Genomic DNA, 110061 nt, shown 5'->3' on the forward strand with positions numbered 1-110061 from the left:
ATAACGTGCGGCTCCATGGGGCCCTGGGCGGAGTCTCCCCCCGGACCTATGAAGCCGCTGCCTGAGAAGGTGTCTACTTTTTCAGGGCCGCATCAGACTTGCAGCTTGCAGCTTGCAGCTTGCAGCTTGCTCCTTGCCCCTTGTAGCTAGAACTTCTCCAGCGTCTCCCGATAGCCGATGAAGTCCTCCCGGCGCCGCTCGATATGGCTGGCGGCAGCGCTGTCGCCCTCTCGCTTGGCGACGTCCTTGGCGACCTCGAGCTGGCGAATGGCTCGGTCGATGCGGCCGGTGAGCTGCAGCTGCTCGGCGCGGGCCAGGTGGCCCCAGGCTTCGCGACCGCTGCGGCCGGCGGCCTCGGCGAGCAGGGTGAACGCCTGCGGGTCCTCGGGGCGGGCGTCGGCCAGCTCACTCAGCACGCGATAGGCCTCGTCGGGGTCGCGCTGCAGCAGCGCCTCGCCCAGCAGTCGGCGCGTCGGCGCGTAGTCCGGCATCAGCCGCAGCTGGCGACGGCTGCGGGAGATGGCCTCGTCGATGCGGCCGGCCTCGAAGGCGACCTGGGCCGCCGAGGCCGGCAGCATCGCCAGGTCGGGCTGTGACCTGGCCAGGTCGTCGAGCGCGTCCAGCGCCCGGTCGGTGCGGCCGGCCCGGCCATCGATCAGCGCGTCCAGGTAGCGCCGGGCCGCCTCCGGCACCTGGTCCTGGGCCAGGCGGGTGCTGGCCTGCTGCGGGTCGCGGTCGTGGATCGTCAGCAGCGCCCTGGCCCTTACCAGCTGATAGTGAAGGTCTCCATCGCGCGGCGCCGTCACCGAGACCTGGTCGGCGCGGGCCTGGGTATCGCTGATGCGTGACTCGGTCACCGGGTGGGTGAGCAGGAACTCCGGGGGATTCCCCCCCTGCAGGCTTACCATGCGCTGCATGGCGCGAAACATCTCCACCATGGCACCCGGCTCATAGCCGGCGTCCGCCATGGCCTGAAGGGCCACGCGGTCGGCCTCCTGCTCGAAGCGCCGCGAGTAGCTCAGCTGGTCCTGGATGAGCGCCGCCTGGGAGCCCATGGCGGCGGCGATACCGGCATCGCCGCCGCCCCCGGCGGCGAGCAGCATGCCGGCGAGCATGGCCGCCATCGCCGGGATCTGGGTCTGCTCGGCGCGAGCCTGGCCGCGGGAATAGTGGCGCTGGGAGAGGTGGCCGAGCTCGTGGGCGACCACCGAGGCCAGCTCGGCCTCGCGTTCGGCGAAGGCGAACAGCCCGGCGTTGACGCCGATCACCCCGCCGGGCACGGCGAAGGCATTCAGCAGGCGGCTCTCCACCAGGGTGACGGCGGTGCGCGCGTCTCCCAGGCCACTGTGGGGCAGCAGGCGGGCGACCAGCGACTCCACGTAGTCCTGGGCGATGGCGTCCTGCCATTCGGGCGCGCGGGCGCGGAACTGGCGCAGCCAGGCGCGGCCCAGCCGGTACTCCTCGCCGCTGATGGCCTGGCTGCCCGCACGAGTCAGGCTGGGTAGCCCGTAGTCGCCTCCGGCATCGATCGTGGGGCTTCGGGTCAGGCCGGGGGCCTCGTAGCGGCCGGGGGACTGGGCCTGGCTCGGCAGGGCAAGCGCCAGGCTCAGGGCGCAGGCGGTGAGGCAGGTTCCGGTTCGACGCAGCATGGCCGTCCTCGTCAAGGGGAGCGCAAGGGGTGGCAGGTACCCAGATGTGACATTGATTCGGCCTGCAAAGTGCCTTTAAATCGCAGGGACTTGCGTGCGGGCCCGTTGCCCGGCACGTCCTATTGTATCTTCCCGGGAGACACCATGGCGCTGCAACCCGATGACCTGCTCGATGCCCGCGGTCTTCCCTGCCCCCTGCCGCTGCTCAAGGCCAAGCAGGCGCTTTCGCGCCTCGCGCCCGGCCAGTTGCTGGAGGTCATGGCCACCGATGCGGGCTCCTGGCGCGACTTCGAGACCTTCGTGGCCCAGAGCGTGCACGAGATGCCGGCCAGGGAGGAGTGCGGTGACGTTTACCACTACTGGATCCGCAAGGGCGGGGAGCCGGCTCCATGACCCTGAGGTCGGTCTTCAGGAGCTGGATCGATCACTACTTCTCGGACGAGGAGGCGGTGATCCTGCTGGTGGTGCTGGTGCTGGGCTTCGCCGTGGTGATCCTGTTCGGACGCATGCTGGCGCCCTTCCTCATCGCCCTGGTGGTGGCCTTCCTGCTGCAGGGGCCGGTGAGCTGGATGGAGCGGCGCAGGATGCCGCGCCTGCTGGCGGTGTTCGTGGTGTTCCTGGCCTTCATCGGGGTGCTGCTGGCGCTGGCCTTCATCCTGATGCCGTTGATCTGGAACCAGCTGGTGGGGCTGGTCCAGGAGGCGCCGCGCATGTTCGCCAGTGGCCAGCAGCTGCTGGATGATCTCCAGGCCCGCTATCCCAACCTGGTTACCCCCGACCAGATGCAGAACTGGATCGACGTGGCCGGCCGCGAGGTGACCCAGCTCGGCCAGCGGGCCCTGACCCTGTCGCTGGCCTCGCTGGGCAACGTCCTGACGCTGATCGTCTACCTGATCCTGGTGCCGATCCTGGTGTTCTTCATGCTCAAGGATCGCGACCGCCTGGTGGGCTTCACCGTCTCGCTGCTGCCCCAGCGGCGCGAGCTGATGACCCGCGTCTGGGAGGAGATGGACGACCAGATCGCCAACTACGTGCGCGGCAAGTTCATCGAGATCATCATCGTCGGCACCGTGGCCTTCTTCACCTTCGCCTACTTCGGGCTCCCCTACACGGCGCTGCTGGCGGTGGTGGTGGGCCTCTCGGTGCTGGTGCCCTATATCGGGGCGGCGGTGACCACCCTGCCGGTGGCGGCGGTGGCCGGCTTCCACTTCGGCCTGACGGACGAGTTCCTCTACGTGCTGGTCGCCTATGGCGTGCTGCAGGCCCTGGACGGCAACGTCCTGTCGCCGATCCTGTTCTCCGAGGCAGTCAACATCCACCCGGTATCGATCATCCTGGCGATCCTCTTCTTCGGCGGGATCTGGGGCTTCTGGGGGGTCTTCTTCGCCATTCCCCTGGCGACCCTGCTCAAGGCGCTGGTCTACGCCTGGCCGCGCGGCATCAAGCAGCGCCACCGGCAGGAGGCGGCCGAGACGCCCGCCGAATCGTGAGCGTCCCGGGGCGTGGGCGATCGTCCGCGCGGATCGACATGAGAGAGGGGGTCAGCCGGCGTGCAAGGCCTGGGCGGCGTCCAGCACCTCCTCGACGTGGCCCTTGACCTTGACGCCGCGCCACTCGCGGGCGAGCTTGCCGTCGGCGTCGATCAGGAAGGTACTGCGCTCGATCCCCAGGTGCTCCTTGCCGTAGAGCTTCTTGAGCTTGATGACGTCGAAGAGCTGGCAGAGTGTCTCGTCCTTGTCGGAGATCAGCGCGAAGTTGAAGCCCTGCTTGGCCTTGAAGTTCTCCTGGGCGCGGATGCCGTCCCGGGAGACGCCGAGGATCACGGTGTTGGCGGCGTCGAAGGCCTCCTTGCGGTCGCGAAAGTCTCCGCCCTCGGTGGTGCACCCAGGGGTGCTGGCCTTGGGGTAGAAGTAGATCACCACCTGTTTCCCCTTCAGCTCGGAGAGGGTGACGGTCGTGTCGCCGGTGGCAGTGGCGGTGAAGTCCGGAACGGGCTCGCCGAGGCTGACGCTCATGGTCGTGCTCCTGTCGTGGGTGAGGGAAGGAGCCCCGATTACACGCAACCCGCGGCGAACTGTAAAGTCGCGGCTGTACAGGCTGTCGAGGCCTGAGTACCATTTGGCCCCTGGCACCGGGGCGTTGCCCGAGGTCCCCGAGACCGCGAATGCAGGCGAATCGAGAGGAATCGAGAGGATGATCACTGGCAGTATCGTCGCGCTGGCGACGCCGATGAAGGTGAACGGCGATATCGACTGGGAGGCCCTGCGCCGACTGGTGCACTTTCATCTCGACAACGGCACCGATGCGATCGTGGCGGCCGGCACCACCGGCGAGCCGACCACCATGTCGTTCGCCGAGCACTTCGATGTCATCCGCACCGTGGTGGAGGAGGTGAACGGGCGCATCCCGGTCATCGCCGGCACCGGCTCCAACAATACCACCGAGGCGGTGGAACTGGCCCGCTACGCCAGCGAGGTCGGGGCAGACTGCTGCCTGACCGTGGCGCCCTACTACAACAAGCCCACCCAGGAAGGGCTCTACCGGCACTTCAAGGCCATCGCCGAGAGCAGCGACCTGCCGGTGATCCTCTACAACGTGCCGGGGCGTACCTGCTCGGACATCTACAACGAGACCGTGCTGCGCCTGGCCGAGGTCGACAAGATCATCGGACTCAAGGACGCCACCGGCAACCTGGAGCGCGCCGAGGACCTGATCGCGCGCCTCAAGGGCAGCGGCTTCATGCTCTATTCCGGGGATGACGCCACCGCCTGCGACTTCATGCTGATGGGCGGCCATGGTGACATCTCGGTGACGGCCAACGTGGCGCCGAAGGCCATGCACGAGCTGTGCAGTGCCGCCGTGTCCGGGGATGCCGACCGGGCCCACCAGATCAACACCCGCCTGATGCCGCTGCACACCAACCTGGGGATCGAGTCCAACCCGATCCCGGTCAAGTGGGCGCTCTACCGCATGGGCCACATCGAGCCCGGCATCCGGCTGCCGCTGACCTGGCTCTCCGAGAAGTATCACTCCACCGTCAGCGAGGCCCTGCAGCTGGCGGGCCTGATCGACGACTGAGCGGTGCCCGGCACCGCACCCTGCACAACTCTAGGCAAGGTGGACGCATGAACTCTGCGCTGAAATGGATGCCGCTGGTGGCGGTGATCGCCCTGGCCACGGCCGGCTGTGCCCGTGATGGCTTCTACCATGATCGCAACCTCGACTACGGCGATGCCGAGGAGAATGCGCCCCTGGTGCTGCCGGAGGGCCGCGATGCCGAGCGCTACCGGGATGCCATGCCCGTCCCCGAGGTGAGTGGTACGCGGCCTGCCGAGGAGGGCGTGGTCGAGGCACCGCTCCCCCAGGCCCTGTCGCCCGGGGGCAGCCTGGAGCGCGGCTATGTCGAGCGCCGCGCGGTCGGCGACGAGCGCTGGCTGGTGGTGGGCGCCGAACCGGCAACGGTCTGGCCGGAGCTCGAGCGCTTCGTGCTCAGCCGCGACCTGACCGTCACCGCCAGCGATTCCCGCCGTGGCATCCTGGAAACCGACCAGGCCAGGTTCAGTGTCCGCCCGGCGCTGCGCAGCGGCGACAGCGAGATTCGCTGCGAGCAGGGTGGGACCACCCAGGCCGCCTGCCTGACGGCGCTGGAACGCCACTTCGAGGCACGCAGCATGTCGCCGAGCGCCGCCTCGCTGGCCGCCCAGCGGCCCGACGCCCAGAATCGCGCCAGGTTCGAGCAGCGTGGTGACGACTGGCAGGTGATCCTGCCCTTCGCGGCGGACCGTCTGTGGGCCGAACTCAGCCACCAGCTGGAACGCGACTTCGCGGTCGAGGGGCGTCGCGAGCTGCTCGAGCGCGACCCCGCGTCGCGCAGCTTCCTGGTGGGATACCTGACCCGGAGCGAGCGGGAGCGGGGCCTGTTGCGCTCGCTTGCGACCCTCAATCTGGGCGAGTCGACCCGGCAGGTGCGCCTGGTGCTGGAGCCCCGTGGACCCGAGGAGACCGTGCTCAGGGCTCAGGGTGCCGGCGAGGAAGCGCTCTCCACCGAGGACCAGCGCGAGCTGCTCGAGCGGGTGGCGGGCCTGCTGCGCTGATGAGCGGTACGGTGCCGGGTGGGCGCGGGCGCCTCTCCTTCGCCTCCCTGGGCAGCGGCAGCAAGGGCAACGCCACCCTGGTCAGCGACGGCGAGACGCACCTGCTGGTCGACTGCGGTTTCACCCTGCGCGAGACCGAGCGCCGCCTGGCCCGGCTGGGTCTGCATCCCCGCCAGCTCGATGCGCTGCTGGTGACCCACGAGCATGGCGACCACGTGCGGGGCGTCGGCCCCCTGGCCCGCCGCCACGGACTGCCGGTCTACCTGACGCCGGGGACCTGGCTGTCGGGTCGGCTCGGCGAGCTGCCGCACCGTCACTGGATCACCCCCCAGGCCCGGTTCGCGGTCAAGGGGCTGACCATCGACCCGGTCACCGTGCCCCATGACGCCCGGGAGCCGGTGCAGTTTCGCATCGACGCCGGCGAACGACGCCTCGGCCTGCTCACCGACCTGGGGCATCCCAGCGCGCATGTGGTCGAGGCCTTCACCGGCTGCGACGGCCTGGTGCTGGAGTGCAACCACGACCCGCGGATGCTCGCCGAGGGGCCCTATCCCGCCAGCCTCAAGCGACGCGTCGGCGGTGACTGGGGGCACCTGGCCAACGGCCAGGCGGCCTGGCTGCTGGCCCGGCTGGGGCTCGACCGCCTGCAGCGCATCGTCTGCTCCCATCTCTCCGAACACAACAACCGCCCCGAGCTGGCCCTGGAGGCCCTGGTGCCGCTGCTCGACGGCGACGAATCCCGGCTGAGGATCGCCGCCCAGGACGCTGGCCTGGCCTGGCAGACCCTCGGCTGAACGACCATCCTGATCCGTATCCGCGCCTCTGGAGGCTCCCCATGGAAAAGCGTCAAGAACTCTATGCCGGCAAGGCCAAGTCGGTCCATGCCACCGATGACCCCGATCGCCTGATCCTGACCTTCCGCGACGACACCAGCGCCTTCGACGGCGAGCGCATGGAATCGCTGGCCCGCAAGGGCATGGTCAACAACCGCTTCAATGCCTTCATCATGGAGAAGCTGCAGGCGGCGGGCATCCCCACCCATTTCGACCGCCGCCTCTCGGACACCGAGAGCCTGGTCAAGAACCTCGAGATGATCCCGGTCGAGTGCGTGGTGCGCAACATCGCCGCCGGCGGCCTGGTCAAGCGCCTTGGCGTGGAGGAGGGCCAGGCGCTCGACCCGCCCACCTTCGAGCTGTTCCTCAAGAACGATGCCCTGCACGACCCCATGATCAACGAGTCGCTGGCCGAGACCTTCGGCTGGGCGACCCCCGAGCAGCTGGCCGAGATGAAGACGCTCACCTTCCGCGTCAACGAGGTGCTCAAGGCGCTGTTCGCCGAGGGGGGCCTGCTGCTGGTGGACTACAAGCTGGAGTTCGGCCTGTTCAAGGGCGAGATCGTGCTGGGCGACGAGTTCTCCCCGGACGGCTGCCGCCTGTGGGACGCCAAGACCCGCGAGAAGCTCGACAAGGACCGCTTCCGCCAGGGGCTGGGCGGGGTGATCGAGGCCTACGAGGAGGTGGGCAAACGGATCGGCATCGACTTCGACTGATTGATGCTGCCCCTGTGATGCGAGAAGGGCCCCGCGGGGCCCTTCGTCATGTCCGGCCTTCGGACGAGAGGACCTCGACCACCCTCAGGGTCGTGGGGCCGGTCTGTTCCTGCAGTGCCCGGAAGCGCACGTCCACGTCGCGCAGCCGCACCCCGTAGATCCGTGTCTCGGCGCCGTGGCGGTAGGCGGGGCGCGGGTCCTGGGCCAGCACCTGGAGGATCAGTTCTCGCAGCGAGTCACCGTCGGGGCGCCGGGCCAGCACCGCCTCCGCCTCGGACGAGAGGCTGACCGCCAGGGTCGGCGGCGCCTCGGGGGCGAAGCCGGCGCGGGCCTCGGGACGGGACTCCGCCCAGGGCAGGTAGGGCTTGATGTCGAGCACCGGAGTGCCGTCGACCAGGTCGGCGCCGCGAAGCCGCAGGCGCACGCCGTGTGAGGCGTCGATCTCGACCAGCTCCACCAGCGACAGCCCCAGGCGGTTGGGCCGATGGGTGCTGCGGCTGGCGAAGACCCCCACCTTGGCGTTGCCGCCCAGGCGCGGCGGGCGCACCAGCGGCGCCCAGCGTTCGGGACTCTGGTGGAAGACGAAGGTCAGCCAGAGGTGGCTGAAGGCCGTGAGGCCTCTCACCGCCAGCGGGTCGTCGAAGGGCGGGACCAGCACCAGGGACGCCCGGGCCGCCGTTGCCAGGCCCGGCTGGCGCGGGATGCCGAACTTGTCCGGGAAGTCGCTCTCGATGATGCCGATGGGCGTCAGCTGGAAGGCATCGGGTGGGGTGGGACGGTCGTTCATGGCATATCCTGAGAGTGACCACCCGCAGGGCTTGGCCCCGCGGCGTGGCTTGGGTAGTCTGCTGGGCCGGTCATCATTTCAGGAAGGTCTCACATGCGTCTTGCCGATATCGACACCGGCCCCGCGCCGGCCGAGCCGCCGCCCGCCGGGCGCCGCCGTGGGCCGCGAATCGTCTATCGCACGGCCCGCGCCCGGGACGCCGCGGACCAGGCCGAGGTCTTCCACCACGCCGTGATGCAGGGCGCGGCGGGTCACTATTCGCTGGTCGAGCGCGAGGCCTGGGCGACAGCGCTGCCCCGGGATGGCAGTGCCTGGGCGGCCCGCCAGGCGCTCTACACCACCCTGGTCGCTGACTGCGAGGGCCGCTGCGTGGGCTTCCTGGAACTGGACATGCCCCGCGGGCGGATCGAGACCCTCTATGTCTGGCCGTCGCTCGGACGGCGCGGGATCGGCTCGACCCTGCTGGTGCATGCCGAGCGCCTGCTCCTCGAGCAGGGCGTGACTCGGGCCGCCATCGAGGCCAGCGCCATGCTGGTCGAGGGTCTGGTGCACCGTGGCTGGCAGCGGCTTGGCGACGACTGGGTCGAGCGCGGCGGCGAGCGGCTCTACCGCCAGCGGCTCGAGAAGCGGCTGGTCGCCGTCGAGACCTGAGGGGGCCCTCAGGCCTGCTGCTCTACGATCCGCATTGACAGGTCGATGGCCCTGACATCCTTGGTCAGGGCGCCGCTGGAGATGCAGTCCACGCCGGTCTCGGCGATGGCACGCAGGGTGCCCTCGTCGACGTTGCCTGAGGCCTCCAGGGTGGCGCGCCCGGCGGTGCGACGCACCGCCTCGCGCATGTCGTCGAGGCTGAAGTTGTCGAGCATGATCACGTCGGCCCCGGCGGCGAGCGCCAGGTCCAGCTCCTCGAAGGTTTCCACCTCCACCTCCACCGGCAGGTCGCGGGCGATGTCGCGGGCCTCTTTCACCGCCGCCTCGATGCCGCCGCAGGCCGCGATGTGGTTCTCCTTGATCAGGAAGGCGTCGTAGAGCCCAATACGGTGGTTGTGACCGCCGCCGCAGGTCACCGCGTACTTCTGGGCGAGCCTCAGCCCGGGCAGGGTCTTGCGGGTGTCCAGCATGCGCACGCCGGTCCCCTCGAGCAGGTCCACGTAGTGGCGGGTGCGGGTCGCCGTGGCGGAGAGCGTCTGCAGCAGGTTGAGCGCGGCCCGCTCCCCGGTAAGCAGGCTGCGCGCCGGCCCCTCCAGCTCGAGGAAGGCCTGACCGGGCGAAAGGTGGTCGCCGTCGGCGGCCTGCCAGTGCAGGGCGACCCGGGCATCGAGGCGCCGGAACAGCTCGTCGACCCAGGCCACGCCACACAGCACCGCCGCCTCGCGGGTGATCACCCGGGCCCGGGCCATCTGCTTCTCGGGCACCAGCTGGGCGGTGATGTCACCGGGGCCGACGTCCTCGGCCAGCAGCCGGGCGGCACTGTCACGGATCTCTTCGGCAAGGGCGTCCTGATAATGCATGTCGGGTCCATCTCTGTGCGGGGAAGCTTGAGGCGGTCATTATAGGGAAACCCATGCATCGACGTCAGGGAAAAACCATGCGCATCGACGACGGCTGGCTGCCAGGCGCCCGGCACCTTCCCTCGCCCAACCAGGACGCCCGCCCGTCCGGGGAGGTCTCGCTGCTGCTGCTGCACGCCATCAGCCTGCCGCCCGGGGTCTTCGGGGGCGAGCATATCGAGCGGCTCTTCACCAACCGGCTCGACCCCGAGGCACACCCCTTCTTCGCGACCATCGCCGGGCTGCGCGTCTCGGCCCACCTGCTGATCCGCCGCGACGGGGAGTGCGTGCAGTTCGTGCCCTTCCAGGCGCGAGCCTGGCATGCCGGCCGCTCGCGATGGCGGGACGGCGGGCGCGAGCGGCGGGCGCTGAACGACTTCGCCGTGGGCATCGAGCTGGAGGGAGACGAGGTGAGCCCCTACAGCGGTGCCCAGTACCGGGCCCTCGCGGCCGTCACCCTTGCCCTGCTGGCGGCCTACCCGGCCCTCGACGAGACGCGCATCACCAGCCATGCCCGGGTGGCGCCGCTGCGCAAGAGCGACCCGGGGCCCGCCTTCGACTGGGCCTACTTTCGCCAGGAAGTGGAAAGAATACGTTTCCGAGGGTGCCCGGGAAGCCTTGCCGATCACGCCTGAATGGCACGCTTGCTTCATACGGTAGTTTAGCTACAACTTCCTGAGCGGGCCCGGATTCGACGCCGTGGGGTCACGTAATCCCCTGTGTTGCGGTGCAATACAGATTATGTGAAAACTATTTCCATTCTATCTTGAATTGGCAGGGCCCGGCGTTTACGGTATCTTCGCGCCAACGGCAGTCGCACATCACACCACCTTGTAAAACAACTACAGGCCTGACGCGTTCGGTCTGCACGTCCGAACATGAGCGCCACTCGCCCCTCTGCGGGGCTGTAGTCCCCACCGTCATTCGGAGAGACGTCTATGAGTCTGGAATCAAGAGAAGATCTCGATCCGGTCGAAACCACGGAATGGCTGGATTCCCTGGAGTCGGTCCTGGATCGCGAGGGCGAGGATCGTGCCCGGTACCTGATGACGCGCCTGGCCGACCGCGTGCGTCGCGATGGCATGCAGGTGCCCTTCTCGGTGACCACCCCGCATCGCAACACCATTCCGGTGCACCGCGAGGCGCCGATGCCGGGTGATCTCTTCATGGAGCGTCGCATCCGTTCGCTGATCCGCTACAACGCCATCGCCCAGGTGATCCGCAACAATCGCGCGAACCCGGGGCTGGGTGGTCATATCGCCAGTTTCATGTCGGCGGCGACCCTCTATGACGTGGGCTTCAACCACTTCTTCCGCGCCCCCAACGGCGACTTCGAGGGCGACCTGGTCTACATCCAGGGCCATGTGGCGCCGGGCGTCTATGCCCGTGCCTACCTGGAAGGGCGTCTCACCGAGGACCAGATGGACAAGTACCGTCAGGAGGTGGATGGCGACGGTCTCTCGTCCTATCCGCACCCCTGGCTGATGCCGGACTTCTGGCAGTTCCCCACGGTGTCCATGGGCCTTGGCCCCATCCAGGCCATCTACCAGGCCCACGTGATGAAGTACCTGGATTCCCGTGAGCTCAAGGACATGCACGATCGCAAGATCTGGTGCTTCATGGGCGACGGCGAGTGCGACGAGCCGGAATCCCTGGGGGCCATCCACCTGGCCAGCCGCGAGAAGCTCGACAACCTGATCTTCGTCGTCAACTGCAACCTGCAGCGCCTGGACGGCCCGGTGCGCGGCAACTCGCGCATCATGGACGAGCTCGAGGGCGTGTTCCGCGGCGCCGGCTGGAACGTCCTCAAGGTCGTCTGGGGCCGCCTCTGGGACCCGCTCTTCGAGAAGGACAAGAAGGGCATCCTGCAGAAGCGCATGGACGAGGCGGTCGACGGCGAGTACCAGAACTACAAGGCCAACGGCGGCGCCTATACCAAGGAGCACTTCTTCGGCAAGTACCCGGAAACCGCCGAGATGGTCAAGGACATGTCCGACGAGGACGTCTGGAAGCTCAACCGCGGCGGCCATGATCCCTTCAAGGTGTACGCGGCCTACCACGAGGCGACCCAGAACGCCAACGGCCGGCCCACCGTGATCCTGGCGCACACCGTCAAGGGCTACGGCATGGGCGGCGGCGACGGCGAGGCCGCCAACGAGGCCCACCAGGTCAAGACCATGGAGTACGAGGCGCTGCGCACCTTCCGCGACCGCTTCGGCATCCCGCTCACCGACGAGCAGCTCAAGGAAGTTCCCTACTACAAGCCGGAAGACGATACGCCGGAGATGAAGTACATGCATCTCCAGCGCGAGCGCCTGGGTGGCTACCTGCCGGCGCGCCGCAATGACTTCGAGGCGCTGCCGATCCCGGCCCTCGAGGACAAGACCTTCGCCTCGCAGACCGGCGGCTCCAAGGGGCGCGAGGTCTCCACCACCATGGCCTTCGTGCGCATCCTCAACGGCCTGGTCAAGGACAAGAAGATCGGCGAGCGCGTGGTGCCGATCATTCCCGACGAGGCCCGCACCTTCGGCATGGAGGGCATGTTCCGCCAGCTCGGCATCTACACCTCCGAGGGGCAGAAGTACGAGCCGGTGGACAAGGGGCAGATCATGTTCTATCGCGAGGATCAGAAGGGCCAGATCCTCGAGGAGGGCATCACCGAGGCCGGCGCCATGTCGGCGTGGATCGCCGCCGCGACCTCCTACTCGAACAACGCCACGACGCTGCTGCCGTTCTACGTCTACTACTCGATGTTCGGCTTCCAGCGCATCGGCGACCTGGCCTGGGCGGCCGGCGACATGCAGGCCCGCGGCTTCCTGGTCGGTGGCACCGCCGGGCGCACCACCCTCAACGGCGAGGGGCTGCAGCACCAGGATGGCCACAGCCACCTGCAGGCCTCGATGATTCCCAATTGCCGCAGCTACGATCCCACCTATGCCCACGAGGTGGCGGTGATCGTCCAGGACGGCCTGAAGCGCATGTTCACCGACAAGGAGAACTGCTTCTACTACCTGACGGTGATGAACGAGAACTACGAGCACCCGGCCCTCGACGAGGTACCCGCCGACGACATCATCAAGGGCATGTACCTGCTGCGCGAGACGCAGGGCGACAAGGGCCGCGTGCAGCTGCTGGGTTGCGGCACCATCCTGCGCGAGGTCGAGGCCGCCGCCGAGATGCTCGCCGAGGAGTGGGGCGTGGGCGCCGACATCTGGAGCGTCACCAGCTTCAACGAGCTGCGTCGCGAGGCCCTGGAGATCGACCGCCAGGCCTTCATCAACCCCGAGGCCGAGCCGGGCAAGCCCCACGTCACCGCCTGCCTGGAAGGCCGCAAGGGTCCGGCGATCGCCTCCACCGACTACATGAAGCTGTTCGCCGACCAGGTCCGCGCCTGGGTGCCGACCGACTACCATGTACTGGGGACCGACGGCTTCGGTCGCTCCGATACCCGCGAGAAGCTGCGTGCCTTCTTCGAGGTCGACCGCCGCTTCGTGACCGTGGCCGCGCTCAAGGCGCTGGCCGACCGTGGCGAGCTGGATCGCAAGGTCGTCGGCGAGGCGCTCAAGAAGTACGGCATCGACCCGGCCAAGCCCAACCCGCTTGAGGTGTGAGGCGCCGACCGACTGATCCGGTGGCATGGCGGGCCCGCGGGGCCCGCCCCCGTCAAGAGTTTGAAGGAGCGCGACCTTGAGTAGCGAAATCATCAAAGTTCCGGACATCGGTGGCGATACCGATGTGGAAATCATCGAGATCGCGGTGGCCGAGGGCGACGTCATCGCCCCCGAGGACACCCTGATCACGCTGGAGTCCGACAAGGCCAGCATGGACGTGCCGGCGCCGAAGGGCGGCAAGGTGCTGAAGGTGCTGGTCAAGGAGGGCGACACCGTCTCCGAGGGCGACGACATCGTCGAGATCGAGGTCGAGGGCAGCGGCGAGGCCGAGGAGAAGCGCGAGGCCTCCGAGGCGCAGCAGGAACCCGAGTCGGCGCCCGAACCGGCCCCGGAGAAGCCCGCCGTCAGTAGCGGGGGCGGCGGCAAGCGCACCGTGGAGGTCAAGGTCCCCGACCTGGGTGGCTCCGCGGATGTGGAGATCATCGAGGTGGCGGTGGCCGAGGGCGACGAGGTGGCCGCCGAGGATACGCTGATCACCCTGGAGTCCGACAAGGCCTCCATGGACGTGCCGAGCCCCCATGCCGGCAAGCTGGTCTCGCTCACCGTCAAGGAGGGGGACACCGTCTCCGAGGGCGACGTCATCGGCACCATGGAGATCGGGGACGAGGGGAGCGGCGAGCCCGAGCCCGCCGCCGAGTCGGCGCCCGAGCCGGCCGCGAGCGCCCCGCAGGCGTCGGCCCCGGCCGAGGAGGAGGGTGCCGGCAGTGGCGAGCCGGAGCGCAAGGAGGTCCGCGTCCCTGACCTCTCCGGCTCCGCCGACGTGCCGATCATCGAGATTGCCGCCAGCGTCGGTGACGAGGTCGACGAGGAGGACCCTCTGATCACCCTGGAGTCCGACAAGGCCTCCATGGACGTGCCCAGCCCCTACAAGGGCAAGCTGCTCGAGCTGACCGTGAAGGAGGGGGATACCGTCTCCGAGGGCGACCTGATCGGCTACATCGAGGTGGCTGGCAGCAAGCCCGCCGCCCAGCCGGCGGCGAAGCAGCCCGAGCAGAAGGCGGCGCCGAAGGCCGAGGCACCGACGGAAACGCCCGCCGGCTCGCCGAGCCCCGAGGCCCAGATGGCGGCCCACAAGCCCCGTGACGGCAAGCTGGTGCATGCCGGCCCGGCGGTGCGCATGCTGGCCCGTGAGCTGGGCGTCGACCTGGGGCTGGTCAGGCCCAGCGGCCCCAAGGAGCGCGTCCTCAAGGAGGACGTCCACGCCTACGTCAAGCAGGTGATGGACGGCAAGGCCAGCACACCCGCGGCAGCGGCTCCGCCGGCGGCAGCCGGGGGCGGCATCCCGCCGATCCCGGACCAGGACTTCAGCCAGTTCGGCGAGGTGGAAGAGAAGCCCATGGGGCGCCTGATGAAGATGGGCGCCACCAACCTGCACCGCAGCTGGGTCAACCTGCCCCACGTCACCCAGTTCGACGAGGCGGACATCAGCGAGCTGGAGGCCTTCCGCAAGTCGATGAAGGCCGAGGCCGAGGCCCAGGGCGCCAAGCTCACGCCGCTGCCCTTCCTGATCAAGGCCTGCGCCTTCGCGCTGCAGAAGTTCCCGCAGTTCAATGTCAGCCTGAAGAGCGACGGCGAGACGGTGGTGCACAAGAAGTACGTGCATATCGGCGTCGCCGTGGACACCCCGGACGGCCTGATGGTGCCGGTGATCCGCGATGCCGACCGCAAGTCGCTGATCGAGCTGGCCAAGGAGTCCGTGGAGCTGGCCAAGAAGGCGCAGTCGAAGAAGCTCAAGCGCGAGGAGATGACCGGTGGCTGCTTCACCATCTCCAGCCTGGGCTCCATCGGCGGCACCGCCTTCACGCCGATCGTCAACGCCCCGGAGGTGGCCATCCTCGGCATCTCCAAGGCCTCGATGAAGCCGGTGTGGGATGGCCAGGCCTTCCAGCCGCGGTTGATGATGCCGCTGTGTCTCTCCTATGACCACCGGGCGGTCAACGGCGCCGATGCGGCGCGCTTCACCGCCTTCCTGGGCCAGGTGCTGACGGATATCCGTCGCCTGCTGCTGTAGGGCTGCCATCCTGCCTGGTACGACGGCGCCGCAAGGCGCCGTCGTCCGTTATGGCGGGCTCGACCCCCGGGGCAGACCAAAGTGCTATTTGGCTGCCACAAGGTTGATACGCCGACCTTTTTTCCGCTTTTGGCGGCCTGTCGGCGGTCACTTCGCTTGTCTGGGCCTGACGGCACGGTTATCGTTCGGGTCTTTCCTTTCCCCGTGTACGAGATTCACACTTCAAGGAGCAGTCAGATGCGTTTGATCCTGTTGGGCGCCCCCGGTGCCGGCAAGGGCACCCAGGCCCAGTTCATCTGCGAGCGGTTCAATATCCCGCAGATCTCCACCGGCGACATGCTGCGCGCCGCGGTGAAGGCGGGCAGCGAACTGGGGCTCAAGGTCAAGGAGATCATGAACAGCGGCGGCCTGGTGTCCGACGACATCATCATCGCCCTGGTCAAGGAGCGCATCAGCCAGCCCGACTGCGCCAACGGCTTCCTGTTCGACGGCTTCCCGCGCACCATCCCCCAGGCTCAGGCCATGAAGGATGCCGAGGTGAAGATCGATCATGTGCTGGAGATCGCCGTGGACGACGAGGAGATCGTCAAGCGCCTGGCGGGTCGCCGCGTGCATCCGGGCTCCGGCCGTGTCTATCACCTCGAGTACCAGCCGCCGAAGGAAGAGGGCAAGGACGACGTCACCGGCGAGTCGCTGATCCAGCGTGACGACGACCGCGAGTCCACCGTGCGCAACCGCCTGGCGGTCTACCACGAGCAGACCGCGCCGCTGGTCGACTACTACCGGCAGTGGGCCAAGGAGGACCCCGAGGCGGCGCCGGAATACCATCGCGTCGAAGGGGTGGGCAGCATCGACGACATCACCGCTCAGGTGATCGAGGCGCTGGAAGGCTGAGCCCCACGCTACACCGCCCCTTGACGAAGGCCCGCCATGCGCGGGCCTTCGTCGTTGGCGATGGCGCGCGTATAATGCCCCGACATTTTCCGCCGCGACCTCTTGCCCATGCCGATCCTGCTGGCCCTGGATGCCTCCTCGAGCGCCTGTTCCGCCGCCCTGCTGCGCCGCCGTGAAGGCCTCGACGACGAACTGATCTCTCGCTTCGCCCTGACCCCGAGGGAGCACACCCGGCGGCTGCTGCCGATGGTCGACGAGGTGCTCGCCGAGGCCGGCCTGCCGGCCTCGGCGCTGGATGCCGTGGCCTATGGCAGGGGGCCGGGCTCCTTCACCGGCCTGCGCATCGCCGCGGGGGTCGCCCAGGGGCTCGCCTTCGGCCTCGACCGGCCGCTGGTCGGTGTCTCGACCCTCGAGGCGCTGGCGCTGGGCGCCCATCGTCGCCACCACTACCGCTGGCTGATCACCGCCCTGGATGCCCGCATGGGCGAGATCTACGTGGCGGCCTGGCAGTGCCGCGATGGTGCGCCCGTAGCGCTGACCGAGGAGGCGGTGATGCCGCCGGCGCGGCTGCGCCTGCCTGTCGGCCATGACGACCACGACTGGGTCGGCATCGGCACCGGCTGGCGCCTGTGGGACCAGATGCCTGCCGAGGTGCAGGCCGGCATGGGGCTCTGCCTGGCCGAGCCGGAGGCCGATGCCGCCGACATGGCCCTGCTGGCACTCCGCGACTTCGTGGCCGGCGAGGGCCGGCCACCCCACGAGGTGCAGCCGGTCTACCTGCGCGACCGGGTCGCCTGGCAGAAGGGCCGATGAGGCCTGCCGTGCCGGTGGGGGTGGCGGACCCGGCCCTCGCCGCGCGCCTCGGCCTGCCCCGGGCCGGGGAGGGCGAGGCCGAGCTGCTGCTGGTCCACCAGGGCGACCGCCTGGTGCTGGCCGGTGATCCGAAGCGCTATGGCCATCCGCTGGCGGTGGACTTCGTCGCCGGTCGCGCCGCCCATCGCCGCCGCTTCGGCGGCGGGCGTGGCCAGCTGGTGGCCCGCGCCTGCGGCCTGGCCAGGGGCGTCACGCCCTCGGTGGTGGATGCCACCGCGGGGCTGGGGCGCGACGCCTTCGTGCTGGCAAGCCTGGGGGCCGAGGTGCTGCTGGTCGAGCGGGTCGCGGTGATCCTGGCGCTGCTGGAGGACGGCCTGGCGCGGGCGCGGCGCGATCCCGAGATCGGCGAGATCGCCGCGCGCATGGCGCTGGTCCACGGCGACGCGACCCATGGGCTGGAGGCGCTGGTGGCGAGCGGCCCCGTGGTGCCCCAGGTGATCCACCTGGACCCCATGTTCCCCCACCGCGACAAGTCCGCGCTGGTCAAGAAGGAGATGCGGCTCTTCCGCACCCTGGCCGGCGATGACCCGGATGCCCCGCGGCTGCTGGAGGCGGCACTGGACGTGGCGACCCATCGGGTGGTGGTCAAGCGGCCGCGCAAGGCGCCGCCCATCGAGGGGCCCTCGCCGCGCCACGTCATCGAGGACAGGACCAGTCGCTACGACCTCTACGTCCACCGCCGCCTGGAGGCCTGAACTCAGCCCGCTTCCGGGCGACTGATCAGCTGCAGCCGGTGGCGCAGTGCCGGGTCGAACAGCGCCCGGCTCCGCTGGGCCGCCTCGCGCAGGCGGTCATCGAACACCAGGCGGCCGTTCTCGGCGTGAAGCCATCCCTGCGCCTCCAGGCTCTCCACCAGGCCGGAGAACAGCCGGGTATCGAAGAATTCCGGTGCATCCAGCCCCGAAAGCAGGGCCAGCCGCTCGGCGAGCTCGCGGCTGCGCGCGGTCAGCTCGTCGGCCGTGAAGTGCCCCGAGGCCTCGCTCAACAGCACCGACAGCAGCAGGTAGCCGCGCTCGAGCGACGGCTGCATCAGCCCCCCGAGCATGCCCAGCTGCTCCCCGGCTTCCAGGGACTCCCGGGGCCGTCGCCAGCGCCCGCCCTCGGCTTCCAGCAGCCCCGCCTCGACCAGTGCCGCGAGCATATCGGCCAGGTCCTCGCGCAGCGAGGCCGGGGAGTCGATCATCAGCTCGCGGGTGAGGATCGGCCAGCCGGGGGCGAGCAGGGCCACCAGGCCATCCAGGTTATGGCAGGCCTGGTGGCGGAACGCGAAGGCGGTGAGCCCGGCGAGGGCGAAGAGGTGCAGCACGTTGTTGCGGTACCAGCCCAGCAGGCCGGCCTGGCGGCCGTCGGCGACGATGATGTCGCCCAGCGGGTGCGGGCGGCGCTTGACCATCCCCAGGGCGAGGACCCGCTCGAGCCAGGCGTCGGGGGTGCCCTCCGGCAGGCTGACATGTCTGCCGCCCGGGAGACGTCGCTGGAGGGTCACCAGCAGCACCAGCTGGCGCTTGAGCAGGCTGGCCTCGATGGCATGGTGGGGGGTGGCCAGTAGCACCAGGGCCACCAGGTTGACCGGGTTGAGGGCCGCGGCCGCGTTGATGCGCCGCGAGAGGATCTCGCCGAGGCGGGGCACGGCCCGGGCGAGCCAGGGCGGTCGCGGGTCGTCGAGTCGTCGCCAGCCGGGCACCTCGGCGTCGAGGAAGGCCGGGAGCGACAGGGGCTCGCCGATGTTCACGGTGACCTGCCCGAAGGGCTGGCGCAGCCGGCCGAGCACCCGCAGCAGGCCCCAGGGGCTCTCCTTGCGCTTCCTGCCGCCGTGCAGCTCGCGCTGGTAGCTGCCGCTCTCGAGGATCCGCTCGTAGCCGATGTAGATCGGCACGAACACCAGCGGCTGGCCGCCGCCGCGTGCGCCGCGCAGGTAGGAGCGCAGGGTCATCGAGAGCATGCCGGGCCGGGCGGGCAGCATGCGGCCACTGCGCGAACGTCCTCCCTCGATGAAGTACTCCAGCGGGTGGCCGCGGGCGATCAGGCGGTGCAGGTACTCGTTGAACACGGTGGCATAGAGGCGGTTGTCGCGGAAGCTGCGCCGCATGAAGAAGGCCCCGCCGCGTCGCAGCAGCGGGCCGATCAGCGGCATGTCGAGGTTGCGTCCGGCGGCGATGTGCGGGGGCATCAGGCCGTCGCGGTAGAGCACGTAGGAGAGCAGCAGGTAGTCGATGTGGCTGCGATGGCAGGGGACGTAGACCAGGGTATGGTCGCCGGCGATGGCCTTGACCCGCTCCAGGCCGTGCACCGCCACGCCGTCGTAGAGGCGGTTCCAGAGACGCCTCAGCAGGCCGTCCATGAAGCGCAGCACCGGGTAGGTCATGTTGGAGGCGATCTCGCGGCCATAGCGGCGGGCCCGGCCCTCGAGTCGCGGCACCGAGCGCTGCTCCGCGGTTGCCACCTCGCGGATGACGCGTCGCACCTCGGGACTCGCGACGATCCCCTCGATCAGGATGCGCCGATGGGAGAGGTCCGGCCCCAGCACCCGGGTGCGCAGGCGGCGAAAGTGCACCCGCAGCAGCCTCGCCACCTTGCGATTGGTGAGCTCGGCCTCGCGCGCGTCGAGCAGTTCGGAGAGCCTGAGCGGTGTGCCGAGATGGACCTCCACGTTCTTGCCGTTGACCACCACCGACAGCAGGCGGCGCAGCCGCCCGGTGAACTGCCAGCTGTCCGCGGCGAGCAGCTGCCAGACACCGAAGCGCTTGCCCGGGGCGCGCCCCCAGAAGATGCTCACCGGCACCAGCTGGACGTCACGGCCGGGATCACGCTGGCACTGCTCGATCAGCGACAGGAAGGGGGCCGCCGGTCGCCGCTTGGGGCGCCACAGGCGGCGGCTCGGGGCGGGCAGCGCCGTGCTGGCGGGCAGGGTGATCGCGCCGATGGTGCGCCGGCCGCTGGCCGGCGGCAGGCCATGGGTGCGGGTCAGCGAGGCCAGCAGCAGGGTATCGGAGAGCGCCGGGTGTGGCAGCACATAGAGGGTCGGGAGCGTCGGCTCGAGGGAAAGCGTCTCGGGCTCGGGCTCGATCAGCCGGATCCGGGCCCAGCGGGCCATCAGTCCCTCGAGGGGCGCGCGCAGCGCGCCGGCCAGCATGCGTGCAAGGCCCATCCTGTCGCCTGTGCCCGGGGGTGAGCCGTCAGTATAGCGGCCCGTCTCCCGGCGGTCAGGGGGCCGGGCTTTTCCCGGGCCGGTAAACATGCGTCAATGCTGTAACGGCATGTGACAGGGACGGTGCCATGCACGGCATGTGGCGAGACGGCAATCACTTCGAACTGCTTCCCGAGGCGGCCCTCTTCCTGCCCTCGATGTTCGCGGCCGTCGACCGGGCGCGCCACTCCGTGCTGATCGAGCTCTACCTGATGGAATCCGGCCGGCTGGCCAGTGCGCTGATCGGGGCGCTGGTCCGCGCCGCCGAGCGCGGCGTCTCGGTGATGCTGCTGCTCGACGGCTATGGTGCCATGGGGCTCGCCACCGCCGATCGCCAGCGTCTCGAGGCGGGGGGCGTGGCGCTGCGCTTCTTCAATCCCCTGGGGATGCAGTCGCTGGTGCGCAACCTGACCCGGGACCACCGCAAGCTGGTGGTGGTCGACGGTGCCGAGGCCTTCACCGGTGGCTTCGGGGCCGTGGACGAGTTCCTGGATGCCTGGTACGAGGTGGCGATGCGCATCGAGGGGCCGGTGGTGGCCGACTGGGTGCGGCTGTTCTGCCGGCTCTGGGACTCCCCCATGAGTCGCGGGCCGGGCAGGGCCTCGCTGGTGCGCGGGCTGGAGCTCGCCACGCGCCAGCGCGAGGGCTATCGCGGCATGCGCGGCCGCGTGGTCTGGGGGCAGGGCTATCGCTACCAGGCGATCCGCCACTCGCTGCATCATCGGGTCGCGACCGCCGCGGAGCGGCTATGGATCTGTACCCCCTACTTCGTGCCCACCTTCACCCTGCGCATGCGCCTGGCCCGGGCGGCCCGGCGCGGCGTCGACGTGCGCCTGCTGCTGCCGGGCGAGCTCCACGACCATCCCGGCGTGCGCTATGCCGGCCAGCGCTTCTATGGCCGCCTGCTGCGGGCGGGGGTGCGCATCTTCGAGTTCCAGCCCACCTTCATCCATGCCAAGTTCTCGCTGGTCGATGACTGGGTCAGCCTCGGCTCGTGCAATTTCGACCACTGGAGCCTGCAGTGGAACCTGGAGGCCAACCAGGAGGTCGATGACCCACGTTTCGCCGCCGAGGTCGCCGGGCTCTTCGAGCGCAACTTCGCGTCGAGCACGGAGATCGACCCGGAGGCCTGGTCGCGGCGGCCACGCCTGCAGCGCTTTCGCGAGTGGCTCTATGGCACCCTGGACGGAATGCTGACGCGGCTTAGGTAGCGCCAGCGACGAGCTGCGCGCCGCCAAGGTGCAAGGATGGATCTGTCTTGACTCCTGGTCCCCTTGTGACTCGCTTGGCCGCCTATCGACGGCCCTTGCCGCGCCCGGCGGGCTGCTTGCGGCGTGGCCTGGGCTTGGGCGTTTCCGGGGGGACGCGATAGTGCAGGTAGAGGTCCAGCACCAGTTCTGGCAGCTGGGAGACGAGGCCCTCGAGGCGCGTTGCATCCCCGGCGAGCTCCGCCATGTCGGGCTCGTCCTCGAACAGCCCCGAGAGCAGCATGAAGGGCAGCAGCAGGGTGGCGGCGGCCTCCTCGTCATCGGCGAACCAGGCGGCCTCGTCGAGGAACACCCCCTCCATGAAGCCGGCGCACCAGTCGCCGATCGGCGTCTCCTCCGGGGCGCTGCCGGCGAGCTCGAGCTCGAAGGGCAGCTCCGGGAGGCCGCCCGCCTCCAGCACCTCGATGGCGTTGTGCCTGAGCCGCTCGAGCAGCCCCAGGATGGTCTCGCGCTCGGCGTCATCCGCGAAGGCCGGATCGCCATGGAACAGCTCGGCGACCCAGGCCGCCGCGGGGGTGTCGCGTGGCGCCACGGCCAGGGCCACCAGGAAGCCGTGGGCGCCGATCAGGTCCAGGGCGTCGGCGTCGACCCGCTCGGAGTCGAGGAAGTCGTCGAGCAGGTCGAGCTCGTCGTCCTCGAGCAGCGGCTGGGGGAGGGGCGTTTCGGCATCGGACATGACGGCTCTCGCAGGGAAGTCGTGGGCATGGGGAAGGCTTTACGCCTCGACACGAAGGCGCCATTCTAGCATCCCATGACTAGGCCCGCGCTTCCCGACCCCGACCCCGCCCGGCTCGATGCCCTCGACCGGTCCGCCCTGCACCGCACGCTCCTGGCGCGGGTCGAGGCGGCCTGGCGACTGTGTCGCGAACTGCACCCCGGGCTGCCGCGCCCGGCGGTGTGGCTCGACCTGCGCGGCAAGTGTGCCGGCCAGGCGCACTTCGGTCGCGGCGGGCTGCGCTTCAATCCGGTGCTGCTGGAGGAGAATCGCCTCGCCTTCCTGGTCGAGGTGGTGCCCCACGAGATGGCCCACTGGCTGGTGCATCACCTGGAGGATGGCCACCTCGCGCGACCCCACGGTCGCGAGTGGCAGACCGTGATGCGCCGCCTGTTCGGCGTGGCGCCCAGGACCACCCATCGCTTCGACACCGGCCGTGCGAGCCCGGCACCCTACCGCTACCGCTGCGGCTGCCGGGAACACGGCTTCACTGCCCGGCGGCATGCCCTGGCCCGACGGGGGCGGGGGTATCGCTGCCGGCACTGCGCTGAGACCTTGGTCTATCTGGGCCGTTCCGCTTCCTGATTTATCTTGTAAGTCATTGTCATGGAAAAGAAAAATGTTTCTACCAATGTCTAAAGGGAAGCCCGCGTGCTGACGTATATGCTGTGAGCAGGTTTTATGGGGCCGGCCCGCCCAACAGCTACGCGGCCGGCAACATCCACCTGGAGGGTCCATCCCCCTGGACAGAGGCATATCCATGACCGAGCAGCAGAAAGTCTATCCGGTAAGCGACGAGTTTGCCGCCAAGGCCCACGCCGACAAGGCGACCTATGAGGCCATGTACCAGCAGTCGGTTGACGACCCGAAGGGGTTCTGGGGTGAGCAGGCCAAGCGCCTCGACTGGTTCAAGGCGCCGACCAAGATCAAGCACACCTCCTTCGACTCGCACAACGTGGATATCCGCTGGTTCGAGGACGGCACCCTGAATGCCAGCGTCAACTGCCTCGACCGTCACCTCGAGACGCGCGGCGACCAGCCGGCGATCATCTGGGAGGGCGACGACCCCAAGGATGACAAGACGCTCACCTACCGTGAGCTCTATGAGAAGACCTGCCAGCTGGCCAACGGCCTCAAGGAGCTGGGCGTCGGCAAGGGCGACGTGGTCACTCTCTACATGCCGATGATTCCCGAGGCCGCCATGGCGATGCTCGCCTGTGCCCGCATCGGTGCCGTGCACTCGGTGGTGTTCGGTGGCTTCTCCCCGGACGCCGTTGCCCAGCGCGTGATCGGGGCCAAGTCCAAGCTGATCATCACCGCCGACGAGTCCGTGCGCGGCGGCAAGCAGGTGCCGCTGAAGGACAACGTCGATGCCGCCCTGACCCGCGACGGCACCGAGGTGTGCAAGAACGTGCTGGTGGTCAAGCGCACCGGCGGCGAGATCGACTGGAAGGACGGTCGCGACGTCTGGTACGACGACATCGTCACCCAGCAGTCCACCGATTGCCCGGCCGAGGAGATGGGGGCCGAGGATCCGCTGTTCATCCTCTACACCTCCGGCTCCACCGGGGCGCCCAAGGGGCTCAAGCACACCACCGGCGGCTACCTGCTGCAGGCCGCCATGACCCACCAGTACGTCTTCGACTACCAGGAGGGCGAGGTCTACTGGTGCACCGCCGACGTGGGCTGGGTCACCGGCCACAGCTACATCGTCTATGGGCCGCTGGCCAACGGCGGTACCACCCTGATGTTCGAAGGGGTGCCCAGCTACCCGACCCACGGTCGCATGGGCGAGGTCGTCGACAAGCACAATGTCAGCATCCTCTATACCGCTCCAACCGCGGTGCGTGCCCTGATGGCCCATGGCGACAACGTCATGGACTCCAGCAAGCGCGACAGCCTGCGTCTGCTCGGCTCGGTGGGCGAGCCCATCAACCCCGAGGCCTGGGAATGGTTCTACCGGGTGATCGGCAACGCGAAGTGCCCGATCGTCGACACCTGGTGGCAGACCGAGACCGGCGGCATCATGATCGCGCCGCTGCCCGGGGCCACCGACCTCAAGCCGGGCTCCGCCACCCTGCCGTTCTTCGGCGTGGTACCGGCGCTGGTCGACAACGAGGGCAACGAGCTCAAGGGGGCCACCGAGGGCAACCTGGTGATGCTGGACTCCTGGCCGGGCCAGGCGCGCTCCATCTGGGGGGACCACGAGCGCTTCGTGCAGACCTACTTCTCCACCTACAAGGGCATGTACTTCACCGGGGATGGCTGTCGTCGCGACGAGGATGGCTACTACTGGATCACCGGCCGCGTCGATGACGTGCTCAACGTCTCCGGCCACCGCATGGGCACCGCCGAGATCGAGTCCTCGCTGGTGGCCCACGAGGCCGTGGCCGAGGCGGCCGTGGTCGGCTTCCCCCATGACATCAAGGGGCAGGGCATCTACATCTACGTGACCCTGGCCGACGGCTTCGAGGAGAGCGACGAGCTCAAGAAGGAGCTGACGAAGTGGGTGCGCAAGGACATCGGTCCCATCGCCTCGCCGGACGTCATCCAGTGGGCCCCGGGCCTGCCCAAGACCCGCTCGGGCAAGATCATGCGCCGCATCCTGCGCAAGATCGCCGCCAACGAGTGTGACGGCCTGGGCGATACCAGCACCCTGGCGGACCCGTCGGTGGTCGACGAACTGATCGAGCATCGCGCCAACCGCTGAGGTCCTGCCCGCCCGGCGGCTATTGCCTGCCGCCCTATGGCATGCCAAGCCGGCCCCTCGGGGCCGGCTTCTTTGTGCTCGGTCATGGGAATGTCGACAATATCCCGAGAGCCCTTGGGAATCGCCGTGGCCATGGGGTAACATGCGGACAACAACTGTAGAGCCCAGCGTGGCGGCCGTCGTTCCGCTGCTCGAGGAACCGGAGGAAGACCCATGGCCTTTGCCCAGAAATTCATCGTTGCCGATGACCATCCGCTGTTCCGTGCGGCCCTGACCCAGGCTCTGCGCCAGCTGGCGCCCCAGGCCGAGATCGTCGAATCCGACACCATGGAGGCCACCACCGAGGTGGTCACCCGCCATCCCGACGCCGACCTGATCCTGCTGGACCTGCACATGCCGGGCGCCCATGGCTTCTCGGGCCTGATCCAGCTGCGCGGCCAGACCCCGGATATCCCGGTGGCGGTGGTCTCGGGCAGCGACGAGGTCCACGTGGTGCGCCGCGCCATCGACTACGGCGCATCGGGCTTCATTCCCAAGTCCTCGTCCCTGGCGCTGATCGCCGAGGCGGTGGGCGAGATCCTCGATGGCGAGGTCTGGTTGCCGGCCGAGATGGCCGCGGCCCTGGGCGAGGCCAACGAGGAGGAGACCAAGTTCGCCGAGGCCATCGCCTCGCTGACGCCGCAGCAGTTCCGGGTGCTCAACATGCTTACCGAGGGGCTGCTCAACAAGCAGATCGCCTATGAGCTGAGTGTCTCCGAGGCCACCATCAAGGCGCATGTCACCGCCATCCTGCGCAAGCTGGGCGTGCATTCGCGCACCCAGGCGGTGATCGCCGCCCAGAAGCTCGAGGTCGAGCCGCCGAAGGTGGAGTCGTAGGGCAGAGCGCCGAGCGCCGAGCGCCGAGCTGCAAGCGCCAAGGCGCAAGCTTCAAGGAAACGCGAAACCCACCGTCAGGTGGGTTTCTTGTTTCAGGTCTCAATGTTTTGGCAGTTTGGCAGTTTGGCAGTTTGGCAGTTTGGCAGCTTAGCCGCTTGGCGCCCGGCTGGCCTGCAGGGTCCGGGTCAGCAGGGCGCGCAGGGCGGCGGGGCGCACCGGCTTGAGCAGCAGCTGGTAGCCGGCGCGCCTGACCTCCTCGGCCACCTCCTCGGTGCGGTCGGCGGTGATCACGATGCCGGGCACCGCGCCCTCCAGCCGCTCGCCGAGCGCCTCCAGGGCCATCAGCCCGGTGACCTCGTTGTCCAGGTGGTAGTCCGCCAGGATCGCGTCCGGGTCGCCGTCCAGGTGGCGCAGCACCGACTTGGCGCCACCGATGGTGGTGGCCGTGAAGACCTCGCAGCCCCAGCCCGAGAGCATCGCCTTCATGCCCTCGAGGATCAGGGACTCGTTGTCGATGCAGAGGATCCGCGTACCGGCGAGCTTGTTGCCGGCACGCTTCGGCGCGGCATCCTCGGCCTGCTCGGTCGCGGTGCGCGGGGCCACCACCGGCACGCTGACCGAGAACATGGTGCCGCAACCCTCCTTGGAGCGCACCCGGATGGGGTGGTCGAGCACCCGCGCCATGCGATCGGCGATGGAGAGCCCCAGGCCCAGGCCCTTCTCGCTCTCCTTGTGCCGCGTGGCCTGATCGAGGCGCCGGAACTCCTGGAAGATCTCGAGCTGCTTGGCCTCGGGGATCCCCGGGCCCGAGTCCCAGACCTCGATGGTGATGCGCTCGGCATGGCGGCGGCAGCCCAGCAGCACCCGGCCGGCCTGGGTGTAGCGAATGGCGTTGGAGAGGAAGTTCTGGATGATTCGGCGCAGCATCTGGGGGTCGCTGTCGACCCACTGGCGGGTCGGCACCACCACCAGGTCCAGGCCGCGTTCCTCGGCCATCACCTCGAACTCGGCACGCAGCGGCTGGATGATGTCGGCCAGGGCAAAGTGGCTGCGCCGCGGCGTGAGGGCGCCGGCATCCAGCTTGGAGATGTCGAGCAGGGTGCCGAGCAGCTCCTCGGCGGCCTGCAGCGAGTTGTCGATATGGCCGATGGTGCGCTTCATGTCCTCGGCCGCCATCTCCTGGGCCAGCGCCGAGGTGAACAGCCGCGCGGCATTGAGCGGCTGCAGAAGGTCGTGGCTGGCGGCGGCCAGGAAGCGGGTCTTGGAGGCGTTGGCATCCTCGGCGAGCTGCTTGGCCTGGCGCAGGGCGAGCTCGGCCTCGGCGCGAACCCGGTTCTCCTGGCGCAGGGCCGCGTTGGCCTCGGAGAGCGCCTGGGTGCGCTCGCGCACCCGCTCCTCCAGGGTCTCGTTGGTCTCCTTGAGGGCGATCTCGGCCAGGCGGCGTTCGGTGATGTCCTGGTAGAGGGCGAAGAAGCCGAGTATCGCGCCGCTGTCGCCGAAGTGCGGTGTATAGGTGACCAGCATGTAGCGCCGGTCGTCGCCGATGGGCAGCGAGACCTCGAAGTTGACCCGCTCGCCGGCCAGGGCGCGCTCGATCCACGGTGCCCGCTCGCGGGCCATGTCGGGGTCCATCACCTCTTCCACGCGCTTGCCGATCACCGCGTTGCGGTCGATGCCGAAGGCCTGCTCGTAGGCGCGGTTGGTGAAGAGGTAGCGGCACTCCTTGTCGAAGTAGGCGATCAGCGCCGGCACGTTGTCGGTGTAGATGCGGATGTTGTTCTCGGAACGGATCAGCGCTTCCTCGATGCGCTTCTGCTGGGTGATGTCCTGATAGCTGTAGACGAAGCCGCCCCCCGGCATGGGATTGCCCTGCACCTCCAGCACGCTGCCATCCTGGCGGTAGCGCACGTAGCGGTGGGGGTGGCCCTCGCGGATGTTGTCGATCAGCAGCCGCACGTGCTCCTCGGGATCGCCGGGGCCGTACTCGCCGTTGTGGGCGTTGTAGCGAAAGATCTTGTCCATCGGGGCGCCGACGCGGATCAGGTGGTCGGGGAAGCGGAACAGCTCCAGGTAGCGCTGGTTCCAGACCACCAGGCGCAGGTTCTGGTCGACCACGCTGATGCCCTGGTTGATGTTCTCGATGGTGGCCTGCAGCAGCGCGCGGTTGAACTCCAGCACCTGGGAGGCCTCGTCGACGATGGAGATCACGTCCGAGATGCCGATGCCGCGCCCCTGGAGGGCCGAGTTGACCACGATGCGGGCCGAGGAGGCGCCGAGCACCGAGGCCAGGAAGCGCTCGGTGAACTGGATCACGTCGATGGAGGCGCGGGTGTTGTCCTCCAGCGGCTTGCCGGTGCGCCGGGCGTAGTCCTCGAAGGCGCGGCTCACCTGGCCGGCGCCCAGGAAGCGCTCGCAGAGCACCTTGAGGTCGCCCACGGTGGTGGCACCGGTCCAGGGGCGGTTCACCGAGGTCTGGCGGGTCTCGACGCTGTCGACGAACAGCGAGGCCTGGATGCGCTCGACCACCCGCTGGGGCGTCATCTGGGAGACGAAGATGTAGCAGAAGAGGTTCACGCCCAGGGAGAGCATCACGCCATGGGTGAAGCTGTCGCCGACGTTGAGTCCGAACAGCGAGGTGGGGGCCAGCCAGGCAATGCCCAGCGGGCCGCCGTCGAGCCAGTGCCCGGGCAGCACGCCGGCCCCGATCAGGGTGGGCATCAGCAGGCTGTAGGCCCAGATGGCGAAGCCGGCGTTCATGCCGGCGATCACCCCGAGGCGGTTGCCGCGCTTCCAGTAGAGGCCGCCGATCAGCGCCGGGGCGAACTGGGCTGCGGCGGCGAAAGAGAGCATGCCGGTGCTGGCCAGCGAGCTGAACTCGCCGATCAGCTGGTAGAAGCCATAGGCCATGGCCAGGATCACGGCGATGGTGATGCGCCGGGCGCGCAGCACCAGTCGCCCGTAGTCACGCGGCTTGGTATCGAACCAGCGCAGGCGGAACAGGGCGGGGATGACGATCTCGTTGGAGATCATGATCGACACCGCCACCGCGGCCACGATCACCATGCCGGTGGCCGCCGAGAAGCCGCCGATGAAGGTCAGCAGCGTCAGCCACTCGTTGCCCGCGGCCATGGGCAGGGCCAGCACATAGGTATCCGGCTCGATGCCGCTGTCGGCGAAGATGGTCAGGCCGGCCGCCGCAATGGGGATGACGAAGAAGGCGAAGGCCAGCAGGTAGAGCGGGAACAGCCAGCGGGCCTTGGTGGCGTCGTCGCGGTGTATGTTCTCCACCACCGCCACGTGGAACTGGCGGGGCAGGCAGAGGATGGCCAGCATGGCCAGCAGGGTCTGGGCCCAGAAGCTCTGGCCGAAGTCCTGGTCGGCGAGCTGACGCTGCAGCTCGAGCTGGGTCTCGGCGCGGCCCAGCAGGTCGCCCAGGCCGTCGAACATGCCCCAGGTGACGTAGGCCCCGAGGGCCAGGAAGGCGAGTAGCTTGACCAGCGACTCGAAGGCCACGGCGTGGATCAGGCCCTCGTGGTGTTCGGTGGCGTCGGTGTGGCGGGTGCCGAAGAGGATGGCGAAGGCCGCCATCACCACCGCCACGTAGAAGGCCGTGTCGCCGAACAGCGGCGCCCGGGTGATGTCGCCTGCATCGGTGATCACGCTGAAGGAGGTGGAGACCGCCTTCAGCTGCAGGGCGATGTAGGGCAGGGTGCCGATCAGCGCCACCAGGCTGGCGAAGGCCGCCAGCGACTGGGTCTTGCCGTAGCGCGAGGCAATGAAGTCGGCGATGGAGGTGACGTTCTGGTGCTTGGCGACGCGGATCATCTTGGCCAGCACCGGCCAGAACAGCAGCAGGGTGAGGATCGGCCCGACGAAGATGCTGGCGAAGGACCAGCCCGCCGTGGCTGCCTGGCCCACGGCGCCATGGAAGGTCCAGGAGGTGCAGTAGATGGCCAGTGCCAGGCTGTAGATCACCGGGCGGCGCCGGCTGGCGCCGTGCTCCCGGGCATGGCGGTCGCCCCGCCAGGCGATGGCGAACAGCACGGCGATGTAGAGCAGTGAAACGGCGATCAGCAGCCAGCCAGCGAACATGCACTCTTCTCCCTTCCGGATGCGCCCATTCTAAGGCAAGGCAGGCCCCCGGAGCAGCCGCGGGCGTGCAGGCGCCGGGTCAGCCCTCCGTGCAGAGGGCGCGGTGGAGCGGGCTTTCGGCCTCGACGCGGCGCATCTGCTCGGTGGCCGGGGTCCGTGATTCGCCTTCCAGGGGCAGCATTTCCCGGGTCGCGCAGTTCATCAGGTAGGCCTGGTGGCTCACCTGGTCCACGTACTCCTTCTCGAAGCGGTAGAGGATGAACTCGACCAGACGCCCGCCATCGCCGCGGCTCACCGCCAGGTTGTCCAGGTCCACGATGGTGAAGGCCGTGGTCATGGGGAAGGCGAAGGTCCAGGGGCGCCAGAACATCTGGCCCTCCTCCACGGAGACCACCTCGGCGGATTCGGGCAATTGCTGCTGCTTGTGCTCGAACCAGGTGTATTCGGTGTAGATCTGGTAGCCGAGCATCCCCAGGCCACCGAATGCCGGAATGATCCAGCGCGGCAGTCGCTTGCCGCTGGCCAGGCGCAGGATCAGGCCGATCCCCGCGGCGCCGAGGCCGGCGAAAACCGCCGCTATCAGGTGCCATATCATGGTTCATGCGTCCTTGAAAGCGATCGGGCTTCCCTGAGGAAGCCCGATCGGTAGTGGTTGGTCTGGCCCGGCTAGCCGGGCCAGGTGGCCATTATGGCTCAGTGCCCGGTGGCGACACCAGCACCCTTGGGATAGCGGACGCTTTCCACCAGGTCCTGGATCTCCTGCGGAGGCTCCTCGGTCGCGCTGGAGACGGCGAAGGCCACGGCGAAGTTGAAGATCGCGCCGACCGCGCCGAAGGAGAGCGGCGAGATGCCCAGGATCCAGTTGTCCGGGGTGTTGGGCAGCATGTTGGTCTCCGGAATGAAGAACCAGCCCAGGTAGGTGAAGATGTAGAGCAGGGTCAGGCCCAGGCCGGTCAGCATGCCGGCGACGGCGCCCTTGTTGTTCACCCGCTTGGAGAAGATGCCCATCATCAGCACCGGGAACAGCGAGGCGCCGGCGATACCGAAGGCGAGCGCCACCGTCTGGGCCGCGAAGCCCGGCGGGTTCAGGCCCAGGTAGGTCGCCAGCAGGATGGCACCGGCCATGGAGATCCGTGCCGCCAGCATCTCGCCCTTCTCGGTGATCTTCGGGTTGATCATGGTCTTGATCAGGTCATGGCTGATGGCCGAGGAGATGGCCAGCAGCAGGCCGGCGGCGGTGGAGAGTGCCGCGGCGATACCACCGGCGGCGATCAGGCCAATGACCCAGCCCGGCAGGTTGGCGATCTCCGGGTTGGCGAGTACCAGGATGTCGTTGTTGACGGTAAGCTCGCTGCCTTCCCAGCCACGCTCGGCGGCGGTGTCGGCGAATGCCTCGTTGCCGTCGTTGTAGACCTGGATGCGGCCGTCGCCATTCTTGTCCTCGAAGGTGATCAGGCCGGTCTCTTCCCAGGTCCGCACCCACTCGGGACGCTCCTCGTAGAGGATGGGATTGGTGGCGGCCTCATCGTAGTTCTCGACCTGGCCGGCCATCTCCGGATAGACGGTGGTCATCAGGTTCAGGCGCGCCATGGAACCCACCGCGGGAGCGGTCAGGTAGAGCAGGGCGATGAACACCAGGGCCCAGCCGGCAGACCAGCGGGCGTCGGCCACCTTCGGCACGGTGAAGAAGCGGATGATGACGTGGGGCAGGCCCGCGGTACCGACCATCAGCGACAGGGTGAACAGCACCATGTTCAGCTTGTTGTCGACGTCCGCCGTATAGTCGCGGAAGCCCAGCGCATTGATGACGTCATCCAGCTTGGCCAGCAGCGGCACGCCGGACTCGGAGTGGGTGCTGAACAGGCCCAGGCCGGGAATGGGGTTGCCGGTGAGTTCCAGGGAGATGAACACGGCCGGGATCGTGTAGGCGATGATCAGCACGATGTACTGGGCCACCTGGGTATAGGTGATGCCCTTCATGCCGCCGAAGACCGCATAGAGGAAGACGATGAAGGCCGCGATCCAGATGCCCCAGGTGTTGGAGACCTCCAGGAAGCGCGAGAAGGCCACGCCGGCACCGGTCATCTGGCCGATGACATAGGTGATGGAGGCGACGACCAGACAGATCACGGCGACCAGGCGAGCGGTGTTGCTGTAGAAGCGGTCACCGATAAAGTCGGGCACCGTGAACTTGCCGAACTTGCGCAGGTAGGGCGCCAGCAGCATGGCCAGGATGACGTAGCCGCCGGTCCAGCCCATCAGGAAGGTGGAGTTGGCGTAGCCCCCGGAGGCCAGCAGGCCGGCCATGGAGATGAAGGAGGCGGCGGACATCCAGTCGGCGGCGGTGGCCATGCCGTTGGTCACCGGATGCACGCCGCCGCCGGCCACATAGAAGTCCTTGGTCGAGCCCGCTCGGGCCCAGATCGCGATGCCGATGTAGAGGGCGAAGGAGGCCCCTACGAACAGCAGGTTGATTGCAAACTGACTCATGCTGGCTTACTCCCCGAGTCCGAACTGTTTATCGAGACGGTTCATCTTCCAGGCGTAAAAGAAGATGATGCCGATGAAGGTCAGGATCGAACCCTGCTGGGCGAACCAGAAGCCCAGGTCCGTCCCGCCGACGGGAATGCCGGCCAGCAGCGGGCGAAGAAGGATGGCGCAGCCGTAGGACACCAGGGCCCAGACGATCAGGCACCCCGTTATCAGGCGCACGTTCGCCTTCCAGTAAGCAGCGGCATTGGCTTTGTCGTCTGCCATAGTGTTGCTCTCCACTTGTTGTTCAGGTTGGGAAGTTGCCCAGAGCGTTGCGGTCACTCATCAGGACAGTCGTGTCGACGGAGCCAGCCTTGCCTGTGCAGTCTGGATCAGCCTGTCGCCAGGTTGCCCGCTCCTTGTCGAGGTGCATTGTCGACGCGGGATTGTCCTGCATGGCTCATGGCCAATAGTGGGCAGCAATCGCCTAAAATAAATCCCAGACTTTCGTATCATGAAAAGATACCGATGGAATAGCCTTTCGATAAGTCTCTTATTATCAGTATGTTGTGAAAGTGTCGTGCCCAAGGTTGCGAGCCGGGGAAGGCGGGCATAGGACGATGGTATAGCCCCGAAATCCACGGTGGTTAATGCACGCCCTCAGCTGGTCTTTGACCATGGTCTAAGGCCGTCAGGATAGGACGATTGTCTAGGTTATTTACTGAAACCCGACTTTGCTATCTTGGATTCTCCCTGGAGGGAAGCTCCACCTATCCCGCGGGGTGGTGACCACCGCGCAACGAGGACGGCCCCATGGTCGATGTAGAACTCTCTCAGCCGCCTTTCACCTTCCTCGACGAGGAGGGGCGGGAGCGCGTACGCAGCGGCATCGACCTGGCCTACTTCGACCGTGACGAGATCATCCTCGATGCGGGCCAGCCCGGGGAGTACGTGTTCCTGATCCACAAGGGCGAGGTCGCCGAGCTTGACCCGACCCTGCCTGGCGCCCAGTCGCGCATCGGCCACTACACTGCCGGTGACCTCTTCGGGGCCATCAGCATTCTCAACGGCAAGAGCCGCTATCGCTTCCGAGCCGAGCAGGAGTGTCTCTGCTACCTGCTGCCCAAGGGGCTGTTCAAGCAGCTCTGCGAGGCCTATCCGGCCTTCTCCGAGTTCTTCCGCCAGCGCCTCGCCCAGAAGACCCGGCTGCTCACCGAGCGCCGCGCGGAGGGCGGGGTGACCATGGCCGGCTTCATGCTCGCCCGGGTCGGCGAATGCATGCGCGACCCGCTGCTCGTCGCGGGCACGACCAGCATCGCCGAGGCGGTCCACACCCTGAACGAAAGTCATGCCGACAGCCTGCTGGTGCAGGGCGAGGCGGGGCCGGGCATGGTCACCAAGACCGACCTGCTCAATGCCCTGGTGCTGGAGGGGCGGGCCCAGGAGAGCCCGGTGCAGGCGGTTGCCCACTTCGCGCTCGTGAAGGCGACGCCGGGCCAGTACCTGTTCGAGGTGCTGGTCCAGATGACCCGCTTCAAGGTGGAGCGGGTGGTGGTGATGGAGGACGACGCGCCGGTGGGGGTGGTGGAGCTCACCGACGTGCTCAGCTACTTCTCCAGCCGCAGCTACGTGGTCAGCCTGCAGGTGGAACAGGCCAACAGCCTCGAGGCGCTGGCCGCCGCCAGCCGCCGTACCCCGGAACTGGTGCGTGCGCTGATGGCCCAGGGCGTCAAGCTGCGTTTCGCCATGGGGCTGCTGGCGGCCCTCAACGGGCGCATCATGAACAAGGCCTGGGGCTTTCTGATCGACGAGCGCTACCACGCCGACAGCTGCCTGATCGTGATGGGCAGCGAGGGGCGCGGCGAGCAGATCCTCAAGACCGACCAGGACAACGGCCTGATACTGGCCGACGACCTGGAGTGGCCCGACTGCCATGAGCAGATGCAGCGCCTCACCGAGACCCTGATCGAGCTGGGCTACCCGCCTTGCCCGGGCAACATCATGGTCTCCAACCCGGAATGGGTAGGCACCGAGACCCAGTGGCGCGGCCGCATCGCGCAGTGGGCGGCGAGCCGCGATGGCGAGAGCCTGATGCGACTGGCCATCATGCTCGATTCCCACGCCGTGGCCGGCAACCCGGCCCTGCTCGAGCGGCTGCGCGAGGAACTCTTCGAGCGCTGCAGCCGCGACGAGATCCTGCTCTCCTACTTCGCGCGCACGGCGCTGCGTTTCTCCACGCCGCTGACGCTCTTCGGGTCGCTGAAGAAGCCGCAGCACGGCGTCGACATCAAGAAGGGCGGCATCTTTCCCATCGTCCACGGGGTGCGCACCCTGGCGCTGGAGCGTCGCATCACCGCGACCTCCACCCTGGACCGGCTCGAGGCGCTGGTGGCCGACGGCCGTCTCGAGGAGCGCTTCGCCGAGGACCTGGGGGAGGCCCTGTCACTGTTCACCGAGCTGCGCCTGCGCCAGCAGCTCGAACGCCTCGATGACCCGGAAGGCCGGGGCGAGGAGCCCGACCGGGTGGTGGTCCAGGAGCTCTCCTCGCTGGAGCGGGACCTGCTGCGCGAGGCGCTGCATATCGTCAAGGATTTCAAGCAGCGGCTGTCGCATCGCTTCCACCTCGAGTACTCGTGAGGCAAGGCGCTCTCAGGGAATGACAACAACGACAGGAGGTTCACCCATGCTCAAGGCACTGCGCCGCGCCGCCGACCGTCGACGACAGGCCCACGGCGACTATGGCTGGCTCTTCTCTCCCTACACCGGGGACGAGATGGTCGCCATCGACTGCGAGACCACCGGGCTCGATACCCGCCACGCCGAGCTGGTCTCGCTGGCGGCGGTGCGTATCCGTGGCGACCGCGTCCTGACCAGCGACTCGCTGGACCTGCGCCTGGCCCGGCCGGCGAGCCTCAGCGGCGACTCGATCCGCATCCACGGGCTGCGCGGCATCGACCTGGTCGACGGCGCGGGTGTCGAGGAGGCCCTGACGCAGTTCCTGGACTTCATCGGCAATCGCCCACTGGTCGGCTGGTGCCTGGACTTCGACCTGGCCGTGCTCAACCGCTACCTGCGCCCCCTCTTCGGCTTCGACCTGCCCAATGCCGGCATCGACGTGGCCCAGACCTACCAGCGGCAGCTGCGCCGCAGCCATCCCGAGCTGGATATCCGGCCGCGCTTCGAGCAGGTGGCCGAGCGCCTGGGGGTGCCGGTCATGGGGCGGCACACCGCCCTGGGCGATGCCGTCACCACGGCCCTGCTCCATCTGCGTCTGGCGCGAGGTCCCATGCTGGCGGAGCGGCTCTGCTGATCCCCGAGTCGCTTCGCCTGGCCAGGGCGAGGGTGGTAGGATGGCGGCCGTCATTTCCAGCCGCCCAGGCAGCGCCCGAGACCATGCAAGACGCCCTGATGTTCGACCCCCGTGACACCCTGGCACCCGATGCCCCGTACCCCGCTGAGCCTGCATCGCCCCGCGAGGGCCTCGATGCCCGTGGCAGGCGCGAGTTCAACAAGCTGCAGAAGCGCCTGCGTCGCCAGGTGGGCAATGCGATCATCGACTACGGCATGATCCACGAGGGCGATCGGGTGATGGTCTGCCTCTCCGGCGGCAAGGACAGCTACACCCTGCTGGAGATCCTGCGTAACCTGCAGCGCAACGCGCCGGTGGACTTCTCGCTGGTGGCGGTGAACCTCGACCAGAAGCAGCCCGGCTTCCCGGAGCACGTGCTGCCCGAGTACCTGGAGGGCATCGGCGTCGAGTACCATATCCTCGAGCGCGACACCTACTCGGTGGTCAAGGAGAAGACCCCCGAGGGCAAGACCACCTGTGCGCTCTGCTCGCGGCTGCGTCGGGGCTCGCTCTACGGCTTCGCCGAGGAGATCGGTGCCACCAAGGTGGCGCTGGGCCACCACCGCGAGGACATCCTCGAGACGCTGTTCCTCAACATGTTCTTCGGCGGCAGCCTCAAGGCGATGCCGCCCAAGCTACTCTCCGACGATGGTCGGAACATGGTCATCCGCCCGCTCGCCTATTGCCGCGAGGCGGACATTGCCGAGTTCGCCCGGCTGATGGAGTTCCCGATCATTCCCTGCAACCTCTGCGGCTCCCAGCCCAACCTGCAGCGCCAGGTGGTCAAGGAGATGCTGGCCGACTGGGAGAAGCGGCATCCCGGCCGCCTGGAGAGCATGTTCAAGGCGGTGACCAACGTGGCACCCTCGCAGCTGGCCGACCGCGAGCTCTTCGACTTCGCCGGCCTCGAGGAGAAGCAGGCACGCAGGCAGGCCGACCGCATCGATATCCTCAACGAATAAGTCAGCGTCAAGCCACAGGGAACAGGCGCCAGGAAACAAGGAACCCCATCGGGCATTCGCCCGATGGGGTTCCTGCATTACGGCAAAGGGGGGGGGCGTCGCCGGCTTGGCGGCTACTTCGCCCCTTCCTCCTCGGCCACCTCGATCAGCGCCTGCAGGTCGAGGATGTTCACCTCGCGGCCGGAGACGGCCACCAGCCCCTGTGACTGGAAGCGGCCCAGGATGCGGCTGACGGTCTCGACGGCCAGTCCCAGATAGTTGCCGATGTCGGCCCGGGACATGGAGAGCCGGAAGCTGTAGGGGGAGTAGCCGCGACGGCGGAAGCGGTCGGAGAGGCTGGTGAAGAAGGTGGCCAGCCGCTGGTCGGCGGTCTTGCGCGACAGCAGGCGCATCATGCGGCGATCGTCGCGCATCTCCTTGCTCATGCTGCGGTAGAGCTGGCCCCGAAGTTCGGGCAGCGACTCGGAGAGGGCGTCGAGACGGTCGAAGGGGATCTCGCAGACGGTGGTGGTCTCCAAGGCCACGACCGTGCCGGGATAGCGCTCCTCGTCGATGCCGTCGAGGCCTACCAGTTCGCTGGGCAGGTAGAAGTTGGTCAGCTGGTCCTCGCCGCTGCCCTCGGTGGTCACCTGCTTGAGGCTGCCGGAACGCACCGCGAAGACGCTGGTGAAGGGGCTGCCCTGGCGGAACAGCGACTCGCCCTTCTTGAGCGGCGCCCGGCGCCGGATGATGGCGTCGAACTGGTCCATGTCCTCAACCTCGAGCGCCAGGGGCAGGCAGAGCGAGCTCAGGCTGCACGTCTGGCAGCGTGTCTCGTTCAGCAGTGAATGGCGCCTGCCGGTCGCGGTGTCAGGCATGCTCTCCTCCATGAATGATGACTCTGGCCACAGTATGGAGGATTGTCGTCCACCGGCAAAGCATCCCTTAGGAGGTACTCCCTGGCGCCAGGGGGCCTTGCCAGTCGCCGCGCCGGTCAGGCGGCATGCGCATCGAAGGCCGCGGCCAGGCGGTGGACGAGCAGCCGTCCCGCCGGCGTGACCTCGAGACGCTGTCCGGATCGCCTCACCAGGCCGTCCCGCTCGGCCGGCGCCAGCCGCGCGAGGGCATCGCGCAGGTGGGCTGGCGCATCCAGGTCGAACTCCTGCCCGAGGAGGGCCAGGTCGAGGCGCATGTCGCACATCAGGCGCTCGATGGCGCGGGCCCGCAGGCGGTCATCGTCGGTCAGTCGCAGGCCCCGCTCCACCGGCAGTCGGCCGGCATCGAGTCGCGCCTCGTAGTCGGCGAGGGCCAGGGGGTTGCGGGCGGCGATGCCGCCCAGCCGGCTGAGGGCGCCCACCCCCAGGCCCAGGTGGTCAGCGGGGGCAAGGGCACTGTAGCCATTCAGGCTGCGCGACAGCAGGCCCCTGGCCTGGGCCGTGGCCAGCGGATCCTCGGGGCGGGCGAAGAGTTCCATGCCGATATGCACGTAGCCGGCCTCGGCAAGCATCGCGAGGGCGACGTCGAGGATGGCCAGCCGCTCGCCCGGTGGCGGCAGCTCCTCGACCCGGATCCGGCGCTGGGCCGCGAACCGTTCCGGCCGGTGCTCGTAGGGGAAGAGCGACAGGCGGGCCGGTGCCATGGCGATCACCTGCTCGAGGGTCTCGGCGACGCTCTCGTGCGTCTGACCGGGCAGGCCATAGACCAGCTCGAGGCCCAGGGAGCGGAAGCCCAGCCGGTGGGCCTCGTCGATCAGCTGCTCGGTGAGCACCCGGGGCTGGTGGCGGTTGATGGCGCGCTGGACCCGCGGGTCCAGGTCCAGCACCGACAGGCTCAGGCGGTTGAAGCCCAGCGCCTGGAGATGGCGCAGGGTGAAGACGTCGGCGTCCCGGGGGTCGACCTTGATGCTGTAGTCCCGCTGGCGCGAGCCCGACAGCCCGAAGCGCGCGTCGAGCCGGTCGATCAGGTCGCTCATCTGGTCCAGGGTCAGGAAGGTCGGGGTTCCACCGCCCCAGTGGAGCTGCGACACCTCCCGTGAGCCCTCCAGGTGGCGCGAGGTCAGCACCATCTCCCGGTCGAGTCGCGACAGGTAGGGCTCGGCGCGCCGGGTGCTCTGTTCTGTCACCCGGGTACAGGCGCAGTGGTGGCAGCTGTGGCGGCAGAAGGGCACGTGCACATACAGCGACAGCTCGCGCCCGCTGGCGTTGCTGCGTGCCAGGGCCGTCGTCAGGTCCGCGTCCGAGAACGTCGTCGTGAAGCTGTCGGCACGGGGGTAGCTGGTGTAGCGCGGCCCGCCAGCACCATGGCGACGCAGCACCCCCGCGTCGCGCAGCGATGCGGTGCCGCGGGGACGGTCGTCGACGACGGCTCGAGCGGACATGGACGGCACTCCGGAAGTTGGACGTGCCTTCATGCTAGCGCCGAGCGCCGGGGACCGCGTTGAGCTGCGTCAAGCGAAGCGGGGATTCAAGCAGGAGCTATCGCAGTTTCGCTCAGGGAGGGGCGCCGGGGACAAGCCGAAGAGGAGGTCCTTCGCCATGGATGGCGTCGGTAGCGCCCAGGGACGGGTTCACAGCGCCTCCTCGTAGGCTTGTCGCCGGATCAGCCTCGAGCGATAGATCGATCTGCAATAGCCTTGGGGACTCACGCAGGAGGTCAGTGGCCCGCCGAGAGGGGCAGCGGCGTCCACAGCTGCCAGAGGGCGAAGCCGATGATCGACAGCGCCGCGATGCTGCGGGTGGCCGGGTGGCGGATCAGGGTGCCGAGCTGGCGGGCGGCGAGGCCGGTGGCCAGCAGGGCCGGCAGGGTGCCGAGGCCGAAGGCGCCCATCAGGGCGGCGCCGCGCCAGGGCTCGGCGATGGCCAGGCTCCAGGCGAGCATGGAGTAGACCAGCCCGCAGGGCAGCCAGCCCCAGACCGCCCCCAGGGCGACCGCCTGGGGCACCCTGACCACCGGCATCAGGCGGCGCCCCAGCGGCTCGAGGTGCGTCCAGAGCCGTCGCCCCAGGGCCTCGACCCGCAGCAGTCCCTTCCACCAGTCGGCGATGTAGAGGGCCATCAGGATCAGCATCACCGCGGCCAGGACCTGGAGGGCCAGGCGCGCCTGTGGCGTGAGGGCGACCAGGGTGCCGAGTCCCGCGACCAGGGCACCGGCCACCATGTAGCTGGCAATCCGGCCCAGGTTGTAGCCCAGCAGCAGCCCGGAAAGGCGTGCCGGGCTGCGCATGCTGGGCGGGACGGCGAAGGTCAGGGCGCTCATGATGCCTCCGCACATGCCGATGCAGTGGGCGCCACCGAGCAGGCCGAAGACGAAGGCGGCGGCCAGCGGGGGAAGGTCGAGGCCGGTGGGATCCATCAGTCGCGGCGTTCCTCGTCGTCGGAGGAGGCGTCACGCTCGGGGCTTCGCCGCTCGTCCTTCGGGCGGTCGTTGTCGTCCTCGTCGAAGAGGATGCGATAGGCGGGCCCTTCCAGGTCCTCGAACTGGTCGTGCTTGACGGCCCAGAAGAAGGCCCAGACGGCCAGCCCCAGCAGGATCAGCGAGAGGGGGATCAGCAGGTAGAGGATGCTCATGCGTTCACCAGCCTGGGGGTGTCGCTGCCGACCGGTCGTGAGGGGGCGTCCCGGGTCAGGCGCAGGGCATTGCCGACGACCACCAGGGAGCTGGCCGACATGCCGATGGCCGCCAGCCACGGCGGCACGAAGCCCATGGCCGCCAGGGGCAGCGCCGAGACGTTGTAGACCAGCGACCAGGTCAGGTTCTGGCGGATGATGCGCCGGGTGGCCCGGCCGGTCTCGATGGCCTCGACGATACGCCCCAGGCGCGGGCCGAGCAAGACGGCGTCGGCGCGGGTGCGGGCCAGGTCGGTGGCCCCGTTCATGGCGATGGCGATGTCGGCACCGGCCAGCACCGGCACGTCGTTGATGCCGTCGCCGACCATCGCTACCCGTTCGCCGCCGGCCTGCAGGGCCTGGAGGCGGGCCAGCTTCTCCTCGGGGGAGGCCGCCGCCTGCCAGGTGTCGATGCCCAGGCGCCGGGCCATGTCCGCCACCGCCGAGGGGGTGTCGCCGGAGAGCAGCTCCACCGCCAGGCCCCGTTCCAGAAGGGCCTCGACGGTCTCCCGGGCGTCCTCCCGCAGGCGGTCATGGAGGGCGAACCAGGCCCGCGGTCGGCCCTCCTCGGCCAGCAGCAGCCACTGCCCCTCGCCGGGCAGCGCCGGGGGGGCCTCGGGGGCGGCGAACTCGGGCCTGCCGAGGCGCCAGCGTTGCTCGTCGATCCAGCCCTCCAGCCCCTGTCCGGGGCGGCTGAGCACGTCCCTGGCCGCGACGGTGGCCTCGCGGAAGGGGCGAAAGGCCCGCGCGATGGGGTGTTCCGACTGGGCCTCCAGGGCGGCTGCCACGCGGCGCGCACGGCCCGCATCGAGTGGGCCGTCCGGGTCGCCGATCGGGCGGGTCTCGACCAGGCTCATCTCGCCGCTGGTCAGGGTGCCGGTCTTGTCGAAGATCACCCGGTCGAGCTGCGACAGCGTCTCCAGGGCATCGGCACGGGTGATCAGCACGCCGCGGCGATGCAGGCGGCCATGGCCGGCGGTCAAGGCCGTGGGGGTGGCCAGCGCCAGGGCACAGGGACAGGTGACCACCAGCACCGACAGGGTGACCCAGAGCATCCGGTCCGGGTCGATGAACCACCAGGCGACCGCCACCCCGACCGAGATGATCAGCACCTGCAACACGAAGTGGTGGGCCATGCGCGCCGCCAGCTGGGCGATGCGAGGCCGGCTGGCGAAGGCGCGGTCGGTGAGGTCGACGATGCTGGCGACCCGGGCATCATTGCCGGCATGGGTGACGCGCACCGTCAAGGGGCTCTCGATGTTCTGGCTGCCGCCGGTCACGCGGTCGCCGACCCCGCGGGTCACCGGCAGGTACTCCCCGGTGAGCATGGACTCGTCGAGGCTCGACTCGCCGGCCTCGATCACCCCGTCGGCCGGCACGCCATGGCCGGGCTTGACCAGCACCCGGTCGCCGGCGGCAAGCTCGCTGGCGGGCAGGATGCGCTCCTCGCCCGAATCGGTGAGGCGGGTCGCCGAGAGGGGCAGGGCGCCGGACAGGGCGTTGCCGCTGTGGCCGCTGCGGCGTCGGGCGCGGCCCTCCACGTAGCGACCGAAGAGCAGGAAGAAGGTAAACATGGCCACCGAGTCGAAATAGACGTCGCCGTGGCCGGCGATCACCGCATAGCCGCTGGCCAGGTAGGCGCCGCCGATGGCCAGCGATACCGTCACGTCCATGCCCAGTACCCGGGTCTGGAGGTCGCGCAGGGCGTTGCGGAAGAAGGGCTGGGCCGAGAAGAGCACCACCGGGGTGGCCAGGGCGAAGGAGAGCCAGTGGAAGAGGGCGAGGAAGTCGGCGCTGATCTCGTCGGGGCCGGCCACGTAGATGGGGATCGAGAACATCATCACCTGCATCATGCCCACGGCGGCGACGATCAGGCGGCGCACGTTCATGCGCTCCTCGTGCTGCAGGCGCTGCTGGGCGGCATCGGGCTCCCAGGGCTGGGCCGGGTAGCCGATGGCGGCCATCTCGGCGAGGATCCGCGACAGGGCGACCCGCTCGGGATCCCAGCTGACCCGCAGTCGGTGATGGGTGAGGTTGACGGCGCTGGCGGTGATCCCCTCCAGGGCATTGAGGCGGTGCTCGATCAGCCAGGCACAGGCCGCACAGGTGATGCCGTCCACGGCCAGGGTGGCATGCACGGTCCCGTCGTCCCCCTCGGGGTGCACGAAGCGCGCCTGCAGCCCCGGGTCGTCGAATACCGCCCAGGTCTCGGCCCGGGCCGCCTGGCGGTCGTCCGGACGCTCGGGCAGCTCGGTGCGGAAGCGGTAGTAGCTCGCCAGGCCGCCATCGACGATGGCATGGGCCACGGCCTCGCAGCCGGGGCAGCAGAGCGGGTGGCGGGCGTCGTCCAGGGTGATCGACCAGGGCGCACCCGCCGGCACCCGGCTGCCGCAGTGGTAGCAGTCCGGGGCCGCGTCAGGCGTCTGGGGACTATGGGTCATGGCGTCTCGTCGGACGGCCCTAGAGGCCGGGTACCAGGGCGATCTCGTCGTCGCTGGGGAAGCGGGCCTCGCCGGTCAGGCGCCATTCGGCGTCCCGGCCCTCGGTGGGCTGCAGCTGCAGATACCAGCGGTAGTTCAGCGGTTCGTCGATCATGCCCACGTAGCGCCCGCCGCGGACGTGCTCGAGGGTCAGCGAGCGGTCACGGTGGCTGTCGGTGGGAAAGACCAGGGCCAGGTGAAGGCGCTCGGGACGGCGCTCCCCCTGCAGGTCGACGACGATGTCGCCGGTGCGGGCGTCGGCGCGCATCACCGCCTCCAGGCCCAGCGCCCGGGCATGCTCCTGCTTGGCCAGCTGCTCGTTGATGGCCAGGCCCTGCTTGTAGTAGTCACCGCCCACCGAGCCGTCATAGTAGCGGATCGACAGGGTCAGGTAGACCAGGCTGAAGGTCACCGAAGAGGCCAGCAGGCCGATCAGGAACCAGGGCCAGAACTGCTTGTACCAGGGCGGGATGCTCTCGTGTTCCGCGCTCATCAGCGGGTCTCTCCTATGAAGCGGCTGTCGCGCTCGATGGCGATGTCGGCATCCTGCGCTTCCAGCCGCAGGATGATCTCGGCGCTGGGCCGGTCGATGGCCCCGGGGGGCACGCTGGCCTGGACCACCAGCTGGCGAGAGTCGCCGGCCGGCACGCTGACCTCATGGGTGTCCAGGGTCAGACCGGGCAGGCCGGAGGCCTCCAGCCGGTAGACATGCGCCTGCTTGTCGAGGTTGCGCACCGTCAGGGTGTAGACGTTGCTGATGCGGCCGTCGGCGGTCGTCTGGAAGAGCCGGGTGCGCTCACGCTCCACGTCGAAGCCCAGGGGCGTGCGGTCCGCCACCGCCCAGGCGAAGACGCCGATCATCACCAGCAGGGCGGCCAGGTAGCCCATCAGGCGCGGGCGCAGGATGTGCGTCGGCTTGCCCTCCAGGGCGTTCTCGGTGGTGTAGCGGATCAGGCCGCGGGGATAGCCCATCTTGTCCATCACGCTGTCGCAGGCGTCGATGCAGGCCGCGCAGGTGATGCACTCGTACTGGAGGCCGTCGCGGATATCGATGCCGGTGGGGCAGACCTGCACGCAGAGGTCGCAGTCGATGCAGTCGCCGTGTCCGGCGGCAAGGGCCTGCTCATGGCTGAGGCTCTTCTTGCGCGGTCCGCGCGGCTCGCCGCGAGCGGTGTCGTAGGAGACGATCAGGGTGTCGCGGTCGAACATCACCGACTGGAAGCGGGCATAGGGGCACATGTAGATGCACACCTGCTCGCGCAGCCAGCCGGCATTGAGGTAGGTGAAGACCACGAAGAAGCCGACCCAGAAGTAGGACCAGCCGTGGGCCTCGAGGGTCGGCAGCTCCACCACCAGGTCGCGGATGGGGGTGAAGTAGCCGACAAAGGTGACCCCGGTGGCCAGGGCGACCAGCAGCCAGATGGCGTGCTTGGCGGACTTGCGCCACAGCTTGTCGGCGGTCATCGGCTGCTTGTCGAGCTTGATGCGGCGGTTGCGTGACCCCTCCAGGCGATGCTCGACCCAGATGAACAGGAAGGTCCAGACGCTCTGCGGGCAGGTGTAGCCGCACCAGACGCGGCCGGCGAACACCGTAATGAAGAAAAGCCCGAAGGCGCAGATGATCAGCAGCCAGGAGAGCAGCATGAACTCCTGGGGATAGAAGGTCGCCGAGAAGATGTGGAACTCGCGGCCCGGCAGGTCGAACCAGATCGCCGGGCGATCCCCCCAGGGCACCCAGGGCAGCAGGAAGAAGGCCAGCATCAGGGCCCAGTTGGACGTGCGGCGCAGGCGCTGGAAGACGCCCTTGATCTCGCGCACGTAGATATGGCGCCGGCTGGCGTACATGTGCTGGGTGACCGCTTCCTGGGGCGTGTGATGCTCCACGGGATCCGGGGTGACATCGCGGGTCGGGATCTTCTCGCTCATGGCAGGCTCACGGCTGGCAGGGAGGGGCAGGGCCGGGGGCCGCTGCGGGTGCGTCCATTGTATCGAGCTGGCCGCATAACGAGAAAGGGTGCGACCGGAGGCCGCACCCTTCAAAGCCCGAGGCGCTTGTCTCAGTCCTCGAAGCGCAGGCTGTAGACGTAGGCGGCGACGAGGTGGACCTTGTCCTCGCCGATATAGGCGGCCTGGGCCGGCATGTGGCCATTGCGGCCGTTGCGCAGGGTCTGGCGCACCGAGTCGCCCAGCGACTGGCCGGGTGCCTGGTAGAGCCAGGCATCGTCGGTCAGGTTGGGGGCGCCCAGCGCCTGGTTGCCGGTGCCGTCGGGCATGTGGCAGGCGGCGCACACCGATGCGAACACCGGGGCACCCTGCTCGGCGCGCTGTTCGTCCTCGGCGTTGCCGGAGAGCGACAGCACGTGCTGGGTGACGTTCTCGATGTTCTCGCTGCCCAGCTGCTGCCAGGAGGGCATCAGGCCGTTGCGGCCGTTGGCGATGGTATGGACGATGTTCTCCGGCTCGCCACCATAGAGCCAGGCGTCATCGGTCAGGTTGGGGAAGCCATAGCCCCCCTGGGCCCCTGAGCCGTGGCAGACCGCGCAGTTGTTGAGGTAGATGCGCTCGGCGACCTGCATGGCCTCGCCGTCCCTGGCCAGTTCCGGGATCGGGACCTCCTGGTACTGGGCAAAGATCGGGGCGAAGCGCTCCTCGGCACGGGCCACCTCCTCCTCCCACTGGCTCTCCTGGCTCCACCCCAGCACGCCGGCGAAGTTGCCCAGGCCCGGGTAGAGCACCAGGTAGCCCAGGGCGAAGATCACCGTGCCCACATAGAGCTGGAACCACCAGCGGGGCAGCGGGTTGTCGTACTCCTCGATGCCGTCGGCGGCATGGCCGGTGGTATCCACGTTGCCCTCGGCATCGGGGGTCTTGTCGGTCTTGCGGTTGGCGTAGAGCAGCCAGAAGGCAATCCCGATGGAGCCCAGCGTGATGACGATGATCCAGGCGCTCCAGAAGCCGGAAAGGGAGTCACCCCAAAGATTATTCATGTGTTCCTGTCTCCCCTGTCATGGCGGGAATCGGTCTCGCGCGAGGCGCTCGTGTCACGGTTCGCCGGTGCATCATCCTCGTCGGCGAAGGGCAGGTTCTTTGCCTCGTCGAAGTCCTTCTTGCGTCGCTTCGAGTAGGCCCACAGGGTGAGCCCGATGAAGGCGATGATCAGGATGCCCGTGATGATGCCGCGAAAGGTCCCGGTATCCATAGTCAGCGTGTGCCCTCGAGCACGGTGCCAAGCTGTTGCAGATAGGCGACCAGCGCGGTGATCTCCTGCTCGCCGCGCACCTCGCGGGTGGCGTTCTCGATCTGCTCGTCGGTATAGGGCACGCCGAGGGCCCGCAGGGCGCGCATCTTCTTCGGCGTGTCCTCGCCATCCAGGGTGTTCTCGAACAGCCACGGGTAGGCGGGCATGACCGACTCCGGCACCACGTCACGCGGGTTGTAGAGGTGGGCGCGATGCCAGTCGTCGCTGTAGCGGCCGCCGACGCGGGCCAGGTCAGGCCCGGTGCGCTTGGAGCCCCACAGGAAGTTGTGGTCGTAGACCGACTCGCCGGCCACGCTGTAGTGGCCATAGCGCTCGGTCTCGGCGCGGAAGGGTCTGACCATCTGCGAGTGGCAGCCGACGCAGCCCTCCCGGCGGTAGATGTCGCGGCCCTCCAGTTCCAGTGCGGAGAGCGGCTCGAGCCCCTCGACGGGTTCGGTCGTCTGCTTCTGGAAGAACAGCGGCACGACCTCGGCCAGGCCGCCGAAACTGATCACCACCAGGATCAGTACGGCAAGCAGGCCGACGTTCTTTTCGACGATCTCGTGTCTCATTGGTGTCGGTTTCCCCGTTGGCTCAGGCAGTCTGCGGAATCGGCTGACGGGCGCCTTCGCCGCGCCGGACAGTCATGAAGACGTTGAAGGCCATGATCAGCATGCCGGTGACCCAGCACAGGCCGCCGATCAGGCGCACGATGTAGCCCGGGCCGCTGGCCTCCACGGATTCGACGAAGGTGTACATCAGGGTGCCGTCGGGGTTGATGGCGCGCCACATCAGGCCCTGCAGGATGCCGTTGACCCACATGGCGGCGATGTAGAGCACGGTGCCGATGGTCGCCAGCCAGAAGTGCACGGCGATCAGGTTGACCGAGTGCATCTCGGTGCGGCCGAACAGGCGCGGGATCAGGTGGTACATGGAGCCGATGGTGATCATCGCCACCCAGCCCAGGGCGCCGGCATGCACGTGGCCGATGGTCCAGTCGGTGTAGTGGGAGAGGGCGTTGACGGTCTTCACCGCCATCATCGGCCCCTCGAAGGTGGACATGCCGTAGAAGGAGAGGGCCACCACCAGGAAGCGCAGGGTCGGGTCGGTGCGCAGCTTATGCCAGGCGCCAGAGAGGGTCATCATGCCGTTGATCATGCCGCCCCAGGAGGGGGCCAGCAGGATGATCGACATGATCATGCCCAGCGACTGGGCCCAGTTGGGCAGGGCGGTGTAGTGCAGGTGGTGCGGGCCGGCCCACATGTAGACCATGATCAGCGCCCAGAAGTGGACGATGGACAGCCGGTAGGAGTAGACCGGACGCTCGGCCTGCTTGGGCACGAAGTAGTACATCATCCCCAGGAAGCCGGCGGTCAGGAAGAAGCCCACCGCGTTGTGGCCGTACCACCACTGCACCATGGCGTCGATGGCGCCGGCGTAGATGGAGGTCGAGTACATGGGGGTGACCGGGATGGCGGCGTTGTTGACGATGTGCAGCACCGCCACGGTCAGGATGAAGGCGGCGAAGAACCAGTTGGCCACGTAGATGTGGGAGGTCTTGCGCAGCTTGATGGTGCCCAGGAAGACGATGGCATAGCTGATCCAGACCACGGCGATCAGGATGTTGATCGGCCACTCCAGCTCGGCATACTCCTTGGTGGTGGTGTAGCCCAGTGGCAGCGAGACCACTGCGGAGACGATCACCGCCTGCCAGCCCCAGAAGGTGAAGGCCGCCAGCTTGTCGCCGAACAGCCGCGTCTGGCAGGTCCGCTGCACCACGTAGTAGGAGGTGGCGAACAGTGCCGAGCCGCCGAAGGCGAAGATCACGGCGTTTGTGTGAAGGGGGCGCAGGCGGCCGAAGCTCGTCCACGGCAGTCCCAGGTTCAGTTCCGGCCATACCAGCTGTGCGGCAAGGATGACACCGAGGGTCATGCCCACGATGCCCCACACCACCGTCATGATCGCGAACTGCCGAACTACCTTGTAGTTGTAGGTCGGGTGTTCAAATGCTGTGCTCATGTCAGGATCCCATCGAACGCGGTTTGGGGGTTTCCCGCGGCATTCTGCCTCGGGGCGACCTCCGCAGGATGATGCAGGTCTATAACCACCGCCGATTCTAGCGCAGGCGTGCGACAAGCTGAACACGCCAATGTGTTGATTCATGAACGCGAAGGGGCTGAAATTGTCAGACCATTCTTGTCGGGATTTGCCGCCTATCGATCGCCAGTCCCTCCACCGGTTGCTGCGGGATGGCGAGCCCGGTGGCGGGAACATCGAGGGCCTCGGCCCCCTGGAAGTGCGTGGCGAGTGTCGGGTGGGCCGGCTGATGATGGCTCACGGCGCCGGTGCGGGGCAGGATTCAACCTTTCTGCAACGGTTGCGCGAGGCGCTGGCCGTAGTGGGGGTGCAGACACTGGCTTTCGAGTTCGCCTACCTGCAGCAGATGCGCCGCGAAGGCCGGCGTCGGCCGCCACCCAGGGTCGACCGACTGGTCGATGAACTGGTCCGCTGGTGCGACAGCGTGTCGCACCGCGACCTTCCGCCACCCTGGCTGGGGGGCAAGTCGATGGGCGGGCGTGTCGCCAGCCTGCTCGCGGCCCGCGACGGTGCTCCCGGCCTGGTGCTGTGCGGCTACCCCTTCCATCCGCCCGGCAAGCCCGAGCGCCTGCGGCTCTCCCACTGGCCGCTGCTGGGCTGTCCGACCCTGGTGGTGCAGGGCAGTCGCGACCCCTTCGGGACGCGTGACGAGGTGGCGGGCTATTCGCTCCCCGACACGGCGCGGCTTCACTGGCTCGAGGATGGCGACCATGACTGGAAGCCGCAGCGCGCCTCGGGCAGGACCCAGGCGCAACTGATCGACGAGGGGGCGGCGGCGATCGCCGCCTTCATGACCGCCTACGCCTGAAACTCCCGCACTGCGGGCGATGCGGGCAAGTCGATGAAAGGGCGATGGTTCTTCGTTCATGAGGCGCGCGTCGGGGCGATGCGAAAAGCGTTGACATTGGTCGGGGCCCCTGTAGAATGCAGCGCCACGTGACCGGGGGTGGTTAGCTCAGCTGGGAGAGCACCAGCCTTACAAGCTGGGGGTCACAGGTTCGAACCCTGTACCACCCACCATCGCCTCGGCGATGCCCGATCATGTCGCAGGAAGATTGCAGCGGACCGGTAGTTCAGTTGGTTAGAATGCCGGCCTGTCACGCCGGAGGTCGCGGGTTCGAGTCCCGTCCGGTCCGCCATCGTCTTCCCCGTCGCAGGTCATCTTGCGGACCGGTAGTTCAGTTGGTTAGAATGCCGGCCTGTCACGCCGGAGGTCGCGGGTTCGAGTCCCGTCCGGTCCGCCACGATGGCATGACGGCAGCAGCAAGCTTGCAGTAACGCGTGGGTGATTAGCTCAGTTGGTTAGAGCACCAGCCTCACATGCTGGGGGTCACTGGTTCGAGTCCGGTATCACCCACCACGCGGACCGGTAGTTCAGTTGGTTAGAATGCCGGCCTGTCACGCCGGAGGTCGCGGGTTCGAGTCCCGTCCGGTCCGCCATCTGCAGTCGAATTCTTCAGCCCCGAGGCCTTCCAGGCCTCGGGGCTGTCTCGTTGGCGCCAGGCTTTCCCTCCCGCTCCCCGCTATCATGGGGCGATGATCCTTTGCGTCATCCGGCTCGAATATCATACAGTTGTTTGAATTCGATCGCCGTTCCGACCGTGAGGACCCTGCCGTGAGTGCTTATCCCCAGCTGTTCCGCCCCCTGAGGGTCGGCCACCTGACGCTGCCCAACCGGGTGCTGATGGGCTCCATGCACACCAACCTCGAGGAGGCGTCCGGCGGCTTCACGCGGCTGGCGGCCTTCTATGCCGAGCGGGCCCGGGAGGGGGTCGGGCTGATCGTCACCGGCGGCATCGCCCCCCTTCCGGAGGGCGCCGTCTTCGAGGGGGCAGCGACCCTCGAGCGCGCCGAGCAGGTGGCGGACCACCGTGGGGTGGTCGAGGCCGTGCACGAGGCCGGTGGGCGCATCTGCCTGCAGATCCTGCACGCCGGGCGCTATGCCTACACGCCGGAGCTGGTGGCACCCTCGGCACTCCAGGCCCCCATCAACCCCTTCGTGCCCCGGGAGCTCTCCGGCGACGAGGTCGAGGCGCGCATCGAGGCCTACGTGCGCTGCGCCACCCTGGCCCGGGAGGCCGGCTACGACGGGGTCGAGGTGATGGGGTCGGAGGGTTACCTGATCAACCAGTTCATCTGTCCGCGCACCAACCATCGCGACGATGCCTGGGGCGGCAGCCTCGAGAACCGCCTCCGCTTCCCGGTGGAGATCGTGAAGCGCATCCGTGAGGCGGTGGGGAGCGACTTTCTGCTGATCTTCCGGCTGTCGATGATCGACCTGGTGGAGGAGGGCAGCACCTTCGAGGAGGTCGTCGCCCTGGGGCGCGCCCTCGAGGCCGCCGGGGCCGACATGATCAACACCGGCATCGGCTGGCACGAGGCGCGCGTCCCGACCATCGTCACCAGCGTGCCTCGGGCCGCCTTCACCGAGGTGACGCGGCGCATGAAGGCCGAGCTCAGGGTGCCGCTGATCACCACCAACCGCATCAACATGCCGGAGGTGGCGGAGCGGGTGCTTGCCGAGGGGCATGCCGACATGGTCTCCATGGCGCGCCCCTTCCTGGCCGACCCGGCCTGGGTGAGCAAGGCCGCCGCGGGGCGCAGCGAGGAGATCAATACCTGCATCGCCTGCAACCAGGCCTGCCTGGACCAGGTCTTCCTGGGGAAGGTGACCTCCTGCCTGGTCAATCCGCGTGCCTGCCACGAGACGGAGCTGGTGGTCGCCCCGGCCGCTGCGCCGCAGGCGATCGCCGTGGTGGGCGGCGGCCCCGCCGGGCTTGCCACCGCGGTTACCGCCGCCGAGCGCGGCCATGCCGTGACACTGTTCGAGCGAGCAGCGGAGCTGGGCGGCCAGTTCAACCATGCGCGGCGGATTCCCGGCAAGGAGGAGTTCGACGAGACCCTGCGCTATTACCGGGTGAGGCTCGACAGGCTGGGCGTCACGGTGCGCCTGGGGACCGAGGCGGATGTCCAGACGCTGCGCGACTTCGATGCGGTGGTGCTGGCCACCGGCGTGCGGCCGCGCCGGCTCGCGCTGCCGGGCATCGACCACCCGAAGGTCATCGGTTACCCGACGGCGATCACCCATCCCGAACGGGTCGGCCGGCGCGTGGCGATCATCGGCGCCGGGGGGATCGGCTTCGACGTGGCGGAACTGCTGACCCACGCCGGCGACACCGCGCCATCGGTCGCGGCCTGGTGCGACGAGTGGGGGGTGGACCTGGGCGTGGCGCATCGCGGTGGCCTCAAGCCGGCCGAGCGTCCCGCGACGCCTCGCCAGGTCGTCCTGCTGCAGCGCAAGACCAGCAGGCCGGGCAAGGGGCTCGGCAAGACCACCGGCTGGGTGCACCGGGCCTCGCTCCGGCATCGCGGGGTCGAGACGCTGGTCGGCTGCGAGTATCTCGGCATCGACGACGAGGGACTGCATCTCCGCCTCGATGGCGAGCCGCGCTGTCTCGAGGTCGATACCGTGGTGGTCTGCGCCGGCCAGGAGCCGGTGCGTGAGCTGCTTGCGCCGCTCCAGGCGGCCGGCGTGGCCGTGCATGTCATCGGCGGTGCCGATGAGGCGGCGGAGCTCGATGCCCGCCGGGCCATCGAGCAGGGAACCCGGCTGGCCGCTCGGCTCTGACCCCGTCGCGGCCACGTTGTCGGCCGCCTGCTCCCGCCCGCCATCCGCTGTCCGTCGGCCGCCGCCGGCGGGCAGCGTCGTTTCAGCGTTTAATCTTTCGCGATTCCTCATGAACCCAGTGGTGCTCGCCGGGCTCTCAGTGGTGAGGGCTCGGCTGCGTTGATTGGTGAGGCAAACCGTTATCCGCTGATGCTGTCTACGCTGATGAGACCCACCCCCGGCCTGTCGCCACCCTGTCTGAGTGGCCGGGGAACCGGGCATACAGGAGGCATCGATGAGCATCTTCGATCATGTGCAGAACCGCTTCGCTCGCGTCCAGCAGGAAGAGATGAGCCTGCAGGAGTACCTGGAACTCTGCCGCCGGGAGCCCGTGGCCTATGCCACGGCGGCCGAGCGGATGCTGGAGGCCATCGGCGAGCCAGAGGTGATCGATACCGCGAAGGATCCGCGGCTGTCCCGCATCTTCTCCAACAAGGTGATCCGTCGCTATCCGGCCTTCGCCGAGTTCTACGGCATGGAAGAGGCCATCGAGCAGATCGTCGCCTACTTCCGTCATGCCGCCCAGGGCCTCGAGGAGCGCAAGCAGATCCTCTACCTGCTCGGCCCGGTGGGTGGCGGCAAGTCATCCCTGGCCGAGCGGCTCAAGCTGCTGATGGAGAAGGTTCCCTTCTATGCCATCAAGGACTCGCCCGTCTACGAGTCGCCGCTGGGCCTGTTCTCCCCGGAGGAGGATGGCGAACTGCTGGAGAAGGAGTACGGCATCCCCCAGCGCTACCTCAAGAGCGTGATGTCGCCCTGGGCCGCCAAGCGCCTCAAGGAGTATGGTGGTGATATCTCCCAGTTCCGGGTGGTGCGCCTCTACCCCTCGCGGCTCAACCAGGTCGCCATCTCCAAGACCGAGCCCGGCGACGAGAACAACCAGGACATCTCCTCGCTGGTGGGCAAGGTGGATATTCGCCAGCTCGAGCTCTACTCCCAGGACGACCCGGACGCCTACAGCTTCTCCGGCGGGCTGTGCCGGGCCAACCAGGGGCTGATGGAGTTCGTCGAGATGTTCAAGGCGCCGATCAAGGTGCTGCATCCGTTGCTGACGGCGACCCAGGAGGGCAACTACAACCCCACCGAGGGCATGGGCGCGATCCCCTTCGACGGCGTGGTGCTGGCCCACTCCAACGAGAGCGAGTGGCAGACCTTCCGCAACAACCGCAACAACGAGGCCTTCCTCGACCGGGTCTACATCGTCAAGGTGCCCTACTGCCTGCGGGTCACCGAGGAGATCAACATCTACAGGAAGCTGCTCGAGCACTCCTCGCTGGCCGAGGCGCCCTGCGCGCCGGATACCCTGCGCATGCTCGCCCAGTTCTCGGTGCTCTCGCGGCTCAAGGAGCCGGAGAACTCGAGCATCTACTCCAAGATGCGGGTCTATGATGGTGAGAACCTCAAGGATACCGACCCCAAGGCCAAGTCGATCCAGGAGTACCGCGATGCGGCCGGGGTCGACGAGGGGATGGAGGGGCTGTCGACGCGCTTCGCCTTCAAGATCCTCTCCAAGGTGTTCAACTTCGATAACCACGAGGTGGCGGCCAACCCGGTCCACCTGCTCTACGTGCTCGAGCAGCGCCTGGAACAGGAACAGCTCCCGCGGGAGACCTTCGAGCGCTACCTGCGCTTCATCAAGGAGTTCCTGGCCCCGCGCTACGTCGACTTCATCGGCAAGGAGATCCAGACGGCCTACCTCGAGTCCTATTCCGAGTACGGTCAGAACATCTTCGACCGCTACGTCACCTACGCCGACTTCTGGATCCAGGACCAGGAGTATCGCGACCCCGAGACCGGCGAGTTCCTCGACCGCCAGGCCCTCAACGAGGAGCTGGAGAAGATCGAGAAGCCGGCCGGCATTTCCAACCCCAAGGACTTCCGCCACGAGGTGGTCAACTTCGTGCTGCGGGCGCGTGCCCAGAACAACGGCATGAACCCCAGCTGGCAGTCCTACGAGAAGCTGCGGGGGGTGATCGAGCACAAGATGTTCGCCAACACCGAGGAGCTGCTGCCGGTGATCTCCTTCAACGCCAAGGCCTCGACGGCAGACCAGAAGAAGCACGAGGACTTCGTGGCACGCATGGTCGACCGCGGCTACACCGAGAAGCAGGTGCGCCTGCTCTCCGAGTGGTACCTGCGGGTCCGCAAGTCGCAGTAGGCCGAGGAGGTCGTCATGACCTATTTCATCGATCGTCGAGCCAATGCCAAGCACAAGAGCGCGGTCAATCGCCAGCGCTTCCTCAACCGCTACCGCACCCATATCAAGCGGTCGGTCGAGGAGGCGGTGAACCGGCGCTCGATCACCGACATGGAGCGCGGCGAGAAGGTCTCGATTCCTTCCCGGGACATCTCCGAGCCGGTCTTCCAGCACGGCCCGGGGGGCAAGCGCGCCATCGTTGCGCCGGGCAACAAGGAGTTCGTCGAGGGGGATCGGCTGCGCCGCCCCGGCGGCGGAGGCGGGGGCGACGGTGCCGGGGAGGGGGGCGCCTCCAATCAGGGCGAGGGCATGGACGAGTTCGCCTTCACCCTGAGTCGCGAGGAGTTCCTCGACTTCGTCTTCGACGGCCTGGAACTGCCCCACCTGGAGCGCAAGAACCTGGTGGACCTCGACGAGGTGCGCCCGGTGCGTGCCGGGGTGTCGAAGGAGGGGGTGCCGGCACGCATCAATATCGTGCGCTCCATGCGTGAGGCCCAGGCCCGGCGGATCGCCATGCGGGCGCCGATCCGCCGGGCCCTGCGCGAGGCCATGGAGGCGCTGGCCGATGAGGAGCGCAAGGACCCGGTGCTGCGCAACCCGGCGCGCATCACCGAGCTCAAGGCGGAGATCGAGCGTCTGGAGAAGCGCCTGGAGGCGGTGCCCTTCATCGATACCTACGACCTGCGCTACAACAACCTGGTCGACCAGCCGCAGCCCTCGAGCAAGGCGGTGATGTTCTGCGTGATGGATGTCTCGGGCTCCATGACTCAGGCCCACAAGGACATCGCCAAGCGCTTCTTCCTGCTCCTCTACCTCTTCCTCGAGCGCAACTACGAGAAGGTCGAGCTGGTCTTCGTGCGCCACCATACCGCGGCCAAGGAGGTCGACGAGGAGGAGTTCTTCTACTCCCGAGAGACCGGCGGCACCATCGTCTCCAGCGCCCTGACGCTGGTCGACGAGATCATCGAGGCCCGCTACCCGCCCGGGCAGTGGAACCTCTACGTGGCGCAGGCCTCGGACGGCGACAACTGGGACGACGACTCCATCACCTGTCGCGACCTGCTCGTCGAGCGCCTGATGCCAAGGCTGCAGTACTTCACCTACGTGGAGATCACCCCGCATGCCCACCAGGCGCTGTGGGAGGAGTACGAGCGGGTGGAGGCCGAGTATGCCGAGCGCTTCGCCATGCGCCAGATCGTCGAGGCCGGGGACATCTATCCGGTCTTCCGCGAGCTGTTCAAGCGCCGCATTGCCGGCACTTGACGACCAGATCAGGCGGCCCGAGGAGGCAGTATGACCCGACGCAAGCCCATCGCCACCGGTTCCGACTGGAACTTCGAGATCCTCGACGCCTTCGAGGAGGAGATTGCGCGCCTGGCGGACGAGTATCGCCTGGATACCTATCCCAACCAGATCGAGGTCATCACCACCGAGCAGATGATGGATGCCTATGCCAGCGTGGGCATGCCGGTGGGCTATCACCACTGGTCCTTCGGCAAGCAGTTCCTGGCCGTCGAGCAGGCCTATCGACGCGGCCAGATGGGGCTCGCCTATGAGCTGGTGATCAACTCCGACCCCTGTATCGCCTACCTGATGGAGGAGAACACCCTGATGATGCAGGTGCTGGTCATGGCTCACGCCTGCTATGGCCACAACTCCTTCTTCAAGGGCAACTACCTGTTCCGTACCTGGACGGATGCCTCCTCCATCGTCGACTACCTGGTGTTCGCCCGGAAGTACATCAGCGAGTGCGAGGAGCGCCACGGCGTGGCCGCGGTGGAGCAGCTGCTGGATGCCTGCCACGCCCTGCAGAACTACGGCGTCGACCGCTACAAGCGCCCCTCGCCGGTCTCGGCCGCCGAAGAGGCGCGGCGTCAGAAGGAGCGCGAGGCGCACCTCCAGGCCCAGGTCAACACCCTGTGGCGCACCATCCCGGGGCGCCCGCGCGGGGATGCCCTGCCCGGCATGGCCGACGAGGAAGACCCGCTGGGCCTTCACGAGGGCGGCCGCTATCCCCCGGAGCCCCAGGAGAACCTGCTCTACTTCATCGAGAAGAACGCTCCGCTGCTGGCCCCCTGGCAGCGCGAGGTGGTGCGCATCGTGCGCAAGCTGGCCCAGTACTTCTACCCCCAGCGCCAGACTCAGGTGATGAACGAGGGCTGGGCGACCTTCTGGCACTACACCCTGATGAACCGGCTCTATGAGGAGGGCATGGTGGATGAAGGGCTGATGCTGGAGTTCCTGCAGTCGCATACCGCGGTGGTCAACCAGCCGGCCTTCGACAGCCCCTACTTCAGCGGCATCAACCCCTATGCGCTGGGCTTCGCCATCTTCACCGACCTGCGGCGCATCTGCGAGGCGCCGACGGAGGAGGACCGGCAGTGGTTTCCCGACACCGCCGGCGGCGACTGGCGGGAGACCCTGGAGTTCGCCATGAAGAACTTCAAGGACGAATCCTTCATCCAGCAGTTCCTGTCGCCCAAGGTGATCCGCGACCTCAAGCTGTTCATGGTGGTCGACGACGACCAGGAGGAGATGCTGGAGGTGGCGGCGATCCACGATGAGCGCGGCTATCGGCGCATCCGCGAGTCCCTCGCCACCCAGTACGCCCTGGCCGTGCGCGAACCCAATATCCAGGTCTACTCCGCGGATATCCGCGGTGACCGGTCGCTGACCCTGCGCCACGTCCAGGACAGTCGGCGTCCGCTGGCGCGCAGCGTCTACCCGGTCATCCGCCACCTCCACCAGCTGTGGGGCTTCCCGGTTCGGCTGGAGTCGGTGCAGGACGAGGAGGTGGTGCGCCGCTACCACTGGCCCCTGCCCGAGGAGGACCGCCGTGACTGAGGCGTTCTAACGACGAGACCCGCGCCATGGCGCGGGTCTCGGATTCCCTCTTGCTTCCTGTGAGGGCGGGTCAGGCCTGGGCTGTCCAGGACTGGCACCAGCCGCCCGGCTCGACGCTGTTCTGCGGGAACAGCTGGCAGCCTTGGCTGTCGGCCTGATAGAACATGCAGTTGTCGCACTGCTCGCCTTCCTCGTAGGCCGGGTGGTCGCTGGCGTCGCTGGCGTTCTCGACGTAGTTCAGGGCCTGGGCCTGTTCGGCGCTCGGGTCGAGACGCGGCAGGTCCTGGGCGAAGGCGCTCTTCGACAGGATGCCGGCGCCGAGGGGCAGGGCGGCAAGGCCCAGCAGGCTGTTGCGCATGAAGTCACGACGGCTATGGTCGGCCATGGTCTCTCCTTGTCATCACGGTGGGTCTGGGGGTCACGGTGGGCATTCGGGTGCCCGTTTCTTCTTGGCGGGTGGTCGCGCCACCTCTTGATCCGACAGGCGCGTCCCTGCGGAGTTCGTCCAACCAATGGTAGTAAACTGGTGGGGGGATCGCGAACCGGCCGGGGCCAGTGCGGCAATCCGCCGCACAGGCCCCGGCCATGGGGGCGAGCCCCGGGATTCGCGGGCGGCTCCTCGGTTCAGCGACCTCGATGGCGCTGCTATACTCGCGCCAGCTGCGGCGGCCGCCCGGTCGGGTGCAGAACGAGACGTGCGCGCAAGCGCCCAGAACAGGGAGAAGTCCGATGCAGAACGCGGTGATTCTGATCAATGCCGAGAAGGGGCAGGTGAAGGCCGTGGCCGAGCGGCTGGCCGATGTCGAGGGCATCAGCGAAGTCTATTCCACCTGTGGCCGCTATGACCTGGTGGCCATCGCGCGCACCCGTGACTTCGAGAGCCTGGCCGAGCTGGTGACCGGTCGCCTCAATGCCGTCGAGGGCATTCGCGACACCGAGACGCTCAATGCCATGCAGGTCCACTCCCGTCACGACCTGGAGACCATGTTCTCGCTGGGCTGGTGAGGCAGGGCACGGGCCGCGTGCCCGCCGCATGATCGGACAGGGAAGGGCCAGGCATGGCAGCAAGACGAAGGCGCGTCGCCAACCGCTGGCGCCGCCAGGTGCGTCGCTTCGCTATCACGGCGCTGTTCGTGGCCGTGGCCACCGGGCTCTGGCACTTCCAGGAGCGCGAGCTGCGTGACGGGCTCAGCTGGCAGGGCGTCACCACCTGGCAGGAGCTCACGCCGCTGAGCTTCCATCGCGTGCTGCGCAACGACGGCTTCCTGGTGGGGTGGTCCGACGTGCGGGTCAATCCGCTGTGGGTCAGCTATGTGCTGCACCAGGTCGAGGATCCCGGCGCCGGGCCGCGCCCCGACTTCCAGCGCGACTGGCGGGCCCTGTGGCCGGTCGCGCCGGACAGCTACTTCGGCAGCGGCTATGACCGGGGGCATCTCGCCCCCAACTACGCCATCGCTGCGGTCCACGGCAGGGCGGCGCAGCGCGATACCTTCCTGATGAGCAACATGTCGCCCCAGCGGCCCGAGCTCAACCGGCGCCTCTGGCAACGCCTGGAAGAGGTGGTGATGGATCGCTTCGTGCCACGCTTCGGTACCCTCCAGGTGATCACCGGCCCGGTCTTCCCGGCGTCGTTCCGGGACAACGTGCTCAATCGGGTCGGCCTGGTGGAGGTGCCCGAGGCCTTCTACAAGATCCTGGTGGTGCCGGGCGAGGAGCCGCGTGCCCTGGCCTTCCTGATGCCGCAGGGGGTGGCGGGCGACGAGCCGCTGGACGACTTCCTGGTCAGCATCGATCAGCTGGAGGCGCGCACCGGCCTGGACTTCTTCCCGCAGCTGCCCGAGGCGGCCGCTGCGGCAATCGAGGCCGAGGTGGAGACCGCGGGCTGGGGGCTCGAGGCCGTGTCCAGGCTGCCCGGCCGCTTCTGAACGGCGCGCACAAAAAAACCGCGAACTTGGCGTCGCGGTTTCCTGTGGGGCTGCAATGTGGACTCGTCTGCATGACGCGATAAGTAGTGGTGCCCAGGAGAGGACTTGAACCTCCACATCCGTAAGGATACTAGCACCTGAAGCTAGCGCGTCTACCAATTCCGCCACCTGGGCGCATCATGCTGTCGTCGTGTTCGCGGCCATCGCTTGAGCGATGGTGCCCAGGAGAGGACTTGAACCTCCACGTCCATAAGGACACTAGCACCTGAAGCTAGCGCGTCTACCAATTCCGCCACCTGGGCGAACACGAGCGATCCGAGCTGACAAAGAGCGTGGGAGCTTACTCCCTGATATCCGGCCTGATGGATACCGATGGTGCCCAGAAGAGGACTTGAACCTCCACGTCCGTAAGGACACTAGCACCTGAAGCTAGCGCGTCTACCAATTCCGCCATCTGGGCAGGCGAGGCGTATGGTACCGGATTCCTTCGGCGATGCAAGGGTAACGGGTCCCGCCGTGCAGGATTTTTTTGTCGCCGGTCACGCGTCGCTGGCACCGCCATGGTTGGGTGATGGGGGCACCGGCGCTATACTGCGCCCATGACAATCGACCCGAAATCCCAGATGCCACGCGCCGGACGTCGTCCCCGCGCCCTTTCGATCACGCTGCTCCCGATGCCGCCAAGGATGCCCACCGCATGACCCACTGGACGCTCAGCGACGATCCGCACGCCAAGCGCGAAGCCCACAAGTACGACAAGCCCGCTCCCAGCCGTGAATACCTGCTCGCCCGCCTGGAGGAGGCCGGCAAGCCGCTCACCCACGAGGCAATGAGCCAGCAGCTGGGCCTCGAGGACGAGGAACTCCAGGAGGCGGTGCGCCGGCGCCTGGCGGCGATGGAGCGCGATGGCCAGGTGCTGCGCAACCGCCGCGGGGCCTATGCGCTGATCGACAAGCTCGACCTGATCAAGGGCAAGGTCCTGGGACACCGTGACGGCTTCGGTTTCCTGCTTCGCGACGACGGCAAGAAGCCCGACCTGGTGCTGCCGCCACGGCAGATGCGCCGGGTCTTCCACGGCGACCACGTGCTGGTACGGGTGAGCGGGCGCGACCGTCGCGGCCGCGACGAGGCCACCATCGTCGAGATGCTGGCGCGTAACACCCAGACCATCGTCGGCGTCTACCGCGCCAATACGCCGGAGTTCGGGGTGCTGATCCCCGAGAACTCGCGTATCACCCAGGAGATCATCATTCCCCACAGCGCCTGTGGCGGGGCCCAGGACGGCCAGGTGATCTCGGCGAGGATCACTCAGCAGCCCGAGACCCGGGTGCAGCCGGTGGGCGAGGTGGTCGAGGTGCTCGGCGAGCGCATGGATCCCGGGATGGAGATCGACATCGCCATCCGCAGCTATGAGATCCCCGCCGAGTTCCCGCCGGATGTCCACGACCAGATCGCCGGCATGTCCGCCGAGGTGGCCGAGCAGGACAAGCAGCATCGCATCGACCTGCGCGACGTGCCGCTGGTGACCATCGATGACGAGAGCGCCAAGGACTTCGACGACGCCGTCTGTGCCTGGAAGACCAAGTCGGGCAGCTGGAAGCTGCTGGTGGCGATCGCCGACGTCTCCCACTACGTGCGTCCTGGCAGTGCCCTGGACCAGGAGGCGATCACCCGCGGCAACTCGGTCTACTTCCCGGGCCAGGTGGTGCCGATGCTGCCTGAGCTGCTCTCCAACGGGCTCTGTTCGCTGAACCCGGCCGTCGACCGCCTGGCGCTGGTCTGCGAGATGAACATCTCCCAGAGCGGGGCGATCAGCCGTTACCGCTTCTACGAGGCGGTGTTCCAGTCCCATGCGCGCCTCACCTACAACAAGGTGGCCGCCATCCTCGACGACCAGGGAGAGGAGGGCGACGCCCTGCGCGAGGAGTACCACGAGCTGGTGCCGTCGCTGAAGAACCTGCACTCCCTTTACACGCTGCTGCGCGAGGCCCGCGTGGAGCGGGGCGCCATCGACTTCGAGACCACCGAGACGGCCATCATCTTCAACGAGGAGCGCAAGATCGAGAAGATCGTGCCGCGCTCACGCAACGATGCCCACAAGATCATCGAGGAGTGCATGCTGGCCGCCAACGTGGCCACCGCGCGCTTCCTCGACAAGCATGATCTGCCGGCCCTCTATCGCATCCACGAGAAGCCCTCGCCGGAACGTCTCGACAAGCTGCGCCTGTTCCTCAACGAACTGGGCCTGTCGCTCGGCGGCGGCGACGACCCGAGCCCCCAGGACTACCGGGACCTGGCTGAGGCGATCAAGGGGCGTGACGATGCCGACGTCATCCAGACGGTGATGCTGCGTTCCATGAGCCGGGCGGTCTACTCGCCGCAGAACGATGGCCACTTCGGCCTGGCCTATCCGGCCTATGCGCACTTCACCTCGCCGATCCGTCGCTACCCGGACCTGCTGGTCCACCGCGCCATCCGCTCGGTGATCCGTGGCCCCCGCCAGACCAATACCGTGCTGCGTGCCGAGGGGGCGGGCGTGGAGCCGCCCAGCAAGTGGGCCCCGTACACCTTCGAGCAGATGCTCGAGCTCGGCGAGCACTGCTCGATGACCGAGCGGCGCGCCGACGACGCCACCCGCGACGTGGAGGACTGGCTCAAGTGCGAGTTCATGTCCGACAAGCTCGGCGAGGTCTATGACGGCAGCATCGCCTCGGTGACCCAGTTCGGCATCTTCGTGCGCCTCGACGAGGTGTTCGTGGAGGGGCTGGTGCATGTCACCTCGCTGCCTTCCGACTACTACCACTACGAGCCCGAGAAGCACCGCCTCAAGGGCGAACGCAGCGGCATGAGCTACCGCCTGGGCGACGGCGTCACCGTGCAGGTGGCCCGCGTCGACCTCGACGAGCGCAAGATCGACTTCGAACTGGCCGACGACAAGCCCCGCCCCAAGCGGACGCCGCGCAAGCGCCGCGGGGGCGACAAGCCGGCCGAGTCGGGTGGCGGCAAGCCCGGTGACAAGTCGGGCAAGAGCGGGCGGCGCCGGCGTGGCCCGCGGCGCTCGAGGGCCCGCGGCTGATGGCGGCAGGTCGCAAGCCCCGACACGGCGGCGGGCCGGGACAGGAGAGCAGGGCCCGTCGACACCCGGGAAGGGAAGCGCCTCGCGCGCCGGCCCCGCCCGGGGGGCTCGAGGCGGTGTTCGGCGTGCATGCGGTGCGGGCGCTGCTCGACCGCGGCGAGGTGCCCCGCGAGGTCTGGGTCCAGGAGGGGAGCGCCGGTGCGCGCCTGGCCGAGCTGGTCGAGCAAGCCCGCCGGGGGGGCGCACGTCTCCACTCCCGCCCCCGGGACGAGCTCGACCGCCTCGCCCAGGGCGCCGCCCACCAGGGCATCATCGCCTTCGCCACGCCGCTCGCCTTCGAGGGCGAGACCTCGCTGTGGCTGAGGCTCGAGGGCTGGCCCCATGAGGCGCCCCCGCTGCTGCTCGTGCTCGACGGCATCACCGACGTGCACAACTTCGGCGCCTGCCTGCGCAGCGCCGATGCCGCCGGGGTGCACGGGGTGATCGTGCCCAAGGACAGGGCGGCGCCGCTCAATGCCATGGTGCGCAAGGTGGCCTGCGGGGCTGCCGAGAGCATGCCCGTCTACCAGGTCACCAACCTGGCCCGTGCCATGGCCAGGCTCAAGGAGCTCGGCGTCTGGATCACCGGCACCGCCGGCGAGGCCGAGGCGAGCCTCTTCGAGGCCGACTTCACCGGCCCCACGGCGCTGGTGATGGGGGCCGAGGGCAAGGGGATGCGGCGCCTCACCCGCGAGGCCTGCGATACCCTGGTCAAGCTGCCCATGGCCGGCAGCGTCGCAAGCCTCAACGTCTCGGTGGCCACCGGCATCTGCCTGTTCGAGGCGGTGCGCCAGCGCCAGGCGAGGGACTGAGACACGCCCGCCTTGCCAGTCGGGCCCTGGATCATTAGAATACCTGCGCCCGCTCGTCCTGCGAGCGGGTCTTCCTGTCTTCTGACAACCCGTCTTTTGACAATCACTCCTTGCTTCCCCTGAGCGATACGAGGTCGCCATTGTGGAAGCTGCCAAACCGCAAGGAGATCCCATGCGTCACTACGAGATCGTCTTCATGGTCCACCCGGACCAGAGCGAGCAGGTCCCGGCCATGGTCGAGCGCTATACCGGCCTCGTCACCGAGAACGGCGGCACCGTGCATCGCCTCGAGGATTGGGGCCGTCGCCATCTGGCCTACCCGATCAACAAGATCCACAAGGCTCACTACGTGCTGATGAACGTCGAGTGCAGCGGCGAGACCCTCGATGAGATCGAGAACATCTTCCGCTTCAACGACGCCATCATCCGCAGCCTGGTGGTTCGTGCCAAGGAAGCCGTCACCGAGGCCTCACCGATGATGAAGCCGGTGGAAGAGAAGCGTGTCCGTCGCGACGAGAAGCCGCGCAGCACCGAATCCGCCTGAGCCATCCCCTCGCACCTCTGAAGGAGTCTTCCCATGGCACGCTTTTTCCGTCGCCGCAAGTTCTGCCGTTTCACCGCTGAAGGCGTGAAGCAGATCGACTACAAGGATCTGGACACGCTCAAGGCCTACGTCACCGAGACCGGCAAGATCGTTCCCAGCCGCATTACCGGGACCAAGGCCCGTTACCAGCGCCAGCTGTCCACCGCGATCAAGCGGGCACGCTACCTGGCGCTGCTGCCCTACACCGACAGCCACCAGTAAAGCACCGCGCGTGATGTTGTCCGTCGCCCGCTGGATGATGCGCGGCACGCCCCACGCCGCCGCCGGGGCGGCCGCGGCCACCGCGATTCCCTGGCTGTTCTGGCTGGGGGCCGCCGTGGCGGGCCTGGTCACCCTGCGACACGGCCTGGCCGCGTCGCTGCCGGTGATCATCGCCGCGGCCGTGCCGGCCGGCTGGTGGTGGACCCAGGGGGACGTCATCCCGCTGGCCAGCGTCCTGCTGGTCGTGCTGATGGCGGTAGTGCTGCGCGCCCGCCTGCGCTGGAGCGAGGCGCTCCTCGCCGGCACGCTGGCGGGGGCAGCGATGATCCAGCTGGACATCTTCCTGCCGCCGGGCGGGGCAGGGCCGGTGCTGGAGCAGCTGCGCCAGGGCTCGCCTGACATCGCGGCGATGCTCGCCGAGCTCTCCCGCCAGGGCATGGACACCGAGCAGCTGGCCGGCCTGCTGATCAGCGGCGTGACCGCGCTGATCGTGCTGCTCGCCGCCGTGGCCTGCCTGGCCCTGGCGCGCGGCTGGCAGGCCGGGCTCTACAACCCCGGCGGGTTTCGCGAGGAGTTCCATGGCCTGCGCCTGGCGCCCCGTGAGCTCGCCGTGCTGGTGGTGCTCGGGGTACTGGGAGCGGTGCTGGCGCTCCCGGCCCTGGGCATGCTGGCCTGGGTGCCGCTGCTGGTGGCCGGCATCGCGCTGGTGCATGGTTTTATCGGATTGAAGGGAATGAACGGGCTGTGGCTGGTCGCCTTCTATGTGCTGCTGATCACCACCTGGCCCATGATTCTCATCGTGCTGCTCGCGGCCTTCATCGACACGTTCGCGGACTTCCGCGGACGACTGGCCCGCAGCCACTGACAAGAGGTTTACGAGAATGGACGTCATTCTGCTCGACAAGATTGGCAAGCTGGGCGGTCTGGGTGACCAGGTCACCGTCAAGCCCGGCCATGGCCGCAACTACCTGGTGCCCTACGGCCTGGCCGTGCCGGCCACCAAGGAGAACATCGAGGCCTTCCAGGCCCAGCGTGCCGAGCTCGAGGCCCAGGCCGCCGAGCGCAAGGCGGTGGCCGAGGCGCGTGCCGAACAGCTCAACGACATTGAGCTGTCGCTGGTCTCCAAGGCCGGTGACGAGGGCAAGCTGTTCGGCTCCATCGGTCCGCGTGACCTGGCGGAGGCCATCTCCAGCGCCGGGATCGAGGTCGCCAAGAGCGAAGTGCGCATGCCCCAGGGCCCGATCCGCCAGACCGGCGAGTACGACATCGACCTGCACCTGCATGCCGAAGTCGATGCCACCGTTCGCGTGGTGGTCGTGGCCGAGTAAGGCCAGCGCGACGGCACGCCCGACGGGCGTGCCTCGACAGGGGGGGCAAGGAGTGAATCCTTGCCCCCTTTTCGTGTCCTGCGTCGTGCCATGATTTCGCGGCCTCGTCCTGCCTCGGCCATGGGGTCGGGGCGAGCCATCGCGTAGAATGGGCCTGCCCCTTTCCCCTGAAGGTCCGCGCACCATGAACGAACCCCTCACCCTCGACCGGGAAACCGCCGCCCTCAAGGTGCCGCCGCATTCGCTGGAGGCCGAACAGTCCGTGCTCGGCGGCCTGATGCTCGACAACCAGGCCTGGGACAACGTGGCCGACCGCCTGGTGGCGGATGACTTCTATCGCTACGAGCACCGCCTGATCTTCAACGTCATGGCCGGCCTGGCCGAGGCGGGGCGTCCGCTGGACGTGGTGACCCTCTCCGAGGCGCTGGAGGGGCGCGACCAGCTCGATACGGTGGGGGGGCTGGCCTACCTGGCGGAGCTCGCCAGGAACACGCCCTCGGCGAGCAATATCCGCGCCTATGCCGACATCGTTCGCGAGCGCGCCACCCTGCGCAAGCTGATCCGCGCGGCCAGCCAGATCGCCGACGGCGCCTTCAGCCCACAGGGGCGCCCCGCGGACGAGCTGGTCGACGAGGCCGAGCGGCTGGTGTTCCAGATCAGCGAGGAGCGCCCCAAGTCGGGGGGGCCGATCGGCATGAGCGAGCTGCTGACCAAGGCGGTGGATCGCATCGACGAGCTGTTCAACATGCAGGGGGAGATGACCGGGCTCTCCACCGGTTTTCGCGACCTGGACGAGATGACCTCGGGGCTGCAGCCCTCGGACCTGGTGATCATCGCCGGCCGCCCCTCCATGGGCAAGACCACCTTCGCCATGAACCTGGTCGAGCATGCGGTGATCTCGAGCGACAGGCCGGTGATGGTCTTCTCCATGGAAATGCCCGCGGACTCGCTGATGCTGCGCATGCTCTCCTCGCTGGGGCGCATCGACCAGACCCGGGTGCGGACCGGCCAGCTGGAGGACGAGGACTGGCCGCGCCTGACCTCGGCGGTCAACCTGCTCAAGGACAAGCAGCTGTTCATCGACGACACTGCCGCGCTCTCGCCCAACGAGATGCGCTCGCGGATCCGCCGGGTGGTGCGCGAGCACGGCAACCTGGCGCTGATCATGATCGACTACCTGCAGCTGATGCAGATCCCCGGCTTCTCCGAGAACCGCACCGGCGAGATCTCCGAGATCTCCCGCTCGCTCAAGGGGCTGGCCAAGGAGTTCGGCTGCCCGGTGGTGGCGCTCTCCCAGCTCAACCGCTCGCTGGAGCAGCGCCCCAACAAGCGCCCGGTGATGTCGGACCTGCGCGAGTCCGGGGCCATCGAGCAGGATGCCGACATCATCGGCTTCGTCTATCGTGACGAGGTCTACAATCCGGATAATCCCGACAACCAGGGGCTGGCCGAGGTGATCATCGGCAAGCAGCGTAACGGCCCCATCGGCACCGTGCACATGGCGTTCATCGGCAAGTACACCCGCTTCGAGGACTTGGCCCCGGACAGCTACCGCGAGGCCTTCGGCGAGTGACGGTGCCCTTGAGTCCCGCGACCGGCCCCGTATAATGCCGAGCCCTCGAATCACACAGGAAGGAGGCACCATGGCAGGCGGATTCCGACGCGGCAATCGCCGGCGCACCCCCAAGCTCGAGGGGCGCGGCGAGCTCCAGTCGATGGAGCGTGAAGGCCCCTTCAAGGAGTGGCTGGGGATGCCGGACCTCTACCGCTACCACCTGGTGGTGGACGGCGAGGCCTACAGCTACCAGACCGAGGACGCCGAGCTGCCGGTGCAGGTCGGCGACCGGGTGGTGTTCCGCTACAAGGAGACCAAGGCCGGCAACTGGGTGGACCGCAACTCCCTGGGCAAGGCGATCGATCCTTCCGAATATCAGTAGGTCCGGAACCTGACGAAGCGGTCAGGGTCACAACAAGGTAATGTCGACGACACGATACCGTCATCGGGTGCAGCCAGGCTGTGCCCGATCATGTATCCCGACATCATCGACCCGGACATCAGGAGGAAGGACCCATGGAATTCCAGGAACTGAAAGCCTTCGTGGCCCACCACGACAACTTCGAGATCCGCGTGATCGGCCATGCCGGCAGCCGGTTCTACCAGGTCGAACTGGAGGACGTGGAGGGGCAGCGCCACATGCTGACCCGTGCCGCCAAGCCGATCCTCTTCCGTTCGCTGGATGACGTCTATCTGGAGCTCAAGCGTGCCGGCATCCATCGCGCCTACCTGGTCCAGCAGGTGCCCCACGACGAGATGATCGGGCGCGAGGCCCACTACCAGGACCCGCTGACCTCGCGCATGCCGCTGGTCTTCTGACCCTACCCCTTGTCACTGACCTGCCGCCGCCGCTGCAGCCAGCGCCCCAGGCGTACCCGGCGGCGGGCGAACCCGCGATACCCCGCATCCATCATGCCCGTGATCCCCGGCAGGGTGCTCAGCCACACCAGCCGGCGATAGCCCAGCACCGCGTAGAGCGCCCGACTGGCATCCATGCCGATGTACCAGCGGTTGCCGGCGTCGCGGACGTGCAGCCGGCCCATCATCGCCTCGAAGCTGGTGCCGAGCGCCACCGGATCGAAGTCCGGCGCCTGGATATCCACCAGCCTGACCCGCGCGCGGTGCGGGTGACGGCCCAGCCAGGCCACCTCGCGCTGGCACAGCGGGCAGTGGCCGTCGTGGTAGAGGGTCGCCGGGGCGCGGGCCTCGAGGGTCCGGTGTCGTGTCATGGTGTCGTCTCCCGCAGGGGCCCGTAGCCCGCCCGATGAGGGCCCTGGCCATGGGTGGATGAATCGTCGGGCGCGCTGTCGAGCCGTGCCAGGAAGGCCTCGGCCTGCTCGCGCAGGGCCGCGCGCCTGTCGTCGCTCATGCGCCGGAGACTGCCGTAGATCAGCTTCATGCGCGGGTTGCCGCTCAGGGTATCGGCGTGGCGCTCGAGGAAGGCCCAGTAGAGGCTGTTGAAGGGGCAGGCGTCGGGGCCCGTGGCCCGTTTCGGGTCATAGCGGCAGTGCCGGCAGTGGTCCGACATGCGGTCGATGTACTTCCCCGAGGCACAGTAGGGCTTGGAGCCCATCAGGCCCCCGTCGGCATGCAGCACCATGCCTAAGGTGTTGGGCAGCTCCACCCATTCGCAGGCATCGGCGTAGACCGCCAGGTACCAGTCGCAGAGCGCCTCGGGTGCCACGTCGCAGAGCAGGGCGAAGTTGCCGGTGACCATCAGCCGCTGGATATGGTGGGCATAGGCATGGTCACGGGTCATCTCGATGGCGCGCGCAAGGCAGCGCAGGTCGGTATCGCCGCTCCAGAAGGCGGCGGGCAGGCCTCGGCTCGCCCCCAGGGCGTTGCGACGCTTGTAGTCGGGCATCCGCGTCCAGTAGAGGCCGCGCACGTACTCCCGCCAGCCCAGCACCTGGCGGATGAAGCCCTCGACGGCGTTGAGCGGCGCTCGCCCCTCGCGGTACTCCCGTTCCACCGCCTCGCACACCTCACGGGGCGCGAGCAGGCCCAGGTTGAGGGCCGCAGAGAGCCGGGAATGGAAGAGGAAGGGCTCGGCGTCGCGGATGGCGTCCTGATAGCGGCCGAAGTCGGGGAGCAGGTGCTCGATGAAGTGGCGCAGATCCACCAGGGCCTGGCGGCGCGTCACCGGCCAGTGGAAGGTATCGAGGGTGCCGAAGTGCGCTCCGAAATGCTCCGCCACCAGCGCCAGCACGTCTTCCGTGACGGCGTCATGGTGGTGGCGCGGCGGCTCGGGAACTGCCAGCGAGTCGGGCAGCGGCTGGCGATTGTCATGGTCGAAGTTCCACTGGCCACCTGCCGGCTTGTCGTCCTCCATCAGCAGGCCGGTGCGGCGGCGCTGCTCGCGGTAGAAGTGCTCCATGCGCGGCGCCTTGCGCTTCCGGGCCCAGGCGGCGAACGCCTCCGGCGTCGTGAAGAAGCGGTCATCCTCGATCAGGCGCCAGGGCAGGGCAGCGTGCTCGCGCTCGCCCATCGCCTGCCACAGCCGCCACTCGCCGGGGCGCACTACGCGGACCTCGTCACAGCCGTACACGCCGGCCAGGCGCTCCGCCTCGCCCACCAGTGTCTGGGCATTGTCCGGGTCGTCCAGGGCGCTGTAGTGCACCCGGTGGCCCCGGTCGCGAAGCTCGGCGGCGAAGTGGCGCATGGCGGCGAGGATCAGGGCGATCTTCTGGGGATGGTGGGGCACGTAGGTGCCCTCGGCGGCCACCTCGCACAGCGCCACCACCGCGGCTTCCGGCAGGTCGCGCAGGCTGGCCATGGCGTGGCTCAGCTGGTCGCCGAGCAGCAGCACGAGCGGTCGGGGCATGATCCTTCTCTCAAGCTGTACAAATCCTGTTCATAGTACAACTTCATCCCACCCCGGGCGAGCGGGCTGATAGACTAGTTGTCACCGTCTCATCGATCCCAAGGAGCACCCGCATGACCCCCCCGAATCCGGACAAGGCCTCCCACGACCTGGATGCACCGGGCAGCGGCCGGCTGGCCCATGCCCCGGCCGACCACCCGCCGGTGGCCAGGCCGAAGGTCGGCGTGGTGCTCGCCAACCTGGGTACGCCGGATGCTACCGACTACTGGTCGATGCGCCGCTACCTGAGCGAATTCCTCTCCGACAAGCGGGTGGTCGACTACCCGGACTGGAAGTGGCAGCCGCTGCTGCAGCTGATCATCCTCTCGCGTCGCCCCTTCAAGTCCGGTGAGGCCTATCGCGGCATCTGGAACACCGAGCAGGACGAGAGCCCGCTGCTGACCATCACCCGGGAGCAGACCCGCAAGGTCGCGGCCGGGCTCTACGCGCAGTACGGCGATGACGTGGTGGTGGACTTCTGCATGCGCTACGGCAATCCCTCCACCGACAGCGTGCTGAAGCGCATGCAGGCCGCGGGCTGCGAGCGGATCCTCTTCTTCCCGCTCTATCCGCAGTACGCCTCGCCGACCACGGCCACCGCCAACGACCAGGCCTTCCGCACCCTGATGACGCTCAAGTGGCAGCCGGCGATTCGCACCGTGCCCGCCTACTTCGAGCATCCCGCCTACCTGGAAGCCCTGGCGAGTTCGGTGCGTGAGGCGTACGAGGCCGCCGAGACGCCCCCCGAGGTGCTGGTGGCCTCCTACCATGGGGTGCCCAAGCGCTACCTGCTGGAGGGTGATCCCTACCACTGCCAGTGCCAGAAGACCACGCGTCTGCTGCGCGAGCGGCTGGGCTGGTCAGAGGACGCCATCCAGACCGCCTTCCAGTCCAAGTTCGGTCCCGAGGAGTGGGTGGGGCCGGCCACCGTGGAGCACGTCGCCGAGCTGGCCCGTCAAGGGAAGAAGCATATCGCGGTGGTCTCGCCGGCCTTCTCGTCGGACTGCGTGGAGACCCTCGAGGAGATCGAGGAGGAGATTCGTGACGCCTTCATCGAAGCCGGTGGCGAGACCTTCACCTACATTCCCTGCCTGAATGATCGCGACGACCACATCGCCGCGCTGCTTTCGATCATCGATAACGAGCTGGGTGGCTGGGTGTAGGCCCTGCCACTGCTTGTCGAACCCTGTCCACCCGGCATCGGGCCCGCCACTGGCGGGCCCGAACGGTGTCAGCCGTGGCCGCGATCCGGGTGGGGCACCGGCTTCTCGCCGATCTCCTCGTCACGCAGCTCGGGCGGGTTGCCGCGGGTCTTGTCCTCGTGTCGCAGCTGCAGGTGCAGGCCGGTCTTGGCCAGCAGGTGGGCGCTGACCGGCGCGGTGATGAACAGGAACAGCGTGATCAGCATCTCCTGGATGTCGGGCTTGCCGTCGATCACCCAGAAATAGAGCATCGAGGCCACCAGCATGCAGCCGATCCCCAGGGTGGTGGCCTTGGTAGGCCCGTGCAGGCGCATGTAGAAGTCGCGCAGGTGGGCCATGCCCAGCGAGCCGATGAAGGCGAAGGCGCCCCCGGCGACCAGCAGGAAGGCGATCACGCCCTCGAGGAACACGTACAGCGTCATGGGGCCTCCTATTCGATGATGTCGCCGCGCAGCAGGTACTTGCAGACCGCCACGGTACTGATGAAGCCGAGCATGGCGATCAGCAGCGCCGACTCGAAGTAGGTCTTGGTATTCAGCCAGAGTCCCATCAGCACGATCAGCGCGATGGAATTCACGTACATGGTGTCGAGCGCCAGGATCCGGTCCGGCATGTCCGGCCCTATCGTCAGGCGGTAGACGTTGAGCAGCAGGGCCGCCACCACCAGTGCCATGCTGGTCCACAGGGCAATGTCTAGCATTCGTAGATCTCCTTCAGCGGCCGCTCGTAGCGTTCGCGGATATGCGCGATCAGCGCGTCCTCGTCCTCCACGTCCAGGGCATGGATCAGCAGCGTCCGGCCGTCCAGACGCAGGTTGGCCGATACCGTGCCCGGGGTCAGGCTGATGGTGTTGGCCAGCAGGGTGATGGTGAAGCGATCCTCCAGCATCAGCGGGTATTCCACGAAATGGGGGCGCAGCCGGCGCCAGGGATTGACGATCAGCCAGGCCACCTCGATGTTGGCGACGAGGATGTCGCCAAGCACGCGCAGCACGAAGCGCAGTAGCTTCCAGGGCCGGGCCACATGCGGCTGGGCATCCCAGAAACGGTGGGTGGCCAGCGGGATCACCACCGCCAGGACGGTGCCCAGCAGGAGCTGGCCGAAGGCGGTGCTGCGCACCAGCAGCAGCCACACCGCCAGCAGCAGGATCGACAGCAGAGGGGTCGGCAGCCAGGGACGGGGCTTGATCATGGCGTGCCTCCGGCATCGTTCATCAGGGCGTCGACCACCACCTGGGGGTTGGCCAGCTGGTCGGCGGTGGCCCGGGTGTAGTCGCTCACCGGGCCGGCCAGGGCCACCAGCAGCGGCGAGGCACCCAGCAGCCAGGCGACCCCGAACCACTGGCGCCGGGGCAGCGGCAGGCCCATCGGCTCCCCCTGGCTGCGCCAGAACAGCGTGGAGCCGGCCCGGGACAGGGCGACCAGTGCGCACAGGCCGGTGCCCAGCAGGAGCGGCCACAGCCAGGCGCGCTCTCCCCCCTCGGCCGAGGCCATCAGCAGGGCCTTGCCGATGGCCCCGGAGAGCGGGGGCACGCCGGCCACCGCCACGGCACCGACGAAGAACAGCCCGGCCAGCCAGCCGCCCTGATGCAGGGGGCGGCCCTTGACCAGGCGGGTGCCGGCCTTGCCGCGCTGCAGGCCGATCAGCTCGGCCAGCAGGAAGAGCCCGCCGGTGATCAGGGTGGTGTGCAGCAGGTAGTAGAGCAGGGCGGAGATGGCGGCCGGCGAGCCCATGCCGATGCCGGCCAGCAGGGTGCCCACCGAGACCAGCACCAGATAGGCCACCAGCAGGCGCAGGTCCCGGGCGGCCAGCACGCCGACCCCGGCCGCCGCCAGGGTGCCCAGCGACAGCCACCACACCCAGGCCTGCTCGAGGTTCGCCAGCGGCCCGGCATGCTCGCCGAAGACCAGCGAATAGACGCGCAGGATGGCGTAGATGCCGACCTTGGTCATGATGGCGAAGAGGGCCGCCACCGGCGCCGGGGCGGCGGCATAGGCCCGCGGCAGCCAGAAGTAGAGCGGCAGGATCGCCGCCTTGAGGCCGAACACCACCAGCAGCATCAGGCCGCCGGCGGTGACCAGCCCGGCCCGCTCGGCGGGCAGTTCGCCGAGGCGCACCGCCATGTCGGCCATGTTGAGGGTGCCGGTGGCGCCGTAGAGCACGCCCACGGCGATCAGGAACAGCGAGGAACCGGCCAGGTTGAGCACCACGTAGTGCACCCCGGCCTGGATCCGCGCCTTGCCGCCGCCGTGCAGCAGCAGCGCGTAGGAGGCCAGCAGCAGCACCTCGAAGAACACGAAGAGGTTGAACAGGTCCCCGGTGAGGAAGGCCCCGTTGATGCCCATCAGCTGCCACTGGAAGAGACCGTGGAAGTTGCTGCCGCGCTCGTCGTCGCCGGCACAGGCGAACACCACTGCCCCCAGGGCGAGCACTGCGGTGAGCAGCACCATCAGCGCCGAGAGGCGGTCGAGCACCAGCACGATGCCGAAAGGCGGCTGCCAGCCGCCCAGCGCATAGTAGGTGACCTCGCCGCCGGCGGCACGCGCCACCAGGGCGATGCCGACCACCACCAGCAGTGCCGTGGCCACGACCCCGACCAGGCGCTTGGCCCGGGTGGCCCCCTGGCGGCGATAGAGCAGCAGGATGCCGGCGACCAGCGGCAGCACCACGGGCAGGACGATCAGATGCTGCATCACGGGCGGCCCTCCCCGTCTTCATGCTTGCGGCCGTCGACATGGTCGTTGCCCGCCTCGCTGCGTGCCCGCATGGCGAGGATCACCACGAAGGCGGTCATGGCGAAGCCGATCACGATGGCGGTGAGCACCAGCGCCTGGGGCAGCGGGTCGGCATAGTCGGCCAGCCCGTCGAGGATGGCGGCGCCGTCGGTGGTCAGCCCGCCCATGGAGAACAGGAAGAGGTTGACCGCATAGGAGAGCAGGGTGAGGCCGACCACCACCGGGAAGGTGCGGCCGCGCAGGACCAGATAGAGCCCGCAGGCGGTCAGCACGCCGGTGGTGATGGCGTAGAGGCTTTCCATCAGCGTTTCTCCTTGCCGGGTCGCGAGGTGGGGGCGGTGTCGAAGCTGCTGGCGGCTTCCTTGGCCGGACGGTGGGGCGTGGTGACCTTGCCCAGGTTGGCGAGGATCATCAGCGTGGCGCCCACCACCGCCAGGTAGACGCCAAGGTCGAAGAGCATGGCGGTGGCCAGCTCGAAGTCGCCGACCAGCGGCAGGTGGAAGTGGCCGAAGGCCGAGGTCAGGAAGGGGTGGCCGAACAGCCAGCTGCCGAGTCCCGTGAGGGTGGCGACGGCCACCCCGGCGATCGCCACCGGCTGGTAGGGGAAGTCGAGGCGCTGCTGGGCCCACTCCACGCCGCGGGCCATGTAGAGCAGGATCAGCGCCACGGCGGTGACCAGGCCGGCGATGAAGCCGCCGCCGGGCTGGTTGTGGCCGCGCAGGAAGATGAAGGCCGACACCAGCAGGGCCAGCGGCAGCAGGGCCATGGAGATGGAGGTGAGGATCGCCGGATAGCGGTCCGGCGACCAGAGCCGGCCCTCGCCGTCGCTGTGCGGCATGAACAGCCGCAGCCGGTTGAGCAGCTTGAAGATCGCCAGGCCCGCCAGCGCCAGCACGGTGATCTCGCCCAGGGTATCGAAGCCGCGGAAGTCCACCAGGATGACGTTGACCACGTTGTGGCCGCCGCCGCCGGGCACGCTGTTCTCCAGGAAGAAGCCGGAGATGGGCGCATTGTCGCGGGTCAGCACCGCATAGTTGAGGCTGGCGACCACCATGCCCAGGGCGCCGGCCAGCACCACGTCACGCAGGCTGCGCCGATGCGAGGACTCCCGGGGGGTCTTCTGGGGCAAGAAGAACAGCGCCAGCATCAGCAGGATCATGGTCACCACCTCCACCGACAGCTGGGTCAGCGCCAGGTCCGGCGCGGAGAAGCGAGCGAAGGTCAGCGCGACCACCAGGCCCACCACCGAGAGCATCAGCAGCGAGATCAGGCGGTAGCGGTGGGTGGCGGCGGTGCCGATGCCGCCGAAGATCAGCAGGCCGGCCCCCAGCAGCAGGATGCCGTCGAGGGGCTGGTTGCCCTGGCTGCCGGTGAGCAGCGGCATGCCGGCCAGGCCCAGGCCGCCCATCAACAGGGCGGCGAGCAGCAGCCAGGTCATGTAGCGCTGCAGCGAGCCGCCATCGAAGCGCGCCAGGCTGGCCTCGGCGCCGCGTCCCAGCCGCTGCACGGCGGCCTCGAACACCAGGCGGGCATCCACCGGGCGAAATCCCCTGAGAAAGCGGCGCAGGTCGGGATGGCGCCAGTAGGTCGCCACCCCGGCGACCAGCGCCACCAGGCTCATCAGCAGCGGCAGGTTGACGCCGTGCCAGATCGCCAGATGGAAGTCGAACGCCTCGCCCAGCACCGGCGACACGGCCAGGCCCAGCAGTCCCTCGGCCAGCACCGGGGCCAGGCCCACCAGCACGCACAGCACCACCAGCAGCACCACCGGGGCGCGCATCAGCCAGGGCGGCTCGTGGGGCGACTTCGGCGGCGCCTCGCGGGCCGGCCTGAAGAAGACCGCATGCACCAGGCGCAGGGAGTAGGCCACCGAGAGGATACCGCCCAGGGTGGCGAGGACCGGCAGCAGCCAGCTCAGCCCGCCCAGCACCGGGCTCGCCAGGGTCTCGGTGAAGAACATCTCCTTGGAGAGGAAACCATTTAGCAGCGGTACGCCGGCCATGGCCGCGCCGGCCACGCTGGTCAGCACCGCGGTGACCGGCATGGCCCGGCGCAGGCCCCCCAGGCGGCCCAGCTCCCGGGTGCCGGTCTCGTGGTCGATGATGCCCGCGCTCATGAACAGTGCCGCCTTGAAGGTGGCGTGGTTGAGGATGTGGAAGAGCGCCGCGAGCACGGCCATGGGCGTGCCGATGCCCAGCAGCACGGTGATCAGCCCCAGGTGGCTGACCGTGGAGAAGGCCAGGATGCCCTTGAGGTCGGTCTTGAGCAGGGCGAACCAGGCGCCGTAAAGCAGCGTCGCCATGCCGACCAGCGAGACGATGACCGACCACAGCTCGCTGCCGGCGATGGCCGGGTGCAGGCGCGCCATCAGGAAGATGCCGGCCTTGACCATGGTCGCCGAGTGCAGGTAGGCGGAGACCGGCGTGGGGGCCGCCATGGCATGGGGCAGCCAGAACTGGAAGGGGAACTGCGCCGACTTGGTGAAGGCGCCGAGCAGCACCAGCACCAGCATCAGGGGGTAGCGCGGGTCGGCGAGGATGGCGTCGCCGCTGTCGAGCACCACGTTCATGTCGTAGCTGCCGACCATGTCCCCCAGCAGCAGCAGGCCGGCGAGCAGCGCCAGGCCGCCGGCACCGGTCACGGTCAGCGCCATGCGCGCCCCCTTGCGGGCGTCGCTGCGGTGTGACCAGAAGCCGATCAGCAGGAAGGAGGAGATGCTGGTGAGCTCCCAGAAGAGCCACAGCAGCAGCAGGTTGTCGGCCATCACGATGCCGACCATGGAGGCCATGAACAGGATCAGGTAGGCGTAGAAGCGCCCGAAGGGCTCCTCCGGTGTCAGGTAGTAATGCGCGTAGAGCAGGATCAGCAGGCCGATCCCGATGATCAACAGGTTGAACAGCAGCGACAGGCCGTCGAGCCGGAACGCCAGGTCGAGGCCCAGGGTGGGCACCCAGTCCACGGCGAAGCGCAGTGCCTCGCCGGCCGCCAGGGCCGGCAGCTGGCCGAACATCAGTACCAGCGCCAGCGCGGGCAGCAGTGCGGTGGCCAGGGAGCAGAAACGTCGCCCGCGTCGCTCGGTGAACGCGGGCACCAGCATCCCCAGCAGGGGTAGCAGGGCTATCCACAGCAATGTCATCGATCGGTCATCCTGCGCGGGTCCGTAAACGGGGAGGGCACAGCGTGCCCTCAGGACAGGATGATGCAAGCGACATGCGGTCGCATCCCCTCCCTGGGTCGGGTCGCCCCCCCATGGCTTGGCTCCTTCCCACTCTAACGCAAAGGGAACTCGCTCGCCGCCTCCTTGCCTTTCAACACCTTGTCTCTATAGAGTTGATCGCTCGAACCGGTGGCGCGGCGGGGGTGCCGCGAACGCCGTCACGACAGGGGAGGGCGCCTGATGCAACTGGCCGTGCTGGGAGGCTTCGTGGTGGCGGGGATGGCTCCGCTGCTGCATCATTGGTTCGGGGCCCGGACGCCGCTGGTGATGGCCCTGCTGCCCGCCTCCCTGGCGGCCTGGTTGCTCGGCCAGTGGCCAGCGGTCGCGGCCGGCGAGGTCCTGCTGCTGGAGTGGGCCTGGGTGCCGGGGCTCGACATCACCCTGACCTTCCTGATCGACGGTCTGGCCTGGCTGTTCGCCATGCTGATCACGGTGATCGGTGCCCTGGTGCTGGTCTACTCCGGGGAGTACCTGCGCGGCCATCGCGACCTGCCGCGCTTCCTGGTGGTGATCACCGCCTTCATGATGTCGATGCTCGGCCTGGTGCTGGCCGACAACCTGGTCACGCTCTTCGTATTCTGGGAGCTGACCAGCATCACCTCCTACCTGCTGATCGGCTTCAACCACACCGACCTCGCCGCCCGCAAGGCGGCGCTCCAGGGGCTCTTCGTCACCGTGGGCGGCGGCCTGGCGCTGCTCGCCGGCTTCGCCATGCTCGCGGTGGCCGGCGACAGCTGGTCGCTGGCCGAGCTCACCGGCCGCGGCGAGCTGCTGCGCGAGCATGCGCTCTACACCCCGCTGCTGGTCTGCGTGCTGCTTGGCGCCTTTACCAAGTCGGCGCAGTTCCCCTTCCACTTCTGGCTGCCCAACGCCATGGCGGCCCCCACGCCGGTCTCGGCCTACCTGCACTCGGCGACCATGGTCAAGGCGGGGGTCTACCTGCTCGCCCGCCTGCATCCCGCCCTGGGCGGCACCGACGGCTGGGTGATCACCCTCTCGCTGGTGGGCGCGCTGACCATGGCCACCGGCGCCTTCCTGGCGATCCAGCACACCAACGTCAAGAAGCTGCTGGCCTACTCCACGGTGATGGCCCTGGGCGCCTTGACCATGCTGCTCGGCATCGGCACCGAGGGGGCGCTGGTCGCCTTCGTGGCCTTCCTGCTGGCCCACTCGCTCTACAAGGGGGCGCTGTTCATGGTGGCCGGCATCCTCGACCACGAGGCGGGCACCAAGGACGTCACCGCCATGGGCGGATTGCGGCGGGTCATGCCGCGCACCGCCGCCGTGGCCGGGGTCGCCGCCCTGTCGCTGGCCGGGCTGCCGCCGCTGCTGGGCTTCGTGGGCAAGGAGCTGATGTTTGCGTCGGTGCTCGAGGCCAGCGCCTGGCGCCCCTTGATCCTGCTGCTCGCCTTCACGGCGGCCTTCCTGACCCTGGCCGTGGCGGCCATCGTCGCCCTGCGCCCCTTCTTCGGTGCCCCCCGCGAGACCCCCCGGGTGCCCCATGAAGCGCCGCATGGCATGCTCGCGGGACCCGCCCTCCTGGCCCTGCTGTCGCTGACCTTCGGCCTGGCGCCGGGCCTGCTCGACCCCCTGGTGCGCGCCACCGTGGCGGGTATCGGGACAGGCGCCGGGGCCGAGGTGCACCTGGCCCTCTGGCACGGCGTCAACCTGCCGCTGCTGCTGTCGCTGGCAAGCCTGCTGCTGGGCCTGCTGGCCTACCGTCACTGGGACCGCCTGCGGGCCTGGCTGGCCCGCCTCGAGCCGCTCATGGCCCGCGGCCCGGAGGCCGGCTATGAGGCGCTGATGGCCGGCCTGGTGACCGTCGCCGAGTGGCAGACCCGCATGCTGCAGAACGGGCATATCCGCAACTACCTGGTGGTGACCCTGCTGGTGCTGGTGGGCCTGGTTGGCCATGCGCTCTTCTTCCGCCACACCTTCACGCTCGACTTCGTCCTGGCGGTCTACTTCCACGAGGCCGTGGTCGCCGGCCTGATGATCGCCGGTGCCGTGGCGGCCTGCGTGATGCGCTCGCGGCTGGCGGCGGTGGCCGCGCTGGGCGTCATGGGCTTCTCCATCGCCCTGACCTTCGTGCTGTTCAGCGCCCCGGACCTTGCGATCACCCAGCTGCTGGTGGAGACCCTGACGGTGATCCTGCTGGTGCTGGTGCTGTTCCGCCTGCCGCGCTTCGCCACCCTCTCCACGCCTACCGAGCGGCTGCGCGACCTCGCCGTGGCGAACCTCACCGGCGGCCTGATCACCCTGCTGATGCTCGCGGTGCTGTCCGGCGAGCGGCTGCCGCGGATCTCGGACTACATGGTCGCCAACAGCCAGCCGCTGGGCCATGGCCACAACATCGTCAATGTCATCCTGGTCGACTTCCGGGCGCTGGATACCCTGGGCGAGATGTTCGTGCTGGCGCTGGCGGCCATCGGCGTCTATGCCATGCTGCGCTTCCATGCCGAGGCGTACGATGCCCGGCACCAGGCGCCGTCGCGGGAGAGAGACGATGGTTAGATCGGGCACCCTGATCCTCAACGCCGCGGCACGGCTGCTGCTGCCGCTGCAGCTGCTCTTCTCGCTGTTCCTGCTGCTGCGCGGGCACGACGAGCCGGGGGGCGGCTTCATCGCCGGCCTGGTGGCGGCGGGGGCCTTCGCGCTCTACCTCTTTGCCCGCGGGCGCCGCGCCCTGAGCGAGATGCTCAAGGTGTCGCCCCGCGACCTGGTCGGCATGGGGCTGTTGCTCGGGGTGGCCGCGACGCTGCCCGCCTGGTGGGTCGGCGAGCCCTTCTTCACCGCCCAGTGGTGGACCATCCCGGTCATCGACTTCAAGGCCTCGACGCCGCTGATCTTCGATATCGGCGTCTATCTGGTGGTGGTGGGCTCGGTGCTCACGGCGATCACCGCCCTGGTAAAGACCGATCAGGAAGATGACGAACGCTGAGGAGGCTCCATGGAACCCTTGATGGCCATCACCATCGGCGTCCTGTTCGCCGCCGCCATCTACATGATGTTGCGCCGCTCCATCGTCAAGCTGGTGATCGGGCTGATGCTGCTCTCCAATGCCGCCAACCTGTTGATCTTCGCCACGGCGGGCATGGTGCGCGGGGCGCCGCCGCTGGTCCCGCAGGGCCTGACGGCGCCCGAGGGCGCGGTGGCCGACCCGCTGCCCCAGGCGCTGGTGCTCACCGCCATCGTCATCGCCTTCGGGGTGCTGTCGTTCGCCGTGGTGCTGGTGCGTCGCGCCTGGGAGATCGTGCGTGCCGATGACCTGGACAAGATGAAGGATACCGACACGTGAACCCCCAGATCGCGCTGCCCATCCTCATCCCGCTGCTGGCGGGGGCCGTATCGCTGGTCTTCTGGCGCTCGCGAAGCATGCAGCGCTTCGTCGCCGTGGCCGGTACCGCCGCCCTGCTGCTGACCAGCCTTTGGCTGCTGGCCACGGTCAACCGCGACGGCATCCTGGTGATGCACATGGGCGGCTGGCCGGCGCCCTTCGGCATCAGCCTGGTGGCCGACCTGCTGGGGGCGATCATGGTGGTGCTCACCGGCATCATCGGCTTCGCCGTGGCGCTCTTCTCGCTGGCCACGGTAGGGCGCGGCCACGAGGCCTACGGCTACTTCCCGCTGATGCACCTGCTGCTGGCCGGGGTCGCCGGCGCCTTCCTCACCGGCGACATCTTCAACCTCTACGTCTGGTTCGAGGTGATGCTGGTGGCCTCCTTCGCGCTGCTGATCCTCGGCAGCGAGAAGGCGCAGATGGAGGGGGCGATCAAGTACGTCACCCTCAACCTGGTCTCCTCGGTGACCTTCCTGGTCGCGGTGGGGCTGCTCTACGGCATGGTGGGCACGCTCAACATGGCCGACATCGCCCGTCGCCTGGCGACCCTGGAGGATGACGGCATGGTCGATGTGCTGGCGATGATGTTCATGGTCGCCTTCGGCATCAAGGCGGCGGCCTTCCCGCTGTTCTTCTGGCTGCCGGCCTCCTACCACACCCCGCCGGTGGCCGTCTCGGCGTTGTTCGCCGGCCTGCTGACCAAGGTCGGGGTCTATGCGCTGTACCGGGTGTTCACGCTGATCTTCCACCAGAGTCCGGGCTATACCCACGAGATCCTGCTGTGGGGGGCGGGGTTCACCATGCTCTCCGGGGTGCTGGGGGCGGCGGCGCAGTTCGAGTTCCGGCGCATCCTGTCGTTCCACATCGTCAGCCAGATCGGTTACATGATCCTGGGGCTGGCGCTGTTCACCCCCCTGGCGATCATCGGCGGGGTCTTCTACATCATGCATCACATCATCGTGAAGACGAATCTCTTCCTGGTCAGCGGCATCGTCCATCGGCTGCGGGGCACCTACCAGCTGAAGTCGCTGGGCGGCTTCTATCGCAGCCACCCGTGGCTTGCCGTGCTGTTCCTGATCCCGGCCCTGTCGCTGGCCGGCATGCCGCCCCTGTCCGGGTTCTTCGCCAAGTTCATCGTGATCCGTGCCGGCATCGAGGCACAGGCCTACGGGGTGACCTTCATCGCCCTGCTGGTGGGGCTGCTCACCCTCTACTCGATGATCAAGATCTGGGCCGAGGTGTTCTGGAAGTCGACGCCGCCGGAGGGCGACGTCGACCCCTATCCGGCGGTCGCGTCGCGCGAGATGTGGCTGATGGCCGCGCCGGTGGTCGGCCTGGCACTGTGCACCCTGTTCATCGGCCTCAATGCCGAGCCCATCTATGCCCTGGCCGAGGCCTCGGCCGGCCAGCTGCTGGCGCCCGAGCGCTACATCGAGGCCGTTCTTGGATCAGTAGCAGAGCCGGGTGAGGCCGGGGAGGTGATGCCATGATCGGGGCCGCCTGGAACCTGCTGCTGGGCTTCGCCTGGGTGGTGCTCACCGGCGACTTCAGCGGCCTCAACCTGCTCGCCGGCCTGACCTTCGGCTACCTGGTGCTGGCACTGATCCAGCCCCAGGTGCCGGCACTGGCCGGGCATGCGCAGCGGCTGCCGCGGCTGATCCGCTTCGTCGGCTTCTTCCTGAAGGAGCTGGTGATGGCCAACCTCAAGGTCTCCTACGACATCGTCACCCCCCCCTGGTACATGAAGCCGGGGGTGATCGCCATGCCCCTCAAGGCCCGCTCCGAGTTCGAGATCGCCTTCGTCGCCAACCTGATCTCGCTGACGCCGGGCACCCTGAGCCTGGATGTCTCCGACGATCGCCGCGTGCTCTACATCCACGCCATGTTCCTGGACGACGAGCCGGAACTCAGGCGCAGCCTGGCGGAACTGGAGCGCCGGGCGCTGGAGCTTTTCCATTAGTGAAAGGAGGTGACACCCGTGTCGACCGTGATCCTGGTGAGCCTGGCGGTGATGGCCCTGGCGCTGTGCCTGGCCTTCGTGCGTCTGTTCCGCGGCCCCAGCCTGCCGGACAGGGTGGTGGCCCTGGAGCTCTTCTCGTCGATCCTCGTCGGGATCATCGGGGTGATCGCCATCGCCACCGACGTGCCGAGCCTGCTCGACGTGGCCATCGTCATGGCGCTGATGGCCTTCATGGCCACCATCGGCTTCGCCCGCTTCCTGGAGCGCGGGGGGCCCCGCGATGACTGAGCTGATCAAGGGCGGGTTGATCCTGGCCGGGTCGATCTTCATGTTCCTGGCGGCGCTGGGGGTGGCGCGCCTGCCCGATTTGCTGACCCGCATGCACGCCACCACCAAGGCGGCGACCCTGGGGGCCACCCTGATCATGCTGGCGGTGGCCATCCATTTCGCCCAGGTGGCGGTGGTGGCGCGGGCCCTGGGCGTGATCCTCTTCATCCTGATGACCGCTCCCGTGGCCGCCCACGTGATCGGTCGTGCCGGCTACTTCGTCGGCGCCCGGCTCTGGGGGGGCACCGTCAAGGATGAGCTCAAGCCGAACTACGACCCCCTGACCCACGAGCTGAAGAGCGGGATGGAGACCGAGGACAACGCACGCCGTGAATCCGGGGGGGCGGACGGCTCCTGAGTCGAGTCTGTCAGAACCTGTCGTGCGGGGCCGCCTTCGGGCGGCCCCTCTCGTTGGAGCGCCCGCGTTGACTCTGTTGAGGTGGCATCCGGCGGTATTATTTGTACAAATACTGTACTATTATTTTACGCTGTCCATGTTCGAGGTTGCCCCATGCACCGCAAGCCTCATCTTCCGCACAAGGTCTGCGCGCATTGCGCGCGCCCCTTCGCCTGGCGACGCAAGTGGGCGCGCTGCTGGGAGGATGTACGCCACTGCAGCGAACGCTGCCGCCGCGAGGCAAGGCACCAGGAGAGAGCGCCATGAGCCGGATGCTGGTATGGCTGCGCAACGACCTGCGCCTGGCCGACAACCCCCTGTTCCACTTCTCGACGCCGCCCGAATCGTTGCTGTGCCTCTACGTGCTGGACGAGGCCTGGCTGACCCCCTTGCCTGGACTGGGGGCGTCGCGTATCGGACCGGCCCGCCTGCAGTTCCTCTGGCAGAGCCTGATCGCGCTGCGTGGCGAGCTGCTCAAGCGCGGCAGTGACCTGCTGGTGCGTATCGGCGACCCCGTAGATGCGGTAGCGGAGCTGGTCGTCGAGCATCACATCGATGAGGTTCGGGTGCGCGCCGATGCCGGCTGGGAGGAGAAGCAGGACACCGTGCAACTGGCCGAGTGCCTGGGTGGAGCCGTGACCCTTTCCCGCCAGGATACCGGCACGCTGCTCGATGAAGCCGCCCTGCCCATGGCGGTGGACGACCTGCCCGCCAGCTTCTCGGCCTTTCGGCGCAGGGTGGAGCGGGCCTGGTCGGTCCCCGGCGCCGTCCCGGCGCCGGTGACCCTGCCCGACTGGCCAGCGGGTGCCCCGCGCGGCTTCCCGCCGCTGGACAAGGTCTGTGGCCGGGCGGCCGCCTGGGCCCCGGACCGGCGTGGGGGCTTTGCCTTTTCCGGCGGCGAGACGGCGGGATGGTCGCGGCTCGATCACTACCTGTGGGAGAGCGGTGCCGTGGCGCGCTACAAGCAGACCCGCAACGGCCTGGCCGGTGCCGACTTCTCCACCCGGCTCTCGCCCTGGCTGTCCCAGGGTTGCCTCTCGGCGCGCCAGGTGCATGATGCGGTGCATGCCTGGGAAACCAGGCACGGCGCCAACGACTCGAGCTACTGGCTGGTCTTCGAGCTGCTGTGGCGCGACTACTTCCACTGGGCGGCGCGGCAGGAGGGCGCAGCACTGTTCGGTGGGCGTGAGCTTGCGGAGCCCGGCGAGGGCTTTCGTGCCTGGCGTGATGGGCGTACCGGCGTGCCCTTCGTGGATGCCGCCATGCGCGAGCTGGCCACCACCGGCTGGCTCTCGAACCGGGCGCGCCAGAACGCGGCGAGCTACCTGGTGCATGATCTCGGCGGTGACTGGCGTCTGGGCGCGGCCTGGTTCGAGCACTGCCTGGTCGACCACGACGTGGCCAGCAACTGGGGCAACTGGCGCTACCTGGCCGGGGTGGGACGCGACACCCGGCCGCGCGCCCTGGACGTCCACGACCAGGCCGGACGCTACGACCCCGATGGCAGCTATGCGGCGCTCTGGGCGCCTGTCGTCGCTGCGCATGGGGAGGAACCGTGATGCGCGTCGCGATTCCCCCCCTTGCGCTGTGGCTCGGCCTGGCCGGCCTGCTGCCCTTCCTGGCGAGCGTGGCGGCGGCATGGCTGGCCCCGGTCGCCTGGCAGGCCGTTGCCGTGCGGGCCTTCCTGGGCTATGGCGCGGTGATCCTCTCCTTCCTCGGCGGCGTGCAGTGGGGCGTGGCGATGTGCCGGGAACGCCCCGGCGCGGCCCCCTTCCGTCGGCGCATGCTGCTCGCCATGGTGCCGAGCCTGGTCGCCTGGCCCGCGCTGCTGCTCCACCCGCTCACCGCCGCCTGGGTGCTGGCCATCGGCTTCGTGCTGGTGCGCCTCCATGAGCTCTCCCGGGAGGGCGGGGCACGGCTGCCAGGCTGGTACCACTCCCTGCGCAGGCCCCTGACCATGGTGGTGCTGGCCTGTCATGCGCTGCTGATCTGGCGGCTATGGAGGAGCTGAACGGGCTGGCCTGGAGGCCGGTTCTGGGCGATGATCGGGCGGACCATGGAAACGTCCTGCAGGAGCGACGATGAGACGGATGCTGACCACCCCCCTGCTGCTGGCGCTGCTGGCCGGCTGTCAGGCCGCGCCTCCCAGCGAGGCCAATGTGGCCCGCGAGGCGGAGTCCGGCGAGGCGACCGATGCCGTGGCCGAGGTGGAAGCCGGCGAGCCGGCGCCCGCGGCGGATTTCGCGAGCTGGCTGGCCGACTTCCGGCGCGAGGCGCGGGCAGAGGGCATCGGCGAGGCGACCCTGGCACGGGCCCTGGACGGCCTGCGCTATCGGCCGCGGGTGATCGAGCTCGACCGCTCCCAGCCCGAGTTCGTGCGTCCGATCTGGCAGTACCTGGACAGTGCCGTCTCGGCGACCCGGGTGACCACCGGGCGGGAGCGCCTGGAGGCGCATCGCGCCACGGCCCGGGAGATGGAGCGGCGCTATGGGGTGCCCGCCGAGGTGATCGTCGCCATCTGGGGCATCGAGAGCAACTACGGCGGCAACTTCGGCGACTTCTCGACCCTGGAGGCCCTGGCCACCCTGGCCTATGACGGACGCCGTCGCGACTTCGCCCGCGACGAGCTGCTCGCGGCACTGCGCATCCTGGAGGCCGGGGATATCTCGCCCGAGCGCATGCAGGGCTCCTGGGCCGGTGCCATGGGACACACCCAGTTCATTCCCTCGAGCTTCGAGGCCTATGCCGTGGACGGTGACGGCGACGGGCGGCGTGACATCTGGGGCAGCATCCCGGACGTGATGGCCTCCACCGCCAACTACCTCGACCGGGCTGGCTGGCAGGCGGGGCAGCCCTGGGGCGTGGAGGTCCGTCTCCCCGAGGGTTTCGACTACGCCGAGACCGAGCTCGCCACCCGTCGCCCCGGCCGCGACTGGGCCGGACGCGGCGTGCGCAGCCTGGATGGTGAGCCGCTGCCCGACTTCGCGGCGGCCTCGGTGATCGTGCCCGGCGGGGCCGAGGGCCCGGCCTTCCTGGTGGGCCCCAACTTCCGTGCCATCCTGCGCTACAACAACGCCACCAGCTACGCCCTGGCGGTAGGCACCCTGGCCGACGAGATCGCCGGCCGCGAGGGGGTGGTGCAGGGCTGGCCCCGGGAGGAGCAGCCGCTGAGCCGCAGCCAGGTGCGAGAGATGCAGCGCCTGCTCAACCAGCGAGGCTTCGAGGTGGGCACGCCGGACGGCATCCTGGGCCCCAACACCCGCCGGGGCCTGCGCGAGTTCCAGGCCGCCATCGGCACCACCCCGGATGGTTTCGCCACCCGCAACCTGCTCGAGCGCCTGAAGCGCTGAGCCCCTGACCCGGAGGAGACCATGACTCTGACACCTATCGGCCTGCCCCTGCTGGCCGCCCTGCTGCTGAGCGCTGCCTCCCCGGCCATCGCCGACGACGAGGAGAAGGTCTTCGGCTGGGTGGAGAAGGCGACCCTGGAGCCCTGGGGCGTGGAGGTGAAGGCCAAGCTCGACAGCGGGGCCCTGACCTCGTCGCTGGACGCCCGCGACATCGAGACCTTCGAGAAGAATGGCGAGGAGTGGGTCCGCTTTCGCCTCAGGCTCGAGGATGAGGCCAGCGGCGAGACCTTCACCGAGCGCATGGAGCTGCCGCTCTATCGGGACCTCCGGGTGCGCGGGGCCGGTGGCCGCGACGAGCGGCCGGTGGTGCTGATGAATGTCTGCCTGGGCGATACCGTCTACGAGGAGCAGTTCGGCCTGCGCGACCGCGAGGAGATGAACTACCCGCTGTTGCTCGGGCGCCGCTCCATCGGCCACCTGGGGCTGCTCGACGTGCGCGAGACCTTCCTCAGCGAGCCCGACTGCGACGAGGATTCCCCGTTCGTCGCCCACGACCCGGATGAGGACGACTAGGCCCTCCTCGAGGGGGCGAGGTCAGAAGAGCCGGGCGAGCAGGGCCGTCACCGCGGTCTCCACCCGCAGGATGCGCGGGCCTAGGTGGATGCCCTCGCAGCCCGCCGCGAGCAGCCGTTCCACTTCCCAGGGAATGAAGCCCCCCTCCGGGCCCACCAGCAGCAGCACGGGCTCGTCGAGGGCGCGGGGGCAGTCGCCCGGCATGCCGGGGTGGGCCACCAGGCCGCGGCGCTCGGCCAGCAGGTCCGGCAGCCGCTCCTCGACGAAGGGGCGAAAGCCCTTGGCCAGGACCACCTCCGGGAGTCGGGTGTCGCGGGCCTGCTCCAGTCCGAGCACCAGGTGACGGTGGATCTTCTCCTCGCCGAGTTCCGGCGACTGCCAGTAGCTCTTCTCCACGCGGCGGGTGTTGAGCAGGGTGATGCGCTTCACGCCGAGTGCGGTGACGTGCTCCAGGGTGCGGGCCAGCATCCGTGGGCGGGGCAGGGCGAGCACCAGGTGCACCGGCAGCGCCGGCGGCGGTGCCTGGTCCAGGGCGGCGACGTCGAACAGGGCCTCGTCGTCGTCCAGGGCCAGCAGTTCCCCGCGCCCCAGGCGTCCCCCCTCGATGCCCAGCGTCAGGATGTCGCCGGGGCTCGCCCGATGCACCTCGCGCAGGTGGGCCAGGCGCCGCGGGTCGCGGACCCGGGCCAGGCGGTCGTTCTCGATGTCGTCGGGGGAGAGCAGGATCAGGTTCATGGGGCCTCGCCGCGTTGGAGACGGAATGGTGGCTATGCCTTGCATGGTGGGTGTCGCGGTGCACAATAGCCCTACAGGGGCAGCCGCCCCTTCGTATAACAAGGAGCAGCGCCGTGCGCGTGATTCGCAAGTATGCCAACCGCAGGCTCTATGATACCGAACAGAGCCGCTATGTGACCCTCGAGGACCTGCGCGGCCTGATCCTCGACGAGGTGCCCTTCCGGGTGGAGGATGCCAAGAGCGGCGAGGACCTGACCCGTACCATCCTGCTGTCGATCATCATCGAGCAGGAACAGGCCGACGGCGATGCCCAGGTCTTCTCCAATGACCTGCTCGCCCAGTTCATCCGCGTCTATGACATGGCCCAGCCCCTGCCTCTGGCCCGCTACCTGGAGCAGGGCACCAAGCTGATGCTCGAGCAGCAGCAGCGCATGCAGGACCAGTGGCAGCAGGCCATGCGCCACTCGCCCATGGAGCTGATGCGTGAGCTGGCCGAAGAGAACATGAAGTTCTGGCAGAAGACCATCAACCAGGCCGGCAGCCCGGACGAGGACGACAAGGGCAGCAACAAGCCGTGAGCGGCGTCGAGGGCGAGTTTCTGACATAATGCCGCGACGTTTCTTGCATGGTTTGAGGTAGCACAGCGGATGAAGGTCCTGATCATCGGCGGCGGTGGCCGCGAACACGCCCTGGCCTGGAAGGTCGCCCAGTCTCCCCGGGTGGAGACCGTCTTCGTCGCCCCCGGCAATGCCGGCACGGCCCGCGAGCCGGGCCTCGAGAATGTCGACATCGGCGTCTCGGACCTGGCGGGCCTGGTGGCCTTCGCTCGGGCGCAGGCGGTGGCGCTGACCATCGTCGGGCCCGAGGCGCCGCTGGTCGAGGGTGTGGTCGACCGCTTCCGTGAGGCGGGGCTGGCGATCTTCGGGCCGACGGCCGGCGCGGCCCGGCTCGAGGGCTCCAAGGCCTTCTCCAAGGACTTCCTGGCCCGCCACGCCATCCCCACCGCCGACTACCGCAGCTTCACCGCGGTCGACCCGGCGCTCGCGTACCTCAAGGAGAAAGGGGCGCCCATCGTCATCAAGGCCGACGGCCTGGCCGCCGGCAAGGGGGTCATCGTGGCCATGACCCATGACGAGGCGGAGGCCGCGATCCGCGATATGCTCGAGGCCAACGCCTTCGGCGATGCCGGGGCGCGGGTGGTGATCGAGGAATTCCTCGAGGGCGAGGAGGCGAGCTTCATCGTCATGGTCGACGGCGAGACCATCCTGCCCATGGCCACCAGCCAGGACCACAAGCGGGTCGGCGATGGCGACACCGGCCCCAATACCGGCGGCATGGGCGCCTACTCTCCGGCGCCGGTGGTCACCGACGAGGTCTTCGAGCGCATCATGGCGCGGGTCATCCGGCCCACGGTGCGCGGCATGGCCGAGGAGGGGCACCCCTACACCGGCTTCCTCTATGCGGGCCTGATGATCGACGCCGACGGCAACCCCAGGGTCATCGAGTACAACTGCCGCTTCGGCGACCCCGAGACCCAGCCGATCATGCTGCGGCTGCGCGCCGACCTCGCCGAGCTGTGCCTGGCCGGCGCCCGCGGCGAGCTGGCCGGCCGTACCTGCGACTGGGACCCGCGGGCCGCGGTGGGCGTGGTGCTGGCCGCCGGGGGCTACCCGGGCAGCTACCGCAAGGGGGATGCCATCCAGGGGTTGGAGGCCGCCGAGGCCACCGGCTGCAAGGTGTTCCATGCCGGCACCGCCGAGGATGCGCAGGGCCGAGTGGTCACCTCCGGGGGCCGGGTGCTATGCGTCACCGCTCTGGGCGACGGCGTCGGGGCGGCACGCGACCTGGCCTACCGCGGGGTGGCCGAGATCGCCTGGCCCGACGTGCTCTTCCGCCGCGACATCGCCCACCGGGCCATCGCCCGGGAGCGCAATGACGCCTGACGGCGTGCGGCCCCGCCACAACGAGAGCAGGAGCGAGGATGGATCGTGTCAGACTGAGCTTTCCCGCGGATGACGTGGTGCACCGTCATCCGCTGACGGTGCGCATCACCGACATGAACTATGGTCGCCATCTGGGCCACGATGCGCTGGTGTCGCTGCTGCACGAGGCTCGCGTGGCGGCCCTCGCGTCGCGGGACCTTCGCGAGTGGGACCTCGGCGGCTATCCCTGCGTGGCGGCGGATCTCGCCGTGCAGTACCAGGCCGAGACGCGCTGGCCGGATGCCCTGGTGGTGGAGACGGCCATCCCCGCGCCGGGACGCAAGGCGATTGGCGTCTACCATCGCATCCTGCGCGAGGCGGATGACGCGACGGTGGCCACGGCGCGCATCAACCTGATGCTGGTCGACCCGCAGAGCGGTCGTCCGGTGGTCATTCCCGCCGGCGTGCGGGAAGCCCTGGCAGGAGCGAGCTGATGTCCCGGGAGTATCCGATCATCGCCCTGACCGGCTCCTCCGGTGCCGGCACCACCACGGTGAAGCGCACCTTCGAGCGCATGTTCGCCCGGGAGGCCGTGCATGCCGCCTTCGTCGACGGCGATGCCTTCCACCGCTACACCCGCCAGGAGCTGGCGCGGCTCCTCCTCGACGAGCCCGAGCGCAAGGACGAGCTCTCCCACTTCGCCGTGGAGGCCAACCTGCTCGACCGGCTCGAGGCGCTGTTCCAGGAGTACGGCGAGCACGGCAACGGCACCTACCGCCACTATATCCATGCCGAAGACAAGCAGATGATCGAGGCCGGCTACCAGGTCGGCACCTTCACCGAATGGCAGCCGCTGCCCTGCGGCACGGACCTGCTGTTCTACGAGGGGCTGCACGGGGGGCTGGTCACTGCCGAGCTCGACATCGCCCGCCACGTCGACCTGCTGGTGGGGGTGGCGCCGACCATGAACCTGGAGTGGATCCAGAAGATCGATCGCGACATGCGTCATCGTGGCTACTCCCAGGAGGCGGTGATCGATACCATCCTGGGGCGCATGGACGACTACGTGCGCTACATCCAGCCGCAGTTCTCGCGCACCCATATCAACTTCCAGCGGGTGCCCACGGTGGATACCTCCAACCCCTTCGAGGTTCAGGATATCCCCACCGACGCCGAGTCCTTCGTGGTGATCCGCTTCCGCGACCCGGCCACGGTGGACTTCCCCTACCTGTTGGCGATGATCCAGGATGCCTTCATGAGCCGGCCGCACACCCTGGTGGTGCCGGGGTCGCGGCTGTCGCTGGCCATGGAGTTGATCCTGGGGCCGCTGGTCCGCCACCTGCTCGCCCAGCGGCGCTTCCGCTGACCCGAGACCCGACCGAGAGGAACGACCCCCATGGATTGCCTGTTCTGCAAGATCATCGAGCGCGAGATTCCCGCCGACATCGTCTACGAGGACGATGCGGTGCTGGCCTTCAACGACATCAATCCCCAGGCGCCGACCCACATGCTGATCGTGCCCAAGCAGCATATCGCCACCCTCAACGACATCGAGGAGGGCGACCTGTCGCTGGTCGGCCGGCTGCAGTACACCGCCGCCAGGCTGGCGGCGGAGAAGGGCTTTGCCGAGGAGGGCTACCGGGTGGTGATGAACTGCAATGACCAGGGTGGCCAGACCGTCTATCATATCCACATGCACCTGATGGGCGGTCGTCGCTTCACTTGGCCGGCTGGCTAGCTGGCGCCCTGCGGCTCGTGCCGCGCGCGACAGGCGTACGACGCATCAGGTGCATTCTCGAGAGACCCGCCATGACCCGTTCCCTTTCCCGCACCGACAACCTGATCCACCAGGTCGATACCGTGCTGAGGACCCTGGTCCCCCACGCGGCCGCCCCCTCGCGGCCGTCGCCGGCGACCGCGGAGATCCACGACGAGCCGCTGAGCGACGAGGAGCGGCGGCACGCCGCCGGGCTGATGCGCATCAACCACACCGGCGAGGTGTGTGCCCAGGCCCTCTACCAGGGCCAGGGGTTCACCGCCAAGCTGCCGGAGGTGCGCGACCAGATGGAGCAGGCCGCCCAGGAGGAGATCGACCACCTGGCCTGGTGCGACGCCCGGCTGCAGGAACTGCATGACCGCCCCAGCCTGCTCAACCCGCTGTTCTACGCGGCCTCCTTCGGCCTCGGCGCCACGGCCGGCGCCGTGGGCGACCGGATCAGCCTGGGCTTCGTGGCCGCCACCGAGGAGCAGGTGGGCCACCATCTGGAGGAGCACCTGGTCAAGCTACCCCCGGGGGACCAGCGCTCCCGGGCGGTGCTGCGCCAGATGGCCATCGACGAGGCCCACCACGCCCAGCTGGCGCTGGAGGCCGGTGGCGCCCGCTTCCCTACACCGGTCAAGCTGGGCATGAAGCTGATGTCGAAGGTGATGACCAAGAGCGTCTATCGACTGTAAGCGCCAAGCTGCAAGCGCCGAGCTGCTCAGCGAGGGGCGGCAGGTGTCGAGCAAGCCAACGAGAAACCCCGCCGGATGTCGAGTCTGGCGGGGTTTGTTTCGTTGAGCTCAGCAGTATCAGTGACATCATCCTGCGGCGCTCGGCGCCTACTCCTCGACGATGGTGAAGGAGTGGGTGATCTCGACCCCGCCCTTGACCAGCATGATCGAGGCGCTGCAGTACTTCTCGGCCGAGAGCTCCACGGCTCGCGCGACCTGCTTCTCCTTCAGGCCCTTGCCGCTGACGGTGAAGTGCACGTGGATCCTGGTGAAGACGCTGGGGACCTCGTCGGCGCGCTCGGCCTCGAGGCTGGCCACGCAGTCGGTGACGTCGGCGCGGGCCTTGTCGAGGATATTGAGGACATCGAAGGAGGTGCAGCCGCCCATGCCCATCAGCAGCAGCTCCATGGGCCGTGGGCCGGTGTTGCGGCCGCCGTGGTCGGGGGGGCCGTCGATGACCACGCTGTGGCCGCTACCGCTCTCGGCGACGAATTGACGACCATCGGTCCATTTCACGCTGGCTTTCATAATACAGGCATCCTTAACTCGGTTATTCGGCAGCCTGCTCGGGGCTGTTCCGTCACCAAGCCTTCGGGGAGGCGCTGTAAACCCCTCCCTGGGCGCTACCGACGCCATCCCTGGCGTAGGACCTCCCCTCCGGCTTGGCCCCGGCGCCCCTCGCTTGGCAGGCTGTTGAGGGGGTCATCAGGTGAAGGCGCTCAGCATAGCAGCTGCGGTAGGTTTGCTCAGCCCCGCAGGCGGCGGTCGAGGTCGGCCAGACGCTCCGGCGTGCCGACATCGACCCAGATGCCACGGTGGTGGTGGCCGCCGACGCGCCCCTCGGCCATGGCGCGCCGCAGCAGCGGCGCCAGGGCGAAGGCGCCGGCTGGCTCGTCCGCCACCAGCGCCGGGTCGAGCAGGCTGATGCCGGCGAAGGTGAGTCGTGGCTCGCCCTCGGCATGCACCCGGCCATCGGCGTCCAGGTGGAAGTCGCCCTGAGGATGGTGGTCGGGGTTGTCCACCAGCACCAGCCGGGCCAGGTCGTCGCCCAGGGCGGGCAGCTCAGCCGGGTCCAGCTCGCACCAGACGTCACCGTTGACCAGCAGGAAGGGGGCCTCGCCGAGCAGGGGCAGCGCCTGGCGGATGCCACCACCGGTCTCCAGCGGCGCCGTTTCCCGGCTCCAGGCGATGTGCACCCCGAAGGCGGCGCCGTCTCCCAGCGTCGCGACGATCTGCTCCGCGCGGTAGCTGACGTTGATGACCACCTCGCGGATGCCGCCTTCGCGCAGACGCTCCAGGTGGTGGACGATCAGCGGCTTGCCGCCCACCTCGAGCAGCGGCTTGGGGCAGTGATCGGTGAGCGGGCGCATGCGGGTGCCGAGCCCCGCGGCCAGGATCATCGCCCTCATGCGCCGGCCTCCAGGCGTGCCGCCAGTGCCGGGCGGAAGGTGTCGGCGAGCCAGGTCTTCAGGCCCGCGTGGCCGGGCAGGTCGTCGAGGCTGTCCTCCAGGTGGCCGAGGAAGTGCGGCAGCCGCTCGAGGTACCCCTCGCGGGCGTCGCGCAGGGTCAGCCGGCAGAAGATGCCCAGCACCTTGAGCGCCCGCTGGGCGGCCATCGCCTGTGCCCGGCGGTGGAAGGTCGCGGGCTCGACATCGGTGGGGAGCCGGCCGTCGGCGATGGCACGCACCCGGAAGGCCTCCACCCAGGCGGCAAAGCGGGCCGGGGGGAAGCGGCAGTAGCGGCCGCGCAGCAGCGAGATCAGGTCGTAGCTGAGCGGGCCGGCCACGGCGTCCTGGAAGTCGATCAGGTGCAGGGCCTCGTCCTGCACCATCAGGTTCATGGCGTCGAAGTCGCGATGCACCGCGACCACCGGCTGGGCCAGGGCCTCGGCGATCAGGGTCTCGCGCAGTGCCGCCCAGCCCGGCGGCGTGGCCATGCCCAGCCACTCCCCCAGGCACCAGTCGGGGAAGAGGTCGAGCTCGCGACCCAGGAGGGCGGCGTCATAGGCGGGCAGTCCCTCCAAGGGGGCGCGATTCTGCAGCGCGTGGACCAGCTCGAGGGCGTGCTCGTGCCAGGCCAGGGTGGCGGGGGCGTCGTCGTCCTGGAAGCACGCCTGCAGCGGGGTGTCGCCCAGGTCGTCGAGTTCGATGAAGCCCTCTGCCAGGTCCACGCCATGCAGGGCCGTCACCGGCAGGCCGGCCGAGCGCCACTGCTCGGCGATGGCCACGAAGGGGCGGCTGTCCTCACGGTCGGGTGGGGCATCCATCAGCATGCGGGTGGTGCCGTCGGGCAGATGCAGGCGGAAGTAGCGCCGGAAGCTGGCGTCGCCGGCCGCGAGCCGCACCGCGATGGCGGATGCCGGGAGCGCGTGGCGGCGGGCGGCCCACTGGCGCAGGCGTTCCGTGCGCGTGGGGTCGGTGGCCTCTGGCATCGTCGTCTGGCTCCTTGTGTAGAAGGCGGATGCGGTTGACGGCCCCCGGGAGGCCCCGCATGCTGAGTTCCCGGCCGCGCCGGCAATGGCTGGGTCCATGCCGGCAGGACAGGCCGGATGCGGCCTGTATAATACCGATTCACCCCGCCAAGGACATCGTGGAGCATGGGAAAGCGACTCTCGTGGACATGGACGGCCCTGGCAGGCCTGACCTGCACCGGCCTGGCGAGCGGGCCCCTGGTGGCGGCGCCGCCCGAGCCGCTGCCGGCGGACCAGCTGGACTGGCAGCCCTGGGGCGAGGAGCGCCCGGCCAACGCGCTGTGTCGCGGGCGCTACGTGATGCCGGACTATCGGCTGCCGCCGCCGCCCGGCGAGAAGGTCGCCAGCGAGTCCGACAGCGCCGACTACGGCGCACAGGGCGAGACGATCCTCGGTGGCGAGGTGCTGCTGCGTCGCGGGAGCGCCCAGCTCGAGGCGCCGCGGGTGCGCGTGCCCGGCAGTCGCGAGACCGCCTTTGCCGAGGGGCCCCTGGCGCTGCGCGACACTGGCCTGCTGGTGCGCGGCGAGGCGGCGGAGCTCTCGTTGAACAGCGATGCCGCCCGCATCGACAGCGCCCACTACGTGGCCCACGAGCAGCGCCTGCGCGGCGATGCGGTTCACCTGGCGCGCCTCGAGGATGGTCGCTATCGCCTCACCGAGGCGAGCTTCACCACCTGCGAGCCGGGCAGCGACCTCTGGCGCCTGGTGGGCAACGACATCCTGCTCGACCGCGAGCGCGGCGTCGGCACTGCGACCCATGCCCGGCTGGAGATGGGCAAGGTGCCGGTCTTCTACTGGCCCTGGGTGCGCTTCCCCCTCGACGAGCGCCGCCAGAGCGGCTTCCTGTGGCCGATGATCGGCCTCTCCACCGACTCGCTCGACTATGCCCAGCCCTACTACTGGAACATCGCCCCCAACCACGACGCCACGATCACGCCGCGCTGGATCAGCGACCGCGGCCTGCTGCTGGGCGGCGAGTACCGCTACCTGTTCCGGCAGGATGCGGGACAGATAGAGGGGGCCTACATCGCCGATGACCGCGCCGCGGGAGATGAGGCCTCCGACGCCTCCACGCTGGAGAACGGCGATGCCCGCTGGTACCTCGACTATCGCCATGCGGGTCGCTTCGATGCCCGCACCCGCTACCAGCTGCGCTACGGGGCGGCCAGTGACGGGCGCTACTTCGACGACTTCGGGCGCGGCTTCGGCGAGGGCGATACCGGCAGCATGCCGCGGCTCGCCCAGTTGGACCACCGTGGCGACGTCTGGCAGCTGCAGGCCAGGGCCCAGGGCTACCAGAAGCTCGACGACCCGCTGCTCGAGCGTGACAAGCCCTTCTACCGGCTGCCCAGCCTGACCGCCAATGCCCGCTGGCGCCAGGAGACCGGCTTCTACCAGCAGTGGCGCTCCAATGCCACCCACTTCTGGCGTGACGTGGACGAGAGGGAGGTGCCCATTCGCGAGGCGGCTAACGGGACCCGGCTGCACCTCTCGCCGGCCACCGGCTGGCGTTTCGACGAGAGCTGGGGATTCCTGGAGCCGCGCCTCGAGTGGCTCGCCACCGCCTACCAGCTCGACTACGGCGAGCGCGAGACCGAGCGCGACGAGGGCCTCTCCCGCAGCGTGCCGGTCGCCACCCTCGACGGGGGCCTGGTGTTCGAGCGGGAGCTGGACCTCGGCGGCCGCGGCTATCGCCAGACCCTGGAGCCGCGCGTCAACTACGCCTATGTGCCGGCGCGCGACCAGACCGAGTTTCCGGACTTCGACACCGCCGAACAGGCCTTCTCCTGGAACCAGCTCTGGTCGCCCTACCGCTTCACCGGGAGCGACCGGGTGGGCGACCTCAACCGCGTTTCCCTGGGGCTCGAGTCGCGGCTGCTGGCCGATGCCAGCGGGCGCGAGCGGCTCTCGGTGGGAGTCGGCCAGGCCTACTACCTGGAGGATCGCACCATCGACATGGCGGGCGATCCGGATACCCTGCCGGATCCCGAGACCCGCGAGATGGACTACTATCGCGCGACACGCGAGCGCTCGCCGCTGGTCACCCGGGCGGACTGGCAGCTCACCGACCACTGGCGCTCGCGCTGGCAATGGCTCTACGACGACCATCGCGAGCAGACCGAGAGCACCTCGCTGGCCCTGCAGTACCGCGCCGATGCCGGCCACGTGGTGAACTTCGGCTACCGCTGGCAACTCGAAGGCTTCGACCCGTCCCTGGAGGACGAGGACGTGGTCAACTACAACCGCGAGGAGTACGACCTCTCGTTCGCCTGGAAAGCCAGCCGCCGCCTGGACCTGATCGGTCGGCTGCTCTACGACAACACCAACGACCGCGCCCTGGAGCAGCTGGCGGGTGTCCAGTGGAACGACTGCTGCTATGGTCTGCAGCTGGTCTGGCGCGAGTGGATCGACGACAACGACACCGCGAACACCATCGAGGATGACCTCACCGACCGGGGGGTCTTCCTGCGCTTCGTGTTCAAGGGGCTGGGCGGCGTCGGCGGCGAGGCCGACAGCTACTTCGAGGAGGCGATCCCGGGCTACCGGGCCACCGCCCTCGGGCGGCCCTGAGACATTCGACAATGACGAGAGGAAAGAGAGACATGCGCAGTCGACGTATCGCCACCCTGGCGCTGGCCCTGTGCCTGGCCGCCCTGCCCCTGGCGGGGCAGGCACAGGATGCCGGCCCCTCGGACGCCCAGCCGATGGGTCGCCAGGCGCTGGATCGTATCGTGGCGGTGGTCAACGATGGCGCCATCATGCACAGCGAGCTCGAGGAGCGCGTCGCCCAGACGCGCAGCCAGATCGCCCGCCAGGAGCAGGGGGCGCCGCCCGACGACGTCCTGCGTCGTCAGGTCCTGGACCGCATGATCGTCGAGGAGATCCAGCTGCAGATGGCCCGTGACGCCAACCTGAGCGTCGATGACACCGAGCTCAACGGCCAGGTGCGGGCCATCGCCGAGAACAATGGCATGACGCTGGACCAGTTCGCCGATGCCCTCGAGGCCGACGGCCTCTCGCTGGCCGTGGTCCGGGACCAGGTCCGCCGCGAGCTGATGATGCGCCAGCTGCAGCAGCGCCAGGTCGCCAGCCGCGTCAACATCTCCGAGCGCGAGGTGGACCGCTTCGTGGAGCAGCAGGGCGCCAGCCGCGAGCAGGCCCGCCAGGCCCTCTTTCAGCGCAAGGTCAATGCCGAGATGGAGGAGTGGATCCAGGAGATCCGCAGTCGCGCCTTCGTCGACAACCGCCTCGTGGAGCGTTGATGGTCCCGGGCGATTCGCCGGTGCTGGCCCTGACCTGCGGCGAGCCGGCGGGAATCGGGCCGGAACTGGCGGTGATGCTGGCGGCCGACGGGGTGCCCGCCGCCCGGCTGGTGGCGGTGGGTGACCCGGCCCTGCTGGCCGAGCGTGCCGCCATGCTCGGCTGCCGGGTGGATATCCGGGGTCTCGCCCCCGGCGAGCCCCCGCCGGCGCCGCGGCGCGGGGTGTTGCCGGTGTGGCCCGTGGCGCTGCGGGCTCCCTCGCACCCCGGCCGGCTCGACCCGGCCAACGCCGGTCATGTGCTGGAGACCCTGGACGTGGCGATCGACGCCTGTCGCGCCGGCCGGGCCGCGGGCATGGTCACGGCCCCGCTGCACAAGGGGGTGATCCTCGATGCCGGGCATGCCGGCTTCACCGGCCACACCGAGTACCTGCGCGATGCCTGCGGGGTGGAGGAGGTGGTGATGATGCTCGCCACCGACAGCGCCCTGCATGCCCGCGAGACGGGCTGGCGGGGCGATTCGGCCCTGAGGGTCGCGCTGGCCACCACGCACCTGCCGCTGCGCGAGGTGGCCGACGCCATTACCGCGCCCCGGCTCGAGCGCCTGCTGCGCATCCTCCACGCCGACCTGCAGCGCTGGTTCGGCATCACGGCGCCGCGCATCGCCGTCTGCGGGCTCAATCCCCACGCCGGGGAGGGCGGCCACCTGGGCCGCGAGGAGCTGGACGTGATCCTTCCGGCCCTGGAGGGCCTGCGGGCCGAGGGGCTGGCCCTTGACGGGCCCCTGCCCGCCGATACCCTGTTCACCCCGCGCCACCTCGAGGGCGTCGATGCGGTGCTGGCCATGTACCATGACCAGGGGCTGCCGGTGCTCAAGTATGCCGGCTTCGGCCGCGCCGCCAACATTACCCTGGGGCTGCCGCTGGTGCGCACCTCGGTGGACCATGGCACGGCCCTCGACCTGGCCGGCACGGGGCAAGCCGACCTCGGCAGCCTGCGGGTCGCGGTGGCCCTGGCCGCCGAGATGGCGCAGCGCAGGACGGCCTGAGTCGCAGTTCTGACCCTCGAATTCCGTACCATTAGAAGGACACCCCTGAATGGCATCCCGCTCCCCGGTTCACCGGGCCCGCAAGCGCTTCGGCCAGAACTTCCTGCGCGACCCCGGCGTCATCTCGCGCATCGTGCGTGCCATCGGGCCCCGCCCCGGCGACCGCCTGGTGGAGATCGGCCCCGGCCAGGGGGCCCTGACCGAGCCGCTGCTCGAGGCGGCCGGCGGCCATCTCGAGGTGATCGAGCTCGACCGGGACCTGATTCCCGGCCTGCGCGTGCAGTTCTTCGACAAGCCCGGCTTCGTCATCCACGAGGGCGACGCCCTGAAGGTGGACTTCCGGACCCTGAGAGGCGACGGGGCGGCGCTGCGGGTGGTGGGCAACCTGCCCTACAATATCTCCACGCCGCTGATCGTCCACCTGCTGGAAGCCGGTGATGCCGTGGCCGACATGCACTTCATGCTGCAGAAGGAGGTGGTGGAGCGCCTGGCCGCCGTCCCGGGCGGCCCCGACTGGGGGCGGCTCTCGGTGATGGCCCAGTACCACTGCCGGGTCGATGCGCTGTTCACGGTGCCACCGGAGGCCTTCGTGCCGCGCCCCAGGGTGGAGTCGGCCATCGTGCGCCTCACCCCCCACCACGTCCTGCCGCATCCGGCCCGTGACGAGGGACTGCTCTTCACCCTGGTGCGCGAGGCCTTCGGCCAGCGGCGCAAGACCCTGCGCAACAACCTCAAGGGCCGCATCGACGTCGCGACCCTCGCGTCACTGGAGATCGATCCGGGACGGCGGCCCCAGACGCTCAGCGTCGAGGAGTTCGTGCGCATCGCCAACCACCTGGCCGCGGCCGGGCAAGGAGAGGCCCCATGACCCTGACCACCCCGGAAGGGCTCGACCATGCCATCCGCGTCGACGTGGCGCCGGATTTCCGCATCGAGGAGTCCGCGCCCGACGAGCAGCGCTTCGTCTTCAGCTACACCGTCACGGTCCATAACACCTCAGGGCACAGCGTGCAGCTGCTCGCCCGCTACTGGAAGATCACCCAGGGCAGCGGCAAGGTGCAGGAGGTGCGCGGCAAGGGGGTGGTGGGCCAGCAGCCGCTGATCGGCCCCGGCCAGACCTTCCGCTACACCAGCCGGGCGATCCTCGACGGCCCGGTGGGGGTGATGGAGGGCGCCTATACCTGCGTCGACACCGCCAGCCAGCGCCCCTTCGAGGTGGCCGTCGCCCCCTTCCGGCTGGCCGGGCCCAACCAGGTGCACTGACCTCACCGAACCGACCCTATCTTACCGACCCCGGGGAGCAGCGATGACCACCTATGCCATCGGCGATCTGCAGGGCTGTCACGACGAGTTCATCGCCCTGCTCGAACAGCTCGACTTCGACCCTCGTCGCGACCGCCTGTGGCTGGCCGGTGACCTGGTCAACCGCGGCCCCGAGTCGCTTGCCTGCCTGCGCGAGGTGATGGCGCTGGGCGAGTCCACCACCACGGTGCTCGGCAACCATGACCTGCACCTGCTGGCGGTGGCCCGCGGCGGTGCCCGGGAGAACCGCAAGGACACCCTCTCGGCGATCCTTTCCGCCCCGGACCGTGAGCGCCTGCTCGACTGGCTGCAGTCGCGCCCGCTGCTGGTGCGCCGAGGCTCCGGGAGCCAAGGCGATACCGTCATGACCCACGCCGGCCTGCTGCCGCAGTGGTCGGTCGAGCAGGCCGCCGCGCTCGCTGGCGAGGCCGAGTCGCGCCTCGCCAGCGAACGGGCCGGGGCCTTCCTCGAGCGGATGTACGGCAACGCGCCGGCCTGCTGGCGCGACGACCTCGACGGCATCGACCGCCTGCGGATGATCATCAATGTCTTCACCCGCATGCGCTTCATCGATGCCGGGGGGTGTCTCGACTTCGCCGCCAAGGAGGGGCTCGACAGCGCCCCGGCGGGCTTCGCCCCCTGGTTCCAGTTTCCCCGGGACGACGACCCCTGGCTGCTGTTCGGCCACTGGGCCGCGTTGCAGGGCGAGACGCCGGCCAGCCGGGTGCGCGCCGAGGCGCTGGACACCGGCTGCGTGTGGGGCAGCCGCCTGACCGCCCTGGACCTCGAGAGCGGCAGGCGCACCAGCGTGCCGAGCCGCCAAGGCTGAGTTCCCCTTTTTCCCCCGAACACGAGGCTGCCATGACGACCTTCCAGCATCTCGACATCCCGACCCTGGCCGGTTGGCTCGAGGGCGACCAGGCGCTCACCCTGGTCGATATCCGCGACCCGCAGAGCTTCGCCCAGGGGCATATCCCCGGGAGCCGCCGCCTGGACAACGACACGGTGGGCGCCTTCATCGAGGAGGCGGCGCGCGAGCGGCCCCTGGTGGTGGTCTGCTACCACGGCCACTCCAGCCAGCAGGCGGCGGCCTGGCTGGCCGGCCAGGGCTTCCCCGAGGTCTATAGCCTCGATGGCGGCTTCACCGACTGGCAGCTTCGCCACCCCGACCGGGTGGAGCGCTGAGCCATGGCCGAGGCCGAGGATCCGCACCTGCAGGGGCTCGAGGTCTACCGGGTCGGCGGGGCGGTGCGCGACGCCCGGCTGGGCTGGCCGGTCAAGGACACCGACTGGGTGGTGGTGGGGGCGACCCCGGAGGAGATGCGTCGTCGCGGCTTCAAGCCGGTGGGGCGCGACTTCCCGGTCTTCCTGCACCCCGAGAGCCACGAGGAGTTCGCCCTGGCGCGCACCGAGCGCAAGTCCGGTCACGGCTATACCGGTTTCGTGGTCCATGCCAGCCCCGAGGTGACCCTGGAGGAGGACCTGGCGCGCCGTGACCTGACCATCAACGCCATGGCCGAGACCCCGGAAGGCGCGCTGGTGGACCCCCATGGCGGCCTGGCCGACCTGGAGGCACGACGGCTGCGTCACGTCTCGCCGGCCTTCGTCGAGGACCCGCTGCGGGTGCTGCGCACGGCGCGCTTCCTCGCCCGCTATGCCGGCCTGGGCTTCGTCATCGCCGAGGAGACGCGGCGGCTGATGGGCGAGCTGGTGGCGAGCGGCGAGCTGGCCCATCTGGTGGCCGAGCGTGTCTGGACCGAGACCGAGAAGGCGCTCTCCGAGCCCTGGCCGGAGGTCTACTTCCAGGTCCTGCACGACTGCGGTGCCCTGGCGGTGCTGATGCCGGAGCTGGCGGCCGATGCGGAGAGCCTCGACGAGGCACTCGGTCGCCTGCACCGCTTGCCGGAGGACATCGAGGCCGAGTCGCAGGCCCGCTGGCGCTGGGCGCGGCTGGTGGAGCACCTGGACGAGGAGGACCGCGCCGCCCTGGCCGAGCGGCTGCGCCTGCCCCGCGCCCACCGCGAGCTGGCCAGCCAGGCGGCCCTGACCCGCCGCCTGCTGGCTCGGGTGGCACGACACGGCCTGGATGGTGCCCGGGTGATGGCCTGGCTCGATGGCATCGACGCCTGGCGCCGCGGCGACCGGGTGGCGCCGTTGATCAGCCTGGTTAGCCTGGAGGCCCCGGAGCTGGCCGAGGACCTGGCCCTGGCCTGGCGCCTGGCCCGGCAGGTCCTGCCCAAGGCGCTGGTGGCCGAAGGCTACCGGGGGCGCGAACTGGGCGAGGAGCTGGCGCGGCGGCGCTGGGAGGCCATCGATGGCGCGCTCGCCGGCCCCGAGGGGAGGGCCTGAGGCTCACTCCGGCGCGGAGATGCGCCGGCCCTGCCAGACGAACGCCACTGGCCAGAGGCGCTGCTGGCCGGTCTCGAACTCGCCCCAATGGGCGCGATAGCACCTGCCGGTGAGCGGGTGGCGGGCCTCGGGTAGCAGCTCCGCCAGCGGCTTCAGCACGAAGGCGTGGTGGAGGATCTCGTCTCGGGGCAGCTCGACGTCATCGTGGCGGCCGGTCAGGTCACCCACGGTGAGCAGGTCGACGTCCAGGGTCCGGGGGCTGAACTTGGGAACGCCCTCGCGGCGGCCGTTGGCGAACTCCAGCCGCTTGCACCAGGCCTGCAGCTCGCCCACCGGGCGGTCGCTCTCGAAGGCCACCACCAGGTTGTAGAAGTTGCGACCATCCTCGAAGCCCACCGGCTCGCTCTCGAAGACCCGCGAGATGGCAAGTGGACCGAAGGTCGCGGCCAGGGCATCCAGGCAGACCCGCACGTGGTGCTCGCGCTCGATGTTGCTGCCGATGCTGACGGTGATCCGGGCCATCAGGCGCCTCCCGTCCGCTGGCCGCGCTCGATGCAGACGCCCACCGCGGCGGCGGCGGGCACGGCACCGGGCTTGCGCACGGTGAGGCGCAGCCAGGCAATGCCGAATTCGTCGCGCAGGGTCTCGGCCAGACGCTCGGCGAAGGTCTCGACCAGGGCGAAATCATGCTCGCCGGCGAAGGCGGCGATGCGCTCGCTGATGGCGGCGTAGTTGAGGGTCAGGGCGATATCGTCGCCGGCCGCCGCGGGGCGGATGTCGGTGCCCAGCGTCAGGTCGAGCCGCAGCGTCTGGGTGATGGTGCGCTCCCAGTCATAGACGCCGATCACGGTGTCCACCTCGAGCGCTTCGATCAGCACAAGATCCATCGGGGCTCCCCGGGCCATGGGTAGTCGTGGACCGGGCGATGTGCCGGGTCCGCCTGCAGGCGCCCGATTGTACGCCAGCCAGGCCTCGGGCGACACCGGCCTGTCCCGCATCGCCCATGGCTGGCAGAATCGGGATTTCACCCCACAGGAGGCCGCCCGTGGAGGCGCCACTCGACCTCATCCTGCTGCTGATGGCGATCGGTTACCTGAGCGGCACCTGGCTCGGGGCGCTGACGGTGTGCCGCCTGGCGGGGGTGGGGGACCCGCGACTGGTCGGTTCCTGCAATCCGGGGTTCTCCAATATCCTGCGCCTGCATGGCTATCGCCTGGCCCTGGCCACCCTGGTGGTGGACGTGGCCAAGGGGATGCCGGTGCTGTGGCTGGCCATGTGGCTCGGCCTGCCGCCCTGGGGGCTGGGGCTGGTGGGGCTCGGCGTGCTGCTGGGCCACAGCTACCCGGCCTGGCATCGCTTCCGGGGCGGCAAGGGCGTGGCCAGCGCCTTCGGCGTGATGCTGGTGCTCACGCCCTGGGTGGCGCTCTGCTGCGCCGCGCTGTGGCTGCTGCTGGCCTGGCGGGTGCGCACGGCCGCCATCGCCTCCCTGGCGAGTGCCGCCATGGCGCCGCTGGCCAGCCTGTGGCTGGCGCCGGAGTTCGCCGGCGTGGTGATCGTCTTCACCCTGCTGGTGCTGGGGCGCCATGTGCTCAATATTCGCCGTCTGGGACGCGGCGACGAGCCGCCCTTGTAGGCTTCCAGCTTATGGCTTGCCTAGCGTATCCATCGGCCAGCGCGGCACTGCCTCATGACGCCCTTCAGTCTAGTGTGGGAGCTTCCAGGGTATCCATCGGCCAGCGCGGCACCGCCTTCATGATGCCGGTCTCGTCGCGTTCGCCGGCCAGCAGCCGCTGGGCGCTGTGACATAAAGAGCGCGATCATGACGCCCTTCAGTCTTGTGTGGGAGCTTCCAGGGTATCCATCGGCCAACGCGGCACCGCCTTCATGATGCCGGTCTCGTCATGTTCGCCGGCCAGCAGCCGCTGGGCGCCGACATACGCGATCATGGCCCCGTTGTCGGTGCAGAAGCGCCCACGCGGGTAGTAGGCCCGGGCGTCGCGCTTGGTGCACTCCCGCTCCAGGCGTTCGCGCAGCCGCACATTGGCGCTCACGCCGCCGGCGACGACCAGCCGCTTGAGGCCGGTCGCGTCCAGCGCGCGGCGGCACTTGATCACCAGGGTATCGACCACCGCCTCCTCGAAGGCGCGGGCCACGTCGGCCCGGGCCTGGTCGCCGAGGTTGCCGGCCTGCTCGAGCTGGCGGATGGCGGTCAGGGTGTGGGTCTTGAGCCCCGAGAAGCTGAAGTCGAGCCCAGGGCGGTCGGTCATCGGCCGCGGGAAGCGGAAGCGGTTGGGGTCGCCGTCCTCGGCCAGCTTCGCGACCTGGGGGCCGCCGGGGTAGTCGAGGCCCAGCATCTTGGCCGCCTTGTCGAAGGCCTCGCCGGCGGCGTCGTCCACCGACTCGCCGAGCAGGCGATACTGGCCCAGGCCTCGCACCTCGACCAGCTGGGTATGCCCCCCGGAGACCAGCAGCGCAACGAAGGGGAAGTCGGGGGGCGCATCCTCCAGCATGGGGGCCAGCAGGTGGCCCTCCATGTGGTGGACGCCGAGCACCGGGATCCCCAGGGCGCGGGCCATGCCATGGGCGGTACTGGCCCCCACCATCAGCGCACCCACCAGCCCGGGGCCGGCGGTGTAGGCGATGGCGTCGAGTTCGCCGCGCGCCAGGCCGGCCTCGTCCAGCACCTGCTGGATCAGCGGCAGCAGCCGACGCGTATGATCCCGGGAAGCGAGCTCCGGGACCACGCCGCCGTACTCGGCGTGCATGGCGATCTGGCTGTAGAGGGCGTCGGCCACGAGGCCGCGCCCGGTGTCGAAGAGGGCGACGCCGGTCTCGTCGCAGGAGGTCTCGATGCCCAGTACGCGCATGATGATGGCTCGGTATTGCGTGGAAGGCGGCATTCTACGCCTTTTGCCACGCCGGCGCAGTGCGGAAACGATTTGCACGCGTTCGATGTGACGACTAGAATACTGTCCGCTGCAAGACTGGGTCGTGCACCCAGGAGTGGCCTTCCGCTTGACACGCATCGTTCCGGTTCGCCTGGCGATTCCGGCGTTCGTTGCGTGATGGCGAGTGGCCCTCACAAGGTGTGCGTACAAACCGAACTCAAGTTACCCAAGGTAGGTGAGTGCTTAATGCCTTCTGTCAAAGTACGTGATAACGAGCCGTTTGACGTCGCGCTGCGTCGCTTCAAGCGTTCCTGTGAAAAAGCCGGTGTTCTCTCGGAAGTGCGTCGTCGCGAGCAGTACGAGAAGCCGACCGCAGAGCGCAAGCGCAAGGCGGCCGCTGCCGTCAAGCGCCATGCCAAGAAGCTTCAGCGTGAGCGCAAGCGTTTCGAACGGCTCTATTGATCCGTACTGGAGTCGGTAGGGGCATTCGGCCCCTGTCGTCTCAAGAGGGACGCCAAGCGGCCGCCTAACGGTGGCCGCTTGTTTTTCGTCGCCTCTCCCGTTCCCCTCCCGTCTCTCGCAGGGTGCCCGAATGGCCGGTCAGATTCCCCAGCGCTTCATCGATGACCTCCTGGCCCGCGTCGACGTGGTCGAGGTGGTCGGCGAGCGCGTGACGCTGAAGAAGGCCGGGCGCAACCATTCGGGCCTCTGTCCCTTCCATCAGGAGAAGTCGCCCTCGTTCACCGTCAGCGCCGACAAGCAGTTCTACCACTGCTTCGGCTGCGGCGCCCACGGCAATGCCCTGCGCTTCCTGATGGAATACGAGAACCTGCGTTTCCCCGAGGCGGTGGAGCAGCTTGCCGCGCGGCTCGGCATGGAGGTGCCGCGAGAAGGGGCCGATGACCCGCGTGCCCAGGCCCGTGAGCGCAAGCGCAAGGAGGGGGTCAACCTGCTGGAGCTCTCGGCCAGCTACTACCGCGAGCGGCTGAAGATGCCCGAAGGGGAGGGCGCGCGGCGCTACCTGGCCGAGCGCGGGCTGTCGCCGGAGGTGCAGCAGGCCTTTGCCATCGGCTATGCCCCGGCCGGCTGGGAGGCGCTCAAGCGCCACCTCTCCGAACGCGGCATCAGTGAGGCGGTGCAGATCGAATATGGCCTGCTGGTGCACCGCGAGGAGACTGGACGGACCTATGACCGCTTCCGCGACCGGGTGATGTTCCCGATCCGCGATATCCGTGGGCGCACCATTGCCTTCGGCGGGCGGGTACTGGGCGACGCCAAGCCCAAGTACCTCAACTCCCCCGAGACGCCGGTGTTCCACAAGGGGCGCGAGCTCTACGGCCTCTTCGAGGCTCGGCAGGCCAACTCGCGGCTCGAGCGGCTGGTGATCGTCGAGGGCTACATGGACGTGGTGGCGCTGGCCCAGTTCGGCATCCGCAACGCCGTGGCCACCCTCGGCACCTCCACCAGCGAGGAGCATCTGGGGCGGCTGTTCCGGATGGTCGGCGAGGTGGTGTTCTGCTTCGACGGCGACCGGGCCGGTCGCCAGGCCGCGTCCCGGGCGCTGCAGACGGTACTGCCGCAGATGATCGACGGGCGCCAGGCACGCTTCATGTTCCTGCCCGAGGGGGAGGACCCCGACAGCCTGGTACGTCGGGAGGGACCGGAGGCCTTCGAGGATCGCATCACCTGCGCCAGCCCGCTGTCGGAATTCCTCTTCGATCACGCCGCCGAGGGGCGCGACCTGGCGACGATCGAGGCGCGCGAGCGCTTCGCCAGCCAGGTGCTCTCGGCGATCGGCAAGCTGCCGGAGGGGGTGCTCAAGTCGCTGTTGCTGACGGAGCTCTCGCGGCGCACCGGCGTCGACCAGTCGCGCTTCGAGGCGCTGGTCACCCCCCGCGAGGCACCGGAGGCCGAGCCGCCTCTCGCCGCGGAGCCCGGACACGACGAGGCGCCCCGGCCCGGTTCGCCGCGAGGGGGCGGCGCGGCAGGCGGGGCGCTGAGCCTGATGGGGCGTGTGCTGCAGCTGCTGGTCCACGAGCCGCGGCTGGTGGAGCGCCTGCCCGAGGAGAGCGACTGGTACCCCGGGGAGGACCCGGAGGCACGGCTGTGCCACGAGGTGGAGCGGCTGCTGCGGGCGGGACGCTATCGCAGCGCCCAGGTGCTGCTGGCTCACTTCCACGGCACCCCGGAGGGCGAGCGGCTCGCCGAGCTGGCGCGCCGCGAGCTGCTTATCCCGCCGGGGGCGCGAGCCGCCGAACTGGACGGGCTGGTCGAGCACTTCCGGCGACACCGTCTCAGGCCATCGCATCAGGAGGAAGTCGACGCCCTGCTGTCAAAGCAGCAACGGGGAGAGCGGCTGTCGCTGGAGGAGCGCCAGCGCCTGATGGGATTGCTCACCGAGCTCAAGGGGTGAGGCAAGGCCCCGCCCCGCGGAAGGAAATTGGCGGCGGGGTTGAATTTCCTCCTACTATCACCACATAGAAGGCAGTGCCCGTCAACGGCGCAACCTGACAACCTAACACACCTGAATGACCGCGCAAATACACCGAACTGGCAGAAAGGTGGTTTCACCCGCTATACTGTTCGGCTTATCGAGTTTTCACCGCCTCAGTGCTTCAGGTGCTTCATTCTTCTTCGTCGAGATAGGGTTTCTATGGCTGGAAATGCGCAGCAGCAGTCACGTCTGAAGGAGTTGATCGCGCGCGGCAAGGAACAGGGCTTCCTGACCTATGCCGAGGTCAACGACCACCTTCCCGAGGATATCGCCGACCCGGATCAGGTGGAAGACATCATCGGCATGATCAACGACATGGGCATCAGTGTCGTCGAGGAAGCCCCCGATGAAGACACTCTGATGATGTCGGATCATTCCACGGACGAGTCGGCGGCCGAGGAAGCCGTGGCCGCCCTCGCCGCCGTGGAGAGCGACGTCGGCCGCACCACCGATCCCGTGCGCATGTACATGCGCGAGATGGGGACGGTGGAGCTGCTGACCCGCGAGGGTGAGATCGAGATCGCCAAGCGGATCGAGGAGGGCACCCGCGAGGTGATGTCGGCGCTGGCCTACCTGCCCGGTGCGGTGGACTCCATCCTCGAGGCCTATGATGCCACCCAGGACGAGGAGGCGCCCGGCCGTCTCTCCGACCTCTTCTCCGGCTTCATCGATCCCGACGAGGGTATCCCCGGCGTGGCCGAGGCGGAGGTGCCCGAGGAGGAGCCCCGCGACGAAACCGAGGGCGATGCCGACGACGAGGACGCCGAGGCCGAGGAGGAGACCACCGGCGGCCCCGATCCCGAGGAGGCCCGGGCCCGCTTCGAGCAGATCCGCGAGCAGAACGCCGCGGCGCAGGCCGCCATCGAGGCCCATGGCCGCGGCTCGAAGGAGGCCCAGGAGGAGCTGGCACGTCTCGCCCAGCTTTTCTCGCCGATCAAGCTGGTGCCCAAGCACTTCGAGCGCCTGGTGGGGCAGGTGCGCATCAGTGTCGAGCAGGTGCGCGCCCAGGAAAAGGCGATCATGCAGCTGTGCGTAAAGAAGGCCAAGGTGCCGCGCAAGACCTTCATCAAGGCCTTCCCGGGCAGCGAGTCGAACCCCGAGTGGCTCGACGATTTCAGTGCCGCTAACCCGAAGTACGCGGCACGCCTCGAGCCGCTGCGCGGCGACATCCAGCGTGCCCAGCGCAAGATCGCCTTCGAGGAGGAGATGATCCAGCTGCCGGTGACCGAGATCAAGGAGGTCAACCGTCGGCTCTCCATCGGCGAGGCCAAGGCACGCCGGGCCAAGAAGGAGATGGTCGAGGCCAACTTGCGCCTGGTGATCTCCATCGCCAAGAAGTACACCAATCGCGGCCTGCAGTTCCTGGACCTGATCCAGGAGGGCAACATCGGCCTGATGAAGGCGGTGGACAAGTTCGAGTACCGTCGTGGCTACAAGTTCTCCACCTATGCCACCTGGTGGATCCGTCAGGCGATCACCCGCTCGATCGCCGACCAGGCGCGCACCATCCGCATCCCGGTGCACATGATCGAGACCATCAACAAGCTCAATCGTGTCTCGCGCCAGATGCTGCAGGAGATGGGTCGCGAGCCGACCCCGGAAGAGCTCGGCGAGCGCCTCGAGATGCCCGAGGACAAGGTGCGCAAGGTGCTCAAGATCGCCAAGGAGCCGATCTCCATGGAGACGCCCATCGGCGACGACGACGACTCGCACCTGGGCGACTTCATCGAGGACGGCACCATCCTGCTGCCCATCGACTCGGCGACCGGCGAGGGGCTGATCGAGGCGACCCGCAACGTGCTCGGCGGTCTCACCGCCCGCGAGGCCAAGGTGCTGCGCATGCGCTTCGGCATCGACATGAACACCGACCACACCCTCGAGGAGGTCGGCAAGCAGTTCGACGTCACCCGCGAACGGATCCGCCAGATCGAGGCCAAGGCGCTGCGCAAGCTGCGCCACCCCAGCCGCTCCGAGCCGCTGCGCTCCTTCCTCGACGAGTAGTCGTCGGAAAGGACGGGAAGGGCATCATGCCCGCCCCAACGACAAGCCCCGCAGGCGATGCCTGCGGGGCTTGTTGCGTTTCGGGGGGGGTCAGGCGGTACGACGCGCCAGGGCCCAGCGGCGGGCCAGCAGGGCCAGCTCGATCATGGCAATAAGGATCAGCGCATAGCCGAAGAGCTCCACCACCTCCTCGGCGGCATCCTTGAAGGTGCGCGCATAGTCCTCGCGCAGGATCGCCTGCCACATCTCGCTGCGGCCATAGAGTCGCGAGAAGACATAGGTGGTCAGGAAGCCGGCGGCGAACAGGCCGAAGGAGAGGCTGTTGGCGTAGCCCGCGAACTGTGCCGCGAATTCGCGGCGGCGGCGGATCACGCCATAGAGGCTCGGCAGGATGATCAGTGCCACCAGCAGCTGCCAGGCGCCGTCGAAGACGTAGGTGTCCAGGTGGACGTCCTGCTCGCGCACCAGGGAGCTCGCCACGAAGGCGAGCAGCAGCAGGCTCACCTGAGGCAGCTCGCGCAGCCCGACCCTCACGTAGAGCAGCAGCAGCGTCGCGAGCGCCAGCAGGGCACTCTGGGCAAGCTCGGTGAAGCCCCGTTCCGAGAAGCGGGTCTCGGGCAGGTAGAGGGCCTCGTAGTAGACGCCCTGGACGATGCCGGCGATTAGCAGGATATAGAGGCTTGCCCTCAGGCAGGTGGCGGCGAAGCCGATCGGCATGGGGCGGTCGGGGGGCAGGCGGGGAGGCATCGCGAATCCATTCAGCAGGTCATCCAGGGGG

General features: G+C 68.6%; 105 protein-coding genes and 8 tRNA genes. 72 read left to right on the forward strand and 41 right to left on the reverse strand.

What is annotated here, in order from left to right; genetic code table 11:
- Window positions 1-146 precede the first annotated feature (146 nt).
- On the reverse strand, window positions 147-1649 hold the full coding sequence (locus DFP85_RS11150) for a M48 family metalloprotease (protein ID WP_133636361.1): 1503 nt from the start codon (window positions 1647-1649) through the stop codon (window positions 147-149).
- Between the two features lie 144 nt (window positions 1650-1793).
- Here DFP85_RS11150 and DFP85_RS11155 point away from each other — a divergent pair, with 144 nt between their 5' ends.
- Together DFP85_RS11155 and DFP85_RS11160 are read left to right on the forward strand one after the other, a co-directional pair.
- The gene (locus DFP85_RS11155) at window positions 1794-2042 is read left to right on the forward strand and encodes a sulfurtransferase TusA family protein (protein WP_133636362.1); all 249 of its coding nucleotides are present in this window, start codon (window positions 1794-1796) and stop codon (window positions 2040-2042) included.
- Window positions 2039-3139, forward strand: coding sequence for an AI-2E family transporter (locus DFP85_RS11160; protein ID WP_133636363.1), 1101 nt, complete (start codon window positions 2039-2041; stop codon window positions 3137-3139). The genes DFP85_RS11155 and DFP85_RS11160 overlap by 4 nt, the downstream gene beginning before the upstream one ends.
- Window positions 3140-3190: 51 nt before the next feature.
- Here DFP85_RS11160 and DFP85_RS11165 read toward each other — a convergent pair whose 3' ends face one another.
- Window positions 3191-3664 carry a peroxiredoxin gene (locus tag DFP85_RS11165; protein ID WP_133636364.1) on the reverse strand — a complete coding sequence of 158 codons (474 nt, stop codon included), beginning with the start codon at window positions 3662-3664 and terminating at the stop codon, window positions 3191-3193.
- A 178-nt stretch (window positions 3665-3842) separates the two neighbouring features.
- On the opposite strand from DFP85_RS11165, the gene dapA reads away from it, so the two are divergent.
- Genes dapA through purC form a run of 4 tightly spaced genes read left to right on the forward strand, consistent with a single transcriptional unit; the run spans window position 3843 to window position 7292 of the window.
- Window positions 3843-4727 (forward strand): 4-hydroxy-tetrahydrodipicolinate synthase, encoded by an 885-nt coding sequence (gene dapA / locus DFP85_RS11170; protein WP_133636365.1) that lies wholly within the window; start codon window positions 3843-3845, stop codon window positions 4725-4727.
- Window positions 4728-4774: 47 nt separating this feature from the next.
- On the forward strand, window positions 4775-5743 hold the full coding sequence (locus tag DFP85_RS11175; protein WP_243737278.1) for an outer membrane protein assembly factor BamC: 969 nt from the start codon (window positions 4775-4777) through the stop codon (window positions 5741-5743).
- Window positions 5743-6537, forward strand: a complete 795-nt coding sequence (locus DFP85_RS11180) for an MBL fold metallo-hydrolase (protein ID WP_133636366.1) — start codon at window positions 5743-5745, stop codon at window positions 6535-6537. Before DFP85_RS11175 ends, DFP85_RS11180 begins: the two co-directional genes overlap by 1 nt.
- Before the next feature lie 41 nt (window positions 6538-6578).
- Entirely contained in the window at window positions 6579-7292 is a 714-nt protein-coding gene (purC, locus tag DFP85_RS11185; protein WP_133636367.1) for a phosphoribosylaminoimidazolesuccinocarboxamide synthase, read from the forward strand.
- Window positions 7293-7338: 46 nt separating this feature from the next.
- Here purC and tsaA read toward each other — a convergent pair whose 3' ends face one another.
- The gene (gene tsaA, locus DFP85_RS11190; protein WP_133636368.1) at window positions 7339-8079 is read right to left on the reverse strand and encodes a tRNA (N6-threonylcarbamoyladenosine(37)-N6)-methyltransferase TrmO; all 741 of its coding nucleotides are present in this window, start codon (window positions 8077-8079) and stop codon (window positions 7339-7341) included.
- 93 nt (window positions 8080-8172) lie between these two features.
- On the opposite strand from tsaA, the gene DFP85_RS11195 reads away from it, so the two are divergent.
- Window positions 8173-8730, forward strand: a complete 558-nt coding sequence (locus DFP85_RS11195; RefSeq protein WP_133636369.1) for a GNAT family N-acetyltransferase — start codon at window positions 8173-8175, stop codon at window positions 8728-8730.
- Window positions 8731-8738: 8 nt separating this feature from the next.
- Here DFP85_RS11195 and nadC read toward each other — a convergent pair whose 3' ends face one another.
- Complete coding sequence (nadC, locus tag DFP85_RS11200) at window positions 8739-9590, reverse strand: carboxylating nicotinate-nucleotide diphosphorylase (protein WP_133636370.1); 852 nt, start codon at window positions 9588-9590, stop codon at window positions 8739-8741.
- 77 nt (window positions 9591-9667) lie between these two features.
- Between nadC and ampD the strand changes: the two genes are divergently transcribed.
- The 6 genes from ampD (at window position 9668) to DFP85_RS11230 (ending at window position 17773) form a co-directional block, all read left to right on the forward strand.
- Window positions 9668-10264, forward strand: a complete 597-nt coding sequence (gene ampD / locus DFP85_RS11205; protein ID WP_133636371.1) for a 1,6-anhydro-N-acetylmuramyl-L-alanine amidase AmpD — start codon at window positions 9668-9670, stop codon at window positions 10262-10264.
- Between the two features lie 303 nt (window positions 10265-10567).
- On the forward strand, window positions 10568-13240 hold the full coding sequence (aceE, locus tag DFP85_RS11210) for a pyruvate dehydrogenase (acetyl-transferring), homodimeric type (RefSeq protein ID WP_133636372.1): 2673 nt from the start codon (window positions 10568-10570) through the stop codon (window positions 13238-13240).
- A gap of 76 nt (window positions 13241-13316) precedes the next feature.
- The gene (aceF, locus tag DFP85_RS11215; protein WP_133636373.1) at window positions 13317-15311 is read left to right on the forward strand and encodes a pyruvate dehydrogenase complex dihydrolipoyllysine-residue acetyltransferase; all 1995 of its coding nucleotides are present in this window, start codon (window positions 13317-13319) and stop codon (window positions 15309-15311) included.
- Window positions 15312-15548: 237 nt separating this feature from the next.
- Window positions 15549-16205 carry an adenylate kinase gene (gene adk / locus DFP85_RS11220; RefSeq protein ID WP_133636374.1) on the forward strand — a complete coding sequence of 219 codons (657 nt, stop codon included), beginning with the start codon at window positions 15549-15551 and terminating at the stop codon, window positions 16203-16205.
- A gap of 108 nt (window positions 16206-16313) precedes the next feature.
- Window positions 16314-17018, forward strand: coding sequence for a tRNA (adenosine(37)-N6)-threonylcarbamoyltransferase complex dimerization subunit type 1 TsaB (gene tsaB / locus DFP85_RS11225; RefSeq protein WP_133636375.1), 705 nt, complete (start codon window positions 16314-16316; stop codon window positions 17016-17018).
- Window positions 17015-17773 (forward strand): class I SAM-dependent methyltransferase, encoded by a 759-nt coding sequence (locus DFP85_RS11230; RefSeq protein WP_133636376.1) that lies wholly within the window; start codon window positions 17015-17017, stop codon window positions 17771-17773. Before tsaB ends, DFP85_RS11230 begins: the two co-directional genes overlap by 4 nt.
- A 2-nt stretch (window positions 17774-17775) precedes the next feature.
- Here the strand turns inward: DFP85_RS11230 and plsB are convergent, their stop codons facing one another.
- Entirely contained in the window at window positions 17776-20226 is a 2451-nt protein-coding gene (plsB, locus tag DFP85_RS11235) for a glycerol-3-phosphate 1-O-acyltransferase PlsB (protein ID WP_243737279.1), read from the reverse strand.
- 128 nt (window positions 20227-20354) lie between these two features.
- Between plsB and DFP85_RS11240 the strand changes: the two genes are divergently transcribed.
- The gene (locus DFP85_RS11240) at window positions 20355-21476 is read left to right on the forward strand and encodes a phospholipase D-like domain-containing protein (protein ID WP_133636377.1); all 1122 of its coding nucleotides are present in this window, start codon (window positions 20355-20357) and stop codon (window positions 21474-21476) included.
- An 82-nt stretch (window positions 21477-21558) separates the two neighbouring features.
- Here DFP85_RS11240 and DFP85_RS11245 read toward each other — a convergent pair whose 3' ends face one another.
- On the reverse strand, window positions 21559-22209 hold the full coding sequence (locus tag DFP85_RS11245; protein WP_133636378.1) for a YecA/YgfB family protein: 651 nt from the start codon (window positions 22207-22209) through the stop codon (window positions 21559-21561).
- A gap of 75 nt (window positions 22210-22284) precedes the next feature.
- On the opposite strand from DFP85_RS11245, the gene DFP85_RS11250 reads away from it, so the two are divergent.
- The 3 genes from DFP85_RS11250 to DFP85_RS11260 all read left to right on the forward strand — a co-directional run bounded on the left by DFP85_RS11250 (window position 22285) and on the right by DFP85_RS11260 (window position 25834).
- On the forward strand, window positions 22285-22833 hold the full coding sequence (locus DFP85_RS11250) for a SprT family zinc-dependent metalloprotease (protein ID WP_133636379.1): 549 nt from the start codon (window positions 22285-22287) through the stop codon (window positions 22831-22833).
- Between the two features lie 175 nt (window positions 22834-23008).
- Window positions 23009-24958 (forward strand): acetate--CoA ligase, encoded by a 1950-nt coding sequence (acs, locus tag DFP85_RS11255; protein WP_133636380.1) that lies wholly within the window; start codon window positions 23009-23011, stop codon window positions 24956-24958.
- A gap of 213 nt (window positions 24959-25171) precedes the next feature.
- Window positions 25172-25834 carry a LuxR C-terminal-related transcriptional regulator gene (locus tag DFP85_RS11260; RefSeq protein ID WP_133636381.1) on the forward strand — a complete coding sequence of 221 codons (663 nt, stop codon included), beginning with the start codon at window positions 25172-25174 and terminating at the stop codon, window positions 25832-25834.
- A 147-nt stretch (window positions 25835-25981) separates the two neighbouring features.
- Here DFP85_RS11260 and DFP85_RS11265 read toward each other — a convergent pair whose 3' ends face one another.
- From DFP85_RS11265 to DFP85_RS11280, 4 genes are all read right to left on the reverse strand, one after another.
- Window positions 25982-29926: a hybrid sensor histidine kinase/response regulator gene (locus DFP85_RS11265; protein ID WP_133636382.1), complete on the reverse strand. Its 3945-nt coding sequence runs from the start codon at window positions 29924-29926 to the stop codon at window positions 25982-25984.
- 79 nt (window positions 29927-30005) lie between these two features.
- The gene (locus tag DFP85_RS11270; protein ID WP_133636383.1) at window positions 30006-30521 is read right to left on the reverse strand and encodes a hypothetical protein; all 516 of its coding nucleotides are present in this window, start codon (window positions 30519-30521) and stop codon (window positions 30006-30008) included.
- A 98-nt stretch (window positions 30522-30619) separates the two neighbouring features.
- Window positions 30620-32416, reverse strand: coding sequence for a sodium:solute symporter family protein (locus DFP85_RS11275; RefSeq protein WP_133636384.1), 1797 nt, complete (start codon window positions 32414-32416; stop codon window positions 30620-30622).
- Window positions 32417-32422: 6 nt separating this feature from the next.
- Window positions 32423-32683 carry a DUF4212 domain-containing protein gene (locus tag DFP85_RS11280; RefSeq protein WP_106230608.1) on the reverse strand — a complete coding sequence of 87 codons (261 nt, stop codon included), beginning with the start codon at window positions 32681-32683 and terminating at the stop codon, window positions 32423-32425.
- 528 nt (window positions 32684-33211) lie between these two features.
- Here DFP85_RS11280 and DFP85_RS11285 point away from each other — a divergent pair.
- The 3 genes from DFP85_RS11285 (at window position 33212) to ttcA (ending at window position 36709) form a co-directional block, all read left to right on the forward strand.
- On the forward strand, window positions 33212-35035 hold the full coding sequence (locus DFP85_RS11285; protein ID WP_133636385.1) for a putative nucleotidyltransferase substrate binding domain-containing protein: 1824 nt from the start codon (window positions 33212-33214) through the stop codon (window positions 35033-35035).
- Window positions 35036-35081: 46 nt separating this feature from the next.
- Entirely contained in the window at window positions 35082-35708 is a 627-nt protein-coding gene (locus tag DFP85_RS11290) for a 3'-5' exonuclease (RefSeq protein ID WP_133636386.1), read from the forward strand.
- Between the two features lie 83 nt (window positions 35709-35791).
- Window positions 35792-36709: a tRNA 2-thiocytidine(32) synthetase TtcA gene (gene ttcA, locus DFP85_RS11295; protein WP_133636387.1), complete on the forward strand. Its 918-nt coding sequence runs from the start codon at window positions 35792-35794 to the stop codon at window positions 36707-36709.
- Between the two features lie 113 nt (window positions 36710-36822).
- Here ttcA and fnr read toward each other — a convergent pair whose 3' ends face one another.
- The 11 genes from fnr to ccoN all read right to left on the reverse strand — a co-directional run bounded on the left by fnr (window position 36823) and on the right by ccoN (window position 48030).
- The gene (gene fnr, locus DFP85_RS11300; RefSeq protein ID WP_133636388.1) at window positions 36823-37566 is read right to left on the reverse strand and encodes a fumarate/nitrate reduction transcriptional regulator Fnr; all 744 of its coding nucleotides are present in this window, start codon (window positions 37564-37566) and stop codon (window positions 36823-36825) included.
- 116 nt (window positions 37567-37682) lie between these two features.
- Window positions 37683-39065, reverse strand: coding sequence for an oxygen-independent coproporphyrinogen III oxidase (gene hemN / locus DFP85_RS11305; RefSeq protein WP_243737280.1), 1383 nt, complete (start codon window positions 39063-39065; stop codon window positions 37683-37685).
- A 275-nt stretch (window positions 39066-39340) separates the two neighbouring features.
- Window positions 39341-40039 carry a sulfite exporter TauE/SafE family protein gene (locus DFP85_RS11310; RefSeq protein WP_133636390.1) on the reverse strand — a complete coding sequence of 233 codons (699 nt, stop codon included), beginning with the start codon at window positions 40037-40039 and terminating at the stop codon, window positions 39341-39343.
- Entirely contained in the window at window positions 40039-40254 is a 216-nt protein-coding gene (gene ccoS, locus DFP85_RS11315) for a cbb3-type cytochrome oxidase assembly protein CcoS (protein WP_133636391.1), read from the reverse strand. The genes DFP85_RS11310 and ccoS overlap by 1 nt, the downstream gene beginning before the upstream one ends.
- Complete coding sequence (locus tag DFP85_RS11320; protein WP_133636392.1) at window positions 40251-42734, reverse strand: heavy metal translocating P-type ATPase; 2484 nt, start codon at window positions 42732-42734, stop codon at window positions 40251-40253. The genes ccoS and DFP85_RS11320 overlap by 4 nt, the downstream gene beginning before the upstream one ends.
- 19 nt (window positions 42735-42753) lie before the next feature.
- Window positions 42754-43266 (reverse strand): FixH family protein, encoded by a 513-nt coding sequence (locus DFP85_RS11325; RefSeq protein ID WP_133636393.1) that lies wholly within the window; start codon window positions 43264-43266, stop codon window positions 42754-42756.
- A complete protein-coding gene (ccoG, locus tag DFP85_RS11330; RefSeq protein ID WP_133636394.1) occupies window positions 43266-44699 on the reverse strand; it encodes a cytochrome c oxidase accessory protein CcoG in 1434 nt (477 codons plus the stop codon). Before ccoG ends, DFP85_RS11325 begins: the two co-directional genes overlap by 1 nt.
- A 131-nt stretch (window positions 44700-44830) precedes the next feature.
- Window positions 44831-45760, reverse strand: coding sequence for a cytochrome-c oxidase, cbb3-type subunit III (ccoP, locus tag DFP85_RS11335; RefSeq protein ID WP_133636395.1), 930 nt, complete (start codon window positions 45758-45760; stop codon window positions 44831-44833).
- A complete protein-coding gene (locus DFP85_RS11340) occupies window positions 45757-45972 on the reverse strand; it encodes a cbb3-type cytochrome oxidase subunit 3 (RefSeq protein WP_133636396.1) in 216 nt (71 codons plus the stop codon). Before DFP85_RS11340 ends, ccoP begins: the two co-directional genes overlap by 4 nt.
- Before the next feature lie 2 nt (window positions 45973-45974).
- A complete protein-coding gene (gene ccoO, locus DFP85_RS11345; RefSeq protein WP_133636397.1) occupies window positions 45975-46583 on the reverse strand; it encodes a cytochrome-c oxidase, cbb3-type subunit II in 609 nt (202 codons plus the stop codon).
- Window positions 46584-46605: 22 nt separating this feature from the next.
- Window positions 46606-48030 (reverse strand): cytochrome-c oxidase, cbb3-type subunit I, encoded by a 1425-nt coding sequence (gene ccoN / locus DFP85_RS11350; protein ID WP_133636398.1) that lies wholly within the window; start codon window positions 48028-48030, stop codon window positions 46606-46608.
- 187 nt (window positions 48031-48217) lie between these two features.
- Here ccoN and DFP85_RS11355 point away from each other — a divergent pair, with 187 nt between their 5' ends.
- From DFP85_RS11355 to DFP85_RS11400, 10 genes are all read left to right on the forward strand, one after another.
- On the forward strand, window positions 48218-48916 hold the full coding sequence (locus DFP85_RS11355; RefSeq protein WP_243737281.1) for an alpha/beta family hydrolase: 699 nt from the start codon (window positions 48218-48220) through the stop codon (window positions 48914-48916).
- A 136-nt stretch (window positions 48917-49052) separates the two neighbouring features.
- Window positions 49053-49128 (forward strand) — tRNA-Val (locus DFP85_RS11360).
- A 42-nt stretch (window positions 49129-49170) separates the two neighbouring features.
- Window positions 49171-49247: transfer RNA gene (locus DFP85_RS11365), tRNA-Asp, on the forward strand.
- Window positions 49248-49275: 28 nt separating this feature from the next.
- A tRNA-Asp gene (locus DFP85_RS11370) sits at window positions 49276-49352 on the forward strand.
- Between the two features lie 39 nt (window positions 49353-49391).
- Window positions 49392-49468, forward strand: a tRNA-Val gene (locus DFP85_RS11375).
- A gap of 3 nt (window positions 49469-49471) precedes the next feature.
- Window positions 49472-49548 (forward strand) — tRNA-Asp (locus DFP85_RS11380).
- Window positions 49549-49723: 175 nt separating this feature from the next.
- A complete protein-coding gene (locus DFP85_RS11385) occupies window positions 49724-51736 on the forward strand; it encodes an NADPH-dependent 2,4-dienoyl-CoA reductase (RefSeq protein WP_166644637.1) in 2013 nt (670 codons plus the stop codon).
- 274 nt (window positions 51737-52010) lie between these two features.
- On the forward strand, window positions 52011-53933 hold the full coding sequence (locus DFP85_RS11390) for a PrkA family serine protein kinase (RefSeq protein WP_133636400.1): 1923 nt from the start codon (window positions 52011-52013) through the stop codon (window positions 53931-53933).
- A gap of 15 nt (window positions 53934-53948) precedes the next feature.
- Complete coding sequence (locus tag DFP85_RS11395) at window positions 53949-55235, forward strand: YeaH/YhbH family protein (RefSeq protein WP_133636401.1); 1287 nt, start codon at window positions 53949-53951, stop codon at window positions 55233-55235.
- 30 nt (window positions 55236-55265) lie between these two features.
- Complete coding sequence (locus tag DFP85_RS11400) at window positions 55266-56816, forward strand: SpoVR family protein (protein WP_133636402.1); 1551 nt, start codon at window positions 55266-55268, stop codon at window positions 56814-56816.
- Between the two features lie 70 nt (window positions 56817-56886).
- Here the strand turns inward: DFP85_RS11400 and DFP85_RS11405 are convergent, their stop codons facing one another.
- On the reverse strand, window positions 56887-57201 hold the full coding sequence (locus tag DFP85_RS11405) for a high-potential iron-sulfur protein (RefSeq protein ID WP_133636403.1): 315 nt from the start codon (window positions 57199-57201) through the stop codon (window positions 56887-56889).
- Window positions 57202-57545: 344 nt separating this feature from the next.
- On the opposite strand from DFP85_RS11405, the gene DFP85_RS11410 reads away from it, so the two are divergent.
- Both DFP85_RS11410 and DFP85_RS11415 read left to right on the forward strand, forming a co-directional pair.
- Complete coding sequence (locus DFP85_RS11410; RefSeq protein WP_023004511.1) at window positions 57546-57821, forward strand: Lrp/AsnC family transcriptional regulator; 276 nt, start codon at window positions 57546-57548, stop codon at window positions 57819-57821.
- A gap of 53 nt (window positions 57822-57874) precedes the next feature.
- Window positions 57875-58741, forward strand: a complete 867-nt coding sequence (locus tag DFP85_RS11415; RefSeq protein WP_133636404.1) for a DNA/RNA non-specific endonuclease — start codon at window positions 57875-57877, stop codon at window positions 58739-58741.
- An 87-nt stretch (window positions 58742-58828) separates the two neighbouring features.
- Here the strand turns inward: DFP85_RS11415 and DFP85_RS11420 are convergent.
- The 3 genes from DFP85_RS11420 to DFP85_RS11430 all read right to left on the reverse strand — a co-directional run bounded on the left by DFP85_RS11420 (window position 58829) and on the right by DFP85_RS11430 (window position 59201).
- Window positions 58829-58915, reverse strand: a tRNA-Leu gene (locus DFP85_RS11420).
- 41 nt (window positions 58916-58956) lie between these two features.
- A tRNA-Leu gene (locus DFP85_RS11425) sits at window positions 58957-59043 on the reverse strand.
- A gap of 71 nt (window positions 59044-59114) precedes the next feature.
- Window positions 59115-59201, reverse strand: a tRNA-Leu gene (locus tag DFP85_RS11430).
- Window positions 59202-59438: 237 nt separating this feature from the next.
- On the opposite strand from DFP85_RS11430, the gene rnr reads away from it, so the two are divergent.
- The 9 genes from rnr (at window position 59439) to DFP85_RS11475 (ending at window position 67175) form a co-directional block, all read left to right on the forward strand.
- Window positions 59439-61817, forward strand: a complete 2379-nt coding sequence (rnr, locus tag DFP85_RS11435; protein ID WP_133636405.1) for a ribonuclease R — start codon at window positions 59439-59441, stop codon at window positions 61815-61817.
- Entirely contained in the window at window positions 61817-62668 is an 852-nt protein-coding gene (rlmB, locus tag DFP85_RS11440) for a 23S rRNA (guanosine(2251)-2'-O)-methyltransferase RlmB (RefSeq protein WP_133636406.1), read from the forward strand. The genes rnr and rlmB overlap by 1 nt, the downstream gene beginning before the upstream one ends.
- 172 nt (window positions 62669-62840) lie before the next feature.
- On the forward strand, window positions 62841-63212 hold the full coding sequence (gene rpsF, locus DFP85_RS11445; protein ID WP_040185479.1) for a 30S ribosomal protein S6: 372 nt from the start codon (window positions 62841-62843) through the stop codon (window positions 63210-63212).
- A gap of 33 nt (window positions 63213-63245) precedes the next feature.
- Window positions 63246-63473, forward strand: a complete 228-nt coding sequence (rpsR, locus tag DFP85_RS11450) for a 30S ribosomal protein S18 (protein WP_013333281.1) — start codon at window positions 63246-63248, stop codon at window positions 63471-63473.
- 13 nt (window positions 63474-63486) lie between these two features.
- On the forward strand, window positions 63487-64338 hold the full coding sequence (locus DFP85_RS11455) for a YybS family protein (protein WP_133636407.1): 852 nt from the start codon (window positions 63487-63489) through the stop codon (window positions 64336-64338).
- A gap of 16 nt (window positions 64339-64354) precedes the next feature.
- Entirely contained in the window at window positions 64355-64801 is a 447-nt protein-coding gene (gene rplI, locus DFP85_RS11460; protein WP_133636408.1) for a 50S ribosomal protein L9, read from the forward strand.
- 184 nt (window positions 64802-64985) lie between these two features.
- The gene (gene dnaB / locus DFP85_RS11465) at window positions 64986-66374 is read left to right on the forward strand and encodes a replicative DNA helicase (protein WP_133636409.1); all 1389 of its coding nucleotides are present in this window, start codon (window positions 64986-64988) and stop codon (window positions 66372-66374) included.
- 70 nt (window positions 66375-66444) lie between these two features.
- The gene (locus DFP85_RS11470; protein ID WP_040185486.1) at window positions 66445-66738 is read left to right on the forward strand and encodes a hypothetical protein; all 294 of its coding nucleotides are present in this window, start codon (window positions 66445-66447) and stop codon (window positions 66736-66738) included.
- Window positions 66739-66872: 134 nt separating this feature from the next.
- Complete coding sequence (locus tag DFP85_RS11475; protein ID WP_106230582.1) at window positions 66873-67175, forward strand: DUF6482 family protein; 303 nt, start codon at window positions 66873-66875, stop codon at window positions 67173-67175.
- A 2-nt stretch (window positions 67176-67177) separates the two neighbouring features.
- On the opposite strand, the gene DFP85_RS11480 is transcribed toward DFP85_RS11475, so the two are convergent.
- Both DFP85_RS11480 and DFP85_RS11485 read right to left on the reverse strand, forming a co-directional pair.
- Window positions 67178-67585, reverse strand: coding sequence for a thiol-disulfide oxidoreductase DCC family protein (locus DFP85_RS11480; protein WP_133636410.1), 408 nt, complete (start codon window positions 67583-67585; stop codon window positions 67178-67180).
- On the reverse strand, window positions 67582-69180 hold the full coding sequence (locus DFP85_RS11485; protein WP_133636411.1) for a cryptochrome/photolyase family protein: 1599 nt from the start codon (window positions 69178-69180) through the stop codon (window positions 67582-67584). The genes DFP85_RS11480 and DFP85_RS11485 overlap by 4 nt, the downstream gene beginning before the upstream one ends.
- Before the next feature lie 113 nt (window positions 69181-69293).
- Here DFP85_RS11485 and hemH point away from each other — a divergent pair, with 113 nt between their 5' ends.
- Complete coding sequence (gene hemH, locus DFP85_RS11490; RefSeq protein WP_133636412.1) at window positions 69294-70382, forward strand: ferrochelatase; 1089 nt, start codon at window positions 69294-69296, stop codon at window positions 70380-70382.
- Between the two features lie 68 nt (window positions 70383-70450).
- Here hemH and DFP85_RS11495 read toward each other — a convergent pair whose 3' ends face one another.
- Genes DFP85_RS11495 through DFP85_RS11520 form a run of 6 tightly spaced genes read right to left on the reverse strand, consistent with a single transcriptional unit; the run spans window position 70451 to window position 76292 of the window.
- Window positions 70451-70843: a Na+/H+ antiporter subunit G gene (locus tag DFP85_RS11495; RefSeq protein ID WP_181243564.1), complete on the reverse strand. Its 393-nt coding sequence runs from the start codon at window positions 70841-70843 to the stop codon at window positions 70451-70453.
- A gap of 8 nt (window positions 70844-70851) precedes the next feature.
- A complete protein-coding gene (locus tag DFP85_RS11500; protein WP_106230578.1) occupies window positions 70852-71121 on the reverse strand; it encodes a K+/H+ antiporter subunit F in 270 nt (89 codons plus the stop codon).
- Entirely contained in the window at window positions 71115-71612 is a 498-nt protein-coding gene (locus DFP85_RS11505; RefSeq protein ID WP_106230577.1) for a Na+/H+ antiporter subunit E, read from the reverse strand. Before DFP85_RS11505 ends, DFP85_RS11500 begins: the two co-directional genes overlap by 7 nt.
- Entirely contained in the window at window positions 71609-73117 is a 1509-nt protein-coding gene (locus DFP85_RS11510; RefSeq protein ID WP_133636413.1) for a monovalent cation/H+ antiporter subunit D, read from the reverse strand. The genes DFP85_RS11505 and DFP85_RS11510 overlap by 4 nt, the downstream gene beginning before the upstream one ends.
- Window positions 73114-73458 carry a Na+/H+ antiporter subunit C gene (locus DFP85_RS11515; protein ID WP_133636414.1) on the reverse strand — a complete coding sequence of 115 codons (345 nt, stop codon included), beginning with the start codon at window positions 73456-73458 and terminating at the stop codon, window positions 73114-73116. The genes DFP85_RS11510 and DFP85_RS11515 overlap by 4 nt, the downstream gene beginning before the upstream one ends.
- Complete coding sequence (locus tag DFP85_RS11520) at window positions 73458-76292, reverse strand: monovalent cation/H+ antiporter subunit A (RefSeq protein ID WP_133636415.1); 2835 nt, start codon at window positions 76290-76292, stop codon at window positions 73458-73460. Before DFP85_RS11520 ends, DFP85_RS11515 begins: the two co-directional genes overlap by 1 nt.
- Window positions 76293-76553: 261 nt before the next feature.
- On the opposite strand from DFP85_RS11520, the gene DFP85_RS11525 reads away from it, so the two are divergent.
- From DFP85_RS11525 to rloA3, 12 genes are all read left to right on the forward strand, one after another.
- Window positions 76554-78887, forward strand: coding sequence for a putative monovalent cation/H+ antiporter subunit A (locus DFP85_RS11525; RefSeq protein WP_133636416.1), 2334 nt, complete (start codon window positions 76554-76556; stop codon window positions 78885-78887).
- Window positions 78880-79314, forward strand: a complete 435-nt coding sequence (locus tag DFP85_RS11530; RefSeq protein WP_106230572.1) for a Na+/H+ antiporter subunit B — start codon at window positions 78880-78882, stop codon at window positions 79312-79314. The genes DFP85_RS11525 and DFP85_RS11530 overlap by 8 nt, the downstream gene beginning before the upstream one ends.
- A 9-nt stretch (window positions 79315-79323) precedes the next feature.
- Window positions 79324-79671: a Na+/H+ antiporter subunit C gene (locus DFP85_RS11535; protein WP_106230571.1), complete on the forward strand. Its 348-nt coding sequence runs from the start codon at window positions 79324-79326 to the stop codon at window positions 79669-79671.
- The gene (locus tag DFP85_RS11540) at window positions 79668-81203 is read left to right on the forward strand and encodes a Na+/H+ antiporter subunit D (RefSeq protein WP_133636417.1); all 1536 of its coding nucleotides are present in this window, start codon (window positions 79668-79670) and stop codon (window positions 81201-81203) included. Before DFP85_RS11535 ends, DFP85_RS11540 begins: the two co-directional genes overlap by 4 nt.
- Window positions 81200-81673 carry a Na+/H+ antiporter subunit E gene (locus DFP85_RS11545; RefSeq protein WP_133636418.1) on the forward strand — a complete coding sequence of 158 codons (474 nt, stop codon included), beginning with the start codon at window positions 81200-81202 and terminating at the stop codon, window positions 81671-81673. The genes DFP85_RS11540 and DFP85_RS11545 overlap by 4 nt, the downstream gene beginning before the upstream one ends.
- A gap of 18 nt (window positions 81674-81691) precedes the next feature.
- Entirely contained in the window at window positions 81692-81961 is a 270-nt protein-coding gene (locus tag DFP85_RS11550) for an MrpF/PhaF family protein (RefSeq protein WP_133636419.1), read from the forward strand.
- Complete coding sequence (gene mnhG, locus DFP85_RS11555) at window positions 81954-82358, forward strand: monovalent cation/H(+) antiporter subunit G (protein WP_133636420.1); 405 nt, start codon at window positions 81954-81956, stop codon at window positions 82356-82358. The genes DFP85_RS11550 and mnhG overlap by 8 nt, the downstream gene beginning before the upstream one ends.
- Window positions 82359-82511: 153 nt before the next feature.
- Window positions 82512-82664: a DUF2256 domain-containing protein gene (locus DFP85_RS11560; protein ID WP_106230566.1), complete on the forward strand. Its 153-nt coding sequence runs from the start codon at window positions 82512-82514 to the stop codon at window positions 82662-82664.
- Window positions 82661-83956 (forward strand): DASH family cryptochrome, encoded by a 1296-nt coding sequence (locus tag DFP85_RS11565; RefSeq protein ID WP_133636421.1) that lies wholly within the window; start codon window positions 82661-82663, stop codon window positions 83954-83956. Before DFP85_RS11560 ends, DFP85_RS11565 begins: the two co-directional genes overlap by 4 nt.
- Window positions 83956-84408, forward strand: coding sequence for a DUF3429 domain-containing protein (locus tag DFP85_RS11570; protein WP_133636422.1), 453 nt, complete (start codon window positions 83956-83958; stop codon window positions 84406-84408). Before DFP85_RS11565 ends, DFP85_RS11570 begins: the two co-directional genes overlap by 1 nt.
- 70 nt (window positions 84409-84478) lie before the next feature.
- Window positions 84479-85747, forward strand: a complete 1269-nt coding sequence (locus DFP85_RS11575; RefSeq protein ID WP_133636423.1) for a lytic murein transglycosylase — start codon at window positions 84479-84481, stop codon at window positions 85745-85747.
- 21 nt (window positions 85748-85768) lie between these two features.
- Window positions 85769-86320: a retropepsin-like aspartic peptidase RloA3 gene (gene rloA3 / locus DFP85_RS11580; RefSeq protein WP_133636424.1), complete on the forward strand. Its 552-nt coding sequence runs from the start codon at window positions 85769-85771 to the stop codon at window positions 86318-86320.
- A gap of 21 nt (window positions 86321-86341) precedes the next feature.
- On the opposite strand, the gene DFP85_RS11585 is transcribed toward rloA3, so the two are convergent.
- Window positions 86342-87055 carry a 16S rRNA (uracil(1498)-N(3))-methyltransferase gene (locus DFP85_RS11585; protein ID WP_133636425.1) on the reverse strand — a complete coding sequence of 238 codons (714 nt, stop codon included), beginning with the start codon at window positions 87053-87055 and terminating at the stop codon, window positions 86342-86344.
- A 113-nt stretch (window positions 87056-87168) separates the two neighbouring features.
- On the opposite strand from DFP85_RS11585, the gene phaR reads away from it, so the two are divergent.
- The 6 genes from phaR to coq7 all read left to right on the forward strand — a co-directional run bounded on the left by phaR (window position 87169) and on the right by coq7 (window position 91431).
- Window positions 87169-87633, forward strand: a complete 465-nt coding sequence (gene phaR / locus DFP85_RS11590) for a polyhydroxyalkanoate synthesis repressor PhaR (protein WP_106230561.1) — start codon at window positions 87169-87171, stop codon at window positions 87631-87633.
- Between the two features lie 69 nt (window positions 87634-87702).
- On the forward strand, window positions 87703-88998 hold the full coding sequence (gene purD / locus DFP85_RS11595) for a phosphoribosylamine--glycine ligase (protein ID WP_133636426.1): 1296 nt from the start codon (window positions 87703-87705) through the stop codon (window positions 88996-88998).
- 38 nt (window positions 88999-89036) lie between these two features.
- Window positions 89037-89471 (forward strand): acyl-CoA thioesterase, encoded by a 435-nt coding sequence (locus DFP85_RS11600; RefSeq protein WP_133636427.1) that lies wholly within the window; start codon window positions 89037-89039, stop codon window positions 89469-89471.
- A complete protein-coding gene (locus tag DFP85_RS11605; RefSeq protein WP_133636428.1) occupies window positions 89471-90343 on the forward strand; it encodes a phosphoribulokinase in 873 nt (290 codons plus the stop codon). Before DFP85_RS11600 ends, DFP85_RS11605 begins: the two co-directional genes overlap by 1 nt.
- Window positions 90344-90373: 30 nt before the next feature.
- Window positions 90374-90715 carry a histidine triad nucleotide-binding protein gene (locus DFP85_RS11610; RefSeq protein ID WP_106230557.1) on the forward strand — a complete coding sequence of 114 codons (342 nt, stop codon included), beginning with the start codon at window positions 90374-90376 and terminating at the stop codon, window positions 90713-90715.
- 71 nt (window positions 90716-90786) lie between these two features.
- Window positions 90787-91431: a 2-polyprenyl-3-methyl-6-methoxy-1,4-benzoquinone monooxygenase gene (coq7, locus tag DFP85_RS11615; RefSeq protein ID WP_133636429.1), complete on the forward strand. Its 645-nt coding sequence runs from the start codon at window positions 90787-90789 to the stop codon at window positions 91429-91431.
- A gap of 147 nt (window positions 91432-91578) precedes the next feature.
- On the opposite strand, the gene DFP85_RS11620 is transcribed toward coq7, so the two are convergent.
- The 3 genes from DFP85_RS11620 to DFP85_RS11630 form a co-directional block, all read right to left on the reverse strand.
- Entirely contained in the window at window positions 91579-91998 is a 420-nt protein-coding gene (locus DFP85_RS11620) for an OsmC family protein (protein WP_133636430.1), read from the reverse strand.
- A gap of 218 nt (window positions 91999-92216) precedes the next feature.
- Window positions 92217-92879: an N-acetylmuramate alpha-1-phosphate uridylyltransferase MurU gene (murU, locus tag DFP85_RS11625; protein ID WP_133636431.1), complete on the reverse strand. Its 663-nt coding sequence runs from the start codon at window positions 92877-92879 to the stop codon at window positions 92217-92219.
- Window positions 92876-93901, reverse strand: a complete 1026-nt coding sequence (locus tag DFP85_RS11630) for an aminoglycoside phosphotransferase family protein (protein ID WP_133636432.1) — start codon at window positions 93899-93901, stop codon at window positions 92876-92878. Before DFP85_RS11630 ends, murU begins: the two co-directional genes overlap by 4 nt.
- Window positions 93902-94066: 165 nt before the next feature.
- Here DFP85_RS11630 and DFP85_RS11635 point away from each other — a divergent pair, with 165 nt between their 5' ends.
- The 8 genes from DFP85_RS11635 to DFP85_RS11670 are packed head-to-tail and all read left to right on the forward strand — an operon-like array spanning window position 94067 to window position 101900.
- Complete coding sequence (locus tag DFP85_RS11635; protein ID WP_133636433.1) at window positions 94067-96511, forward strand: LPS-assembly protein LptD; 2445 nt, start codon at window positions 94067-94069, stop codon at window positions 96509-96511.
- A gap of 32 nt (window positions 96512-96543) precedes the next feature.
- Entirely contained in the window at window positions 96544-97203 is a 660-nt protein-coding gene (locus DFP85_RS11640; protein WP_133636434.1) for a SurA N-terminal domain-containing protein, read from the forward strand.
- On the forward strand, window positions 97203-98249 hold the full coding sequence (gene pdxA / locus DFP85_RS11645; RefSeq protein ID WP_133636435.1) for a 4-hydroxythreonine-4-phosphate dehydrogenase PdxA: 1047 nt from the start codon (window positions 97203-97205) through the stop codon (window positions 98247-98249). The genes DFP85_RS11640 and pdxA overlap by 1 nt, the downstream gene beginning before the upstream one ends.
- Before the next feature lie 49 nt (window positions 98250-98298).
- Window positions 98299-99117 carry a 16S rRNA (adenine(1518)-N(6)/adenine(1519)-N(6))-dimethyltransferase RsmA gene (gene rsmA / locus DFP85_RS11650; RefSeq protein WP_133636436.1) on the forward strand — a complete coding sequence of 273 codons (819 nt, stop codon included), beginning with the start codon at window positions 98299-98301 and terminating at the stop codon, window positions 99115-99117.
- Entirely contained in the window at window positions 99114-99512 is a 399-nt protein-coding gene (apaG, locus tag DFP85_RS11655) for a Co2+/Mg2+ efflux protein ApaG (protein ID WP_133636437.1), read from the forward strand. The genes rsmA and apaG overlap by 4 nt, the downstream gene beginning before the upstream one ends.
- A 43-nt stretch (window positions 99513-99555) precedes the next feature.
- Window positions 99556-100380 (forward strand): symmetrical bis(5'-nucleosyl)-tetraphosphatase, encoded by an 825-nt coding sequence (locus DFP85_RS11660; RefSeq protein ID WP_133636438.1) that lies wholly within the window; start codon window positions 99556-99558, stop codon window positions 100378-100380.
- A gap of 32 nt (window positions 100381-100412) precedes the next feature.
- Window positions 100413-100736: a thiosulfate sulfurtransferase GlpE gene (glpE, locus tag DFP85_RS11665; protein ID WP_133636439.1), complete on the forward strand. Its 324-nt coding sequence runs from the start codon at window positions 100413-100415 to the stop codon at window positions 100734-100736.
- 3 nt (window positions 100737-100739) lie between these two features.
- The gene (locus DFP85_RS11670) at window positions 100740-101900 is read left to right on the forward strand and encodes a tRNA nucleotidyltransferase/poly(A) polymerase-related protein (protein WP_133636440.1); all 1161 of its coding nucleotides are present in this window, start codon (window positions 100740-100742) and stop codon (window positions 101898-101900) included.
- 3 nt (window positions 101901-101903) lie between these two features.
- On the opposite strand, the gene folK is transcribed toward DFP85_RS11670, so the two are convergent.
- Complete coding sequence (folK, locus tag DFP85_RS11675; protein ID WP_133636441.1) at window positions 101904-102422, reverse strand: 2-amino-4-hydroxy-6-hydroxymethyldihydropteridine diphosphokinase; 519 nt, start codon at window positions 102420-102422, stop codon at window positions 101904-101906.
- The gene (gene folB / locus DFP85_RS11680) at window positions 102422-102787 is read right to left on the reverse strand and encodes a dihydroneopterin aldolase (protein WP_133636442.1); all 366 of its coding nucleotides are present in this window, start codon (window positions 102785-102787) and stop codon (window positions 102422-102424) included. Before folB ends, folK begins: the two co-directional genes overlap by 1 nt.
- Window positions 102788-102945: 158 nt before the next feature.
- Here folB and plsY point away from each other — a divergent pair, with 158 nt between their 5' ends.
- A complete protein-coding gene (gene plsY, locus DFP85_RS11685; RefSeq protein ID WP_424955094.1) occupies window positions 102946-103533 on the forward strand; it encodes a glycerol-3-phosphate 1-O-acyltransferase PlsY in 588 nt (195 codons plus the stop codon).
- A gap of 196 nt (window positions 103534-103729) precedes the next feature.
- On the opposite strand, the gene tsaD is transcribed toward plsY, so the two are convergent.
- Complete coding sequence (tsaD, locus tag DFP85_RS11690; protein ID WP_133636443.1) at window positions 103730-104767, reverse strand: tRNA (adenosine(37)-N6)-threonylcarbamoyltransferase complex transferase subunit TsaD; 1038 nt, start codon at window positions 104765-104767, stop codon at window positions 103730-103732.
- A gap of 267 nt (window positions 104768-105034) precedes the next feature.
- Here tsaD and rpsU point away from each other — a divergent pair, with 267 nt between their 5' ends.
- The 3 genes from rpsU (at window position 105035) to rpoD (ending at window position 109283) form a co-directional block, all read left to right on the forward strand.
- Window positions 105035-105250 carry a 30S ribosomal protein S21 gene (gene rpsU, locus DFP85_RS11695; RefSeq protein ID WP_013333229.1) on the forward strand — a complete coding sequence of 72 codons (216 nt, stop codon included), beginning with the start codon at window positions 105035-105037 and terminating at the stop codon, window positions 105248-105250.
- 130 nt (window positions 105251-105380) lie between these two features.
- On the forward strand, window positions 105381-107201 hold the full coding sequence (dnaG, locus tag DFP85_RS11700) for a DNA primase (RefSeq protein WP_133636444.1): 1821 nt from the start codon (window positions 105381-105383) through the stop codon (window positions 107199-107201).
- A gap of 240 nt (window positions 107202-107441) precedes the next feature.
- Window positions 107442-109283 carry an RNA polymerase sigma factor RpoD gene (gene rpoD / locus DFP85_RS11705; protein WP_133636445.1) on the forward strand — a complete coding sequence of 614 codons (1842 nt, stop codon included), beginning with the start codon at window positions 107442-107444 and terminating at the stop codon, window positions 109281-109283.
- Between the two features lie 90 nt (window positions 109284-109373).
- Here rpoD and DFP85_RS11710 read toward each other — a convergent pair whose 3' ends face one another.
- Window positions 109374-110030, reverse strand: a complete 657-nt coding sequence (locus tag DFP85_RS11710) for a hypothetical protein (RefSeq protein WP_133636446.1) — start codon at window positions 110028-110030, stop codon at window positions 109374-109376.
- Window positions 110031-110061 lie beyond the last annotated feature (31 nt).

It is taken from the genome of Halomonas ventosae, from assembly GCF_004363555.1.
Lineage (GTDB): Bacteria > Pseudomonadota > Gammaproteobacteria > Pseudomonadales > Halomonadaceae > Halomonas > Halomonas ventosae.

What these genes read in the sequence shown, in the direction of transcription:
- DFP85_RS11150 (WP_133636361.1), bottom strand. Translation starts at nt 1,649, where the DNA reads ATGCTGCGTCGAACCGGAACCTGCCTCACCGCCTGCGCCCTGAGCCTG.
- DFP85_RS11155 (WP_133636362.1), top strand. Translation starts at nt 1,794, where the DNA reads ATGGCGCTGCAACCCGATGACCTGCTCGATGCCCGCGGTCTTCCCTGC.
- DFP85_RS11160 (WP_133636363.1), top strand. Translation starts at nt 2,039, where the DNA reads ATGACCCTGAGGTCGGTCTTCAGGAGCTGGATCGATCACTACTTCTCG.
- DFP85_RS11165 (WP_133636364.1), bottom strand. Translation starts at nt 3,664, where the DNA reads ATGAGCGTCAGCCTCGGCGAGCCCGTTCCGGACTTCACCGCCACTGCC.
- dapA (WP_133636365.1), top strand. Translation starts at nt 3,843, where the DNA reads ATGATCACTGGCAGTATCGTCGCGCTGGCGACGCCGATGAAGGTGAAC.
- DFP85_RS11175 (WP_243737278.1), top strand. Translation starts at nt 4,775, where the DNA reads ATGAACTCTGCGCTGAAATGGATGCCGCTGGTGGCGGTGATCGCCCTG.
- DFP85_RS11180 (WP_133636366.1), top strand. Translation starts at nt 5,743, where the DNA reads ATGAGCGGTACGGTGCCGGGTGGGCGCGGGCGCCTCTCCTTCGCCTCC.
- purC (WP_133636367.1), top strand. Translation starts at nt 6,579, where the DNA reads ATGGAAAAGCGTCAAGAACTCTATGCCGGCAAGGCCAAGTCGGTCCAT.
- tsaA (WP_133636368.1), bottom strand. Translation starts at nt 8,079, where the DNA reads ATGAACGACCGTCCCACCCCACCCGATGCCTTCCAGCTGACGCCCATC.
- DFP85_RS11195 (WP_133636369.1), top strand. Translation starts at nt 8,173, where the DNA reads ATGCGTCTTGCCGATATCGACACCGGCCCCGCGCCGGCCGAGCCGCCG.
- nadC (WP_133636370.1), bottom strand. Translation starts at nt 9,590, where the DNA reads ATGCATTATCAGGACGCCCTTGCCGAAGAGATCCGTGACAGTGCCGCC.
- ampD (WP_133636371.1), top strand. Translation starts at nt 9,668, where the DNA reads ATGCGCATCGACGACGGCTGGCTGCCAGGCGCCCGGCACCTTCCCTCG.
- aceE (WP_133636372.1), top strand. Translation starts at nt 10,568, where the DNA reads ATGAGTCTGGAATCAAGAGAAGATCTCGATCCGGTCGAAACCACGGAA.
- adk (WP_133636374.1), top strand. Translation starts at nt 15,549, where the DNA reads ATGCGTTTGATCCTGTTGGGCGCCCCCGGTGCCGGCAAGGGCACCCAG.
- tsaB (WP_133636375.1), top strand. Translation starts at nt 16,314, where the DNA reads ATGCCGATCCTGCTGGCCCTGGATGCCTCCTCGAGCGCCTGTTCCGCC.
- DFP85_RS11230 (WP_133636376.1), top strand. Translation starts at nt 17,015, where the DNA reads ATGAGGCCTGCCGTGCCGGTGGGGGTGGCGGACCCGGCCCTCGCCGCG.
- plsB (WP_243737279.1), bottom strand. Translation starts at nt 20,226, where the DNA reads ATGGGCCTTGCACGCATGCTGGCCGGCGCGCTGCGCGCGCCCCTCGAG.
- DFP85_RS11240 (WP_133636377.1), top strand. Translation starts at nt 20,355, where the DNA reads ATGCACGGCATGTGGCGAGACGGCAATCACTTCGAACTGCTTCCCGAG.
- DFP85_RS11245 (WP_133636378.1), bottom strand. Translation starts at nt 22,209, where the DNA reads ATGTCCGATGCCGAAACGCCCCTCCCCCAGCCGCTGCTCGAGGACGAC.
- DFP85_RS11250 (WP_133636379.1), top strand. Translation starts at nt 22,285, where the DNA reads ATGACTAGGCCCGCGCTTCCCGACCCCGACCCCGCCCGGCTCGATGCC.
- acs (WP_133636380.1), top strand. Translation starts at nt 23,009, where the DNA reads ATGACCGAGCAGCAGAAAGTCTATCCGGTAAGCGACGAGTTTGCCGCC.
- DFP85_RS11260 (WP_133636381.1), top strand. Translation starts at nt 25,172, where the DNA reads ATGGCCTTTGCCCAGAAATTCATCGTTGCCGATGACCATCCGCTGTTC.
- DFP85_RS11265 (WP_133636382.1), bottom strand. Translation starts at nt 29,926, where the DNA reads ATGTTCGCTGGCTGGCTGCTGATCGCCGTTTCACTGCTCTACATCGCC.
- DFP85_RS11270 (WP_133636383.1), bottom strand. Translation starts at nt 30,521, where the DNA reads ATGATATGGCACCTGATAGCGGCGGTTTTCGCCGGCCTCGGCGCCGCG.
- DFP85_RS11275 (WP_133636384.1), bottom strand. Translation starts at nt 32,416, where the DNA reads ATGAGTCAGTTTGCAATCAACCTGCTGTTCGTAGGGGCCTCCTTCGCC.
- DFP85_RS11280 (WP_106230608.1), bottom strand. Translation starts at nt 32,683, where the DNA reads ATGGCAGACGACAAAGCCAATGCCGCTGCTTACTGGAAGGCGAACGTG.
- DFP85_RS11285 (WP_133636385.1), top strand. Translation starts at nt 33,212, where the DNA reads ATGGTCGATGTAGAACTCTCTCAGCCGCCTTTCACCTTCCTCGACGAG.
- DFP85_RS11290 (WP_133636386.1), top strand. Translation starts at nt 35,082, where the DNA reads ATGCTCAAGGCACTGCGCCGCGCCGCCGACCGTCGACGACAGGCCCAC.
- ttcA (WP_133636387.1), top strand. Translation starts at nt 35,792, where the DNA reads ATGCAAGACGCCCTGATGTTCGACCCCCGTGACACCCTGGCACCCGAT.
- fnr (WP_133636388.1), bottom strand. Translation starts at nt 37,566, where the DNA reads ATGCCTGACACCGCGACCGGCAGGCGCCATTCACTGCTGAACGAGACA.
- hemN (WP_243737280.1), bottom strand. Translation starts at nt 39,065, where the DNA reads ATGTCCGCTCGAGCCGTCGTCGACGACCGTCCCCGCGGCACCGCATCG.
- DFP85_RS11310 (WP_133636390.1), bottom strand. Translation starts at nt 40,039, where the DNA reads ATGGATCCCACCGGCCTCGACCTTCCCCCGCTGGCCGCCGCCTTCGTC.
- ccoS (WP_133636391.1), bottom strand. Translation starts at nt 40,254, where the DNA reads ATGAGCATCCTCTACCTGCTGATCCCCCTCTCGCTGATCCTGCTGGGG.
- DFP85_RS11320 (WP_133636392.1), bottom strand. Translation starts at nt 42,734, where the DNA reads ATGACCCATAGTCCCCAGACGCCTGACGCGGCCCCGGACTGCTACCAC.
- DFP85_RS11325 (WP_133636393.1), bottom strand. Translation starts at nt 43,266, where the DNA reads ATGAGCGCGGAACACGAGAGCATCCCGCCCTGGTACAAGCAGTTCTGG.
- ccoG (WP_133636394.1), bottom strand. Translation starts at nt 44,699, where the DNA reads ATGAGCGAGAAGATCCCGACCCGCGATGTCACCCCGGATCCCGTGGAG.
- ccoP (WP_133636395.1), bottom strand. Translation starts at nt 45,760, where the DNA reads ATGAATAATCTTTGGGGTGACTCCCTTTCCGGCTTCTGGAGCGCCTGG.
- DFP85_RS11340 (WP_133636396.1), bottom strand. Translation starts at nt 45,972, where the DNA reads ATGGATACCGGGACCTTTCGCGGCATCATCACGGGCATCCTGATCATC.
- ccoO (WP_133636397.1), bottom strand. Translation starts at nt 46,583, where the DNA reads ATGAGACACGAGATCGTCGAAAAGAACGTCGGCCTGCTTGCCGTACTG.
- ccoN (WP_133636398.1), bottom strand. Translation starts at nt 48,030, where the DNA reads ATGAGCACAGCATTTGAACACCCGACCTACAACTACAAGGTAGTTCGG.
- DFP85_RS11390 (WP_133636400.1), top strand. Translation starts at nt 52,011, where the DNA reads ATGAGCATCTTCGATCATGTGCAGAACCGCTTCGCTCGCGTCCAGCAG.
- DFP85_RS11395 (WP_133636401.1), top strand. Translation starts at nt 53,949, where the DNA reads ATGACCTATTTCATCGATCGTCGAGCCAATGCCAAGCACAAGAGCGCG.
- DFP85_RS11400 (WP_133636402.1), top strand. Translation starts at nt 55,266, where the DNA reads ATGACCCGACGCAAGCCCATCGCCACCGGTTCCGACTGGAACTTCGAG.
- DFP85_RS11405 (WP_133636403.1), bottom strand. Translation starts at nt 57,201, where the DNA reads ATGGCCGACCATAGCCGTCGTGACTTCATGCGCAACAGCCTGCTGGGC.
- DFP85_RS11410 (WP_023004511.1), top strand. Translation starts at nt 57,546, where the DNA reads ATGCAGAACGCGGTGATTCTGATCAATGCCGAGAAGGGGCAGGTGAAG.
- DFP85_RS11415 (WP_133636404.1), top strand. Translation starts at nt 57,875, where the DNA reads ATGGCAGCAAGACGAAGGCGCGTCGCCAACCGCTGGCGCCGCCAGGTG.
- rnr (WP_133636405.1), top strand. Translation starts at nt 59,439, where the DNA reads ATGACCCACTGGACGCTCAGCGACGATCCGCACGCCAAGCGCGAAGCC.
- rlmB (WP_133636406.1), top strand. Translation starts at nt 61,817, where the DNA reads ATGGCGGCAGGTCGCAAGCCCCGACACGGCGGCGGGCCGGGACAGGAG.
- rpsF (WP_040185479.1), top strand. Translation starts at nt 62,841, where the DNA reads ATGCGTCACTACGAGATCGTCTTCATGGTCCACCCGGACCAGAGCGAG.
- rpsR (WP_013333281.1), top strand. Translation starts at nt 63,246, where the DNA reads ATGGCACGCTTTTTCCGTCGCCGCAAGTTCTGCCGTTTCACCGCTGAA.
- DFP85_RS11455 (WP_133636407.1), top strand. Translation starts at nt 63,487, where the DNA reads ATGTTGTCCGTCGCCCGCTGGATGATGCGCGGCACGCCCCACGCCGCC.
- rplI (WP_133636408.1), top strand. Translation starts at nt 64,355, where the DNA reads ATGGACGTCATTCTGCTCGACAAGATTGGCAAGCTGGGCGGTCTGGGT.
- dnaB (WP_133636409.1), top strand. Translation starts at nt 64,986, where the DNA reads ATGAACGAACCCCTCACCCTCGACCGGGAAACCGCCGCCCTCAAGGTG.
- DFP85_RS11470 (WP_040185486.1), top strand. Translation starts at nt 66,445, where the DNA reads ATGGCAGGCGGATTCCGACGCGGCAATCGCCGGCGCACCCCCAAGCTC.
- DFP85_RS11475 (WP_106230582.1), top strand. Translation starts at nt 66,873, where the DNA reads ATGGAATTCCAGGAACTGAAAGCCTTCGTGGCCCACCACGACAACTTC.
- DFP85_RS11480 (WP_133636410.1), bottom strand. Translation starts at nt 67,585, where the DNA reads ATGACACGACACCGGACCCTCGAGGCCCGCGCCCCGGCGACCCTCTAC.
- DFP85_RS11485 (WP_133636411.1), bottom strand. Translation starts at nt 69,180, where the DNA reads ATGCCCCGACCGCTCGTGCTGCTGCTCGGCGACCAGCTGAGCCACGCC.
- hemH (WP_133636412.1), top strand. Translation starts at nt 69,294, where the DNA reads ATGACCCCCCCGAATCCGGACAAGGCCTCCCACGACCTGGATGCACCG.
- DFP85_RS11495 (WP_181243564.1), bottom strand. Translation starts at nt 70,843, where the DNA reads ATGACGCTGTACGTGTTCCTCGAGGGCGTGATCGCCTTCCTGCTGGTC.
- DFP85_RS11500 (WP_106230578.1), bottom strand. Translation starts at nt 71,121, where the DNA reads ATGCTAGACATTGCCCTGTGGACCAGCATGGCACTGGTGGTGGCGGCC.
- DFP85_RS11505 (WP_106230577.1), bottom strand. Translation starts at nt 71,612, where the DNA reads ATGATCAAGCCCCGTCCCTGGCTGCCGACCCCTCTGCTGTCGATCCTG.
- DFP85_RS11515 (WP_133636414.1), bottom strand. Translation starts at nt 73,458, where the DNA reads ATGGAAAGCCTCTACGCCATCACCACCGGCGTGCTGACCGCCTGCGGG.
- DFP85_RS11520 (WP_133636415.1), bottom strand. Translation starts at nt 76,292, where the DNA reads ATGACATTGCTGTGGATAGCCCTGCTACCCCTGCTGGGGATGCTGGTG.
- DFP85_RS11525 (WP_133636416.1), top strand. Translation starts at nt 76,554, where the DNA reads ATGCAACTGGCCGTGCTGGGAGGCTTCGTGGTGGCGGGGATGGCTCCG.
- DFP85_RS11530 (WP_106230572.1), top strand. Translation starts at nt 78,880, where the DNA reads ATGGTTAGATCGGGCACCCTGATCCTCAACGCCGCGGCACGGCTGCTG.
- DFP85_RS11535 (WP_106230571.1), top strand. Translation starts at nt 79,324, where the DNA reads ATGGAACCCTTGATGGCCATCACCATCGGCGTCCTGTTCGCCGCCGCC.
- DFP85_RS11545 (WP_133636418.1), top strand. Translation starts at nt 81,200, where the DNA reads ATGATCGGGGCCGCCTGGAACCTGCTGCTGGGCTTCGCCTGGGTGGTG.
- mnhG (WP_133636420.1), top strand. Translation starts at nt 81,954, where the DNA reads ATGACTGAGCTGATCAAGGGCGGGTTGATCCTGGCCGGGTCGATCTTC.
- DFP85_RS11560 (WP_106230566.1), top strand. Translation starts at nt 82,512, where the DNA reads ATGCACCGCAAGCCTCATCTTCCGCACAAGGTCTGCGCGCATTGCGCG.
- DFP85_RS11565 (WP_133636421.1), top strand. Translation starts at nt 82,661, where the DNA reads ATGAGCCGGATGCTGGTATGGCTGCGCAACGACCTGCGCCTGGCCGAC.
- DFP85_RS11570 (WP_133636422.1), top strand. Translation starts at nt 83,956, where the DNA reads ATGCGCGTCGCGATTCCCCCCCTTGCGCTGTGGCTCGGCCTGGCCGGC.
- DFP85_RS11575 (WP_133636423.1), top strand. Translation starts at nt 84,479, where the DNA reads ATGAGACGGATGCTGACCACCCCCCTGCTGCTGGCGCTGCTGGCCGGC.
- rloA3 (WP_133636424.1), top strand. Translation starts at nt 85,769, where the DNA reads ATGACTCTGACACCTATCGGCCTGCCCCTGCTGGCCGCCCTGCTGCTG.
- DFP85_RS11585 (WP_133636425.1), bottom strand. Translation starts at nt 87,055, where the DNA reads ATGAACCTGATCCTGCTCTCCCCCGACGACATCGAGAACGACCGCCTG.
- purD (WP_133636426.1), top strand. Translation starts at nt 87,703, where the DNA reads ATGAAGGTCCTGATCATCGGCGGCGGTGGCCGCGAACACGCCCTGGCC.
- DFP85_RS11600 (WP_133636427.1), top strand. Translation starts at nt 89,037, where the DNA reads ATGGATCGTGTCAGACTGAGCTTTCCCGCGGATGACGTGGTGCACCGT.
- DFP85_RS11605 (WP_133636428.1), top strand. Translation starts at nt 89,471, where the DNA reads ATGTCCCGGGAGTATCCGATCATCGCCCTGACCGGCTCCTCCGGTGCC.
- DFP85_RS11610 (WP_106230557.1), top strand. Translation starts at nt 90,374, where the DNA reads ATGGATTGCCTGTTCTGCAAGATCATCGAGCGCGAGATTCCCGCCGAC.
- coq7 (WP_133636429.1), top strand. Translation starts at nt 90,787, where the DNA reads ATGACCCGTTCCCTTTCCCGCACCGACAACCTGATCCACCAGGTCGAT.
- DFP85_RS11620 (WP_133636430.1), bottom strand. Translation starts at nt 91,998, where the DNA reads ATGAAAGCCAGCGTGAAATGGACCGATGGTCGTCAATTCGTCGCCGAG.
- murU (WP_133636431.1), bottom strand. Translation starts at nt 92,879, where the DNA reads ATGAGGGCGATGATCCTGGCCGCGGGGCTCGGCACCCGCATGCGCCCG.
- DFP85_RS11630 (WP_133636432.1), bottom strand. Translation starts at nt 93,901, where the DNA reads ATGCCAGAGGCCACCGACCCCACGCGCACGGAACGCCTGCGCCAGTGG.
- DFP85_RS11635 (WP_133636433.1), top strand. Translation starts at nt 94,067, where the DNA reads ATGGGAAAGCGACTCTCGTGGACATGGACGGCCCTGGCAGGCCTGACC.
- DFP85_RS11640 (WP_133636434.1), top strand. Translation starts at nt 96,544, where the DNA reads ATGCGCAGTCGACGTATCGCCACCCTGGCGCTGGCCCTGTGCCTGGCC.
- pdxA (WP_133636435.1), top strand. Translation starts at nt 97,203, where the DNA reads ATGGTCCCGGGCGATTCGCCGGTGCTGGCCCTGACCTGCGGCGAGCCG.
- rsmA (WP_133636436.1), top strand. Translation starts at nt 98,299, where the DNA reads ATGGCATCCCGCTCCCCGGTTCACCGGGCCCGCAAGCGCTTCGGCCAG.
- apaG (WP_133636437.1), top strand. Translation starts at nt 99,114, where the DNA reads ATGACCCTGACCACCCCGGAAGGGCTCGACCATGCCATCCGCGTCGAC.
- DFP85_RS11660 (WP_133636438.1), top strand. Translation starts at nt 99,556, where the DNA reads ATGACCACCTATGCCATCGGCGATCTGCAGGGCTGTCACGACGAGTTC.
- glpE (WP_133636439.1), top strand. Translation starts at nt 100,413, where the DNA reads ATGACGACCTTCCAGCATCTCGACATCCCGACCCTGGCCGGTTGGCTC.
- DFP85_RS11670 (WP_133636440.1), top strand. Translation starts at nt 100,740, where the DNA reads ATGGCCGAGGCCGAGGATCCGCACCTGCAGGGGCTCGAGGTCTACCGG.
- folK (WP_133636441.1), bottom strand. Translation starts at nt 102,422, where the DNA reads ATGGCCCGGATCACCGTCAGCATCGGCAGCAACATCGAGCGCGAGCAC.
- folB (WP_133636442.1), bottom strand. Translation starts at nt 102,787, where the DNA reads ATGGATCTTGTGCTGATCGAAGCGCTCGAGGTGGACACCGTGATCGGC.
- tsaD (WP_133636443.1), bottom strand. Translation starts at nt 104,767, where the DNA reads ATGCGCGTACTGGGCATCGAGACCTCCTGCGACGAGACCGGCGTCGCC.
- rpsU (WP_013333229.1), top strand. Translation starts at nt 105,035, where the DNA reads ATGCCTTCTGTCAAAGTACGTGATAACGAGCCGTTTGACGTCGCGCTG.
- dnaG (WP_133636444.1), top strand. Translation starts at nt 105,381, where the DNA reads ATGGCCGGTCAGATTCCCCAGCGCTTCATCGATGACCTCCTGGCCCGC.
- rpoD (WP_133636445.1), top strand. Translation starts at nt 107,442, where the DNA reads ATGGCTGGAAATGCGCAGCAGCAGTCACGTCTGAAGGAGTTGATCGCG.
- DFP85_RS11710 (WP_133636446.1), bottom strand. Translation starts at nt 110,030, where the DNA reads ATGCCTCCCCGCCTGCCCCCCGACCGCCCCATGCCGATCGGCTTCGCC.